Annotated in this window: 93 protein-coding genes, 4 tRNA genes and 3 pseudogenes; 57 read left to right on the top strand and 43 right to left on the bottom strand. The window is 72.2% G+C overall.

The genetic code is table 11. The features are described 5' to 3' along the window. Positions 1-86 precede the first annotated feature (86 nt). Complete coding sequence (locus ABZ862_RS24410; RefSeq protein WP_360961582.1) at positions 87-1,736, bottom strand: ricin-type beta-trefoil lectin domain protein; 1,650 nt, start codon at positions 1,734-1,736, stop codon at positions 87-89. A 609-nt stretch (positions 1,737-2,345) separates the two neighbouring features. On the opposite strand from ABZ862_RS24410, the gene ABZ862_RS24405 reads away from it, so the two are divergent. Together ABZ862_RS24405 and ABZ862_RS24400 are read left to right on the top strand one after the other, a co-directional pair. Then, positions 2,346-3,476: a metallophosphoesterase gene (locus tag ABZ862_RS24405; RefSeq protein WP_360961614.1), complete on the top strand. Its 1,131-nt coding sequence runs from the start codon at positions 2,346-2,348 to the stop codon at positions 3,474-3,476. A gap of 401 nt (positions 3,477-3,877) precedes the next feature. After that, positions 3,878-4,165, top strand: a complete 288-nt coding sequence (locus ABZ862_RS24400; protein WP_360961580.1) for a hypothetical protein — start codon at positions 3,878-3,880, stop codon at positions 4,163-4,165. 276 nt (positions 4,166-4,441) lie between these two features. Here ABZ862_RS24400 and ABZ862_RS24395 read toward each other — a convergent pair whose 3' ends face one another. Beyond that, positions 4,442-5,011: a Chromate resistance protein ChrB gene (locus ABZ862_RS24395; protein WP_360961577.1), complete on the bottom strand. Its 570-nt coding sequence runs from the start codon at positions 5,009-5,011 to the stop codon at positions 4,442-4,444. Between the two features lie 91 nt (positions 5,012-5,102). Between ABZ862_RS24395 and ABZ862_RS24390 the strand changes: the two genes are divergently transcribed. The 4 genes from ABZ862_RS24390 (at position 5,103) to ABZ862_RS24375 (ending at position 8,559) form a co-directional block, all read left to right on the top strand. Then, positions 5,103-5,597, top strand: a complete 495-nt coding sequence (locus tag ABZ862_RS24390) for a DUF6153 family protein (protein ID WP_360961574.1) — start codon at positions 5,103-5,105, stop codon at positions 5,595-5,597. 126 nt (positions 5,598-5,723) lie between these two features. Beyond that, positions 5,724-6,629 carry a F510_1955 family glycosylhydrolase gene (locus ABZ862_RS24385; RefSeq protein ID WP_360961571.1) on the top strand — a complete coding sequence of 302 codons (906 nt, stop codon included), beginning with the start codon at positions 5,724-5,726 and terminating at the stop codon, positions 6,627-6,629. Positions 6,630-6,670: 41 nt separating this feature from the next. Further along, positions 6,671-7,144 (top strand): hypothetical protein, encoded by a 474-nt coding sequence (locus ABZ862_RS24380; RefSeq protein WP_360961568.1) that lies wholly within the window; start codon positions 6,671-6,673, stop codon positions 7,142-7,144. Further along, positions 7,141-8,559 (top strand): 4Fe-4S binding protein, encoded by a 1,419-nt coding sequence (locus ABZ862_RS24375; protein ID WP_360961565.1) that lies wholly within the window; start codon positions 7,141-7,143, stop codon positions 8,557-8,559. The genes ABZ862_RS24380 and ABZ862_RS24375 overlap by 4 nt, the downstream gene beginning before the upstream one ends. 7 nt (positions 8,560-8,566) lie before the next feature. On the opposite strand, the gene ABZ862_RS24370 is transcribed toward ABZ862_RS24375, so the two are convergent. Next, positions 8,567-10,243, bottom strand: a complete 1,677-nt coding sequence (locus ABZ862_RS24370; protein WP_360961562.1) for a HAMP domain-containing sensor histidine kinase — start codon at positions 10,241-10,243, stop codon at positions 8,567-8,569. Then, positions 10,236-10,922 carry a response regulator transcription factor gene (locus ABZ862_RS24365; protein WP_360961559.1) on the bottom strand — a complete coding sequence of 229 codons (687 nt, stop codon included), beginning with the start codon at positions 10,920-10,922 and terminating at the stop codon, positions 10,236-10,238. Before ABZ862_RS24365 ends, ABZ862_RS24370 begins: the two co-directional genes overlap by 8 nt. Positions 10,923-11,098: 176 nt before the next feature. On the opposite strand from ABZ862_RS24365, the gene ABZ862_RS24360 reads away from it, so the two are divergent. From ABZ862_RS24360 to ABZ862_RS24350, 3 genes are all read left to right on the top strand, one after another. Further along, positions 11,099-11,539, top strand: coding sequence for a hypothetical protein (locus ABZ862_RS24360; protein WP_360961556.1), 441 nt, complete (start codon positions 11,099-11,101; stop codon positions 11,537-11,539). A 294-nt stretch (positions 11,540-11,833) separates the two neighbouring features. Continuing rightward, entirely contained in the window at positions 11,834-13,549 is a 1,716-nt protein-coding gene (locus ABZ862_RS24355; RefSeq protein WP_360961553.1) for a histidinol-phosphatase, read from the top strand. After that, entirely contained in the window at positions 13,546-14,265 is a 720-nt protein-coding gene (locus ABZ862_RS24350) for a hypothetical protein (RefSeq protein WP_360961550.1), read from the top strand. Before ABZ862_RS24355 ends, ABZ862_RS24350 begins: the two co-directional genes overlap by 4 nt. Before the next feature lie 31 nt (positions 14,266-14,296). Here the strand turns inward: ABZ862_RS24350 and ABZ862_RS24345 are convergent, their stop codons facing one another. The 3 genes from ABZ862_RS24345 to ABZ862_RS24335 form a co-directional block, all read right to left on the bottom strand. Next, a complete protein-coding gene (locus ABZ862_RS24345; protein ID WP_360961547.1) occupies positions 14,297-17,272 on the bottom strand; it encodes a cation-transporting P-type ATPase in 2,976 nt (991 codons plus the stop codon). A 248-nt stretch (positions 17,273-17,520) separates the two neighbouring features. After that, positions 17,521-18,456 carry a universal stress protein gene (locus ABZ862_RS24340; protein WP_360961544.1) on the bottom strand — a complete coding sequence of 312 codons (936 nt, stop codon included), beginning with the start codon at positions 18,454-18,456 and terminating at the stop codon, positions 17,521-17,523. 144 nt (positions 18,457-18,600) lie between these two features. Then, the gene (locus ABZ862_RS24335; RefSeq protein WP_360961611.1) at positions 18,601-20,499 is read right to left on the bottom strand and encodes a copper resistance protein CopC; all 1,899 of its coding nucleotides are present in this window, start codon (positions 20,497-20,499) and stop codon (positions 18,601-18,603) included. A gap of 534 nt (positions 20,500-21,033) precedes the next feature. Between ABZ862_RS24335 and ABZ862_RS24330 the strand changes: the two genes are divergently transcribed. Together ABZ862_RS24330 and ABZ862_RS24325 are read left to right on the top strand one after the other, a co-directional pair. After that, positions 21,034-21,330 (top strand): type II toxin-antitoxin system VapB family antitoxin, encoded by a 297-nt coding sequence (locus ABZ862_RS24330; protein WP_004943146.1) that lies wholly within the window; start codon positions 21,034-21,036, stop codon positions 21,328-21,330. Positions 21,331-21,460: 130 nt separating this feature from the next. After that, complete coding sequence (locus ABZ862_RS24325; RefSeq protein WP_360961540.1) at positions 21,461-22,099, top strand: LytR C-terminal domain-containing protein; 639 nt, start codon at positions 21,461-21,463, stop codon at positions 22,097-22,099. Between the two features lie 106 nt (positions 22,100-22,205). Here ABZ862_RS24325 and ABZ862_RS24320 read toward each other — a convergent pair whose 3' ends face one another. Together ABZ862_RS24320 and upp are read right to left on the bottom strand one after the other, a co-directional pair. Then, positions 22,206-23,069: a hypothetical protein gene (locus ABZ862_RS24320; protein ID WP_360961537.1), complete on the bottom strand. Its 864-nt coding sequence runs from the start codon at positions 23,067-23,069 to the stop codon at positions 22,206-22,208. A 272-nt stretch (positions 23,070-23,341) separates the two neighbouring features. Next, the gene (gene upp, locus ABZ862_RS24315; RefSeq protein WP_360961535.1) at positions 23,342-23,977 is read right to left on the bottom strand and encodes a uracil phosphoribosyltransferase; all 636 of its coding nucleotides are present in this window, start codon (positions 23,975-23,977) and stop codon (positions 23,342-23,344) included. A 94-nt stretch (positions 23,978-24,071) separates the two neighbouring features. On the opposite strand from upp, the gene ABZ862_RS24310 reads away from it, so the two are divergent. The 8 genes from ABZ862_RS24310 (at position 24,072) to ABZ862_RS24275 (ending at position 29,235) form a co-directional block, all read left to right on the top strand. Further along, positions 24,072-24,296 carry a hypothetical protein gene (locus ABZ862_RS24310; RefSeq protein ID WP_360961532.1) on the top strand — a complete coding sequence of 75 codons (225 nt, stop codon included), beginning with the start codon at positions 24,072-24,074 and terminating at the stop codon, positions 24,294-24,296. A gap of 278 nt (positions 24,297-24,574) precedes the next feature. Then, positions 24,575-25,099, top strand: a complete 525-nt coding sequence (locus ABZ862_RS24305; protein WP_360961608.1) for a hypothetical protein — start codon at positions 24,575-24,577, stop codon at positions 25,097-25,099. 131 nt (positions 25,100-25,230) lie between these two features. Further along, the gene (gene tadA, locus ABZ862_RS24300; RefSeq protein ID WP_360961529.1) at positions 25,231-25,662 is read left to right on the top strand and encodes a tRNA adenosine(34) deaminase TadA; all 432 of its coding nucleotides are present in this window, start codon (positions 25,231-25,233) and stop codon (positions 25,660-25,662) included. Positions 25,663-25,751: 89 nt separating this feature from the next. Beyond that, positions 25,752-25,836 (top strand) — tRNA-Ser (locus tag ABZ862_RS24295). Positions 25,837-26,442: 606 nt separating this feature from the next. Further along, the gene (locus ABZ862_RS24290) at positions 26,443-26,622 is read left to right on the top strand and encodes a hypothetical protein (protein ID WP_360961526.1); all 180 of its coding nucleotides are present in this window, start codon (positions 26,443-26,445) and stop codon (positions 26,620-26,622) included. Positions 26,623-26,684: 62 nt separating this feature from the next. After that, complete coding sequence (locus ABZ862_RS24285; RefSeq protein WP_360961523.1) at positions 26,685-26,978, top strand: Dabb family protein; 294 nt, start codon at positions 26,685-26,687, stop codon at positions 26,976-26,978. Between the two features lie 249 nt (positions 26,979-27,227). Continuing rightward, positions 27,228-28,088 (top strand): RNA polymerase sigma factor SigF, encoded by an 861-nt coding sequence (locus ABZ862_RS24280; RefSeq protein ID WP_360961520.1) that lies wholly within the window; start codon positions 27,228-27,230, stop codon positions 28,086-28,088. Between the two features lie 244 nt (positions 28,089-28,332). After that, entirely contained in the window at positions 28,333-29,235 is a 903-nt protein-coding gene (locus ABZ862_RS24275; protein ID WP_360961517.1) for an RNA polymerase sigma factor SigF, read from the top strand. Positions 29,236-29,725: 490 nt separating this feature from the next. Here ABZ862_RS24275 and ABZ862_RS24270 read toward each other — a convergent pair whose 3' ends face one another. Further along, positions 29,726-29,920: a hypothetical protein gene (locus ABZ862_RS24270; protein WP_360961514.1), complete on the bottom strand. Its 195-nt coding sequence runs from the start codon at positions 29,918-29,920 to the stop codon at positions 29,726-29,728. A 210-nt stretch (positions 29,921-30,130) separates the two neighbouring features. Between ABZ862_RS24270 and ABZ862_RS24265 the strand changes: the two genes are divergently transcribed. The 3 genes and pseudogenes from ABZ862_RS24265 to ABZ862_RS24255 all read left to right on the top strand — a co-directional run bounded on the left by ABZ862_RS24265 (position 30,131) and on the right by ABZ862_RS24255 (position 33,071). Next, positions 30,131-30,649: a MarR family transcriptional regulator gene (locus tag ABZ862_RS24265; protein ID WP_360961511.1), complete on the top strand. Its 519-nt coding sequence runs from the start codon at positions 30,131-30,133 to the stop codon at positions 30,647-30,649. 22 nt (positions 30,650-30,671) lie between these two features. After that, a pseudogene (locus ABZ862_RS24260) lies at positions 30,672-32,279 on the top strand (MDR family MFS transporter); the annotation flags it as partial. A 321-nt stretch (positions 32,280-32,600) separates the two neighbouring features. Next, positions 32,601-33,071, top strand: coding sequence for a PPOX class F420-dependent oxidoreductase (locus tag ABZ862_RS24255; RefSeq protein WP_360961508.1), 471 nt, complete (start codon positions 32,601-32,603; stop codon positions 33,069-33,071). Positions 33,072-33,244: 173 nt separating this feature from the next. Here ABZ862_RS24255 and ABZ862_RS24250 read toward each other — a convergent pair whose 3' ends face one another. The 7 genes and pseudogenes from ABZ862_RS24250 to ABZ862_RS24220 form a co-directional block, all read right to left on the bottom strand. Then, on the bottom strand, positions 33,245-35,377 hold the full coding sequence (locus tag ABZ862_RS24250; RefSeq protein WP_360961505.1) for a glycosyltransferase family 39 protein: 2,133 nt from the start codon (positions 35,375-35,377) through the stop codon (positions 33,245-33,247). 221 nt (positions 35,378-35,598) lie between these two features. Then, the gene (locus ABZ862_RS24245; protein WP_360961502.1) at positions 35,599-37,146 is read right to left on the bottom strand and encodes a glycosyltransferase; all 1,548 of its coding nucleotides are present in this window, start codon (positions 37,144-37,146) and stop codon (positions 35,599-35,601) included. Between the two features lie 14 nt (positions 37,147-37,160). Further along, a complete protein-coding gene (locus ABZ862_RS24240) occupies positions 37,161-38,804 on the bottom strand; it encodes a HAMP domain-containing sensor histidine kinase (RefSeq protein ID WP_360961499.1) in 1,644 nt (547 codons plus the stop codon). Then, on the bottom strand, positions 38,801-39,541 hold the full coding sequence (locus ABZ862_RS24235) for a response regulator transcription factor (RefSeq protein WP_360961496.1): 741 nt from the start codon (positions 39,539-39,541) through the stop codon (positions 38,801-38,803). Before ABZ862_RS24235 ends, ABZ862_RS24240 begins: the two co-directional genes overlap by 4 nt. A 155-nt stretch (positions 39,542-39,696) precedes the next feature. Then, a complete protein-coding gene (locus ABZ862_RS24230) occupies positions 39,697-40,614 on the bottom strand; it encodes an amidohydrolase family protein (RefSeq protein WP_360961605.1) in 918 nt (305 codons plus the stop codon). A gap of 155 nt (positions 40,615-40,769) precedes the next feature. After that, positions 40,770-41,249, bottom strand: a complete 480-nt coding sequence (locus ABZ862_RS24225; protein WP_360961602.1) for a serine hydrolase — start codon at positions 41,247-41,249, stop codon at positions 40,770-40,772. Positions 41,250-41,331: 82 nt separating this feature from the next. Beyond that, a pseudogene (locus tag ABZ862_RS24220) lies at positions 41,332-41,949 on the bottom strand (erythromycin esterase family protein); the annotation flags it as partial. A 377-nt stretch (positions 41,950-42,326) separates the two neighbouring features. On the opposite strand from ABZ862_RS24220, the gene ABZ862_RS24215 reads away from it, so the two are divergent. After that, entirely contained in the window at positions 42,327-42,881 is a 555-nt protein-coding gene (locus tag ABZ862_RS24215; RefSeq protein WP_360961493.1) for a DUF4760 domain-containing protein, read from the top strand. 39 nt (positions 42,882-42,920) lie between these two features. On the opposite strand, the gene ABZ862_RS24210 is transcribed toward ABZ862_RS24215, so the two are convergent. Then, positions 42,921-43,490, bottom strand: a complete 570-nt coding sequence (locus ABZ862_RS24210; RefSeq protein WP_360961490.1) for a GNAT family N-acetyltransferase — start codon at positions 43,488-43,490, stop codon at positions 42,921-42,923. A 434-nt stretch (positions 43,491-43,924) separates the two neighbouring features. Between ABZ862_RS24210 and ABZ862_RS24205 the strand changes: the two genes are divergently transcribed. The 3 genes from ABZ862_RS24205 to ABZ862_RS24195 all read left to right on the top strand — a co-directional run bounded on the left by ABZ862_RS24205 (position 43,925) and on the right by ABZ862_RS24195 (position 49,864). Further along, entirely contained in the window at positions 43,925-44,296 is a 372-nt protein-coding gene (locus ABZ862_RS24205) for a hypothetical protein (protein ID WP_360961487.1), read from the top strand. A gap of 3 nt (positions 44,297-44,299) precedes the next feature. After that, a complete protein-coding gene (locus tag ABZ862_RS24200; protein ID WP_360961484.1) occupies positions 44,300-49,015 on the top strand; it encodes a caspase family protein in 4,716 nt (1,571 codons plus the stop codon). A 219-nt stretch (positions 49,016-49,234) separates the two neighbouring features. Next, a complete protein-coding gene (locus tag ABZ862_RS24195) occupies positions 49,235-49,864 on the top strand; it encodes a hypothetical protein (RefSeq protein ID WP_360961481.1) in 630 nt (209 codons plus the stop codon). 266 nt (positions 49,865-50,130) lie between these two features. On the opposite strand, the gene ABZ862_RS24190 is transcribed toward ABZ862_RS24195, so the two are convergent. Beyond that, complete coding sequence (locus tag ABZ862_RS24190; protein WP_360961478.1) at positions 50,131-50,379, bottom strand: hypothetical protein; 249 nt, start codon at positions 50,377-50,379, stop codon at positions 50,131-50,133. A 129-nt stretch (positions 50,380-50,508) separates the two neighbouring features. On the opposite strand from ABZ862_RS24190, the gene ABZ862_RS24185 reads away from it, so the two are divergent. After that, positions 50,509-50,808: a hypothetical protein gene (locus ABZ862_RS24185; protein ID WP_353599374.1), complete on the top strand. Its 300-nt coding sequence runs from the start codon at positions 50,509-50,511 to the stop codon at positions 50,806-50,808. Between the two features lie 154 nt (positions 50,809-50,962). Here ABZ862_RS24185 and ABZ862_RS24180 read toward each other — a convergent pair. Both ABZ862_RS24180 and ABZ862_RS24175 read right to left on the bottom strand, forming a co-directional pair. Then, positions 50,963-51,035 (bottom strand) — tRNA-Arg (locus ABZ862_RS24180). Positions 51,036-51,219: 184 nt separating this feature from the next. Next, positions 51,220-51,310 (bottom strand) — tRNA-Ser (locus ABZ862_RS24175). Between the two features lie 348 nt (positions 51,311-51,658). On the opposite strand from ABZ862_RS24175, the gene ABZ862_RS24170 reads away from it, so the two are divergent. Next, positions 51,659-56,251 (top strand): PAS domain-containing protein, encoded by a 4,593-nt coding sequence (locus ABZ862_RS24170; protein ID WP_360961475.1) that lies wholly within the window; start codon positions 51,659-51,661, stop codon positions 56,249-56,251. Positions 56,252-56,330: 79 nt separating this feature from the next. On the opposite strand, the gene ABZ862_RS24165 is transcribed toward ABZ862_RS24170, so the two are convergent. The 5 genes from ABZ862_RS24165 to ABZ862_RS24145 all read right to left on the bottom strand — a co-directional run bounded on the left by ABZ862_RS24165 (position 56,331) and on the right by ABZ862_RS24145 (position 61,959). Then, positions 56,331-57,986, bottom strand: a complete 1,656-nt coding sequence (locus ABZ862_RS24165; RefSeq protein ID WP_360961472.1) for a long-chain fatty acid--CoA ligase — start codon at positions 57,984-57,986, stop codon at positions 56,331-56,333. A 499-nt stretch (positions 57,987-58,485) separates the two neighbouring features. Further along, positions 58,486-59,046, bottom strand: coding sequence for a SigE family RNA polymerase sigma factor (locus tag ABZ862_RS24160; protein WP_360961469.1), 561 nt, complete (start codon positions 59,044-59,046; stop codon positions 58,486-58,488). 254 nt (positions 59,047-59,300) lie between these two features. Continuing rightward, positions 59,301-60,476: a lipid-transfer protein gene (locus ABZ862_RS24155; RefSeq protein ID WP_360961466.1), complete on the bottom strand. Its 1,176-nt coding sequence runs from the start codon at positions 60,474-60,476 to the stop codon at positions 59,301-59,303. Next, positions 60,473-60,907 carry a MaoC/PaaZ C-terminal domain-containing protein gene (locus ABZ862_RS24150; protein WP_360961463.1) on the bottom strand — a complete coding sequence of 145 codons (435 nt, stop codon included), beginning with the start codon at positions 60,905-60,907 and terminating at the stop codon, positions 60,473-60,475. Before ABZ862_RS24150 ends, ABZ862_RS24155 begins: the two co-directional genes overlap by 4 nt. Continuing rightward, positions 60,904-61,959: a bifunctional MaoC family dehydratase N-terminal/OB-fold nucleic acid binding domain-containing protein gene (locus ABZ862_RS24145; protein ID WP_360961460.1), complete on the bottom strand. Its 1,056-nt coding sequence runs from the start codon at positions 61,957-61,959 to the stop codon at positions 60,904-60,906. Before ABZ862_RS24145 ends, ABZ862_RS24150 begins: the two co-directional genes overlap by 4 nt. A gap of 183 nt (positions 61,960-62,142) precedes the next feature. On the opposite strand from ABZ862_RS24145, the gene ABZ862_RS24140 reads away from it, so the two are divergent. From ABZ862_RS24140 to ABZ862_RS24125, 4 genes are all read left to right on the top strand, one after another. Beyond that, positions 62,143-63,051, top strand: a complete 909-nt coding sequence (locus ABZ862_RS24140) for a bifunctional DNA primase/polymerase (RefSeq protein WP_360961457.1) — start codon at positions 62,143-62,145, stop codon at positions 63,049-63,051. 100 nt (positions 63,052-63,151) lie between these two features. Further along, positions 63,152-64,183, top strand: coding sequence for a hypothetical protein (locus ABZ862_RS24135; RefSeq protein WP_360961454.1), 1,032 nt, complete (start codon positions 63,152-63,154; stop codon positions 64,181-64,183). Positions 64,184-64,221: 38 nt separating this feature from the next. Next, a complete protein-coding gene (locus ABZ862_RS24130) occupies positions 64,222-64,500 on the top strand; it encodes a hypothetical protein (protein WP_360961452.1) in 279 nt (92 codons plus the stop codon). A 230-nt stretch (positions 64,501-64,730) separates the two neighbouring features. Beyond that, positions 64,731-65,264 (top strand): NUDIX hydrolase, encoded by a 534-nt coding sequence (locus ABZ862_RS24125; protein ID WP_360961450.1) that lies wholly within the window; start codon positions 64,731-64,733, stop codon positions 65,262-65,264. Between the two features lie 186 nt (positions 65,265-65,450). On the opposite strand, the gene ABZ862_RS24120 is transcribed toward ABZ862_RS24125, so the two are convergent. The 3 genes from ABZ862_RS24120 to ABZ862_RS24110 form a co-directional block, all read right to left on the bottom strand. Further along, positions 65,451-65,537 (bottom strand) — tRNA-Ser (locus ABZ862_RS24120). Between the two features lie 81 nt (positions 65,538-65,618). Further along, on the bottom strand, positions 65,619-66,122 hold the full coding sequence (locus ABZ862_RS24115; RefSeq protein ID WP_360961447.1) for a YfbM family protein: 504 nt from the start codon (positions 66,120-66,122) through the stop codon (positions 65,619-65,621). Between the two features lie 105 nt (positions 66,123-66,227). Beyond that, a complete protein-coding gene (locus ABZ862_RS24110) occupies positions 66,228-67,688 on the bottom strand; it encodes a trypsin-like peptidase domain-containing protein (RefSeq protein WP_360961444.1) in 1,461 nt (486 codons plus the stop codon). Between the two features lie 267 nt (positions 67,689-67,955). Between ABZ862_RS24110 and ABZ862_RS24105 the strand changes: the two genes are divergently transcribed. The 3 genes and pseudogenes from ABZ862_RS24105 to ABZ862_RS24095 all read left to right on the top strand — a co-directional run bounded on the left by ABZ862_RS24105 (position 67,956) and on the right by ABZ862_RS24095 (position 71,272). Beyond that, positions 67,956-68,879: a glycerophosphodiester phosphodiesterase family protein gene (locus ABZ862_RS24105; RefSeq protein WP_360961441.1), complete on the top strand. Its 924-nt coding sequence runs from the start codon at positions 67,956-67,958 to the stop codon at positions 68,877-68,879. Between the two features lie 127 nt (positions 68,880-69,006). Beyond that, positions 69,007-69,522: pseudogene (locus ABZ862_RS24100) on the top strand (ATP-binding protein); the annotation flags it as partial. A gap of 784 nt (positions 69,523-70,306) precedes the next feature. Then, on the top strand, positions 70,307-71,272 hold the full coding sequence (locus ABZ862_RS24095) for a DUF5926 family protein (protein WP_360961438.1): 966 nt from the start codon (positions 70,307-70,309) through the stop codon (positions 71,270-71,272). Between the two features lie 465 nt (positions 71,273-71,737). Here ABZ862_RS24095 and ABZ862_RS24090 read toward each other — a convergent pair whose 3' ends face one another. Then, complete coding sequence (locus tag ABZ862_RS24090) at positions 71,738-72,406, bottom strand: bifunctional DNA primase/polymerase (protein ID WP_360961435.1); 669 nt, start codon at positions 72,404-72,406, stop codon at positions 71,738-71,740. A gap of 633 nt (positions 72,407-73,039) precedes the next feature. Between ABZ862_RS24090 and ABZ862_RS24085 the strand changes: the two genes are divergently transcribed. Together ABZ862_RS24085 and ABZ862_RS24080 are read left to right on the top strand one after the other, a co-directional pair. Next, entirely contained in the window at positions 73,040-74,458 is a 1,419-nt protein-coding gene (locus ABZ862_RS24085) for a PP2C family protein-serine/threonine phosphatase (protein ID WP_360961432.1), read from the top strand. Between the two features lie 255 nt (positions 74,459-74,713). Next, entirely contained in the window at positions 74,714-76,177 is a 1,464-nt protein-coding gene (locus ABZ862_RS24080) for an aminopeptidase P family protein (protein WP_360961429.1), read from the top strand. A 175-nt stretch (positions 76,178-76,352) separates the two neighbouring features. On the opposite strand, the gene ABZ862_RS24075 is transcribed toward ABZ862_RS24080, so the two are convergent. Continuing rightward, positions 76,353-76,802, bottom strand: coding sequence for an ATP-binding protein (locus tag ABZ862_RS24075; protein WP_360961426.1), 450 nt, complete (start codon positions 76,800-76,802; stop codon positions 76,353-76,355). 331 nt (positions 76,803-77,133) lie between these two features. On the opposite strand from ABZ862_RS24075, the gene ABZ862_RS24070 reads away from it, so the two are divergent. From ABZ862_RS24070 to ABZ862_RS24030, 9 genes are all read left to right on the top strand, one after another. Continuing rightward, on the top strand, positions 77,134-78,069 hold the full coding sequence (locus ABZ862_RS24070; protein ID WP_360961423.1) for a hypothetical protein: 936 nt from the start codon (positions 77,134-77,136) through the stop codon (positions 78,067-78,069). A 234-nt stretch (positions 78,070-78,303) separates the two neighbouring features. Further along, positions 78,304-79,044, top strand: coding sequence for a YcnI family protein (locus tag ABZ862_RS24065; protein ID WP_360961420.1), 741 nt, complete (start codon positions 78,304-78,306; stop codon positions 79,042-79,044). Between the two features lie 95 nt (positions 79,045-79,139). Then, positions 79,140-79,793, top strand: coding sequence for an SCO family protein (locus ABZ862_RS24060; RefSeq protein WP_360961417.1), 654 nt, complete (start codon positions 79,140-79,142; stop codon positions 79,791-79,793). Then, on the top strand, positions 79,790-80,272 hold the full coding sequence (locus ABZ862_RS24055) for a copper chaperone PCu(A)C (RefSeq protein WP_360961414.1): 483 nt from the start codon (positions 79,790-79,792) through the stop codon (positions 80,270-80,272). The genes ABZ862_RS24060 and ABZ862_RS24055 overlap by 4 nt, the downstream gene beginning before the upstream one ends. A gap of 12 nt (positions 80,273-80,284) precedes the next feature. Then, complete coding sequence (locus tag ABZ862_RS24050; RefSeq protein WP_360961411.1) at positions 80,285-82,318, top strand: copper resistance protein CopC; 2,034 nt, start codon at positions 80,285-80,287, stop codon at positions 82,316-82,318. A 7-nt stretch (positions 82,319-82,325) separates the two neighbouring features. Beyond that, a complete protein-coding gene (efeB, locus tag ABZ862_RS24045; protein WP_360961408.1) occupies positions 82,326-83,711 on the top strand; it encodes an iron uptake transporter deferrochelatase/peroxidase subunit in 1,386 nt (461 codons plus the stop codon). Between the two features lie 56 nt (positions 83,712-83,767). Next, on the top strand, positions 83,768-84,700 hold the full coding sequence (gene pheA / locus ABZ862_RS24040) for a prephenate dehydratase (protein ID WP_360961405.1): 933 nt from the start codon (positions 83,768-83,770) through the stop codon (positions 84,698-84,700). Between the two features lie 573 nt (positions 84,701-85,273). Continuing rightward, the gene (gene serS, locus ABZ862_RS24035) at positions 85,274-86,602 is read left to right on the top strand and encodes a serine--tRNA ligase (RefSeq protein WP_360961402.1); all 1,329 of its coding nucleotides are present in this window, start codon (positions 85,274-85,276) and stop codon (positions 86,600-86,602) included. Next, a complete protein-coding gene (locus tag ABZ862_RS24030; protein WP_360961399.1) occupies positions 86,599-87,408 on the top strand; it encodes an HAD family hydrolase in 810 nt (269 codons plus the stop codon). The genes serS and ABZ862_RS24030 overlap by 4 nt, the downstream gene beginning before the upstream one ends. Positions 87,409-87,807: 399 nt before the next feature. Here the strand turns inward: ABZ862_RS24030 and ABZ862_RS24025 are convergent, their stop codons facing one another. The 5 genes from ABZ862_RS24025 to ABZ862_RS24005 form a co-directional block, all read right to left on the bottom strand. After that, a complete protein-coding gene (locus ABZ862_RS24025; RefSeq protein WP_360961397.1) occupies positions 87,808-88,086 on the bottom strand; it encodes a hypothetical protein in 279 nt (92 codons plus the stop codon). 138 nt (positions 88,087-88,224) lie between these two features. Beyond that, positions 88,225-88,947: an ABC transporter permease gene (locus ABZ862_RS24020; RefSeq protein WP_360961394.1), complete on the bottom strand. Its 723-nt coding sequence runs from the start codon at positions 88,945-88,947 to the stop codon at positions 88,225-88,227. A 10-nt stretch (positions 88,948-88,957) separates the two neighbouring features. Then, positions 88,958-89,869 carry an ABC transporter ATP-binding protein gene (locus ABZ862_RS24015; RefSeq protein ID WP_360961391.1) on the bottom strand — a complete coding sequence of 304 codons (912 nt, stop codon included), beginning with the start codon at positions 89,867-89,869 and terminating at the stop codon, positions 88,958-88,960. Beyond that, entirely contained in the window at positions 89,866-90,810 is a 945-nt protein-coding gene (locus tag ABZ862_RS24010; protein ID WP_360961599.1) for an ABC transporter permease, read from the bottom strand. Before ABZ862_RS24010 ends, ABZ862_RS24015 begins: the two co-directional genes overlap by 4 nt. A 4-nt stretch (positions 90,811-90,814) precedes the next feature. Further along, positions 90,815-91,789, bottom strand: coding sequence for an ABC transporter ATP-binding protein (locus ABZ862_RS24005; RefSeq protein WP_360961597.1), 975 nt, complete (start codon positions 91,787-91,789; stop codon positions 90,815-90,817). Positions 91,790-92,070: 281 nt separating this feature from the next. Here ABZ862_RS24005 and ABZ862_RS24000 point away from each other — a divergent pair, with 281 nt between their 5' ends. From ABZ862_RS24000 to ABZ862_RS23965, 8 genes are all read left to right on the top strand, one after another. Beyond that, positions 92,071-92,655, top strand: a complete 585-nt coding sequence (locus ABZ862_RS24000; protein ID WP_360961388.1) for an RNA 2'-phosphotransferase — start codon at positions 92,071-92,073, stop codon at positions 92,653-92,655. A 75-nt stretch (positions 92,656-92,730) separates the two neighbouring features. Next, positions 92,731-93,633: an LLM class flavin-dependent oxidoreductase gene (locus tag ABZ862_RS23995; protein ID WP_360961385.1), complete on the top strand. Its 903-nt coding sequence runs from the start codon at positions 92,731-92,733 to the stop codon at positions 93,631-93,633. A 318-nt stretch (positions 93,634-93,951) separates the two neighbouring features. Beyond that, positions 93,952-94,884, top strand: coding sequence for a UTP--glucose-1-phosphate uridylyltransferase (locus tag ABZ862_RS23990; protein ID WP_360961382.1), 933 nt, complete (start codon positions 93,952-93,954; stop codon positions 94,882-94,884). A gap of 335 nt (positions 94,885-95,219) precedes the next feature. Then, positions 95,220-96,962, top strand: a complete 1,743-nt coding sequence (locus ABZ862_RS23985; protein ID WP_360961594.1) for an FAD-binding protein — start codon at positions 95,220-95,222, stop codon at positions 96,960-96,962. A gap of 232 nt (positions 96,963-97,194) precedes the next feature. After that, complete coding sequence (wecB, locus tag ABZ862_RS23980) at positions 97,195-98,391, top strand: UDP-N-acetylglucosamine 2-epimerase (non-hydrolyzing) (RefSeq protein ID WP_360961379.1); 1,197 nt, start codon at positions 97,195-97,197, stop codon at positions 98,389-98,391. Next, complete coding sequence (locus ABZ862_RS23975; RefSeq protein WP_360961376.1) at positions 98,388-99,281, top strand: hypothetical protein; 894 nt, start codon at positions 98,388-98,390, stop codon at positions 99,279-99,281. Before wecB ends, ABZ862_RS23975 begins: the two co-directional genes overlap by 4 nt. A 22-nt stretch (positions 99,282-99,303) precedes the next feature. Next, positions 99,304-100,539, top strand: a complete 1,236-nt coding sequence (locus ABZ862_RS23970; protein ID WP_360961373.1) for a VCBS repeat-containing protein — start codon at positions 99,304-99,306, stop codon at positions 100,537-100,539. Positions 100,540-100,615: 76 nt separating this feature from the next. Further along, on the top strand, positions 100,616-101,842 hold the full coding sequence (locus ABZ862_RS23965; protein ID WP_360961370.1) for an acyltransferase: 1,227 nt from the start codon (positions 100,616-100,618) through the stop codon (positions 101,840-101,842). A gap of 163 nt (positions 101,843-102,005) precedes the next feature. Here ABZ862_RS23965 and ABZ862_RS23960 read toward each other — a convergent pair whose 3' ends face one another. The 4 genes from ABZ862_RS23960 to ABZ862_RS23945 form a co-directional block, all read right to left on the bottom strand. Continuing rightward, a complete protein-coding gene (locus tag ABZ862_RS23960; RefSeq protein ID WP_360961368.1) occupies positions 102,006-102,983 on the bottom strand; it encodes an MsnO8 family LLM class oxidoreductase in 978 nt (325 codons plus the stop codon). Next, complete coding sequence (locus ABZ862_RS23955) at positions 102,980-103,501, bottom strand: hypothetical protein (RefSeq protein WP_360961365.1); 522 nt, start codon at positions 103,499-103,501, stop codon at positions 102,980-102,982. The genes ABZ862_RS23960 and ABZ862_RS23955 overlap by 4 nt, the downstream gene beginning before the upstream one ends. Continuing rightward, entirely contained in the window at positions 103,498-104,301 is an 804-nt protein-coding gene (locus ABZ862_RS23950; RefSeq protein ID WP_360961361.1) for an alpha/beta hydrolase, read from the bottom strand. The genes ABZ862_RS23955 and ABZ862_RS23950 overlap by 4 nt, the downstream gene beginning before the upstream one ends. Before the next feature lie 67 nt (positions 104,302-104,368). Continuing rightward, positions 104,369-105,805 carry an MFS transporter gene (locus tag ABZ862_RS23945; RefSeq protein WP_360961358.1) on the bottom strand — a complete coding sequence of 479 codons (1,437 nt, stop codon included), beginning with the start codon at positions 105,803-105,805 and terminating at the stop codon, positions 104,369-104,371. A gap of 206 nt (positions 105,806-106,011) precedes the next feature. On the opposite strand from ABZ862_RS23945, the gene ABZ862_RS23940 reads away from it, so the two are divergent. Next, positions 106,012-106,893: a helix-turn-helix transcriptional regulator gene (locus ABZ862_RS23940; RefSeq protein ID WP_360961355.1), complete on the top strand. Its 882-nt coding sequence runs from the start codon at positions 106,012-106,014 to the stop codon at positions 106,891-106,893. A 248-nt stretch (positions 106,894-107,141) separates the two neighbouring features. Here ABZ862_RS23940 and ABZ862_RS23935 read toward each other — a convergent pair whose 3' ends face one another. Both ABZ862_RS23935 and ABZ862_RS23930 read right to left on the bottom strand, forming a co-directional pair. Beyond that, the gene (locus ABZ862_RS23935) at positions 107,142-108,371 is read right to left on the bottom strand and encodes a transposase (protein WP_360961352.1); all 1,230 of its coding nucleotides are present in this window, start codon (positions 108,369-108,371) and stop codon (positions 107,142-107,144) included. Positions 108,372-108,516: 145 nt separating this feature from the next. Beyond that, complete coding sequence (locus ABZ862_RS23930) at positions 108,517-109,758, bottom strand: MFS transporter (RefSeq protein ID WP_360961349.1); 1,242 nt, start codon at positions 109,756-109,758, stop codon at positions 108,517-108,519. Positions 109,759-109,900: 142 nt separating this feature from the next. Between ABZ862_RS23930 and ABZ862_RS23925 the strand changes: the two genes are divergently transcribed. Together ABZ862_RS23925 and ABZ862_RS23920 are read left to right on the top strand one after the other, a co-directional pair. Further along, positions 109,901-110,365: a MarR family transcriptional regulator gene (locus ABZ862_RS23925; RefSeq protein ID WP_360961346.1), complete on the top strand. Its 465-nt coding sequence runs from the start codon at positions 109,901-109,903 to the stop codon at positions 110,363-110,365. A gap of 328 nt (positions 110,366-110,693) precedes the next feature. Beyond that, positions 110,694-111,581 (top strand): HAD hydrolase family protein, encoded by an 888-nt coding sequence (locus tag ABZ862_RS23920; protein ID WP_360961344.1) that lies wholly within the window; start codon positions 110,694-110,696, stop codon positions 111,579-111,581. A 74-nt stretch (positions 111,582-111,655) separates the two neighbouring features. Here ABZ862_RS23920 and cydD read toward each other — a convergent pair whose 3' ends face one another. Beyond that, positions 111,656-115,285, bottom strand: a complete 3,630-nt coding sequence (gene cydD, locus ABZ862_RS23915) for a thiol reductant ABC exporter subunit CydD (protein ID WP_360961341.1) — start codon at positions 115,283-115,285, stop codon at positions 111,656-111,658. Between the last annotated feature and the right edge of the window lie 58 nt (positions 115,286-115,343).

Raw genomic sequence — 115,343 nt, 5'->3', positions numbered from 1 at the left:
ACTTCGAGGATTCGAGGACAACGTTGCCGAAGGGCCCCGCCGCACGGCGGGGCCCTTCGGTGTACGGGGGAAGAGGGGGCTGGGGCTCAGGCCAGGGCGAACTTCTGGGCGCCGGAGCCGTTGCAGTCGTAGATCTGGAGGCGGGTGCCGTTGGCGGTGGCGCCCGACGGGGAGTCGATGCAGCGGCCCGTGGTCGGGTTGGACATCGAGCCGTCGGCGTTGGCGACCCAGTTCTGGTAGCCGCCGCCGTTGCAGGTGGCGAGCTGGAGCTGGGTGCCGTTGGCGTTGGCGCCGCCGGCGATGTCCAGGCACTTGCCGAGGGTCCGCAGGGTCTGGCCGCTCCAGGTCCACTTCTGGTCGAGCGAGGTCGACTGCTGGCAGTCCCAGAGCTGGACCGCGGTGCCGTCACCGCCGGTGTCGTCGCCCGCGACGTCCACGCACTTGCCGCCGGGGCCGTAGATCGGGGTGCCGACGGCGAACTTCTGGGCGTCCGCGCCGTTGCAGTCCCAGATCTGGAGGCGGGTGCCGTTGGCGGTGGCGCCCGACGGGGAGTCGATGCAGCGGCCGCTGGTCGGGTTCTTCAGGGAGCCGTCGCTCTGGCGCACCCAGTTCTGGTAGGCGCCGCTGTTGCAGGTGGCGAGCTGGAGTTTGGTACCGGCGGCGCTGTTGCCGCCGGCGATGTCCAGGCACTTGCCGAGGGTCTGCAGCGTCTGGCCGCTCCAGGTCCAGTGCTGGTCCTTCGCCGCCGACTGGCAGTCCCAGAGCTGGACCGCGGTGCCGTCACCGCCGGTGTCGTCGCCCGCGACGTCCACGCACTTGCCGCCGGGACCGGTGATCGTCTGGCCCGTCACCGAACCGCCGCCGCTCCCGGAGCCGGGCGCCTTGTTGTAGACGGCCACCGAGTCGATCACCAGCTTGCCGCCGGAGACCGTGGCCGCGTTGGGACCGCCGCCGAACGCGTTCGGGAAGCCGCCGCCGATCGCCAGGTCGTAGATGATGAAGAAGGGGTGGTCGATCGCGTCGGCCCAGGTGGTCGCGTCGACCTGGTTGGCGTTGATGGTGTAGAAGTTGGCCCCGTCGAGGTAGAACCGGACCTGTTCCGGCGAGACCGAGCGGTCGATCTCCACCGCGTAGTCGTGGAAGCCGGTCTGACAGCCCGAACAGGCGCGCTCGCCGGAACCGATGCCGGTCGACTCGTTGCACGGGCCGCCCGGGTTCACGCCGCAGTGGATGGTGCTGAAGACGGAGCTGCGGCCGTTGATGTCCTCCATGACGTCGACCTCGCCGGACTTCGGCCAGGTCACGCCGTCGCGCAGGGGTGCGCCGAGCATCCAGAACGCCGGCCAGTAGCCGGCCCCGTTGGCGGTGGTGACGTTCGGCTGCTGGAGGACGGACTCCATACGGACGACGCCGCCGGCCGGGGCGCCGTAGGTCGCCGCCTGGGTCTCGACGCGGCCGGAGGTCCATCCGCCGGCCGGATCGGAACCGGAGTGCAGGGCCTGCAGCACCAGGTGGCCCTGGCCGTCGTAGTAGACGTTCGACGTGCTGCTGGTCATGGTCTCGATCTCACCGGTGCCGAACGTGCTGCCCGCACCGGTGTCGTACTTCCACAGGCTCTGGTCGATGCCGGTGCCGGAGGCGCCGTTGAAGTCGTCGCTCCAGGTGAGGGTGAAACCCGACGGCGGTGAGGGCACCGCGGCCGCCGCGTTCGACGCTCCGGCGAGGGTGGTCGCCACGGTGACAGCGACGACGGGGAGCAGTCCGAGCGTTCTCTTCCACCCGTCGCGCCGCTGTCTTGTCCAACTCAAGCGCATTCGTCCGACCTCCGTGGGGGGAGTGGGGGGTAGGCGTGCTTTCGCCTGCGGCAAAGCCGCCTCTGACGGGACAACACCGGGGGCATGCTAGCGACTTGTGGCGCCCATTCCTGTCATGCACACAGTTTGTTAAGGGTCGGGCATACGGCAAAATGGTTGGCACACCCATCTTTCGGAACATCGCCCGCACCGAGGGCCCCGGGCGGGACGGCAACCGGCCGCACCGGCCGACGGCCCCGGCCCGGGGCCGATGATGGGACGGACGGAACCGGACGGGGCCGGACCGGGCCGGGCGGGGATCGCCGGCCCGGGGCAGCGGACATGAGGGGCGGCGCAGTGACGGAGAGCGGAACCGAAACGGCGGACCAGACCGAAACGGCGGACCAGACCGGGACGGCGGAGGAGACCGGGACGGCGGACCGGACCACGACGGCCGACGGAACCGGGGCCGGGAGCCGGAGCCGGAGCCGGACCGAGGCCGAGAGCCGGACCGGGGCCGGGACGGCGGACGGGGCCCCGGCCCGGGGGGCGTTGCGGCGGCGGCTGGGCGGGGGTGTGGTGCTGCTGGTCCTGGCGCTGCTGTTCCTGGTCCCGTGGTGGACGCTGTTCGGATCCGGCGCCGGCTGGCCGCTGCCGGTGTTCCTGGCGGGGACGGCCGTCTTCGCCGCCTCGCTGGTCTCGTTCCCGTTCCTGATGGCCGCCGGCCACGCACGGGGCGACGACCGGGCGGCCCGGATCGCGGACACCACCCTCGGCGTGGTGTGGGTGCTCTTCACCTGGTCGGTACTGGGCGGCCTGGTGCATCTGGCGCTGATCGGGCTCGGCGTCGGCGGAGCGGGCCGGGCCGTCGCGGTGGCGGTCGCCGTGGTGTCGGCCGTGCTGCTGGCCTGGGGGCACCACGAGGCCATGCGGGTGCCGCGGGTACGCAGGCTGGACGTCCGCCTGCCGCGGCTCGGCGCCGGACTCGACGGCACCCGGGTGGTCGTCCTGGCGGACACCCACTACGGGCCGATCGACCGGGCCCGCTGGTCGGAGCGGGTGGCCGAGGCGGTCGACGCCCTGGAGGCGGACGTCGTCGTGCACGCCGGCGACATCGCGGACGGCACCCCCGACCGGCGCCGTGCCCAGTCGGCCCCGCTCGGCACGGTCCGGGCGCGGCTGGCGAAGGTCTACGTCACCGGGAACCACGAGTACTTCGGGGAGGCCCAGGGCTGGCTGGACCGGATGGCGGAGCTGGGCTGGGAGCCGCTGCACAACCGGCACCTGGTGGTGGAGCGCGGCGGGGACGCCCTGGTCCTCGCCGGTGTGGACGACGTGACCGCCGAGGGGTCGGGACTGGCCGGGCACCGCGCCGACCTGGAGACCGCGCTGGCCGGGGCGGACCCGCGGCGGCCGGTGCTGCTCGTCGCGCACCAGCCCAAGTTCGTCCGGCACGCCGCTGCCGCCGGCATCGACCTGCAGATCTCCGGGCACACGCACGGCGGCCAGATCTGGCCGTTCCACTACCTCGTCCGGACCGACCAGCCGGTGGTGCAGGGGCTGAGCCGGCACGGGGAGCGGACCCTCCTCTACACCAGCCGGGGCACCGGTTTCTGGGGCCCGCCCTTCCGGATCTTCGCACCGAGCGAGATCACCCTCCTCACCCTCCGCACGGCCGTCTGACCCGCCCCACCGACCCAAGGCCCGCCCCACGCAGCCCAGCCGTGCGCAGCCCCGCACAGCTCCGGCGCGCGGCTGCGCACGGCTGGGTGTCTGTGAGCACGGGTTTCAGGTGGCGGTGCACCAGGCCTTCGCCGCTCCGACCGTGTCTTCCCGGCTCCGACCGCCGTTCGGCCGCCGGGCCGGTGGAGGGCTTGACTTGTGCGCGGACCCGGCCGGCGGGCAGAGGCTGTCAGGGGCCGGCACGAACGGTCGGCCACCGGTTCGAAGGTGATACCAGGATCCGTCCCGATCCGCCACGCTCCGTCCCGATCCATCCGTCCCGCGGTGCCCGTGCACGTGCTCACAGATACCGGACGGCCGGTGGGGATGCGAGGTGGTTTCGTCCGTTGGATGGTGGTGTCATGAACCAGCACCACCACGACTCCCACCGTGCGATCGAGATCGACACCCGGCTCGTCACCACCGGTGCCGTGCTCACTGCGGCCGGTGCCGTGGTGGCATGCGCCGGGATGGCCATCGCCGCTTTCGCCGTGTTCACGGCAGGTCGGCGCATGATCCGCGACATGGACGTACCGCCGGCCCAGCAGGCGGCCGCGAAGTGGCGGCAGGCCAGGGAGGCGTCCCGAGCGGGGATGCAGGCGTGGCAGTCCGCGTCCGGCGCCCAGCACGGCGGGTCGCTCGCCGGATAGCCCCGGACAGTCCGTACGGGGCCTGCGGGGACTGTCCGGGGTCTGCGGGGCCTGCGGGGCCTGCGGGGCCTGCGGGGCCTGCGGGGCCTGCGGGTAAAACCTCGGCGCCGCTGCCGAGACTCGCGGCGATGCCGTGCGCCCCGAAGGCCGTGGTGAACCCCGCCGCGTACAGCGGCCACATCCGGCGCGGCGGGACCGGCCCGTCCGGCTCAGCGAGCTTGTCGGGCTCGTCGGGCCGGTGCGTGCCGTCGGCCCGGTCCGGCCGGTCCGGCCGGTTCATCCGCCGTCGCCCACCGGTGCCTCGTGCAAGGCGCGGAAGGCGCGTTCCGCGTAGTCCTCGCAGGCCGCGGCGCACTCCTTCAGCCGCCTGCCGGCCTCGGCGGCCTCCGGGGCGCCGAACACGTCGCGTGCGGTGAGATCGCGGTACCGGCGCCGCAGCCGCTCCAGCGACTGCTCCTTTTCCTCCAGGTCGGCGAGGGTGAACCCGGCGACGTGGATCCCCTGCGCGAGTTCCGCCTCGAACTTCCCGCAGTCGGCGAGGAACCCCGTCCAGTCCTCGGAGCGCAGGGCGGTGAACAGCGCCTGGAAGCGGGCCGCGTCCTCGCTGTCGCGTCCGGACGCGGTGAGGGTCATGGCCTGCCCACCGGCCTGCCCGGTCAGGGCGACCGCCTTGGAGACACCGTCCGCGAAGACCGGTACGTCCGGTACGGCCCACACTCCCTGCCCCAGGGACAGCGCACCGCTCCTCCGCAGCTGCCGCCAGACGGCGACCCGGTGCCGGGACGGTTCCACCGGGACCTTCACCACAACGACGAGCCAGCGGCTCACCGGTTCCCCATGCGACACGTCGACAAATGTAGCAGGCGTTACTTCTGCTTCGGTCACGAGCCGCTCGTCGTGTCATGCGCGGGTGCCGGACGTCCGTAGCATGGGCGCTGTGACAGCCTCCGCGCCGCCCCGCCGCGCGCCGTCGCCGCCGATGTGGTGGCCGGCGGTGCTGGTGTTCGGGCTGCTGGTCGGGCTGGTCGGCATGCACGGGATGGGGTTCGGCGCGTCGGCGGTGGCCGGGAGCGATCACCTCTCCGCGCACTCGGCGCACGCGGCCCACTCGGCGCACTCCGCTCACTCGGCGCGCCCCGCCGACTCCTCCGTGGCCGGCATGCGTCTCGGGACGGCCGACATGTGGGGCCGGTCCGGGGGCGAGGCCGTCTGCCGCAGTGACAGCGACGGTGACGGCGGCGGGCACGCGCAGCATGCCGATGTGAACTGCGCCTCCGCCGCGCTCGGCACCGGGCCGGGGCTCGCCGCTCCGCTGCCCACCCCGTTCGGTCCGGCAGCCGGGTCCGGGGACGGGGTCCGGTCCGCCGACATCGGCCGGGAGGGCGGTCGCGCGCCTCCCTCGCTCAGCGAACTTCAACTCCTGCGGATCTAGGACAGGGCCCCTGCCGTGTCCGCCGCCGCGGTGTGCCGCGGACGGTGGTCGCACGGCGGACGGTCAGCCATGTCCCGCGCCCGGTCCCCGGCGCGCCTCCTCCTCACTCCGCAGGAGTACTTCCGTATGCGTTCCCGCACGAGCAGCGCTCGTTCCCTCTCCCGCCGCGTCGGACTCGGCCTCACCACCGCCGGCGCAGCCGCCCTCGTCCTCTCCGGTTGCAGCAGCAGCGGCGGCAACAGCAGTAGCAGCGACCGGGCCGGTGGCGCCCTGGCCGTCGAACACGTCCACGGCGTCGGTATCGACCCCTCCGACGGGCGCCTGTACGTCGCCACGCACCACGGCGTCGTCGCCGTGGCGCAGGACGGCACGGCCCGGCGGGTCGGTGACACCGCCGACTACATGGGTTTCACCGTCATCGGGCCGAAGACCTTCCTCGGCAGCGGTCATCCGGCCCAGGGCAGCGGTGACGCCGCCGACCGCGGACTGATCCGGTCCGCCGACGGCGGCAGGACCTGGAAGACGCTCTCCCTCGGCGGCTCGACCGACTTCCACGCCCTCGCGTACGCGCACGACGCCGTCTACGGCTGGGACAGCACCCGCGGCACTCTGCGCGTCAGCACCGACCACGCCCACGCCACCTGGGACGAGCGTGCCAGGATCGCCGCGCTGGACCTCGCCGTCAGCCCGAAGGACGCGGACGTCGTACTGGCCACCACCGAGGCCGGTGTCGCCACCAGCACCGACGGCGGCAAGACGTTCGGCCCCGGCTCCGGGCAGGTCATGGCCTATCTGTCCTGGCCCGCCGCCGACGCCCTCTACGGAGTCGATCTGTCCGGCGGCCTCCACGTCAGCGCCGACGGCGGTGCCCACTGGCGGCGGACCGGCACCGTACCCGGCGGACAGCCCGAGGCGCTGACCGCCTACACCGGCGGGCGCGTGCTCGCCGCCACCCAGGACGGGGTCTACGACTCCCGTGACGGCGGCAGGACGTTCGTCAAGCGCCTGGCCGTCTCCTCCGCCGCCGGCTGAGCGCTCCCGGCTCCCGCTTCTTCCTCCAAGGGATCTCTCTGATGAAACACGTCCTCCGACGCGCCGCCGTGGTCTGTCTGGCGGTACCGGCCATCGCGTTCCTCGGCGCCTCCGCCGCACAGGCCTGCCAGTCCCCCACGACCGGTTCGTCGAGCAGCAGCGCCACCCCCGACCCGTTCCCGACCCTCTCCGCCAACGGCACCGGCGCCACGTGTTCCGTGGACGGCGACAGCCACACCGACAGCCCCGGCCACAGCCACACCCACAGCCACGGGATGAGCAACATGCCCGGCATGGACGGCATGGACGGCATGGATGACATGAAGGGCATGGACGGCATGGACATGCCGGGCATGAGCGGGTCTCACACCCACGGGCAGACCACCACCACCGACACCGACCACCCCCGCACCGCCGTCCTCGGCGCGTTCGGCGTCGTCAACGGGGGCGTGATGGCGTCCGCAGCCGTCGTACGCCGCCGTACGCGCGCCGCCAGGAAGGGAGCCGGGCGATGACCGTCACCCCCACACGCCGCAACCTCCTCGACTACAAGCCCGTACGCGCCGTCGCCCGCAGCCGCTGGTACCCCGGGGTGCTCCAGTACGCGGCGACGGCGGTGTTCGCCGTGGTCGTCTACCAGCTCCTCGTCGGACCCCAGGCCGCCCACGACAACCTCGGCACCGCCCTGGTCTGGGTGCTGTGGTGGCCGCTGATCCCGGTCGTGTTCGTCGCCGTCGGGCGGGCGTGGTGCACGGTCTGCCCGTTCGGCAAGCTGTCCGACCTGGTGCAGCGGCTGGTCGGCGTCAACCGGCCGGTGCCGCGGTTCCTCAAGCGCTACGGCATCTGGATCATCGACGCCCAGTTCATCGCCATCACCTGGGCCGACCATGTCTTCGGCATCGTGGAGTCGCCGTGGGGCACCGGGATGCTGCTCCTGCTGATGACCACCGCCGTGGTCGTCTCGGGCGCCTTCTTCACCCGCCGCACCTTCTGCCGGTACCTGTGTTTCCTGGGCGGCCTCTCCGGCAACTACGCCCGCACCGGCGCGGTCGCGCTGCGCGCCGACACCGGCATCTGCGCCACCTGCACGGCACGCGCGGCGTGCTTCAACGGCGGTGACGCGGCGCCCGCCTGCCCGCTGTTCGAGTTCCCCCGGACGATGGACTCGTCCGCCAACTGCAACCTGTGCGCCAACTGCGTCAAGAACTGCCCCAACGACGCGATCACGCTGACGCTGCGTCCGCCGACCAAGGAGCTGTGGTTCGTCCGCAGGCCGAGGATCGAGGAGACCTTCCTCGCCGTGGCGATCATGGGCATCGTCTTCATCCAGAACATCACGATGCTCGGCGTCTGGAACGACGTACTGGACTGGATCTCCGGCACCTTCGGCATCACCGGCCGCGGGGTCATCTTCACCGCCGCGTTCGCGGTGGCGATCGCCGTCCCGGCGGCGCTGCTCGCGGCGGCCTCGTTCGTCGCATCCCGGGTGGCGGGCGGCACGGTGCGGGACAACTTCACCCGGTTCGGGTACGCGCTCATCCCGCTGGACGTCGCCGGGCACGTGGCGCACAACCTGTTCCATCTGCTGGCCGAGGGCAGGTCGGTGTTCTACACGGCCCTCGAGGCACTGGGCCGCCAGGGGTCGTACGGCGCCTCGACCGCGTTCGTCCCGACCGGCACCATCCAGGTGTTGCAGTACGCCGTCGTCGCCCTCGGCGTCACGGGCTCGGCGTACACCGCCTGGCGCATCGCCCGCGGCCCGGCAGCAGCCGGTACGGCCCCCTCGGCCGGATCCGCCGGTCCCGGCGGGGCCGCCGGGCCCGCCGCCGCGCGGACCTGGGCGACCCTGGCGCCGTACGCCGTCCTGCTGCTGGTGTTCGGCGCGTTCAACGTGTACCTGTTCGCCCTGCCGATGGCGATGCGCATGTGAGGGGCGGTCAGGCGGTGCCGCCGGTCTGCGGCGGCAGCCAGGCTCCCGCTCCGGGGGCCGGGCTGCCGCAGGCCGGGAGCGTGACCCGGAACGCGGCGCCGCCCACCGGGGAGTCCGTCACCGTGAGGGTGCCGGAGTGGCGGTGCACGACGTCCCGGGCGATGGCCAGGCCCAGGCCCGCGCCGCCCTCGTCGCGGCTGCGGGCCTCGTCGAGGCGGACGAAGCGTTCGAAGATCCGCTCCCGGTCGGACGGGGGGACGCCGTCGCCGTCGTCGGCGACCGTGAGGGTGACCGTGCCGCCGGTCCGGGCCGCCGTGACCGTGACGGCCGTGGCCGCGTGGCGCTGCGCGTTGTCCACGAGGTTGGCCAGGACCCGGGAGAGCTGGCTCCGGCTGCCCCGGATCTCCAGGGGGTCGTCGGGGACCGTCAGGACCGGGGTGACGCGGTCGGTGGCGGGACGCTGGGCCAGTTCCTCGTGCAGCAGCGTCGTCAGGTCGAACGCGGTGCCGGCCGGCTGTTCGCCCGCGTCGAGGCGGGCCAGCAGGAGGAGGTCCGCGGCCAGGTGCTGGAGGCGTACCACGTCCTGGTGCAGGTCCTTGGTGTCCAGCAGGCCCGGGTGCTGGTCGGCCACCTCGATCTGGGTACGCAACGACGCGATCGGGCTGCGCAGTTCGTGGGAGGCGTCCGCGACGAAACGGTGCTGGCGGTCGACCGACGCCTGCAACGCGGCCAGGGTCTCGTTGGTCGTGCGGGCCAGCCTCGCGATCTCGTCCCGGGAGGCCGGTTCGGGAACGCGGCGCGTCAGGTCCCCGCTGCCGGTGATCTCCGCCATCTCCGCCCGGATGCCCTCCACCGGTCTCAGCGCCCGCCGCGTGACGAGCCACGTCACCCCGGCCACCACGAGCAGCAGGAACGGCAGCCCGACCAGCATCGCCTGTTCGACCTGGTCCAGGACCGCCTGGGCGTCGGCGAGGGACGTGCCCGCGTAGACGGTGTACGTGCGGCCGTCGTACGTCGTGCCCTGGACGGCGGCGAAGCGGTAGTCGCGTACGGTGCCGTCCGGCAGTCGCACGGGGACCGTCCGTACGACGACCGCCGTGCCGACCTCGCCGCGGGGCGGGGTGCTGTAGCTGTCGTCGCCGACGGGGGTGCTGCCGCCGGTGCTGTCGTCACCGACGTCGTCACCGCCGCCGCCACTGCCGTCCTCGCCGCCGCCCTTGCCGCGGCCCCGGCGGTGTCCGTGATCGTCGGAGGACACCGAGGCCGCCGAGGACACCGACGTCGGTGTCGCGGCCGGGGTGGCGGTCGGGGACGGGGTCGCGGTCGTCCTCGGGGCGGGCGCGTAGTCCGGGATCGCGCTCCGGCGGCGTACGGCGTCGTCGGAGGCGGCCAGCACCGCGCCCGTCGAGTCGGTCACCCGGACCAGCCGGCCTCCGGCGTCCGGGAGGTCCGGGGAACCGCGGCCCGTCCCGAAGTCGCCGTTCAGCGCCTGCTGCGAACCGGCCACCGTCCGCGCGGCGATCTCCGACTCCAGGGTCGCCCGGTCGGTGAGGTTGTCGCGCAGCACGGTCGTCACGGCGATCCCCGTGACGATCAGCGCGACCGACACCACCAGGGTGGCGGCGAGCGCGGCCCGGGACCGTACGGAGGCGAAGGGGCGCGGCAGCCGGAACGGGCTACGCATCACGGCCGCCGCCGGCCTCGAGCCGGTACCCCGCTCCGCGCACGGTGGTGATCGACCGCCGTCCGAACGGTACGTCGATCTTGCGGCGCAGGGCGCTGACGTACACCTCGACGATGTTCGGGTCCCCGTCGTACGCGAAGTCCCAGACGTGCGCCAGGATCTCCGCCTTCGACGCCACCCGGCCCGCGTGCAGCGCGAGATGCTCCAGGACCGCGAACTCCTTCGCCGTGAGCGCGATGTCCGTCCCGGCCCGTTCGACACGCCGGGCACCGGGGTCGACGGTGAGGTCACCGATCCGCAGCAGGGGCGCGGCGGACCGGGTGCGGCGGCGCAGCAGGGCGCGGACCCTGGCCTGCAGGACGACGTAGGAGAACGGCTTGGTCAGGTAGTCGTCGGCGCCGGTGTCCAGGCCCTCGGCCTCGTCGTACTCGCCGTCCTTCGCGGTCAGCATCAGCACCGGCGTCTCGTCACCGGACGCCCGCAGCTGCGCGCAGACGCGGTAGCCGTTGAGGCCGGGCAGCATGATGTCCAGCACGATCAGGTCGTAGTCCTGATCCTGCGCCAGATGGAGCCCGGTGACGCCGTCATGGGCGACGTCCACCGCGAAGCCCTCCGCGGCGAGGCCCCGGGCGAGGGCGGTGGCGAGGCGTTTCTCGTCCTCGACTATCAGCAGGCGCATGGGGCCAGCGTCTCAGACCGTTGCTGAAGCGATCTTCAGGATCGTTCAGCGGGGCTTCAGGATCGGTGGCGCACGGTGGTCCCCATGAAGCCGGACGGCAGACGCCGTACGGCAGACCCACACGTCGGGCCCCCACGTCGGGCCCACCCGCCGGACCTCGGAAAGGACCACCCGCCATGCAGGTTCTCCAGCGTTCCCTGAACGGCCGTCACCGCACCGCCGCCGCCCTGCTCACCGCCGCCCTGCTGCTCGGCGGCGCCGGAGCCGCGACCGCCATGACCCTCACCGACGACCACGGCCGCACCCCCGGCCACGGCCGCGGCACGGACGACGCCCCCGGCCACCGGCGCCACACCGCCCACCCGGCCCCGACCGCCGGCACCGCGACCGGCACCCCCGACGACAGCGGCCACCACACCGGCCGCGACGACTCCACGGCCACGCCGTCGGCGCGCTCCACGCCGTCCGCCCAGGCCACGCCGGACGACCACGGCGACCACCGCCGCCACGACGGTCTCGACGACAACGGCCGGGACGACAGGGGCACGGACGACAACGGCCACGACCGCCACGGCAGCGGCAGCGGCCACGGCGGCGACGACCGCTACGACGACTGACGCGACCGCACCACCGCCGCACCACCCCCAGGCGCACGGGCCGGCAGCCGCCCCCCTCCCCTCACCGGGCGGCGGCTGCCGGCCCGTCGTCATGTGCCGTCCACCGGTCGGACGCGCGTGGCTCATTTCCGACCCGGCCGTCCGCTCCGGCAGGCCTCCCGCCCGGCCCGGACCCCCGCCGCACATCAGCCGTTCGGCGGCGCAGCACCGGCCCGACCCCCGTCGTTCAACCGGGCTTCCCAGACTCTGCACGTCCCCAGCCTGCACGTCCCTGCCGCCCGCGGGAGTTGAGTAATGACCCACAGCCACGGCCACAGTCACAGCCACGGTTCCGGACACCACCATCACGACCACGACAGCGGGGAGGCCACTTCGCTGCCGCCCGCCCTCGACCTCTCCGTCCCGGACGCCGAGCTGACGCCCGGCCAGCTCTCGCGCCGCTCCATGCTGCGCCGCACCGGTCTGCTCGGGGCCGGGCTCGCCGCCGGCAGCGTGCTCGCCGGTGCCGGGCAGGCCGCGGCCGCGGTGCCCGCGTCCTCCGGCTCGCGCAGCGACCGGTCCGGCGGCTACCTGTGGCTGTCCGGTGACCACCACATCCACACGCAGCACAGCTCCGACGGCAAGTACCGCGTCATCGACCAGGTCCGCCAGGGCAACGCGCACGGCCTCGACTGGATGGTCATCACCGACCACGGCAGCGACGCCCACGCCAAGATCGGTGTGGACAAGGTCAACCCCGACATCGTCGCCGCCCGCGACAAGATCGAGGACACCCTGGTCTTCCAGGGCCTGGAGTGGAACATCCCGGCCGCCGAGCACGGCACCGTCTTCGTCCACCCCGGCAGGAACGAGGTGGCCGTCCTCAAGGAGTTCGAGAACTCCTTCGACGGCTCGGTCAAGAAGGCCACCGCCAACACCGCGGCCAACGAGGCCCTCGCCATCGCCGGCGTCAACTTCCTCGCCGAGCAGATCCAGCGCCGCAAGGTGAAGGACGCCCTGTTCCTCGCCAACCACCCGGCGCGCAAGGGCATCGACTCCCCGCACGAGATCCGCGGCTGGCGCGACGCCCAGCCGCGCATCGCCGTCGGCATGGAGGGCGCCCCCGGCCACCAGGCCGCCGGTATCGCCGCCCCGCAGGGTCCCGGCTCCGGCCGCGGCTACTACGACAACAGCCCCAGCGCCGACTCGTTCGCCGCGTACCCGCTGGAGAGCTACCGCACCTGGGGCGGCTTCGACTGGATGACCGCCACCGTCGGCGGTCTGTGGGACAGCCTGCTCGCCGAGGGCAAGCCGTGGTGGATCACCGCCAACTCCGACTCCCACAACGTCTACACCGACACCTCGGTGCGCGGCCCGAACAGCGACTTCAACGCCAACGGCCGCTACGACGACCCGGTCTACGGCGGCGTCATGGACCTCTCCGACGGCGACTACTGGCCCGGCCAGTACTCCCGCACGCACGTCGGTGCCTCCTCCTTCTCCTACAAGGCGGTCATGGACGGCATCCGCGCCGGCCGTGTCTGGGTCGACCACGGCGGTCTCATCAGCGGCCTCAACGCCCAGCTCCGCTCCGGCAACCGCGCCGTCACCCTCGGCGACACGCTGACCGTGCGCCGCGGCAGCCAGGTCGACCTGATCGTCGAGATCGGCCTCGCGGGCGGCCCGAACTGGTCGCAGTTCGTGCCCACGCTGGCCCGTGTCGACGTCATCCAGGGCGACGTCACCGGCCCGGTCGCCGACAGGGACGTCTTCACCACGCCCGCCACCAAGGTCGTGAAGTCCTTCGAGGTGAACAAGGCCACCGGTACGGTCCGTCTCACCTACTCCCTCGGCAAGGTCGACAAACCGGTCTACGTCCGGCTGCGCGGCACCGACGGCAACCGCTCCGCCGTCGGCCTCAAGGGCGCCTCCGTCGACCCGGTGGGCCCGGCCATGGACGTCGTCGGCGACGCAGACCCGTGGAAGGACCTCTGGTTCTACTCCAACCCCATGTGGGTCCTGCCCGCATGAGCGGTACCCGTACGCATGCCGCGCCCGGCGTCCGCCCCGTCATCGGGGTGGACGCCGGGACGGTGTCCCTGGCCGAGGCCGACCATCTGGTCCACGACCTCGTGGCACGGCTGGGCGGCCTCCCGCCGGGGACGGTCGTCTGCACCCACCTCGTCCGCACCGACGAACGCCGCGGCACCGTCGTGTCGTTCGCCTTCCCCGAGGGCCCGGACACGGCCACGGACGCGGACGCGGTTGCCGACGGGGTCGCCGACGCGGTCGTCACCGACGCCGACGCCGTGTGGGAGCGGATCACCGGACCGGTGGAGGAAGGGGGCCACCTGCCCCCGGTTCTCGGCGCGGTGTTCGGCGAACGGACCCACGGCTCCCCCGCCGGCGTCTCCGCCGCCGCCCTCGCCGCCGGCGAACACGGCGGCCGGCTCGGCGGACGCGCCGTCCTCTACCCCGGCTCCGACCGCCTCACGGGCACGGTCACCGTGGCCGAGGTGCTCGGACTCAGCGCCGTGGAACGGATCACCGTGATCGGCGCACCGGCCGGCCCCGGCGGCCCGGACGACGGCGGACCCGACCCCGCCACCCCCGTCCTCACCCGCGATCACGTACGGCCCGAATGGCGGGACGGACGGCTGACGCTCGCTCTCGTCCCGGCCGTCGGCGGGACGCTGGCACCGTTCGAGGTGCCCGACCCCACCCCCTGCTGTGCCGACCACGCCTGACCGGCTGACCGCCTGACAGGCCCGTCGGCGGTCAGCCGCGGTCCGTGTGCCGCCGCAGTGCTCCGGCCGCCGTTCGCCACGCGTGCTCGGCCAGCAGGACCGTGGACGCCGTGGCGAGGCAGACCGCCCACTGGGCGGCGCTCAGGGCGACCGTGTCGAACACGCCCTGCGCGAACGGCGCCTGCACGGCGACGACCTGGCACACCAGGACCGCCGCCAGGTTGATCCACAGGACGCGGTTGCACAGCTGGTGGCGGCCCAGGACCGGGCCGTCCTCGGTGCGCGCCGCGAGGGCGTTGCAGAGCTGGAACAGCACGAACGTCGTGAACGCCATCGTCGCCGCCGTCGCACCGCCGGTGAGCTCGCGGGCGGCGGCGAAGACGGCCACCGTGCCCGCAGCCATGACCGCGCCCGCCCGGGTGATGGCGGTCAGACGCCGGATGCCGAGGATGCGCTCGTCCGGCGAGCGGGGCGGTCTGCGCATCACGTCGCCGCGCGGCGGGTCGACGCCCAGCGCCATCGCGGGCGGTCCGTCCATGATGATGTTGATCCACAGCAGCTGGATGGCGGACATCGGCGCGGGCAGCCCCGCCAGCACCGTGACGAGCAGCGTGAGGATCGCCCCGATGTTGGTCGACAGCTGGAAGCGGACGAACGTGACGATGTTGTCGTAGATGGAGCGGCCCTCGCGGACGGCGCGGACGATCGTCGAGAAGTCGTCGTCGGTGAGGACCATGTCCGCGGCCTCCTTGGCCACGTCCGTGCCGGTGACGCCCATCGCCACGCCGATGTGCGCGGCGCGCAGGGCCGCCGCGTCGTTGACGCCGTCCCCGGTCATGGCCACGATGTGGCCGCGCCGGGCCAGGGCGCGGACGATCAGCACCTTGTGCTCGGGCGCGACCCGCGCGAAGACGCCGGTGCTCTCGATGCGTTCCGCGAGCCGGTCGTCGTCACCCGGTCCGGTATCCGGCGCGGCATCCGGCGCGTCGTCCCGCTTGCCGCCCCGCCCGGTGTCCCGCCCTGCGTCCCGCCCGGTGTCCCGCTCGGCGTCCAGCTCCGCGCCCGTGACGACGTCTCCCGTGATCCCGAGTTCGCGGGCGACGGCGGCCGCCGTGTCGGCGTGGTCGCCGGTGATCATCTTGACGGCGACCCCCGCGGCCCGGGCCAGGGCCACCGCGTCGCGTGCCTGGGGACGGGGCGGGTCGGCGATACCGGCCACGGCGGTGAGCGTCAGGCCCGTCACCGCCCGCGGATCCGGGCCGTCCGTCCCGCCGGTGACGGTCAGGGTGGCCGTGGCGGCGCCCAGGACGCGCAGGCCCCGGCCGCCCATCTCCCGGGCGGCCTCGACGACCGTACGGCGGCGCTCGTCGGTGAGGAGGACGGGGCCGTGCCCGGTCAGGACGTGGGAGCAGCGGTCCAGCAGCACGTCGACGGCGCCCTTGGTGTGGACGCGGGTGCGGCCGTCGGCGTCGGTGTGGAAGGTGGCCATGAACTTGGCGGCCGGGTCGAAGGGCACCTCCCCGGTGCGCGGTGACCGTGCGCGCAGGGCGTCGGCGTCGAGACCGGCCTTGGCGGCGAGGACGACCAGGGCGGCCTCGGTGGGGTCGCCGATGACGCCTCCGCCGTTCCGGCCGGGGGTGACGCGGGCGTCGTTGCACAGGGCGAACGGCAGCAGCGCCTCGCGCAGCAGCGGATCCGGCTCGCCGTGGCCGCCGTCGGTACCGCCGTCGCCGTCGGCGGTGCGCAGGGTGCCGGAGACGCCGTAGCCCTCGCCGGTGACGTCGTAGCGGCGGCCGGCGGCCCACAGGGCGCGGGCGGTCATCTCGTTGAGGGTGAGGGTGCCCGTCTTGTCGCTGCACACCACGGTCGCCGAGCCCAGCGACTCGACGGAGGCGAGGCGTTTGACGATGGTGCCGCGCCGGGCCATGCGGTAGACGCCGAGGGCGAGGGTGAGCGCCAGGACGGCGGGCAGTCCCTCGGGGATCGCGGCGACCGCCAGCGCCACCGCCCGCAGTGCGAGATCGGCGGTGTCCTCGCCGCGTACCAGCGCCACCAGCGCGTACGCCGCCACCGCCACGCCGCTGACCAGCGCGAGGCGCCGGCCGAGGCTGTCCATCTGCACCTGGAGCGGGCTCGGCGGCTCGGCCCCGCTGCGCAGCGCCTCGGCGATCGCGCCGACCTCGGTGCGCATCCCGGTGGCCGTGACGATCATCTCGGCCCGGCCGCGGGTGAGCGCGGTGTTCATGAACAGCATGGCGGTGCGCTCGGCGACGGGTACGGCCGCACCCCCAGCGCTCCCGGCGTCCCCGGTCCCGGCGCTCCCGGCGTCCCCGGTGGGCGGGGTGGGCGCGGTGGTCTTCGGTACCGGCTGCGACTCACCGGTCAGCGCGGCCTCGGCGGCTTCGACGGACTCGGCGACGACGAGACGTCCGTCGGCCGGTACGCGGTCCCCGGCGTCCAGCAGGACCACGTCGCCCGGCACCAGGTCCCGTGCCGGAACCACCGTCACCTCGCCGTCGCGGCGCACCCGGGCGGTGGGCACCAGCATCCCGCGCAGGGCCTCCAGACTGCGCTCGGCACGGCGTTCCTGCAGATAGCCGATGGTGGCGTTGATGAGGAGGACGACGGCGATGACCACGGCGTCCTTGATGTCGCCGATGACCGCGGCGACCACGGCGGCACCGATCAGGATGCCGATCAGCAGACTGCGGAACTGGTCGAGCAGCCGCAGCCACTGCGGACGGCGGGCCGGTTCGGCCAGCTCGTTGGCGCCCCAGGCCGCGGTGCGCCGCCGGGCGTCGGCCGCGGTGAGACCGGTGACGGGGTCGACACCGAGCCGCGCGGCGATCTCGGCGGCGGGCAGCCGGTGGGCATCGCTCACGGGCGGGGGCGAGGGCGGCACAGGGCCGGGCGAGGGGACGGCGGCCGTGTCCCTCCCCCCGCTGCTCCTGCCCTGGCCTCCGCCGCCCTTGTCCGTGCCGGTGTCCACGGTCGCCGGATCACGCATCGCGGTTCTCCCCTGCCGTCACGTGGTACGCCGCCAGGCACCCCTGCCGCCTGACGACTACCGCCGGTCCCCGAACCTGCGGACCCGCAGGTTCGCGGGTCCGCGGGCCTTCGGGAGTCCGCCGGCCTTCCGGTTCGCGGCCTGCCGGTCCACCGGGTTTCCGGTCTACGGCCTGCCGGTCCATCGCCCTGCCGGCCCGCCACCCCCAGCCCCCAGCCCCCAGCCCCCGGGGCGCGGGTCCGTGGGTCTCACTGCGGGCCGAGTGTGCCCCGTACCACCGCGACCGGGCAGTGCGCGTGATGCAGCAGGGCCTGGCTGACCGAGCCCAGCAGCAGCCCGGCGAACCCGCCCCGCCCGCGCGCGCCGACCACCATCAGCTGCGCGGACCGGCTCGCCTCGATCAGCGCCTCCCGGGTGCTGCCGTGCAGGACCCGGTGCTCGACCTTCACCCCCGGGTACCGTTCCTGATGCCCGGCGAGGGCCTCGTGCAGCAGCCTCTGTTCCTCCTCGGCGAGGCCGCCGGGCGGGGCGGAGTACGGCTCGGACGGGTCCGGCGGGGCGGGCAGCGGCGCGTTCCACGTGGTCCAGGCGTGCAGGGCGACCAGGCCCGCGTCGCGGAACGCGGCCTCGGCGAAGGCGAACTCCACCGCCCGCTCACCGGCGACGGAGCCGTCCACACCGAGCACGATCGGCCCGTCCGTCTGCCGGTCCACCGGCCCGTCCGCCGACGCGGCTCCCTCCCGCCGCGTCCGTTCCCGGGCGACCAGCACCGGGCACCGGCCGTGCGCCGCGAGATGCACCGCGGTGGAGCCGACCAGCAGTCCCACGAACCCTCCCATGCCCCGGGACCCGACCACCACCAGCTCGGCGTCCCTCGACTGTGCCTCCAGGACGGTCAGCGGCTCGCCGGTCATGACGACATGGCTGACGTCGAGGTCCGGTTCCACCGCCCGGGCGCGCTCCACCGCCTCGGCCACCAGACGCTCGACCATGTTCCGGATCCCGCCCTCGGGCGGGCCCAGCGGAGAGCGCCCCAGCGGCACGTGCATCGCGGGCCAGAAGAACGCGTGCACCACCCGCAGCCCCGCTCCGCGCAACCGTGCCTCGTGCGCCGCGATCTCCACCGCCCCGAGGCCGGAGGCCGAGCCGTCCACACCGACGACCACCAGTCCGCTGACGCTCATCACCCTGCCTCCGTTCTCCGTCCGAAGACGCCGGTGCTCCCCTTTTTCCTCCCTTGTCCCCTATCTCCAGCGTCGGGCCGTACGGCCCTTCCCGCCATGGGCCCGTCCGGCCACGGCCGGGGTCCGTCGGCGGGGTTCGTACGGCTACCGTGCGATCCGCACCGGCTTCGACACCGTCACCTGGTCCAGGTCGGACACCCGTACCGTCGCCTTCACCGTCCAGGTTCCGGCGACGGGGACGGTGAGGCTGCCGGTGCCCCAGTAGCCGCCCAGGTCGGTCACCTTGGCGTCGATCGGACCGATCCTCTGGCTGGGCAGGGTGAGGGAGAGCCGGAGTTCGGGGACGCCGGCGAGGCCGCCGTCGGGACCGAAGACCACCGCCTCGACCGAGTTGCGGCCCACGCGGCCGGGATCGAAGGTGATCTGCACCGTGCCCCGGCCGCCCGGGGTGCCGACGTCGAAGGGGATCACCGTGACCGCCGCGACCGGCAGGCCGACGGCGGCCCCCGCCTCCTCCGCCTCCTTCGCCGCCCGGCCCGGCACGGTGCCGGTCAGCAGCGTCGTCAGCAGCAGGACCACGGCGGCCACCGCGGCCTCGGCCAGCACCGTGCGGCGCAGCGCCCGGTGGAAGGCGGCCGGCGTCGGGTCGTCGCCGGTTCCGGGCGGAGGCGGGGGCGACTGGGTCCCAGGAGCAGCGGACGGCCCAGCGGGTAGTGGCGTCGCGCCGGGTGGCGTCGCGGCGCCTGCCTCGTCACGGCCCTCGGCCTTGTTCCGGCCGGCCGCCACCGCCATCACCTTCGTCCCCGCCATCTCCGGCTCCTCCGCCGCGGCCTCAGTGTCCCCCGCCGCCCCCACAGCCACCGCCGGTCGCCATCGGGCCGTCCAGCGGCGGGAGCGGTCCGCGATGGTCAGCAGCAGGGTCACCGCGGCCACTTTCAGCAGCAGCAGACGGCCGTACGGCGTGTCGGTCAGCGCCTGCCAGGAGCCCAGGCCGCGCCAGGACTGGTAGACGCCGGTGATCACCAGAACGGCCACCGCCCCGGACGCCAGCCGGGAGAAGCGCACGACGGAGAGCACCAGGGCCCGGTCCGGCCGGGTCCGGTACAGCGTCGTGAGCAGCGCCGCCAGGCCGCCCAGCCACACCGCCGTCGCCAGCAGATGCAGCACCGACGACGCGATGGCCACCGGTACCTGGACACCGGCGGAGGCGTGGTCGGAGACCGCCCAGGTCAGGGCGAGACCGACGGAGAGGGCGCCGCCGGCGGCCAGGACGGCGGGCGGGGCCGTCCCGCCGGCCCGGCGTGTCCGGGCGGCGAGAACGGCCGCGCACAGCAGCAGCGCCAGCCTGGCCAGCAGGGCCTGGCCGGGACGGCCGGTCAGGGTGCGGTGCAGGGCCGACGCGTCGAACGCCGTCACCGGGGCGGTGCCCGTCTCGTAGGGGGCGCGCAGCAGGAGGAGTACGGCGGTGGCGGCCGCCAGGATCCACCAGCCGGACCTGAGCAGCGTGCGCAGGGGGCCGCGGTCGGGCGGGCGGCACAGGGCCGCGAAGGCCGCGGTGCCGATGAGGAGGGCGGCGGCCAGGTAGGCGGCGTAGCGGGCGGTGTCGTAGAGACCGCCCGTGAGCGGGTGCTCCACGGGGGACACCGGTACCGGCGGCGGGGTCGGGGAGGGCTTGCCGACCGAGAAGGTCAACGCGCCGGACACCGGGTGGCTGTCCGCCGAGACCACCCGCCACGCCACCGTGAAGGTGCCGGTGCCGAGCCCGCCGGGGAGCCTGACCCGGGCGGTGTCCGAACGGCCCGGCGCGTGTTCCGGTCCGGGGGTGTCGAGCCGCTTGTTGCCGGGGTCCAGGACGCGGAACGAGTCGTCGAGCAGGCCCACCGACTCGCTGAAGGTCAGCGTCACATAGCGGGGCGGGGACGCGACGACGCTCCCGTCGGCGGGATCGGAGCCGCGCAGCGCCGCGTGCGCCGATGCCGGGGCCGCCGTACCGAGGAGGAGGAAGGGGAGGAGGACCGCCAGGACGGCCAGCGCGCCCGGCACACCCCACCGGCGCGGCAGGGGTGCCCGCCGGGTGCCGCGCCCGCCGTCCGCCGTCCCGGTGCTTTCCCCGCTCGGCCGTCGCTCCACGTCGCCGCTCCGTCGTCGCTCCGTCACTCCTGCTCCGTATCCCGTACGGACAGAACGTCCGCCCCGCTCACGCGGCGCGCCGGAACGTGCGGAAACCTCGTCCCGTCCCCCGGACCCGCGGACACGCGCCCCGCACCCGCCGCCCCGCGCACGGTGCGACGCCCGTGCGACCGCCGACGTGACCGCCCGCTCGACCGCCGATGTGGCGACCGGTGCAAGCGCTGTCACCGTCGGTGCAACCGCGGGGGTGACCGCTGCCTCGGCCGCTGCCGGGGCTCCTCGCGTCCGGTGTGATGTTGGACCCGCGCCACGCCGCGCCATGCCGCGCCAGGACGGGCCGTTTCGACACCTTGATCTCCATTGCTGCGGCTTTTCCCCCGTCTTTTCCGGCCCCACACTCCGCCGCCATGGCTGCGCCCGGAACCGCTTGGCCGGTAGGCTTTCCGTGTGATCTTCAAGCGCATCGGAAACGGCCGGCCGTACCCCGACCACGGCCGGGAGAGCACCCGGCAGTGGGCGGACGTCGCGCCGCGCCCGGTCCGCCTCGATCAGCTCGTGACGACCAAGCAGCAGCTCGACCTGGAGACCCTCCTGGCGGAGGACTCCACCTTCTACGGCGATCTGTTCGCCCATGTCGTGAAGTGGCAGGGCGACCTCTATCTGGAGGACGGCCTCCACCGCGCCGTCCGCGCGGCCCTCCAGCAGCGTCAGGTGCTGCACGCCCGCGTCCTCGAACTGGACTAGCCGGGGGCGGTCCGTCGCGGGGCTCCTCCGGCCGTCGGTCCCGGGGGCCCGCTTGGCCCTTTCGGGTGCTCCCTCGGCGTCGAATGATCATCTAGTAGGCATTGCAGCTCCGGCGCACTACGCTGCGCTCATGAGCATGCTGACTCCCCCCGGCATGGGCGGCCAGTACCGGATCACGGGGGACAAGTTCCCTCGGATGCGCCCTCCCCGGCGACGCGGCCGGTTCGTCTTCATCGTCGTCGCGGGCGTCGCCGTGCTGGGGGTCCTCGGCTGGGGAACGCTGCAGCTCATCGACGTGTTCACGGGCGGCGGCAGGACCGCGTCCGCGGCCTCCGTCAAGTCCGGCTGCGCCGGCAAGGCGAGCCCGTCGCCCACCGTCGCGGCGGTGCTGCCGAAGCCGGGCCAGATCACCGTCAACGTGTTCAACGCCACGGCCCGCAGCGGCCTCGCCAAGGGCACCGCGGACGAGCTGAAGAAGCGCGGCTTCAAGATCGGCGAGGTGGGCAACGCGGCCAAGGAGTACGACAAGAAGGTCACCGGCAGCGCGGTACTGCTGGGCCCGCTGTCGTCCCTCAAGTCCGCCCTGCCGGTGCTCGGCACCCAGGTGGGCGGTGCCGAGCTGCGCACCGACGCCCGTAAGGGCGCCGACGTCGACCTGATCATCGGCGACGCCTTCAAGACGCTCGACAAAAAGGCGTCGGCGGACCAGGCGCTGACCGCGCTGACCGCACCGCAGCCGGCGGCCACCGCGTCGAAGAAGCCCTGCTGACGGCGCCGTAACCGTACACGTCCCCCGGCATACGCACCCGCGGGCGGCATACGCACCCGCGGACCGGGCCTGCCCGGCACCGCGAACCCGCGCGGCCACCGTCGTGTCACGTCCGTTCACGGCGGGCCGGAAGGCCCATGGGGTTGGGGAACGGGATGGTGCCGGACGTGAGGACCTGGTCGGCCAGCGGGCCGAGCAGGCCGAGGAGCCGGTCGGCCTCGGCCTGGGTGAGGGCGCGGTAGGGCCGGACGGCGAGGGCGTCGGTGCGGGCCTCGACATGGGCGCGCAGACCGCGTCCCTCGGCGGTGGGGTGGCCACCGCTCTCCAGCAGTCCCCGTGCGGCGAGACGGTCCGAAGCCGCCTGCCACTCCTCCTCCGACCAGCCGCGGTTGTCCCGCAGCACCGCCGCGGGCACGCCCTCGCACGCGGCGAAGAGCACATGGACCTCGCAGCCGTCCAGGCCCTCGGCGGTCAGCACGGCGACATGGCCGTCCCCGCGGTGCTCGCGCAGCGCCGTGGCGGCCTGCCAGAGGGCGCCGACCGGGTCCTCGGGCGTCGGCAGGCCTCGGTTGGCGGCGAACAACGGGCGCCCGGCGCCGTCCGCGACGGCGACCGTCCGTTCCAGCAGCGGGACGAGACGCGCCGCCGCGTCCGCCACCGACGGCACCACGCGGCGCAGTGCCGCGGTGGCCGCCCCGGCGCGGGCGCGGAGCACGGCCTCGGGCGCGGCGAACCCCCAGGCGCCGGGGACGGCACGTCGCACCATGGCGGGGTGGAAGTTGAAGAAGGCCGCCTCCACCGCACCGGCCGTCACCGCTCCCAGCGGCGCGGCCCGGGTCGCGAAGTAGCCCATCCAGAAGCCGCGCAGGCCGACCGCCCGGTTGGCCTCACGGCTCTCCGGCGCGAAGTACGTGACCGCGTGCAGCGGTTCCAGGACCTGCCAGACCGCACGGGCGAAGGCTGCTTCCATGCGCGTCATCCTCCCAGGCGGTCCGGCGCCGGACACAGGGGCCGGTGCACACCGGCACGGCCGCGAGACGCCCCGCCCGGTGGACGGGTCGCCCCGCCCGCACGCCCGATGCCCCGCCGAACCGCACACCGGCCGAACCGCGCACCCACCGAACCCGCGGCCCGAACCCGCGGCCCGAGCCCTCGGGTCGGCACGGCCCGGCACGGCACAGCACGGCATGGCATGGCATCGGCCGCGGCCCGGCATCGGCCGCCGGGCGGGCGGGCGGCTCGTCAGCCGGCCAGTCCGTACAGCCGGTCGCCCGCGTCGCCGAGGCCCGGGACGATGTAGCCGTGCTCGTTGAGGTGGTCGTCGATGGCCGCCGTCACGACCGTCACCGGCTTGCCCGCCAGCTCGCGCTCCATGACCTCGACGCCCTCCGGCGCGGCCAGCAGCACCACGGCGGTGACGTCGTCGGCGCCGCGCCGCATGAGCTCCTCGATCGCGGCGACCAGCGTGCCGCCGGTGGCCAGCATCGGGTCCAGCACGTACACCTGACGCCCGGACAGGTCCTCCGGCATCCGGGAGGCGTACGTGGAGGCCTTCAGGGTCGCCTCGTCGCGGATCATCCCCAGGAAGCCCACCTCGGCCGTGGGCAGCAGCCGGACCATGCCGTCCAGCATCCCGAGCCCGGCCCGCAGGATGGGCACCACCAGGGGGCGCGGGTGGGACAGCTTGACGCCGGTGGTGGACGCGACCGGGGTCCGGATGTCGACCGCTTCGGTGCGTACGTCCCGCGTGGCCTCGTAGGCGAGCAGGGTGACCAGTTCGTCGGCGAGCCGGCGGAAGGTCGCGGAGTCGGTGCGCTCGTCGCGCAGCGTGGTGAGCTTGTGGGCGACCAGGGGGTGGTCGACGACGTGGAGACGCATGTGCACAACAGTAGCCGCGCTCGCCGCCCTCGGCTGCTGGCATCAAACCGCCTGGGCGAGGGAAGGTGGACGGGACGGACCGAGGTGGTGACCCATGCCTGACCTGCCCGACAGCGCCTCCGGCGAAGGGGACGAGGCACCGGCGGAGATACCCGTCGCGGGCCGCCCGCCGGTGACCGACGCCGAGCGGCGCCGCCGCCGCGCCCAGTTCCTGCGCGATCTCGCGGAGGCCCGCGAACTGCGCGACCGGGTCCAGCCGCGGCGCGCCAAGGCGGCCCGGCTGCGGCACGCGATGCGCATGCGGACGTTCCGGTGGTAGGGAAGATCACACCGTGGGCGCGCGTTGTACGGAAGGCCGTGACCGGCCGCGGGGAAAACCCGCGTACGATCCGCAGGTGGCGGCAACGAGTGCGCTGGTGAGTCCTCCATGGACGAGCGGCCGAAACAGCCGGACACAGGGGGTCGAAGACATCCCCTGAGCGCCTGGTTTCTGCCACGATTCCGAGTGGGTGGGGCTCGGAGCCCAGCTCTTCCCGCCCAGAACCTCCGCCGGGGGGACCCCCAACCGGCACGCCTATGACCAGTGGGAGAGTCACGGTGTACTTCGCCGCACTGCTCGCGCGCACCGAAGACGGGTGGGAAGCGAGCGACACGGAGCTCGACGATGTGGAGACCCTGTCGGATCTGGCCGACCTGGCCCGTGAAGCCTCGACCGACGACGATACGGTCCTCGTGCTCATCGAGCAGGAAGACGCATGGTTCGGTGTCGTCCGGGTGGACGGCGAGGAGGACCCGCGCATCTACGTCTCGGACGCCGCCGCCGCCGCCCGCAGTTCGTACGGCGAGATCCTGCTCACCGACGAACTGCTCGGGCGGGAGCCCGGCGACGACGGCACCGACCTGGAGTCGCTGGACCTCGACGGCACCGAGGACGGTGAGACCGACGACGACGAGGACGGCCCCGCCGCCGAAGCGGTCCCGCACGGACCGGTCGGCGACGCGGAGGTCCTCGACGACCTCGGCGTCGACGAGAAGGAACTGCGCGGCCTGGACGCCGAGGACGCGCTGAGCTCGATCGCCGAGGCCCTGGGCGCCTCGGAGGTACTGGAGACCGTCCGCTGACCGCCCGGGCCCGGGAGAACCCCGGAAACCCGGGAGACGGCGCTCCAGACATCACCACCGGCCCAGGCAACACCGACGGCCCGGCCCCCGGCCCGGCCCCTGATCCCGTACGCGACCGCTGGCGGGCCGCGATGCGGCTCGCCCTGGACGAGGCGCGGCGGGCCGTCCCGGGCGGAGACGTCCCCGTCGGCGCCGTCGTGCTGTCCGCGGACGGTACGACGGTGCTCGCCACCGGGCACAACGAGCGCGAGGCGACCGGCGACCCGACCGCCCACGCCGAGGTGCTCGCGCTGCGCCGGGCCGCCGCACGGCTCGGCGAGTGGCGGCTGACCGGCTGCACCCTCGTCGTGACCCTCGAACCGTGCCCGATGTGTGCCGGGGCCCTGGTGCAGTCCCGGGTGGACCGGGTGGTCTACGGCGCCCGCGACGACAAGGCCGGCGCGGCCGGCTCCGTCTGGGACCTCGTACGCGACCGGCGCCTCAACCACCGGCCCGAGGTGATCGAGGGCGTCCTCGCCGACGGCTGTGCCCGCCTCCTGACGGAGTTCTTCCGCGCCCGCTGAAACCGCGTCGGCACCCGGGGCCGCCCTGCCACCGGGCTGCGGCGGAACGGATTTCGGACCACGGCCCACCGTGTTGTAAAGTCTCCCTCGGTAGCGTGTCCGAGCGGCCGAAGGAGCTCGCCTCGAAAGCGAGTGTGGCGCAAGTCACCGAGGGTTCAAATCCCTCCGCTACCGCAGAGAGAAGGGGCGTCCGGTTCATCGAACCGGACGCCCCTTCCGCGTCCGTCCCGGTCACGTGCGCAGAGCGTCCGGCGAGGCCGAGCGTCCGACGAGGCCCAAAAGGCGCGAGAGAGCTGCCGGGGCGCGCGAGACGTAAGAGAGGCGCGAGAGGCGTAAGAGAGACGCGAGGCGCGAGAGGCGTGATGCCGGAGAAGGCACGCGAGAAGCGCGAGAGATGCAAGAGCGGCGAGAGGCGCATGCAGAAAAGGCGCGAGAGGCGCCGGAGAAGGGAATTCGGGGGAGACGGCGCGGGGGATGTGCGTCGTCTCCCCCGGTGCAGACCCGGACCCTCAAGTACACGCCGGTAACGGGGGAGGTCACGGCGTGTACCCCGCAGTGGGGTCCGTCCCGGCCCTGGGATTCCTGCCAGATCCCCTGGGCCCGGAATCCATCTTGGGGCCGCGGGTGTTTCCGCGGGACCGGCAAAGGCCCTTGGCGTGCGGGCCATTGGTCCCTATTACGGGCATGGGGGCGCGCGGTGGTTACACTCGCGCCGGTGACAAGGAGACTTGGGGCCACAGCAGCCACGTAGGGCGACAGCAGTCACAGGGGAGGCCGCACATGGCGGTGAACGCGAAGAAGATCGCCGTCTATGTGCTCGTGGTCTTCGCGCTGTACGTGATCATCACGGACCCGGCGAAGGCGGCCGACTACGTCCAGATAGGCTTCCAGGGCATATCGGACGCCGCCAAGGCGGTGGGCGACTTCATGACCTGGCTCGCCGACGGCGCCCACAACTGACCACCAGTGCCGCGCCGGGCGGACCGGGCACCGCCGGCCGCCCGCATCCCCCGGGAGCAGTCATGATCCGCCATCTGGTCCTCTTCAGGCTCGACGAGGGCGTCGGGCGCGACGACCCCCGGGTACGGGCGGGCGTGGCGGCCTTCGAGGCGCTGGAGGGCGAGATCCCGGAGATCCGCTTCTGGGAACTCGGCTGGAACATCAGCGACCGGCCCATCGCCTACGACTTCGCGATCAACTCCGGCTTCGACGACCCGGAGTCCCTGCGCCGCTACGTGGAGCACCCCGCGCACCAGGCCGGCGTCGGCCTGTGGCGGGAGTTCGCCACCTGGGTGATCGCCGACTACGCCTACTGACGCATCCCCGCCGGCCACGCCCGCCGGCACGCCTCCGGGCCCCGCGCACATCCGGCCCCCCGCCGTCCGGTGGGGGGCTTTGCCGTGCCGGGAGGGGCGGCGGCCGTCCCGGCACCGCTCCCGGCGGTCCGCCCAGCGGCTCACGGCCACCCAACTCGCCCTCAACACGGCGCTATGGGGTGCTTGCACACAGTGCACATGTCTTGTGATGCTATGACCGCTTTTGACGGATGATTGACCGAAGAAGAGGTGGCGTTGACCGTGCCGGCCAGTACTGCGCCGCCCCAGGAGGAGGCCCCCGTCCCGCATCCTCCGGCGCCCGCCGAGGCGCTCCCCGGCGTGAAACGCCGGGGAGCGGACACCCGCGCGCTCACCCAGGTGCTCTTCACCCAGCTCAAGGAACTCCGCCCGGGCACGCCGGAGCACCACCGCGTACGCACGGCGCTCATCGAGGCCAATCTCCCGCTCGTGCGCTACGCGGCCGCCCGCTTCCGCTCCCGGAACGAGCCCATGGAGGACGTCGTCCAGGTCGGCACGATCGGCCTGATCAACGCCATCGACCGCTTCGACCCGGACCGGGGCGTGCAGTTCCCCACGTTCGCGATGCCGACGGTCGTCGGCGAGATCAAGCGGTACTTCCGGGACAACGTCCGCACCGTGCACGTACCGCGCCGGCTGCACGAGCTGTGGGTCCAGGTCAACAGCGCGACCGAGGACCTCACGACCGCCCACGGGCGCTCCCCCTCCACCGCCGAGATCGCCGAGCGGCTGCGCATCGGCGAGGACGAGGTGCTGTCCTGCATCGAGGCCGGACGGTCGTACCACGCCACCTCCCTGGAGGCCGCCCAGGAGGGCGACGGACTGCCGGGGCTCGTCGACCGGATCGGCTACGAGGACCCGGCGCTGGACGGGGTCGAACACCGCGATCTGGTACGGCATCTGCTCGTCCAGCTGCCCGAACGCGAGCAGCGGATCCTGCTGCTGCGCTACTACAGCAACCTCACCCAGTCGCAGATCAGCGCGGAGCTCGGGGTGTCCCAGATGCACGTCTCGCGACTACTGGCCCGTAGCTTCCAGCGACTGAGATCCGCAAACAGGATCGAGACGTAACCGTAAGGAGCGAATCACCCACCGGGTCACTTCCCGACACTTGTCCACCGATACACCGTCAGACCCCTTCTTTCCAGGGCTGTTTCGTTACTCACATGTCGACATGTCACTACAGCGTGTTGCCGACATGTGACATTCTGCGGGAAGAGCGTTTGCCGTGGCTCCGGCTCCGGTATTCAGGTGAAGGCTGCATTCCTCGACGAGGAACGCCGCCCCGACCGTCCCGCGACCCAAAGGGGGTGGCATGTCCGCAGAACAGGGCAGCTCGAAGGTGCTCACGCTCCAGAAGAGCGACACCGCGCCCGAGGCGATCGACGCACTCGGCGGCCCCATCGACGAGGCAGTGGTCACCGAGGCCGCTCCGGCCCCGGTCATCGCCCCGGAAGCCATCGACACCCGCACCCTCTCCCGCTCCCTCTTCCTGCGGCTCGCCGCACTCGACGAGCACAGCCCCGAGCGCGCCTACGTCCGGGACACCCTCATCGAGCTCAACCTCCCCCTCGTGCGCTACGCGGCGGCCCGCTTCCGCTCCCGCAACGAGCCCATGGAGGACATCGTCCAGGTCGGCACCATCGGCCTGATCAAGGCGATCGACCGCTTCGACTGCGAACGGGGCGTGGAGTTCCCGACGTTCGCGATGCCGACGGTCGTCGGCGAGATCAAGCGGTTCTTCCGGGACACCTCCTGGTCGGTGCGGGTGCCGCGCCGCCTGCAGGAGCTGCGCCTGGCCCTCACCAAGGCCAGCGACGAGCTCTCCCAGAAGCTCGACCGCTCCCCGACGGTCACCGAACTCGCCGCCGTGCTCGGCGTGTCCGAGGAGGACGTCGTCGACGGCCTCGCCGTGGGCAACGCCTACACGGCCTCCTCGCTGGACTCCCCGGCCCCCGAGGACGACGGCGGCGAGGGCTCCCTGGCCGACCGCCTCGGCTACGAGGACACCGCGCTGGAGGGCGTCGAGTACCGCGAGTCCCTCAAGCCCCTGCTCGCCAAACTCCCGCCCCGTGAGCGGCGGATCATCATGCTGCGCTTCTTCGCCAACATGACGCAGTCCCAGATCGGCGAGGAGGTCGGCATCTCCCAGATGCACGTCTCCCGGCTGCTGACCCGGACGCTGTCCCAGCTGCGCGAGGGCCTCATCTCCGACTGAGGTTCCTCACCCCCGGAGGATCGCTTCTTGACGGCACGTCAGTCACCGTGACGGGCCACATGGGGCAGCGCATGACGCGATGCACGGGGCGGTCCTCCGGCTGACACGTGCGACACGAGGCAACGGCGAACGGCCGCCGGAGCACCCTCTCAGGGGCTCCGGCGGCCGTCGTCCGTCCAGGCCGTACAACGGCGGGTGCCGCGGGAGTCGCCGGACCGGCCCCCGGCCGGTACGGGCACAGGGGCGCTCCCCGGCGTGCGAGCACACACACGGCAGCGACGGGCCCGGCGGCCCCCACAAACGCCGCGTGTCCCGGCGCGGGATCCACGGGCACCCGACGGCCACCCCCGTCCACACCGAGCGCCTCACACGGCCGTACGACCGCGCCGGCGCCCGTCTCCGCACCGCCCCGACGCCCGGCACCGCCGGTGCGTCGAGGTGACCCCCGGCTTCCGCGCCTCCCGCGGGAGCCCGGTCCGAATCGTCCGGTCTACTTCAGCGCGAGCCAGGCCACCGCCGCGACGACCGCCACGGCGACGACGATGCCGATGATCAGGCCGATGCGCGGACCGGAGGAGGCCGCCTGCTGCTGGGGGCCCGGAGGGGCCTCGTCGACGAACGCGCGGAACATCTGGGTGCTGCCGGCGGGGTCGTAGTTGCCCTGGGGGCCCTGGGTGTTAGCCATGGCCCGAGACACTAGCGAATCCGCGCTATCCACCCAAGTGCGGGGCCCATCATGCCCACGACATGGGCCACCTGCGAATTTACCTCCGAAATACTTGCCTTTGCCAACTTTTTGCAGCGATGGTCCCCAATTTATTTGCCTTCAGCAACCAAACGCCCATATGGTTGCCCAGAGCAACCACAACAGTGAACAGACCCTACGGGAGGTGCGATGGCGGGGCAGGCGCAGTTCGAGGAGCTGGCACGTCAGCTCAGCGCCCTCGGAGCCGTGAAACGGGACATGGGCCGGATCCTGCCGCCCGAGTGCCCGTCCGGTTCCGCCGCCGTCCTGACGCTGCTCGGCCGGCACGGTGACATGCGGATGAGCAGGCTCGCCGAGCTGCTCGCCGTCGACATGTCCGTGACCAGCCGGCACGTCGCCCATGTCGCCGAGCGCGGCTGGATCGAGCGGCTGCCCGATCCGGCGGACAAGCGCTCGCGCATCCTCAGTCTCACCCCGGCAGGACACGCCGTGCTCGGCGAACTGTCCGGCCGGGTCTCCGATCTGCTGGCCGAGCGGCTGAGCAACTGGACCGACGACGAGGTCGGCCGGCTGACCCATCTCATGACCCGGCTGCGGGAGAGCTTCGGCGACTGCCGTTCCCTGCACTCCCGCACCCCGTCCCACACCGCACCGCTCGCCCCGGCCGGATCCCCTCCGCCGTCCCCCCGTACACCCGCGACCGCGTAGACCCCACAAGAGAAGGAAGTCCATGGCAACCACCACACCGGCCGGTGTGCGGGCCCACACCGAGGACGGGTCGGGCCCCGCAGGCCAGGCCCCGATGACCCACCGCGAGATCATGGAGGCCCTCTCCGGGCTGCTGCTCGGCATGTTCGTGGCGATCCTGTCGTCCACGATCGTCTCGAACGCCCTCCCGCAGATCATCGGTGAGCTGGGCGGCGGCCAGTCCGCCTACACCTGGGTGGTCACCGCCTCGCTCCTCGCCATGACCGCGACCACCCCCCTGTGGGGCAAGCTCGCCGACCTCTACAACAAGAAGGCGCTCGTCCAGACGGCGCTGATCATCTACGTCCTCGGCTCCGCGGCGGCCGGCCTGTCGCAGAACCCCGGCATGCTGATCGCCTGCCGCGTCGTGCAGGGCATAGGCGTGGGCGGTCTGTCCGCCCTGGCCCAGATCGTGATGGCCGCGATGATCTCGCCGCGGGAGCGCGGCCGTTACTCCGGCTACCTCGGCGCCACCTTCGCCGTCGCCACCGTCGGCGGCCCGCTGCTCGGCGGTGTCATCACCGACACCTCGTGGCTCGGCTGGCGCTGGTGCTTCTACGTCGGTGTGCCCTTCGCCGTGATCGCCCTGATCGTGCTCCAGAAGACCCTGCACCTGCCGGTCGTCCGGCGCGAGGTCAAGGTCGACTGGGCGGGCGCGCTGTTCATCTCGGCGGCGGTCTCGCTGCTGCTGGTGTGGGTCACCTTCGCCGGTGACAAGTACGACTGGATGTCCTGGCAGTCGGTCGCGATGGTCGGCGGCTCGATCGTCCTCGGCGCCGTCTTCGTGCTCGTCGAGACGAAGGCCAGCGAACCGATCATCCCGCTGCGGCTGTTCCGCAACCGCACCATCACCCTGTCGTCCGCCGCCTCGATGTTCGTCGGCGTCGCGATGTTCTCCGGCACGGTGTTCTTCGCCCAGTACTTCCAGCTGGCCCGCGACAAGTCGCCGACCATGTCCGGTGTGCTGACCATCCCGATGATCGGCGGCCTGTTCGTCTCCTCCACCGTCTCCGGGCAGTTCATCACCCGCACCGGCCGCTGGAAGGCCTGGCTGGTCAGCGGCGGTGTCCTGGTCACGGCCGGACTGGGCCTCCTCGGCACCATCCGCTACGACACCCCGTACTGGAAGACCGCCGTCTTCATGGCGCTGCTGGGCCTCGGCATCGGCATGATGATGCAGAACCTGGTGCTGTGCACCCAGAACCAGGTGGCCCCCGGCGACCTCGGCTCCGCCAGCTCCACGGTCACCTTCTTCCGCTCCCTCGGCGGCGCGATCGGTGTCTCGGCCCTCGGCGCCGTCATGGCCACCCGGATCACCGACTACGCCCGGGAGGGCATCACCGCCCTCGGCCCCAAGTACGCGGCCCTGGCCTCCGGATCGGGCTCCGGCGCCATCCCGGACATGGACAAGCTGCCCGCCCCGCTGCGCAACGTCATGGAGAGCTCGTACGGCCACGGCATCGCCGACGTCTTCCTGATCGCCTCGGCCATGGCCCTGATCGCCTTCCTGATCACCCTGTTCATCAAGGAGGTCCCGCTGCGGACCAAGGGCGCCATGTCCCAGACGGCCGAGGAGACGGCCGACGCGGCCGGCCCGGCCGAGGCCCCGGCGACGGCCCCGCAGCAGGTGGCGGTGGCCTCGGCCGCACCGGCGGACCAGGGCGGCACGGGAAACCGTACGGACGCCGCTACGAAGCCGACCGGCTGACCTGACCGGTCCCGGTACCGGTCGTACCGTCCCTGCACCGCAACCCTGCACCGGCCCGTGACGGGCGGCGCGCCGTGAACAGCGGCACGCCCCCGTCACGGGCCGTTCGCATGGCACCCGTCCGTACGAGCACCTTGCGACGCCCCCTGCACAGGTCCAGCAAGGTCACCCATCCCGCGGCCGTCAGCGCCTAGGCTTCCCGGCATGGCACCGAACATCGCGACGAACACCGCCGTATCGCTGGACGAGCTGCTGGACTTCGTCCGCCCCCGGCACCGCGCCATCCTGCTCACCCGCCGTGCCGACGGCAGCCCCCAGGGGTCCCCGCTGGCCTGCGGGGTGGACGACTCGGGGCGGATCGTGGTCTCCACCTACCCGGAACGCGCCAAGACGCGGAACGCCAAGCGGGACGCGCGGGTCAGCGTCCTCGTGCTGAGCGACGACTGGAACGGGCCGTGGGTCCAGGTCGACGGCACCGCGGAGGTCATCGACACGCCCGACTCCGTCGAGCCGCTCGTCGAGTACTACCGCAACATCGCCGGCGAGCACCCGGACTGGGACGAGTACCGGGCGGCGATGGTCAAGCAGGGCAAGTCGATCATCCGGATCACCCCCGAGCGCTGGGGACCGGTGGCCACCGGCGGCTTCCCGGCGCGGCTGGTGGCGGGGTCGTAGGCCCGCGCAGGCCGCCGGGCGCACGGAAGGGGCGGTGGTCCGCCGTCGGACCACCGCCCCTTCCGGTCAGCCGGGGAGCCGGGCGGACGTCTCGGGGACTCCCGCTCCTCCGTCGCCGCCGTCGGCTCCCGCTCTCGAGCCGCGGCTCACCGGCTGCCGTTCATGAACCCCTCTCAGCTCCCGCTCGTCTTCTGCGTGAGGTCGTAGAAGGTGGCCGAACCGACCGTGACCTTCTTGAAGTTGCTCTGCACCCACGAGCTGATCTGCGAGGAGGTGCCGCTGGAGCTGCCGCCCATGCCGCCTCCCATGCCGCCGCCGGAGATGAAGTAGTGGATCTTCCCCGCGGCCACGTACGCCTTGAACTGCGCCAGCGTCGGTGACGGGTCGGTGCCGTTGAAGCCGCCGATCGCCATGACCGGGTCGCCGGTGGCGAGCTGGTAGCTCGCGGCGTTCTGCGAGCCGACCGACGCGGCCACCCAGGTGTAGTGCCCGGCGTTCTTCTCCAGCAGCTTCTTCGCCGCGTCGGAGACACTCGCGCCGTTCAGCAGACCGCCGGCACCGCCGCCGGCCGTACCGCCGCCCTCGCCGGTCGCGGCGCCGCCGGGGAAGCCGTTGCCGTTCTGACCCTGGCCCTGCGTGCTGCCGTTGCCGTTCTGCTGGTTCTGGCCGGGCATCCCGCCGCCCGGGAAGCCGTTGCCGTTGCCCTGCTGACCGTTCTGACCGTTCTGGCCGGTCTGACCGTTCTGGCCCTGCTGGTTCCGGCCCGGCATCTGCCCGCCGAACCCGCCGCGGCCACCGCCGCCGGGACCGCCGCCCATCATGCCGGCGGCCGCCGGACCGGCCGTGACGATGGACCCGGTGTGGCCCTCCTGCACGGTGCTGAGGGTGTACGCCGTGGGACCGGCGAGCGCGGCGATCAGGCCCGCGGACGCCGCCGCGAGGGCCACCTGCCGGGTGACGCGCCCCGCGAAGATCAGGCCGAGGGCACTGGTCAGACCGCCGATCAGGACCAGCCACTTCAGCCAGGGCAGGTAGTCGGAGGTGCGGTTGAGCAGGACGTAGCCCCAGGCCGCGGCGGCGACGACCGAGGCGGCCAGGGTGAGGGACACCCAGGTCTCCCGGCGCTTCTCCCACAGCAGTCCGGCGCCCATGCCGATCACGGCCGCCATGTAGGGGGCGAGGGCCACCGTGTAGTACTGGTGGAAGATGCCCGCCATGTAGCTGAAGACGACCATGGTCATCACCAGCGAGCCGCCCCACACCAGGAACGCGCCCCGGGTCACCGAGGTGCGCCGGGCCTTGCGCGTGGCCACCAGGCCCGCGACGAGCAGGATCAGCGCGGCGGGGAGCAGCCACGAGATCTGGCTGCCGATCTCGGAGTTGAACATCCGGTTCCAGCCGGTCTCGCCCCACTGCCCGGTGCCGGTACCGCCGCCACCGCCGCCGACGCTGCCGGTCTCGTCGCCGCTCAGCCGGCCGAAGCCGTTGTAGCCGAAGGTCAGCTCGAGGAAGCTGTTGTTCTGCGAGCCGCCGATGTACGGACGGGACGAGGCGGGCCACAGCTCGACGATCGCGACCCACCAGCCGCCGGACACCACCAGCGCGCCGGTCGCCGCGGCCAGCTGCGCGAAGCGCCTCTTCACCGGCACCGGCGCGCACACCGCGTAGACGATCGCCAGCGGCGGCAGGATCAGGAACGCCTGGAGCGTCTTGGCGAGGAACGCGAAGCCGATCGCGACACCCGCCCAGAGCAGCCACCTGGTCCGGCCGTCCTCCAGCGCGCGGACCACGAAGTAGCAGGCCACCGCCATCAGCAGCGCCAGCATCGCGTCCGGGTTGTTGAACCGGAACATCAGCGCCGCGACCGGGGTGAGCGCGAGGACCGCGCCCGCGATCAGACCGGCCGCCGGGCTGAACCGGCGCCGTACGGACGCGTAGACGACCGCGACCGTGGCCACGCCCATCAGCACCTCGGGGGCCAGGATCGCCCACGAGTCGAGCCCGAAGATCCGCACCGACAGCTCCATCGGCCACAGCGAGGCCGGGGGCTTGTCGACGGTGATCGCGTTGCCCGCGTCCAGCGAGCCGAAGAAGAACGCCTTCCAGGACTTGCTGCCCGCCTGGACGGCCGCCGAGTAGAAGGAGTTGGCGTAGCCGGAGGCGCTGAGGTTGTACAGGTACAGCAGGAGGGTCGCGGCCAGCAGGCCGAGGAAGGCCGGGCGCGCCCAGCGCGGGTCCTCGGGCCGGCCGCGCCACAGCCGCCGCCCGAAGGGCTGCTTCGGCTCCCCCGCGGCGGGGGCGGGCACCGGGGCGGGAGCGACGGGCTCCTGCGACGCCGGGACCGGGGCCGCGGCCGGAGGTGGCTCAGGCGCGGTGATCCGGGGTGGCCCCCAGCCTGAAGGAGCCGAAGGGGTCGAAGGAGCTGAAGGAGCCGAAGAGGCCGGAGAAGTCGAGGTGGCCGGAGGGGCCGAGGTGGCCGCCGAGGGATCCGTGTCCCCCGGACGGGCCGTGGGGTCGTAGTGCGTGGTCATCGCGGGTCCCTCGGATCGGTGTCGTGCGGACGCACCGGCTGAAGCGGCATCGTCACGTCCTTCCAGGTGCCGTCCACGGCGTCACCGGCACGGAACCGGGGGGCCTGGGAGGTCTGGGAGGCCTGAGGTGCCTGAGGCGTCTGGGGCGGGGTGGCGTAGGAGCCGCCGTACCGGTACGGCAGGTCGCCGCCGTACGGGCCGGGCGCGGGCGCCGACGCGGCGTACACCTGGGGCGACGGGGCCTGGGCCGGGACCGGCACCGGGGTGTGCGAGGCGATCACCGGCGACGACGGGCCGCCGGTCTCCCCCCGGTCGGGGAAAACCCACGCCCGGAAGAGCAGGAAGCGCAGCACGGTCGCCGCGAGGTTGGCCGCGACCAGCACCGCGAGCTCGGTGGAGTGCGCCGGGTGGTCGCTCGCCGCGTTCAGGGCGGCGAGCGAGCCGCTGGTCAGCGCCAGGCCGATGGCGAAGACGACCAGGCCCTGCGCCTGGTGCCGGACGGCACTGCCGCGCCCGCGCACCCCGAAGGTGAGCCGCCGGTTCGCCGCCGTGTTGGCGACCGCCGAGACGAGCAGGGCGAGCGCGTTGGCGACCTGGGAGCCGCAGAAGGTGCGGAAGCCGCTGTACAGCAGCAGGTAGAAGAGGGTCGACAGGACGCCGATGACGCAGAAGCCGACGAGCTGCCGGGCCAGGCCCTTGGGGACGTCCTGGATGTCGCGGTCGCGCGGGTCGTCGCCGAAGGGCCGGGCGAGCCGGTCCAGCGGCAGCGAACCGGTGGCCAGGGCCTTGCCCACCCGCAGCACCCCCTTCAGGTCGTCGGTCGCCGTCTGGACGATGTGGACGGTGGAGTCGGGGTCGTCGACCCAGTCCACCGGCACCTCGTGGATGCGCAGTCCGGCCCGCTCGGCCAGCACCAGCATCTCGGTGTCGAAGAACCAGCCGGTGTCCTCCACCAGCGGCAGCAGCGCCTGGGCGACGTCACGGCGGATCGCCTTGAACCCGCACTGCGCGTCCGAGAAACGGGCCTGGAGCGAGCCGCGCAGGATCAGGTTGTAGGTGCGGCTGATGAACTCCCGCTTCGTGCCGCGCACCACACGGGAGCTGCGGGAGAGCCGGGAGCCGATCGCCAGGTCCGAGTGGCCCGAGATCAGCGGCGCCACCAGCGGCAGCAGGGCGTTGAGGTCGGTGGACAGGTCGACGTCCATGTACGCGAGGACGGGTGCGTCCGAGGCGGACCACACGGTCCGCAGGGCCCGGCCGCGGCCCTTCTGCTCCAGCCGGAAGTTGACGACCTCCGGGACCTGGGCCGCCAGCCGTGCCGCCACCTGCGGGGTGGTGTCCGTGGACGCGTTGTCCGCGATCGTGATGCGGAACGCGTACGGGAAGGTGCGGGCGAGGTGCTCGTGCAGTCTGAGCACACATGGCTGGAGGTCCTTCTCCTCGTTGTAGACGGGGATCACTACGTCCAGGACAGGCGTACCGGCGTTACCGGCCGGGAGGTGCTCCCGCGCCGGCAGGGTGCCGGGAGAAGAATCGGTTCGCATGACACCGACTCTCGTCAAGCGCCCTGTTGCACCCATGTGGTGGCACTGTGCTGCGCCTGTGAGTGTGATTGCCAGTTCGTTTCGGGCGCCGGATGCGGCACGGCGGGGGCCAGGGCGGGCAGGTGCACGGTGAACCTGGTGCACCCCGGGACGCTGTCGACGGTCACGGCGCCGCCGTGCGCGGTCGCCACGGCCTGCACGATGGCCAGGCCCAGACCGGTCGAACCGGTGGCCCGCGAACGCGCCGAGTCGCCGCGCGCGAACCGCTCGAAGACGTGCGGCAGCAACTCGGGCTGGATGCCCTGGCCGTTGTCCTCGACGTCGATGCACATCCACGGCCCGCGCCGCTGGACGCGTGCGGTGACGGTGGTGCCGGGCGGGGTGTGCTTGCGGGCGTTGCCCAGCAGATTGACCAGCACCTGCTGGATACGGGCCGCGTCCGCGGCCACCAGGGCCGGTTCGTCGGGCAGGTCGAGGCGCCAGTTGTGGCCCATGCCGGCCGCGCGGGTGTCGCTGATGGTGTCGACGACCAGCGGGATCAGGTCGGTCTGCTCGAACTGGAGGGGCCGTCCGGCGTCCAGCCGGGCGAGCAGCAGCAGGTCCTCGACGAGCAGCGTCATCCGGCCCGCCTCGGACTCGATACGGCCCAGCGCGTGCCGGGTGTCCGGCCCGACCTGCTCCCGTCCGCGCCGGGTCAGCTCGGCGTACCCGCGGATCGAGGCGAGGGGGGTGCGCAGCTCGTGGCTGGCGTCCGCGACGAACTGCCGTACCCGCATCTCGCTCTGCTGGCGGGCGTGCAGCGCGCCGTGCACATGGTCGAGCATCCGGTTGAGCGCGGCGCCGACCTGGCCGACCTCGGTGTGCTGGTCGGTCTCGGACTCCGGGACCCGCTCGCTGAGGTTCACCTCGCCGGTGTGCAGGGGGAGTTCGGAGACCCGGGTCGCCGTCGCGGCCACCTTGCGCAGCGGGCGGGTGGCGACGCCGACGATGACCGTCCCGGCGAGGGCGGCGGCGATCAGGCCGGCGGCGGTGACACTCACCTCGGCGAGGATGAGGGCGTTGACGGTGCTGTCGGCGTCCGTGGTCGGGATGCCGACGTAGAACGTGCCGTTGGGGCCGGTGGTGTACTGCACGCGGTACTGGCCGAGGCCGGGTACGTCGACGGTGTGCTGCTTGCCGTCCTTCGGCACGGAGTTGAGGGCGGCCAGCTGCGGCTGCTTCAGGGAGCCGCTGCTCATGACGGGGACGCCGCTGCTGTTCTTCGTCTTCTTGCCGACCTTGCCCTCGGTGACCCGGCCGTCCTCGACGCTCGCCGCGACGGTGTACTGCGGCTGGGGGCCCTTGGTGACGAAGTCGCTGAGGCTGAGGACCTTCTGCTGCTGGCCGTTCTGGTCCGGCAGCGCGGCGGCACCGTTCTTGGGCTGCTGGTCGCCGGGCGGCCGGAAGCCGCCGCCCGCGCGGGCCGCGACCTCGACGAGCTGGTTGCCGAGCTGGTCGTAGAGGTGCGAGCGCAGTGCCAGCGTCGTCACCGTGCCGATCACCGCGCACACCACCGCGATCAGCACCACGGACGCGACGACGAGCCGCGTCCGCAGGGTGCGCGGCTTGCGCGCTCGTCGCGCCTGCGCACGCGGCCGTGGCCGTCGCCGTCCGCTCATGACACGGCGGGCTTGATCAGGTAACCGGCCCCGCGCCGCGTGTGAATCATCGGCTCCCGGCCGGCGTCTATCTTGCGGCGGAGGTACGAGATGTAGAGCTCGACCACGTTGGCCTGGCCGCCGAAGTCGTACGACCACACCCGGTCCAGGATCTGAGCCTTGCTCAGCACCCGCCGCGGGTTGCGCATCAGGAAGCGCAGCAGCTCGAACTCGGTCGCGGTGAGGTGGATGTCCGTCCCGGCGCGCGAGACCTCGTGGCTGTCCTCGTCGAGCGTCAGGTCCCCGACCACCAGTACGGAGTCGGAGCGGCGGTCGGCGGCCCCGGAGCGCCGGATCAGCCCGCGCAGCCGCGCCACGACCTCCTCCAGGCTGAACGGCTTGGTGACATAGTCGTCGCCGCCCGCGGTGAGCCCGGCGATACGGTCCTCCACCGCGTCCTTGGCCGTCAGGAACAGCACCGGCACGTCGGGCAGTTCGCGGCGCAGCCGGCCGAGCACGGCCAGCCCGTCCATGTCCGGGAGCATCATGTCGAGGACGACGGCGTCCGGACGGAACTCGCGAGCGGTGTGGAGGGCGCCCTGCCCGTCGCCCGCGCTGCGTATCTGCCAGCCCTCGTAGCGGAGGGCCATGGACAGAAGCTCGGTGATCGACAACTCGTCGTCCACCACCAGCACGCGGACGGGGCTCCCGTCCGGCCTCAGCAGTTCGGTGCGCCCCTGGGGCGAGGTCGTGGTCATAGTGCACACCTTGTCCGGGTCCTCTGAGAACACCCTTTCAGAAATCTGTGATTTCTCTGAGAACCTCACAGGCACCTCTCAGGGAACCCCTGGGCCGGTCCTATCCGGCCCCGCCGGGACTACCGGAGCCGCCGGGACTACCGGAGCCGCCGGGACTACCGGATGCCGAACAGTTTCGCGCCGTTGTCGTGGCACACGGACCGCAGCCACGCGTCCCCGAGCCCGAGCCGCTCCAGCGCGTGCAGCTGTTCGCCGTACGGATAGGGGATGTTGGGGAAGTCCGAGCCCAGCAGGACCTTGTCACCCAGATCCGCGAGACGGGGCAGCGCCCGCCGCGGGAACGCCGCGAGCCGCTCCCCGAAGCCGGTGAACGCCATCGTCGTGTCCAGCCGCACCTCCGCGTACCGCTCGGCGAGGCCGAGGAAGTCCTCGTACTCGGGCATTCCGAGGTGTGCGACGACCAGCCGCAGCCGGGGATGCCGGGCCAGCACCCGCCCGACCGGCCCGGGACCGGTGTGCTTGCCGGGCGCGGGCCCCGAACCGCAGTGGACCACGACCGGAGTGCCCGCCTCGGCCAGCAGCCCCCAGGTCCGGTCGAGCAGGGGATCGGCGGGATCGTAGGCCCCGACCTGCACATGGGCCTTGAACACCCGGGCACCCGCGTCGAGGGCCTCCGCCACATACTCCTCGGCACCGGCCTCGGGGAAGAAGGTCGAGGTGTGCAGGCAGTCCGGGGTGCGCCGGGCGAACCCGGCGGCCCACTCGTTCAGCCACCGCGCCATTCCCGGCTTGTGCGGGTACAGCATCGCGGTGAACGCCCGCACGCCGAACTCCCGCAGCAGCGCGGCTCGTTCGTCCTCCTCGTGGCGGTACCGGATCGGCCACTCGATGCCACCGGTGAGCGGCCCGAGGGCGTCGAAGTAGCCCCACACCTTTCTCAGCACCTGGTGGGGCATGAAGTGGGTGTGCACGTCGACGAACCCGGGCAGCCCGAGCCGCTCCCGGAAGCGACGCACGTCGGCGATGTCGGCGGACGTACCGGCGGGGGTGCGGGCGGGCATGTCGGCGGGCATGCGGGGCTGATCTCTCATGTTCCTCACGATCGGCCGAGTCACCCCGTCGAGTCCATCCCCTCCCACGGGTCGGAACAGCCCGTCCTGAACCCCCGCGGCCTCCTGCCGAAGGGGCCGGAGAGGCCGGCGTGTCCGCGGTCGTGCGCGCGGGCGTCTCAACGGGCGCAGTACTCCCCGGTGATCGCGTCGACGACGGTGCCGGTCGGGTCGAGCCAGTCGTTGCCGAGGGCGAAGGACAGGGTGTGCCGGCCGCCGGCGGTGCCGCTCATCCACGTCTGGTAGCCCTGGATCGAACCGGCGTTGCCGTAGACGGTGACCCCGCACGGGGTGCGGGCGACGACCACGCCGAAGCCGTAGCGGAACGTGTCGGTGCCGGGGAAGGAGCCCGGGGTCGGGGTCAGCATCAGGGTGAGCAGCCGGGCGGGGAGCAGCCGGCCGCCGAGCAGGGCGGAGTCGAAGCGGTCGAGGTCACCGACCGTGGAGATCATGTCGCCGTTGCCCGCGGCGAAGGACGGGTTGTAGTCCGTGACGTCCTGGATCCGCGGTCCGGACGGGTCCGGCCTGGTGTAGCCGTGCAGGCGCGGGGCGGGGAGGAGGGGCGAGCAGCCGGGGAAGGACGTGGCGGCGAGGCCCAGGGGGCGCAGGATCCGGCGGGTGACCCCGGTACAGCCGGGCGACGTCCGGGTACAGCCGCGGGAGGTGACGGCCGACGTAGGTGAGCACCCTGTCGTAGAGCTGCGGCTCGACGGGGGCGATGTCGTTGCCGGTGAAGTGCACCTTCTGGACGTGCCGCGTGTTGTAGGCCCGCATCCAGCGGAACAGGTCGAGGTACTCCTGGTTGTTCCAGAGGCGGTCCGAACTCTGGAAGACCTCCCGCATGATCTGCCGGATGTCACCGCGGTCGGTGAGCACCCAGTCGTCGATGCGCAGTCCGGCGTTCCAGCCCGCCTCCCGGGCGAAGGACGTGAAGTCCTTGTGCCGCACCAGGTAGCGGAAGACGCGGTCCTGGAGGGTGAAGAACTGATGCGTGCCGTGGGTGGCCTCGCCCAGGCCCACGATCACGGAGGAGCCGACCGCGCGCCCCAGCGGGGCGAGATCGGCCGCGGGACCGGCCGGCTCCGTGCCGACCAGCGGACGCGCGGCCCGGGTCAGCCCGGCGGCGACGGCGGCCGGATCCGGGGAGACCGCCGCCCCGTCCGCGCGGGCGGCGGCGGGACCGCGGACCACGGACAGCACGGTGAGCAGCAGCGCGGGAACGAACCCGGCCAGGACCCGTCGGGACCGGTCCCGACGGCGGAACGGCGCGGGCGGGGGAGCGGAGGAAAGGGGCTGCATGGGACGGGACGCCCTTTCTCACGGAGTCCTGGAGTCCGGTGGACCGGAGTCCGGCGTACCCCCCGGATCAGCATGGCCGGACGTCACCGGTTCCCGCCGCCCGGCACGGCCGTTTTGACCCGAGTGGCGTACATGGCCGGCCGGGAGACCAGGGGTCGGGACGTGGCGCTCCCTCTGACCGGACCGCACCCGTACGGACGCCGGTGAGAACCGTCGGCAGGATGCGTACGAGCAGTGCTCCGCACCGACCCGGTGCACCCGTCCGGCGGTGGACGAACCGCCGCCGACGGCGGCGGTGACCGCTGATCACGACGACGCGGCCCGTGATGTCGGGAACGCCCCCCGCCGGCAGGGCGTCTTCCGTAGAGTGTTCGGCCGTGACGTCGTATGAATCGTGGTCGTTGGTCGCGTCTTTCGGGTCGCTGCTCGTCAGCGTCGTGGCGTTCGCGGCCGTGGCGTGGCAGCTGATCCTGCTGTCGCGCAGCACCGAACAGGATCACGACCGGCGCCGTAAACAGGCGACCATGGAGTACCTCACCGCCAACATGGACCGGCGGAAGCTGCTGTTCGACGAGGGCATACCGCATGAACGGGACGAGGCCGGGATCGCGGCCTTGATCAGCCGCTCGCTGTCGGGTGACGACGACACGACCAAGCTGATCACCGCCTACCTGACGACGTTCAACTTCCTGGCTGTCGGAGCGCAGACGGACGCCTTCGACCGGGATGTGATCGACGAGGCGTGGGGCGGTATCGTCCTCGCGGTCTGGAACAACTACCGGCCATGGGCCGAAGCGCAGCGGGAACGGCACGGTGAACCCCGCGTGTGGGAGAACCTGGAGTGGCTGGCCCATCGCATGACCCCGCGTCGTCCGCCCGCCCCCGCCGCCGGTGACGGGCTGCTGCCCTCGCAGTCGCCTGCGGCACCGTAGACCTGCGGCACCGTAGAACGGGCGTGGCAGGCGCCTGCTTCAGACTCCGCGGAGAGGTTCGGGATCCGGGGTCTCGTCCACCAACCCGTGATGCGCGGCGGGACAGGCCGGGCGCTGGGCGAGCCAGCCCGAGACGCGAGGGCCTCCGCCGACGGCCTTTCCGTCCAGGACCGTCCTGACATGCCCGAACCCTTGGCGGACGTAGTACGCCTGCAGATCCGTGTTCGTCGTCCACGCGTCCAGCCGGAGCCACTTGGCGCCCGCCCGGCAGGCACGGTCCCCGGCCCAGTCGAGCAGCCGGCCCCCGACGTTCCGCCCGGCACGGCTCCGCGTGACAGAGAGTTTGCCGACGAACAGGGAGGGCTCCGACAGCTCCGCCTCCGGCCAGAGGCCCGGTTCCGCATCGGGGGTCACGGTGACGGCCGCCACCGTCGCCACCCCGTCGAGAACCAGGAAGACGCTCCCGGCCTCGATGGACTCCAGCAGCTTCTCGGCGGGATAGGGCCGCTGCCACTGGTCGGTGCCGCGACGGGACAACCAGGCCGCCGCCTCCTCACGGAAGGCGAGCAGCGTGGACAGGTCCTGCGGCTGGGCCGCGGTGATTCTCACTGAGGCTCGTTCCCCTGTCGGACGGACAGCGCTGCCGCGCCGTCGGTGAGTACCGTAAGTACTGCCAGGAGACCTGTCACGCCGGGCGGGCTCACGGGCCGTTCGAACCTCCGGGGAATGCGGTCGTACAAGCGCCTGTGGCAATCCGGCGCGTTCTCCGAGCCGCCGCACGATCACGGCAAGTCCCACTGGCCGAAACGGTGAACTGCCGGAATGACGCGCCGGGACACCTGCCGGGAAATACCTCCTCCATGAACTTCGACCGGCACGGGCTTCCATCAGCTTCATGGGCATTGACGCGCTCGAACGGAAGGGTCCGGACGCGCCGTCCCCGGCATTCCGACCGTGGCAGGCGAAGGTGATATGGAGCAAGTCCGCCCCGTAAGGCACCTGGTAGCCTAAATGTGTGACGAATCGTTAGTTCAGGGGGGCAAGTGAGGATCGCACTTCGTCTGGTGAACGCCGATGCGGACGGACTGGAGACACTTGAGGACTGGCTCAAGGCCGAACGGGGTCTGCGGCGTGTGGTGATCGCGCGTGAGCACGTCGCCACCGGTGCGGGTGAGATGGGGGTGTTGACGGACTGTCTGCACTTCACCATGGACGCGGGGTTGATCAGCGTTCTGGCGCAGTCGCTCGTCGACTACTGGAGGTCGAGGGGCGACTCCGGTCCGGTGGAGGACAGGCCGGCGCTCCGTGTCGAGCGCGCCGACGCTCCGGACGGCACCAAGACGGTCACCATCGAGGCACGAGATCTCGAGACAGCGGAGGCTTTGCTTCGCAAACTGCGTGACACGCTCGAGTAGTTCATGACTCACAAGCCGCCGAGTGCAAATAGATCGCGAGCCGTTCTCATCGCATCCAGCACCTTCACCGATGCGAAGTTCACCGACCTCCACGCGACAGCGCGCACGGCCAGGGGGCTCAAGAAGCAGCTGCGCGATCTCAGCGTCTGGGGAATCAGCCACGGCCACTGTCAGGTGGTCGACGCACACGACTGCACTCGTGAGGAACTGCTCGAAATCGTGCGTGAGGCGTCCCAGGCCGCAGAAGAATGCTTCGTCCTCTACTTCGGGGGGCACGGCGTCAACGTGAAGGGGCGGCTGTTGTTGCCGCTCCCGCATTCCTCAGCCTCCGAGACGAACACCATGCTCGAGTTCGCCGAACTGATGCAGGCGGTGGACGCGGGAGGCGCGAGCAGCAAGCTCGCGCTGATCGACTGCTGTCATGCCGGGCTGGCCATGGGCGCCCTGCCCTTCGAACAGCACGTCCACGGCGAGGTGCCCGAGGGCTGCTACGTCATCGCGGCCTGCGAAGCGAACAGAACGGCCAAGGCGCCCGAGGACCACGAGTTCACGGCCTTCGGACGCGCCCTGCTCCGATGCCTCGCGAACGACGGCCCCCCTGATCAGGAATTCTGGACTCCGGCCCAGCTTCTGGCGCGTATCGACGGTCTGCTCACCGGCGAGGGGTATCCCCAGCCGGTGACCAATGGATCGCCGGTGGGTGAACTGCCCTGGGTGAACAACCGCGGGTACGACCAGTTCTACGAACCGGCAGACCTTTCGGTGCCCGCACCGCACAACGGCGTACGCACACCGGAACAGGCCGACCGGATCCGGTACCTGGGCCCCGACCCTCTGCCGCTGCCCACTCCGTTCCTCGGCCGTGAAGACCTGCTGGGCGAAGTCGGCCGGAGGGTGCGAGCGGGTCAGGTCCTCCCGGTGACCGGAGGAGAACTGGTAGGCAAGTCCGCGCTGCTCACCGCACTCGTCGACCGGGCCGATACGCTCAGCCCGCTTCCCTTTCCGCCCGTGGTACTGGAGATCGAGCCCAGCTCGGCAGCTGAGCAGCCCCTTCTCGAGGCGATCGCCCGAGCACTGCACCAGACCCTGGACGACAGTGATCTCTCGGTGGTCGCCGAACGCAGAGCCGACAGCCTGTTCGGTCTCGTTCTGCCCCGGCAGGTCAAGGGCAGAAGCCTGATCCTCGTCGTCAAGGCCTCGCGCATCGATCTGTCACGCCCCGAAGTCGTCCGTGAGCTGGACGAGTTGCTGAAGCAGGATGTCTTCAGACGGGCGGCCGTCCTCGTGGAGACCGGTGACCCCGTCGAACTCGACGGAGGCCGCTGGTGGCCTCGACCGGTCACCGTGCCTGAACTGAACACGTCCGACGCCCTGCTTCTGATCGGTGACTGGCTGACCGACGAGAACCTCGTCACAGACGTGAACGCGCTGGAGCTCGTCCATGACAACTTCGCCCGCCGCCCCGGGATCATCGAACGCGCCGTCCGGCTGGTGGCTCGCCAGCATCGCGAGGACGACTTCGACAGCTTTCTCGCCGGTCGCCGCACCGACCACGGAACTGTGCAGGAAGTCGCGCCCGGGGAGGTCGACAACGCTCTGGTGAATGCCGCGATCCCGACCGTCAAAGAAGCACTGGACAGGGCGTGGTCCACGATGCGGAGCGAGGACACCGCGCACGCGCGGTCCGTCCTCACCGTGTGGGGCGTCGTCGAGAAGCTGCCGCTCTCCCTCGACGTCCTGCGCGCTCTCGGGTTGCCGAAGGACACGGTGCGAGTCCTCTACCACGACGGAGTCGTCATTCCCTGGCGGCCCGTGGCCGGCTCCGATTCCCCGGCAGAGCACGTCCCCTGCTTCGAGATCAGCCTGGTGAGCCGGGCAGCGCTCAGGAAAGAGCTGTTGGACGCGGTCGGTCCCGCCGGCGGATCCGGGACGGACCGAGCCCTCGACGAACTCGACCGGCGGCTCACCACCGCAGCCCAGCGGCTGGGGACCGCGGTACTGCCGGACGGGCGGTCGGACGCGTCGTCGGACGAGGTACTGCTCCAGGTCATCGAGTCGCTGCGCCGGGCGACGGGATGGCTCGACCGCCATGTCCCCCACGCGCTGGCGGGACTGCGCGACCGGCTCGGCCTCTACGTCAACAGCCAGTCCGCGGAAGCGCCCCTGCTCCCCGTGGCACAGACGATCGAGACCTGGTCCGCCGGCACGTCACCGGTTCCACAGGACAGCACGAAGGAACCCGCTGCCTCGGCGGTCGGCTCACGGACCGCCGAGGACGAGACGGCCGCCGACACCGGCGCGTGGTCATGGGAACGGATCGACGAGCTGTACGCCACGGCCGGACGCCTCAATCTGGCATCCCGTGCCTCCGCGAAGGAGGCGAACACAGGCAAGATCTTCATTCACCTGTTCGACCACGCGGTACGTCTTCTGGAGGCATGCCGTGGGGACATCCCCTGGCACATCCTGCGCGCGGTCGACCAGTGCGGCTTCCACGGGGCGAGGCGGCATCGTGTCTTCGCCGAGATCGTTCCCGCCCGGGTACGGCTGGCGCGGCAGTTGGCCGCCCAGCAGGACGGCCGGGCGGACGCCCGGCTCAATCACCTGCTCTGGTCCGTGTCCTGGACCCTGAACACGGCTGCCTCCCAGGTCGCGGCCAGTGACCTGGACTCCGTCGGTGACACGATCCGGTGGGCGGAGCAGCTTCTCGTCATGCTGCCTCCGGCTCCTGACGCGAAGGCCCGGCAGACCCGCAACTGGCTCGCCTATCGGATGGCCGGGCTGCGCCGTGCGACGGCGATGACCGCGGACGAGCGGCAGACCGCCGCGCACACGGCGTACAGCCTCGCCAAAGAAAACACGCTCCTGGCCACTGACATGCCCGAGCGCCTGCATCAGTGGACGCGGAATCTCCTGACCAGCGCGTATGCGTACGCACAGGAGATCCGCGACGACCGGGAACGGCTGGACCTCGGCAACGCGACCCTGTCCACGCTGGAGGACGTCTGGGGACCCCGGAACGAGTGGGGAACGCCGCTGCTCGCCGAGGCATCCCGTTTCCTGCGCAGAGTACACGCCCGGCATGCCGACTCCGAGTTGCAGTACGAGGGTGCCAGGCAGGTCCTCACCCTCCTGCAACCACCACGGCCGGACCAGGGAATGGGCCCTGCCCCCGTCATGGACGTGGAGCACATGGCCGAGCTCGCGGAGGCACACGCGTTCCTGGCCCACGCACTCCTGGAGCGCAACGAACCGTCCGCGGCCCGACCGAAACTGCGGCAAGGCATCCAGATCGCCCGGCAGGCCGCGAAGGACTTCCCCTCCGCGCGCACGCACAGGATCTGGCTCCGTCTGCTACGCCTCTCGGAGGAATGGTTCGGGGACGGCCAGGGACGGAACCCCTCTCCCGAGCACGCCAAGGCGGTCGCGGAGATCCGCAGCTGGCTCGACAGCAGCCAGGAGGCGCGGTACGGGAACCATGCGATGGCCCTGCTGCACCTGTGGTGTCTGGACGGCGACTGGCGTCGGGAGGGCAGCCTGTCAGTCGCACTGCGGAACCAGCCCACACGCCTCACCTGGAACACCGGTCGTTCCCCCGAGCAGACACGGATGGACCAGGTCAACCGGATCCGCCTGAACGCGCTGCTGACGCACGAACGCGTCTACGGGCCGACATGGGCTCTGTACGACGCCCGCATCAGGCTCAGCCGTGAATACCAGCGCTGGAGCGCCATCTACGGCAGGCATCCCCTCGAAGTGGATCACGGCCCTGTCTGGAAACTCCTGGCCGACGCCGAAAAGAAATTCCCGCGGGACCTGAGCGTCAGGCGAACCCGTGCGTCCTATCACCGGTACATCTGGGAGTACGGGAAAGCCGCTCAGCTGTACATCAAGTCGGTCCGGGAGGAGACCGACGGTGACCGCTTCCGCCGGGACATGATCGATGCCTCCGAATGCCTGCTGAGTCAGTCACTCCATCAGGAGGGGCTGGCCACCGAGGAACGGGAGAGCGCATTGCGCATGGCCGCGGATCTTCTGCGGCAGGTCACCGCACTCCACTCACAGACGCACCGGGTGTCTCTGCTGTCCGCCCGTATCGCCCTCGAACTGAACAGTCCGGTGGACTGGGGCATGGCCGACTCCACGTTCGCGGAGTTCCTCGGTGACGACTACGTCGGCAACTCCGGCCCCTACCTCGACGAACGCCGGCAGCGGACGGCGGATCCCGGCAAGGCGGGCGGCGGCGAGGAACACCGCCCGGAGGACGAGGGAGCGCGTGAACCGGCTGATGCTCTGGACGTCTTTGCCGTGGACGACCTCGTGGAGAAGCATTTCACGGATGTCGATGCACTGAGGTCTCTGGGGAGCCTCTACCTGCGGCACTCGATACTCACCGCGGAACGGGATCCGGAAGCAGCACTCGCCGGCGCATGGCGCGCGTACAACTGCTTCAACGGACGCAGGGTGATGGAGATGGTCTCCGGCCATGAATGGGTCGACACCGCCTTCTTGCGCGGACAAACCATCACCTGGGCCGCGGAACTCACCTCTTCCGCTTCTCCCTTCCCCGCGGAGAGCGGGAATCAGCACGGCTGGCTGCACCTCGCCGAGTCACGGCTGCAATCGGCTCGCGACCGCAGCGCGGGTGGCTTCCATCAGCTGGTCTGCGTCTGGAGCGAACGGCTGCGGGAGCTGAAAGCCCGGCTGAACGAGCGGTGATCACAGCATGCGATCAGTGGTCACCGGCCCGTGCCCCCAGCGGCCGACCCGTGCCCGCGACTGCCGTCATCGGTGCCGGTCAAGCTTGTGATCGAGCTTCTCACCGTGCCTGTCACCCTCGGCGGTGGCGGCCTCAGAGGTGACGCGTGACGCTGCCGTCGCAGCCAGTGGCTGATCTACAGGACCAGCGCACGATGGCCGTGCCACGCTGTCTCCGGCGTGCCGTCGTTACGGAGTTCCCGTCAAAACCTGAAGGTCAACCGTTCGCTCGGCATCTCGATCTCTCCCGACATCATGGTCGGCACCCGGCCGGTGCCGAAGTACGCGGACACCGAGAAGACGCAGTTCGCGACCCACCGCGAGACCGGCACGAAGCTCTGCACGATCGCCTTCTTCTTCATGGAAGAGGACCGCGCCGAGGCCCTGAAGATCACCGGCCCGGAGACCGGTCTTCCCAACGGCCTCCGGCCCGGTCGCCCCGTCAAGCCGGTGGAGCTGTTCGCCACCTCGTGGGAGCGGATCTTCAACCGGGGGCTGCCCGCCGACCAGATGACCGCGGTCGCCCGGCTCATGCACTTCTCCGGGCTTCCGACCCTGGCCCTCAGCATCGCCCGGAACGCGGAGCTGAGCATGGGCGCGAAGCGCGAGATCGAACCGCTCACCGTCAAGGAAGGACGTCAGCTCCTGGCGGCGGCTCGCGACAACCGGCTCTGGGCCGCGTACGAGCCGGCGGTCCGCATCGGTCTCCAGCGGGTGAGCTGCTGGGGCTCCGCTGGTCGGACGTGGACCTTCACGAAGGCGTGCTCACGGTTCGGCAGGCCCTACCGCGCGTCGGCGGTGAGCTGCTGATCGTCGCACCGAAGACTCAGCGCTCGGCCCGTCGTGTCGCCCTGCCGGCCGAGTGCGTGACGGCGCTCCGTGCTCAGCGGGCACAGCAGATCGCCGACCGGAAGGGCGCAGGGGGCAACTGGAAGGGCACGGGACAGGGCTTCGTCTTCACCACCAAGAACGGGCCCCCGTCGAGCCGCGCAACCTGAACCGCTTCTTCGAGGCACTGTGCGTCCGCGCCGGCGTCCGTAAGGTCCGGCTTCCGCGATCCGCGCCACACCTGCGCGTCACTCCCCCACGAGGAGGGCGCCGACGCCCGCATGATCAGGGAAGTCCTCGGCCCCAGTTCCCTTCGCGTGACCATGGACGTCTGCACCTTCGTACGGCTCGACTCGCAACGTTCCGCCTTCGACCAGGTCGGCGACGCACCGAGGGGTGACGACCACGATCCGGACGATGACGGCGGCGGGGCCGGCGCCTTCGTAGCCGGCCGGCTGAACGCCTTTGGCCCGTGAACCAGCCAGGAAGCGCAGCATCTACCCCTGTCCGAAAAACGATCACCCATTTGTGGGACTTCGGAATACATCGCCCATTTGGTGACGAGTCTCCCGTCGGCTGCCGGAGACAGCCGAGCTGTCCATCCCTCCACACGAGAGAAGTCGACGATGAGCTTCATTCAGACCGGCAAGATCGACCTGAGGTCCGACAACCCGATCGAGACGACCGGCGGTAACACCTCGACCTTCACGCGCGTCACGTTTCCGACTCCGTTCCCCGCGGGCTCCAACGTCGTCGTCCTCCCGCTGACCCAGACCTTCAACGGCCCGGAGACGCCGGGGATCCGCGTCCATGACGTCACGAACACGGGCTTCCTGATCCGCCTCAACGAGGTGTACGCCGGCGCCACCAAGAGCGACGGCAAGCACACCACCGAGACCATCGGCTGGCTGGCCGCGACCGTCTGACGCACACGCTCCTGCCGGGCACAGGAATACCTGCCTCTTCAAGCAGCTGCCGGCAAGAGCCCCCGCGCCTTCTGAGGCGGTTGCCGTCAAGCACTGCCGTCACGGCATAAGCCAGAGGCCCTGTGGATCTCTCCACAGGGCCTCTGGTCTGCTGTGCACTCGGCAGGATTCGAACCTGCAACCTTCTGATCCGTAGTCAGATGCTCTATCCGTTAAGCTACGAGTGCTTGTTCTGTTGTCGTCTTCCGCTTCGGGTTTTCCGCCCGTCCCGGCGACAGGAAGAACATTACATGACTGCCGCCGCCATGTGAAATCCGTTTGGTCCACCCCTTGTGACCTGCAAAAACAGCCAAGAAGGCGTCTCAACGCCGAAGCCCCGGTCCTGAGGACCGGGGCTTCGGTGATCAAGCGCGGAGGCGGAGGGATTTGAACCCTCGATGGGCTTTAAGGCCCAAACCGCATTAGCAGTGCGGCGCCATAGACCGGACTAGGCGACGCCTCCAGCACGACCCCCCGCGCGGGTGCGCGAGTGGTGCCTGCAGATGATGACACAGGCTAGCGCCGTGTCACCAATCGCCTCCTACGGTACTAGGCGGAGAGGCCGCCGGGCAAAGGTCTTCCCGCGGGTCGAGAGACGTCCCCCACGATTCCGCGGGTACCGGAGCGCGAGCGGAAACGTGTCGTCACAGGTTCTGCATCCTTCCGCCGCCACTTCGTCGTGCGACCTCCCTCTCATCCGGCACCCCCCGGGCGACCCCCTCCCTTAGACTCCCTCGCGTGACACACCGCGGGCCGATTGGCAAGATGGCCGGAGCGGTCGGCAACACGCGGTAACAGGGAGGAAGCGCTCGTGAGCAGCAGGCCATCCCGAGGCGCTGCTCGCCTCGCAGCCATACTCGACGCGCTCCCTGACGCGTTGGTGCTGGTCAACGCCAACGGCACGGTCGTCAACGCGAACTCGATCGCCCTCGAGGCGTTCGAGGCGCCCGGCACCGCCCTCGTCGGGCGGGGGCTGCTGGACCTGCTTCCGCAGTTCGACTCCCGCCTCATCCCCGGCTCCATGCGCCGGCCCGACCACATGGACCCGCAGGGCCGCACCAAGCCGACCCGGATGACCGCCCGGCGGACCGACGGCCTCGAGTTCCCCGTCGAGGTCACCAGCGCCAACCTGGAGAACGGCCAGCAGGCGTACGACGGATACGGCTACACCGGCGACGAGCTGCTGATGCTCGTCGTACGCGACCTGTCCGGCACCGTCGACACCGAGGCCGAGCTGGCCCGCTCCCAGCGGCAGACCGAGATGATCCTCCGGGCCGCCTCCGAAGGGGTCATCGGCACCGACACCGACGGGCGCATCGTCCTCGTCAACCCCGCCGCCGCTCAGATACTCGGCTACCGCGCCAGCGACCTCGGCGGCAAGGAACTGCACACCCTCGTCCTGCACTCCCGTCCCGACGGTGCCCCCTTCCCGTACTCCGAGTCGCCGCTCGCCGACACCCTGCGCTCCGGCCGCAAGCACCGGGTCCGCGGGCAGGTCGTGTTCGCCAAGAACGGCGACATGCTCCCCGTCGATCTCACCACCGCACCCGTGCGCGACGGCGACCAGCTCGTCGGCGCCGTGCTGACCTTCACCGACCGGCGCCCCTTCGACGCCCTCGCCGACGAGAAGGCCGCCGCCGACAAGGAGCACGAGACCGAGATCGAGCGGCTCGCCGAGGAGCACGCCTCCGACCTCACCGCCCTGCGCCAGCAGCACGTGACCGAGGTCGAGGAGCTCACCGAGCGGCACGCCGGGGAACTGGCCGCCGCGGAGGAGCGCTACACCGCGCTCGCCGAACGGGAGAACGACCGCTACGCGACACTCGCCGAGCAGGAGAAGGACCGCTACGAGACGCTCGCCTCCCGCTACGAGCAGCTGACCGTCCTCCTCGGGCGCTCCCTGCGCGGTCCGCTCGACGAGCTGCGCCGCGAACTCGCCGCCCTCGCCGCCGACGACGCCGGGCAGCTGTGGCCCGAGGCCAACCAGGTCCTGCATCACCTCTCGGCCGGCTACGCCCGGATCACGACCCTCATCGACAACGTCCTCGGCTTCCAGCTCCTCGACTCCGGCGGCACCGGCATCAGCCGTGCCAAGGTCATGCTCGACGCCGTCGTCGCCGCCGGTGTCGACGGTGCCATCGAGCTCATCGGCCCCGGCCGGGTCCAGTTCGCCGTGCACGCCCCGCCCATCGAGGCCGAGGTCGATCCCCAGCGCCTGGCCACCGCCCTCGCCCATCTGATCGCCGACGTCGCCGGCGTCGACGCGACGGGCAACGCGCCCGTTTCGGCGGGCGGTTACATGGACAGCACCGTCGTGGTCGCCGCCGCACAGCGCGGTGAGGTCGTACGCATCGAGGTGCGCGGGCCGTACGCCGGGGGCGACCCGGTGCACGAGCCGATCGTGCGCGGGATCGTACGGGCCCACGGCGGTGTGCTGCAGACGCACGAGGTGCCGGGTATGAGCGGCAGCGCCTACGTCCTCGAGGTTCCCCTCGGGGCGGGGGCGGGGGCCGTTCCGGTGCAGCAGCAGCCGCAGATGATGGCCCTGGATCCGGCCCCCGTGACCGATCAGGTGCCGGTCGCGACTCCGGTGCCGGATCCGGTGCCAGGTCCGGTGCCGGCGGCAGATCAGGCTCCGCCCGTCATGGATCCCGCTCCGGCCGCGGGGCCGGCCGGTGCCGTGGGTCCCGATGGCGTCGCCGGACCGGGGGCGGGTGCGGAGCCGGTTTCCGAGGAACACGCCGATCACACCTCCGCTGGTGGGCGGCGCCGGGCACGGCGGTCGTCCGTCGACGCCTTCCTGGACGGCGAGGTCCCGGGCGCGTCCGACACGACCGGTGACACGGAGGCGGAGGGGCCCACGCCGACCGGGCGTCGGCGTCGCGGACGGCCCGCCGAGGAGACCGGGGCCGTCGTGGTCGAGAGCACCGACACGTCCGGCGGTACCGGACGGCGCCGGGGCCGGCCCGCCGAGGACACCGCCGGCCAGGGCACCGGCGTACCGCCCGCCGTGTCGGAGGGTGCCGTGGTGACCGCGGCCGAGCATGCCGCGGGCACCGCCGCCGTCGGCACCGGTCTGGGGGCCGCCGTACCGCCCGGAGGGGTGCCCGCGTCGGCCGCCGCCGTACCGCCCGGAGGCATGCCCGCGCTGCCCGCGGTCTCCGGCCCCGACGGTGCCGGCGGTGGTGCCGGCACCACCGACGACGGTACGCAGGCTTCGGGACGCCGCCGGCGTGCCCTGGCCGCCGCGGCCGAACGTGCCGCCGCGCAGGAGGCGAGCGCGGGTCCCCGTCCCGTCTTCGCGCTGCCGCCCGCCGACGCGGACCGCGCGCCCGAGGACGGCACCGCACAGGCACCCGTACCGGCTCCGATGCCGATGCCGATGCCGGTAGCTGCATCGGTACCGGTACCGGCTCCGCTACCGATGCAGGTCTCCGTTCCGGGCCAGGCACCCGCGGCTCCCCTGCCCGGTACGCCCCTGCCCGGTACGCCCGTGCCCGCAGCACCCCTGCCGGGGGCTCCCGTGCCCGTCGCCGTCACGCCGGATGCGGCCGAGGGGCGGCACGATGTCGCACCGCACGATCAGGCCGACGACCACACCCCACCCCAGCCGCACCCCACCGAGGCACCCACGGGCCGCAGGCGCCGGGCGATGGCCCAGCCGGATCCGCAGCCCGGCCAGCCACTGCCGCCCGGCCAGCCGCTGCCGCCGGGGCAGCCCGCGCCGTCGGCCGAGGCCGCCGCGATGCCGGGCGCACCCGCGCAAGGCGTGCCGGTGCCGGGCGTGCCGGTGCCGGGCGTGCCGGTGCCGGCTGTGCCCGCGCAGGGCGTGCCCGCGCAGGGCGCCCCGATGCAGCCCGTTCCCGCCGCGGCGGTCCCGGCGCAGGCCGCCGCCGCTCAGCCCCAGCCCCTCCCGGTCGCCCCCGGCCGGCCCGTGCAGGTGCCCTCCGGCCGGCCCGCCGTCGCGCAGGCCGTCCCGGTCCCGGCCGTCGCCCAGCCCGTACCCGCGGCGCCGCAGCCCGCCCCGGCTGCCCAGCCGCAGCCGCCCCAGGCCGCTCCTCTCCCCGCCGAGCAGCCCCTGCAACCCGCGCAGCCCCGCGCCGTGGCGCAGCCGCTGCCCGCCGAGGCAGCCGTCCCGACACCCGCACCCGTGCCCGCCCCCCTGCCCGCGCCCGCCGCGCAGGCGCCCGCTCCCCAGCCGGCCCTCCCCTTCGACCCCGGCTCCACCCAGGGCCGCGCCTTCAGCGTCCGTACCCTCGGCCAGGGCGTCCCCTTCACCCGGCCGGCGCAGGCCGCGCAGGTACAGGTCCCGCAGCCCGGCGTCTCGGTCACCCCGCCGCACGGGACCTCCGCCGGACGGCGCCGCAAGCTCGGCACCCCGCCCGACCCCGGCACGGACCACCCGCGCCCGACGGCCGACCAGTCCCCCGGCCGGCCCCTCGCCCAGCCGCAGCCGTCCCTGGCCGGACCGGCGGCGGGGACAGGCACGGGACCGGGAACAGGCGCAGGGGCCGCCGCCCCCGGGCAGCCCCGCCTCACCAAGGCGACCGACGGCGCCGGACGCTCGTACGCGATAGGCGCCCCGGACGAGAACGCCGCCGAGGGCCCCGAGCCGCTGGACGGGCCGGGCGGCGCCGTGGAGGTGGCGGACGCCCCGCGCCCGCAGCCGCTGGACGACGAACTCCCCCCGGAGCCGCTGGACAACCCGCGGCGGCTGCTGGTGTGGCCCGCGCCGGACGTGCTGACGCAGCAGGCGCTCAGCGACCGCGGCTACCGTCCCGTCATCGTGCACTCGCGCGAGGAGGTGGACGCGCAGATCGCGGCGTTCCCCGCCGCGCTGTTCGTCGACCCGCTGACCGGACCGATCACCCGTACCGCGTTGCAGTCGCTGCGCCAGGCGGCGGTGGCCGCCGAGGTGCCGGTGATGGTGACCGCGGGTCTCGGGCAGGCGACGCGCGAGGCGGCGTACGGTGCCGACCCCGCCGTCCTGCTGAAGGCGCTCGCGCCGCGTGACAGCGAGCAGCACCCGCCGCGGGTGCTGCTCATCGAGGAGCACGCGGAGATCGCGCTGGCGCTGACCTCGGCTCTGGAGCGCCGCGGGATGCAGGTGGCGCGGGCCGCGAGCGACGCCGACGCGGTGACGCTGGCCGGTCAGCTGCGGCCCAATCTGGTCGTGATGGACCTGATGCAGATGCGGCGGCAGCAGGCCGGGATCGTGGACTGGCTGCGCGCGAACGGGCAGCTCAACCGCACTCCGCTGGTGGTCTACACGGCCGCCGTCGACCCGGCGGACCTGCCGCGGCTGGCCTCGGGCGAGACGGTGCTGTTCCTCGCGGAGCGGTCCACCACCGACGAGGTGCAGGCCCGCATCGTGGACCTGCTGGCGCGCATCGGCACCAACTGACGCGGCCCGAGGACCACCGGTGTGGCCGGGCCCCCGGAGATCCGGGGGCCCGGCCACACCGGCGCCCGGCGCCCGCCGCTCAGAGCCGCGTCACGTCCAGGTCCCCGTCCGCGTACCGGCGGCGCAGCACCTTCTTGTCGAACTTTCCGACGCTGGTCTTCGGTACCGCCTCGACGATCGTCCAGCGCTCGGGGAGCTGCCATTTTGCGATGTGGCCCTCGTCGGCGAGGAAGGCGCGCAGGGACTCGAAGTCGGCGGTGGAGCCCTCCTTGAGGACGACGGTGGCCAGCGGGCGCTCACCCCACTTCTCGTCCGGTACCGCGACCACGGCGGCCTCCGTGACGTCCGGGTGGGCCATCAGGGCGTTCTCCAGATCGACGGAGGAGATCCACTCGCCGCCGGACTTGATGACGTCCTTGGCGCGGTCGGTGAGGGTGAGGAAGCCGTCGGGGGAGATGGTGCCGACGTCGCCCGTCTTCAGCCAGCCGTCGTCGCTGAACTTGTCGGCGGGGCGCAGGGGTTCGGCGTCGGGGCCGTTGTAGTAGGCGCCCGCGATCCAGGGGCCGCGCACCTCCAGTTCACCGGCCGACTCGCCGTCCCAGGGCAGGCGTTCGCCGCCGGGGCCGGTGAGGCGGGCCTGGACGCTCGTCGGGAAGCGGCCCTGGGTGAGGCGGTAGGCGAACTCCTTGTCGGTGCCGACGGCGGAGGCCGGCGGGCGGGCGATGGTGCCGAGCGGTGAGGTCTCCGTCATGCCCCAGGCGTGGCAGACCCGCATGCCGAGGTCGTCGAAGGCCCGCATGAGGGCGGGCGGGCAGGCCGAGCCGCCGATGGTGACCTGGACGAGGGAGGAGACGTCGCGCGGCTTCTCGGTCAGCTCGGCGAGCAGGCCCTGCCAGATGGTGGGGACGGCGGCGGCGTGTGTCGGCTGCTCCTTCTCGATCATCTCGGCGAGCGGCGCGGGCTGCAGGAAACGGTCCGGCATCAGCATGTTGACGCCGGTCATGAAGGTGGCGTGCGGCAGGCCCCAGGCGTTGACGTGGAACTGGGGGACCACGACGAGCGAGGTGTCCCGGTCGGTGAGGCCCATGGACTGCGTCATGTTGACCTGCATGGAGTGCAGGTAGATCGAGCGGTGGCTGAAGACCACGCCCTTGGGGTCGCCGGTGGTGCCGGAGGTGTAGCACATGGAGGCGGCACGGCGTTCGTCCAGCTCGGGCCAGTCGTAGGCGGTGGGCTTTCCGGCGAGCAGGTCCTCGTACTCGTGCACCCGCACCCCGGCGCCCGCCAGCAGGCCGCGGTCGCCGGGGCCCGTGACGACGACGTGCTCGACGCTCTCGAAGTGCGGCAGCAGCGGGGCGAGCAGCGGCAGGAGCGAGCCGTTGGCGATGATCACCCGGTCGGCGGCGTGGTTGACGATCCAGGCCAGCTGTCCGGCCGGAAGGCGGAGGTTGAGGGTGTGCAGCACGGCGCCCATGGAGGGGATGGCGAAGTACGCCTCGACGTGCTCGGCGTTGTTCCACGCCAGTGTGGCCACCCGGTCGTCGTCGCGTACCCCGAGGTCGTCGGCCAGGGCGTGCGCCAGCTGGGCGGCCCGCGCGCCGATCTCGGCGAACGTACGGCGCTGCGGCTCGCCCTCCCCCGTCCAGGTGATCACCTCGGAGGTGCCGTGGACCGTCGACCCGTGGGTCAGGATCCTGGAGATCAGCAACGGTACGTCCTGCATGGTGCTCAGCACGGCGTCCTCCCGGGGCGGCGACATTGCCTGCGCGGTGGTCAGGGTTTGCGCTGATTGTGCGCACATACCACGCGGTATGTCACTAGGCGGGGGTGAGGGAACTGGTGACACCGCTCTCGCCGGGCACGTCGGGAACCTCACAGGGACGCAGGTAGGACCATGATCGCGGGCTGCGGCACGCCGGACGATCTCCACGGGTCGCCTGACCGGCGGCCTCGACGGTGACCTCGACCGGTTGCCCCAGCGGGTGACCTCGACCCGCGCCGACCGGCGGTCTCCGCCTCCGGGCCACGGCACCACCGGCAGTCGTCCGGCCGCGACACGACCGCGATGACCCCGCCGGGACACGACCGACGGTCCCTCGGCCGCGCCGCAAGCACCGGTGACCCGGCCGCTGCACGACCGCAGGTGACCCGGCTGCGACCCGATCGCCGGGGCCCGGCCCGCAGCACGACCGCAGGTGACCCGGCCGCGGCCCGGCCGGCGGTCGGTCGTCCGGCTACGACGCCGCCGCCCCGCTGCGTACCAGCCCCAGCTCCGCGTCCTCGCGCAGCTTGCCGAGGGCTCGTGACACCGCCGACTTGACCGTGCCCACCGACACGCCGAGCACCTCGGCCGTCTGGGCCTCGCTGAGATCCTCGTAGTACCGGAGGACGACCATCGCCCGCTGCCGCGCGGGCAGCCGCATGACCGCCCGCCACATCGCGTCGTGCAGCGCCTGCCGCTCCGCCGGGTCTCCGTCGCCCCACGCCGGTTCCGGTTCCGGCAGCTCGTCGCAGACGAACTCGTCCACCTTGCGCTTGCGCCACTGCGACGTGCGGGTGTTGAGCAGGGCGCGGCGCACATAGCCGTCCAGCGCCCGGTGGTCCTCGATCCGCTCCCAGGCCACGTACGTCTTGGTGAGCGCGGTCTGCAGCAGGTCCTCCGCGTCGCTCGGGTTGGCGGTGAGCGAACGGGCGGTGCGCAGCAGCACGGGCTGGCGGGCCATGACGTACGACGCGAACGACGGGTAGGTCGCGTACGCGACGGCCGACGCGCTGGTGCAGACGGATGTGGTCATGGCTCCACGCTAAGAGCGAGGCGTTTCCCGCAAATCGGCCCCAGGTCCCGAAGCTGGGTCCCCCTCAGGTTGTAGGGGTGGGGCCGTCTACACCTCCTGAAGGTGGACGAGCGGCCCGCATGTACTGCGGGTCCGCCCCTGAGTCCACTCGCGCGAGGGCCGTACGGCTCATCCGTGCGGGAGGCGGGGGCAGGCCGGGCCCAAGCCGGTGCCGGGCCGGTGCCGGGCGGGAGGGAGCGGCGTCAGGCCCGGCGTCAGGCCCGGTGGCTGTCCCCGGTGAGGACGAGACCGGAGGTCGGTACGCCGGTCCCGGCGGTCACCAGGACCCGCTCCGCCCCGTCCACCTGGTTCACGGAGGTGCCGCGCAGCTGCCGTACCGCCTCCGCGATGCCGTTCATGCCGTGCAGATACGCCTCCCCGAGCTGGCCGCCGTGAGTGTTGAGGGGCAGCGGTCCGTCGGCCACGTAGCCGGCGGCCTCGCCCCGGCCGCAGAAGCCGAACTCCTCCAGCTGCATCAGGACGAACGGGGTGAAGTGGTCGTAGAGGATCCCGACGTCGATGTCACCGGGTGCGAGTCCGGAGGTCCGCCACAGCTGGCGTGCGACGACGCCCATTTCGGGCAGCCCGGTGAGGTCGTCGCGGTAGAAGCTCGTCATCTGCTCCTGGGCGCGGCCGGCGCCCTGCGCCGCGGCGGCGATCACGGCGGCCGGCCGGGGCAGGTCACGGGCGCGTTCGAGCGACGTCACGACGAGCGCCTGACCGCCGTCGGTCTCCTGGCAGCAGTCCAGCAGCCGCAGGGGTTCGGCGATCCAGCGCGAGGCGGCGTGGTCGGCGAGCGTGAGGGGACGGCCGTAGAAGTACGCCGCCGGGTTGCGCGCCGCGTACGCCCGGTCGACGACGGCCACGTGCCCGAACACCTCGGGGGTCAGACCGTAGGCGTGCAGATAGCGCCGGGCGGCCATGGCCACCCAGGAGGCGGGCGTCAGCAGCCCGAACGGCAGCGACCAGCCGAGCGCGGCGCCTTCCGCCGACGGCTCCCGGTGCTGCACGCCGGAGCCGAAACGGCGGCCGGAGCGCTCGTTGAAGGCGCGGTAGCAGACGACGACCTCGGCCACGCCCGCCGCGACCGCGAGCGCCGCCTGCTGCACGGTCGCGCAGGCCGCGCCACCGCCGTAGTGGACGCGGGAGAAGAAGGACAGCTCGCCGATGCCGGCGGCCTGGGCGACCGTGATCTCGGGGCTGGTGTCCATGGTGAAGGTGACCAGCCCGTCGACGTCGGCCGGTGCCAGACCGGCGTCGTCGAGCGCGACCCGCACCGCCTCCACCGCGAGGCTCAGCTCGCTGCGGCCGGAGTCCTTGGAGAACTCGGTGGCCCCGATGCCGACGACGGCGGCCCGCCCGCCGAGGGAGTCCCGGCCGCGCAGGCTCACGACCCGTCCTCCGGGGCCTGTGCGGCTGCCAGCGCCGGTACGGTCACGGTGACCGTGCCGGTCACATGGCGTCCGATGCCGTTGGCGCCGGTGACCCGGACGGTCGCGGTGACGGCGGTGCCGTCACCGGTCCCGGCGACCTCCTCGATCGTGCCCGTCAACGTCATCGTGTCCCCGGGGTAGTTGGGCGCGCCGAGCCGGATGGCGACCTTGCGGAGCACGGCCGTGGGCCCGAAGTGGTCGGTGATGTAGCGGCCGACGAGGCCGTTGGTGGTGAGGATGTTCATGAAGACGTCCGGGGAGCCCTTGGCCCGCGCCAGGTCCGGGTCGTGGTGGACGTCCTGGTAGTCGCGGGAGGCGATGGCCCCGGCGACGATCAGGGTGCGGGTGATCGGGATCTCCAGCGGGGCGAGCCGCTCACCGGCTTTCACGGGCGGGCCTCCTGCGGGTCCGAGGGGCGGGCACGGCCGGTGCGGCCGGCCAAATCGGCCGGGTCTGCGGGCTGATCCGCGGGCTGGAACACGGGAAGCACCAGGCCCTCGTCATACGTGCGGAACGCGACCCGTACCGGCATCCCGATCCGCACCTTGTCGTACGGCACGCCGACCACGTCGCTGACGAGGCGCACCCCCTCCGTGAGCTCGATCAGGGCGACCGCGTAGGGGGGATCGAAGGCGGGGAAGGGCGGGTGGTGCATGACGACGTACGAGTACACGGTGCCGTCGCCGCTCGCCTCGACGGTGTCCCAGCCAAGGCCGCCGCAGCTGTTGCAGCCGGGCAGCCAGGGGTGGCGGAGCGTGCCGCAGGCGGTGCAGCGCTGGATGAGGAGGCGGTGGTCCTCGACCCCTCGCCAGAAACCGGCGTTGTCGCGGTTGACGACGGGCCGGGGCCGCCGGGCGGCCGGTTTCCCCTCGGCGGCCCCGGAGGCACCGGCGGCGGCCTTGGGGGACCCGGCAGCGCCCCCGGAGGCACCGGCGGCGGCCGGGGCGTACTTGAGGACCCGGAAGCGGTGGGTGCCCACGAGTTCACGACCGACCCGGACGTCCATGCGGGTGGTCACGAAGTACCCGCTGCCCAGTTTCGTGGACTTGCGGTCCGACACGGACTCGATGACGGCGTCGAAGGCGACCTCGTCACCGGGCCGCAGCGGCCGCAGGTACTCCTGCTCGCAGTCGGTGGCGACGATCGAGGTACAGCCCAGTTCGTCGAGCAGCCCGAGCAGTTCGACGTACGCGCCGGAACGCCCCGGGCGCCCGGCGAGGCCGGACATGGTCCACACCTGGAGCATCGTGGCCGGGGCGACGGCGCCGGGCCCGGTGTAGGCGGGGCTGCGGTCCCCGAGGGCCTCGCACCAGTGGCGGATCATCGGGGCGTTGACCGGGTCGAGACCACCGGCCGTGGGGGCGGCGACCCGCCCCTCGTACGCCTTGAGCCGCCGGCCCGGCTGCTGCTCCGGGCCGTCCGCCGTCCCGTCGTCGTCCACGGCCGCACTCCGTTTCCGTCGTCCCGCTGAGGGTGCCGCTCACGAGTTTCTGACTGTCCGTCAGACAGAGGAAGGTGTCAAGGTCACAGGAACAAGCCGCCGAACACCCCCGCCACCGCTCCCGGCACATCGCCTCCCGAGACCCCCCTTCCCATTCTCGAACATTCGTACGAAACTAAAGTCATGGCCACCACCCACCGACAGGCCACCCCCCTGGCCCCCGCACACGCCGCCGCCCTCGCCCTCGCACACGCCCTGTCGGCCGCCGAACGCGGTCTGGCCGTGATCCCACTGTCCCGGACAAAGCTCCCGGCCCTGCGCTCCCCGCACCACGACGAGGACCCCGCGACGCCGCCCTGCCACGGTGAGTGCGGCCGCCCGGGCCACGGGGTGTACGACGCCTCGAGCGACCCGGCGCGGATCCGCGAGCTGTTCGCCGCAGCGCCGCGGGCGACCGGTTACGGCATCGCCTGCGGGCTGCCTCCGTACCGTCTGATCGGCGTGGACCTGGACGTCAAGACGGGCACGGACTCCTCGGCGGCGCTGCGCGAACTGGCCCTGCGCCATCTGTTCACCATCCCGCCGACGGTCGTCGTCCTGACCCCGTCCGGCGGGCGCCACCTGTGGCTCACCGGCCCGCCGGACGTCGTGGTCCCGAACTCGGCCGGCCGGCTGGCCCCCGGTATCGACATCAGGGGCGCGGGCGGCTACCTGGTCGGCCCCGGCTCCCGTACCGACCAGGGCGTGTACACGCTGGCGCCGGGCACCGCACACCTGGCCCCGGCGCCCTGCCCGAGGTCCCTCCTCCGCCTCCTGCTCCCGCCGCCCCGCCCGAAGCGGGGCACGTCGGCTCCGGCCCCCGCGGACCGGGGGCACGGCGAGGGTCTGGTGCAGTTCGTCCTGTCGGCCCACGCGGGCCAGCGCAACACCCGCCTCTTCTGGGCGGCCTGCCGCGCCTGCGAGAACGGCCTGGGCCCCGGCCTGACCGACGCGCTGGTGGACGCGGCCGTCCGCACAGGACTCACGGAGCGCGAGGCGCGGGCGACGACGGCGTCGGCGGCACGCCTGACGGGCAACCGGCCGCAAGGGTAAAGGAAGTACGCCGATAGAAGGAGAAAGCGGTCCCCACAGCAGAGCCTGACGGATTTCCCCCTCCCTCTGGGCCCAGATTGATGCCCAAGGAGGCCAACCAGTGCGACATTCCCTCAGCCGAAGACTCTGCGCTCTGCTCTTCGCCGCCGCGGCTTTCGCTACCGCGGGCACGCAGGCGGCCCACGCGGGCGGCCACGACGGAAACGGCGATCACGGCACCCACGCCGGACACGGAAAACCCGGCGGCCACACCCTGGACGTCACCCATATCAACAACGGGAATTCCTACTCGTTCCAAGGCATCGGATCGATCACCCAGCAGCAGCCGCCGCAGCCGCCGGCGGAACCCTGCACCACCGGTTCGCAGGACAGCTCCATCGTCTACACGGCACTGCCGGTGGACGTACTGCAATGCTCCCAGGTGCCGAGCCTCGGTTACGAGGCGACGGGGACACGCGAATTCGGGGACGAGGTGGGCCCGACCCCGGTGGGCCGCACCCTCTCGGAGCTGCGCGTACTGTTCCAGAGCTACGCGTGCAGCGTGAGCGGCCACTGGAACACCGGTGACTGCGTCACGACGACCGGTGCCACGTTCACGCACCCCGTCACGGCGAACATCTACGCGGTGAACACGTCGTCGGGCACTCCGGCACCCGGCGCCCTCCTCGCGACGGTGACCCAGACCCAGACGATCCCCTACCGCCCGTCCGCGGACCCGACCAACTGCACGGGAGCGGACGCGGGCAAATTCCTGAACACGAACACGGGGAGATGCGCCAATTCCATCGGCCGGCTCCTGACGTTCGCCTTCCCGTCGGGCGTCACGCTTCCGTCCCAGGTCATCTGGACGGTGGCGTTCAACACGACGCATTACGGAAACCCCCCGATCGGCGAAGCGGCAGCCTGTTTCTCGTCGAACCCGGGATGCCCGTACGACTCGCTCAACGTGGGCGCGTTCAGCTTCACCGGGGCACCGTACCGGGGAACGGACATCGACCCGAACGGCGCGTTCCTGAACTCGGTCGTCGCGTCCTCGTACTGCGACGGAGGCGCGGGCGGCACCGGCACCCTGCGCCTGGACACCCCGTGCTGGGCGGGATACCGCCCGCTGGGCGAGATCAGAGCCACCTGACCTACCGCACCCGAGACCGACGGAAAAGGAACGGCGACATGCTCAGATCAGCGACGAAACGCGGCCTCCGCGCGGCGGTCGTGTGCGGAGTGCTCCTCACCGCACTCGCCTCACCCCTGGCCCACGCAGCCGACCACAACCCCGGCACCCTCACCGACGCCGACGCAGGCATCGCTGCCGGCGCCGGCCCTCACACCGGCGCCGGCACCGACATCACGAACATCACAGACATCAACAACCACAACATCTACAGCTTCCAGGGCCTCGGCACCCTCACGGTGACCGACCTCCTGTCCCTCCTGGGCCTACAGCCCTGACCCCCGCAGCACCCTCGCGCGACACCCCGTACCCCCGCCACCCCGACCGCCCCCTGACGTCCCTGCCGGAAGCGGCCCGGACCATCCGGGCCACCCGGGCCACCCGGCCGTCAACCCTCACACCCACAGACACAACACGTACACACGACCAACACCCCAACTGGCCTTTCCGGCCCACCGGCAGGGGCAGGCTCTGCGATGCTGAAGCCCGATCGAAAGGGGCCACAGCGATGCAGTGGAAGATCCACGGGGAACGTCCGATCTACGAGAACGAGTGGGTGAACCTCTGGCTCACCGACATCGAGACACCGGACGGAAACCGCTGGGAACACCACGTCGTCAAGCTCCGTCACCTGGCCGTGGCCGCGGTCGTCAACGAACGGCGCGAGATCCTCATGATGTGGCGCCACCGCTTCATCACGGACACCTGGGCCTGGGAACTCCCCATGGGCCTGGTGGAGGAGGACGAGACCCCGGCCGACGCCGCCGCACGTGAGGTCCTGGAGGAGACGGGCTGGCGCCCGGGCCCGGTCAAGCCGCTGATCTACGCCGAACCGGCCAACGGCATCACCGACTCCCAGCACCACGTCTTCCGCGCGGACGGAGCCACGTACGTGGGGCCGCCGACGGAACTGAACGAGTCGGACCGCATCGAATGGATCCCCCTGACGGCGATCCGCGGCATGATCGACCGCCAGGAGATCGTCAGCAGCGGCTCCCTGGTAGGCCTCCTCCACGTCCTCCTCGACGAGCCACTCCACTGACCGCCCCGCCCCCGGAGGCCGCCCCCACCGACCACCGGTTCCGCACGGGCGTCCCGGCCCACCGCCGGCCCATGCGCACTGGTCGACTCCGGGACATGGGCGGGACGGAGTAGGACAAGGCCACAGGGAAGGGGTGCCACTCCGGAGAGTGACACCCCTTCTGACCTGCAAGGCTTCTGACCTGCGCGGTGGGTGTGGGATTTGAACCCACGGTGACGTCGCCGCCACGACGGTTTTCAAGACCGTTCCCTTAGGCCGCTCGGGCAACCCACCTGTGCTCCGGCCCACCAGGGGCGGAGCGGGTACAGCGTACCGGTACGCGGCTGTGGGCGTCCCTGACAGGCCGGTGGGGGGTCAGTCGAGCCAGATGATCATCGCGTCGCCGTCCGTTGCCGCCGCCTCGAAGAACTCGGCCAGGCCCTCGTACCAGGGGCGGGCCCACTCGAGTGATCCGGGGGCGTCCCAGTGCTGGGGGTAGACCTCGGTCTCCGTCAGTTCGGCAGGGGTGACGCCGGCGATGAGGAGGTCGTAGGTCAGGGCCGTGAGTCGGTCGGCGGCCTCGTGGACGCGGTCGGGGGGCAGGTAGCGGGGCGGGCCGTAGACCCAGTCCTCCGGGTCGGGGAACAGTTCCTCGCCCTGTATGACGTTCACGGGGAAGACGGCGCGTGTCAGGAGGTGGCGGAGCAGGTCCCAGGTCTTGTACGTGGAGAAGTGGCGCGCGGCGGCCGGACGGGGTTCCGGGTGGGTGTCCGCCGCGTCCTGGGCCGCCTCCGCCAGGAGTACCGCCCAGTCGGGGTCCTCGATCGCCTTGCTCAGGTCGGCAGGCGTCACACGCAGGTACTCGCCGATCATGCTCATGGGTGGAGAGGTTAGACGCGACCGGCCCCCGACCGGGGCGTGCACGGCATACGGACGTACGGGCGTGCACGGCACACGGGCGGAGGCCGGTCGAGCGGTGTCCGGTCAGCTGTCGCCGGTGCGGGAGCCCAGGGTGAGCTGGGTGGTGTGTTCCTCGCCGCCGCGCTTGTAGGTGATCTTGACCGTGTCGCCGGGCTTGTGGGTCCAGATCTCGCCGATCAGGGTCGGGCCGGAGTCGATCACCGTGTCGTCGAGCTTCGTGATCACGTCACCGGGCTTCAGGCCCGCCTGCGCGGCGGGGCCGCCGGACTCGACCGCGGCGGAACCGCCCGAGGCCTGGTCGGTGATCTTCGCGCCCTGCGTGGAGTCCTCCAGGGAGACCGACGCGCCGATCTTCGCGTACACCGGCTTGCCGGTCTTGATCAGCTGCTGGGCGACGAACTTCGCCTGGTTGATCGGGATCGCGAAGCCCAGGCCGATCGAACCCGACTGGGAGGTGCCGCCCAGGCCGCCGCTGCCCGTCGACTGGATCGCGGAGTTGATACCGATCACCGAGCCCGACGCGTCCAGCAGCGGGCCACCGGAGTTGCCCGGGTTGATGGAGGCGTCGGTCTGCAGAGCGCTCATGTAGGACGCCTTGCTGGTGGAGCTGCCGTCGCTGGAGGCGACCGGGCGGTTCTTCGCGCTGATGATGCCGGTCGTCACCGTGTTGGACAGACCGAACGGGGCGCCGATGGCGATCGTCTCGTCGCCCACCGCCACCTTGTCCGAGTCGCCCAGAGCGAGCGGCTTGAGGTCCGACGGCGCGTTCTTGAGCTTGATGACGGCAACGTCGTAGCCCTGCGCATGGCCGACGATCTCGGCGTTGTACTTCTTGCCGTCCGGGAACGTCGCGGTGAGCTTTCCGCCGTCCACCGCGTCCGCCACCACGTGGTTGTTCGTGACGATGTGGCCCTGCGTGTCGAAGACGAAGCCCGTGCCGGTGCCGCCCTCGCCGCTCGTCGACTCCGCCTCGATGGTGACGGTGCTCGGCAGCGCCTTCGCCGCCACCCCCGCGATCGTGCCGGCGCTGCGCTTGACCTGCGACGCCCCGCTGTCGGTCGACGCCGACACCGTGGTCGAGCCGTTGTTGTCGTTGTTCTTCGCCAGGGTGTAACCGAGACCGCCGCCCAGGCCGCCCGCCACCAGCGCGGCCACCAGCACCGCGGCGATCAGCCCGCCGCGCCCGCCGCCCGGCTTGGGCGCCGGCTGCTGGTACGTCGAGCCCCAGCCGCCCGCTCCGGCCCCCGCGCCGCCGTCGGCGTACGGGGGAGTGGCGGGGGGCGGGGGCGGCCAGCTGCCGTCCGGCGCCGGGCCGCCCGAGGGGGCCGCCGGTCCGGTCGGGCCGTCCGCCGCGGCATACACCGGGCCGGACTGCGGGCCCGGCTGCCCGACCGGGGGCAGGGGGGTCGTCTGCGTGCTCCGGTCGTAGGCCGTCGTCTGCTGATGAGCCGCGGGAGTCTCCACCGGCACGGGGGGTGCGGACGGGGCCGGGGGTACCGCGGTGCCCTCGTTCTCGGTGCTCACAGCTCTTCTCCTCGATCCACGGCTGTTGTCCGTCACAGCTGTCTTTGCGCTGTGGTCATGGCTGTCGTTGCGCTGTCGTCGTACGGGCAGCACTCGCCCACACTTGCGCTGTGTACGACGTCAGCTTTTCCCACGGGCCGTCAGAGCACCATAAGCGGTGGCTATGGGTATCCGACGATCCTTTATAAGGTATACATACGGCAAATCTGGCATTTTTATTTATCCGCCCGCTCTCCGCCCGTCCTCCGGCGATGGCACCATGTCGCGGTGACCCTCGCTCCACAGCACCGTATCCAGGTCGTCGCCCACCGCGGCGCCTCCGAGGACGCCCCCGAGCACACCCTCGCCGCGTACATGAAGGCGATCCAGGACGGTGCCGACGCTCTCGAGTGCGACGTCCGGCTCACCGCGGACGGGCATCTGGTGTGCGTCCACGACCGGCGCGTCAACCGTACGTCCAACGGCCGCGGCGCCGTCTCCGCACTGGAGCTCGCCGACCTGGCCGCCCTGGACTTCGGTTCCTGGAAGACGCGCGACATCTCGCGCGGGCGGGGCGAGGAGCCCGACTGGGAGACCGGTCCCGAGTCGCCGGCACGGCCGCGGCAGCCGCAGCGGTCGGCGCGGCTCGAGCAGCCGGAGCAGCCGGAGCAGTGGTCCGAGCCGGCCGAGCACACCTCCGTACTGACCCTGGAGCGGCTGCTGGAGCTGATCGCCGACTCCGGGCGCCGGGTCGAACTGGCCGTCGAGACCAAACACCCCACCCGCTGGGCGGGCCAGGTGGAGGAACGGCTGCTGGAACTGCTGACGCGGTTCGGGCTCGGCACCCCCGCCTCCGCGGACGAGTCGCCGGTCCGGGTCATGAGCTTCTCGGCACGCTCGCTGCAGCGGGTGCGCGCCGCGTCGGCGACCCTCCCGACGGTCTACCTGATGCAGTTCCTGGGGCCCCGGCTGCGCGACGGGCGGCTGCCCGCCGGAGTCCGGATCGCGGGACCCTCGATCCGGATCGTGCGCAACAACCCGGCGTTCGTCGAGCGGCTGAAGCAGACGGGGAACCAGGTGCACGTCTGGACCGTGAACGAGCCCGAGGACATCGATCTGTGCGTCGGACTCGGCGTCGACGCCCTCATCACCAACCGGCCGCGCGCGGTGCTGGAGCGGCTCGGACGCGGTGGCAGCGAGAGCGGGAGCTAGCGGCGCGGCGGCGCTGAGCGGGGGGGACGCCGTTCCGGACGCCCGGACCGCGGGAGCGCCGTCAGACCGTGACCGTGGCGTCACCGGAAGTGCTCCGGCGCGTACGCCGTCCGGCCTCTCATTGCGAATGCGTCACCGTACAGGCAATGGCCGGTTTCCGGTACAGGCCGACAGGGCATCCACACGGTGGCGTGGGGCGAAGGAGGTCTCGGGGGTGGCGTTGGTGGTGGCACAGGAAGTGCCCACGTCGTCGAGCATGGCCGTACCCCATGGCCCTGCGGGCGTGGGGGAGGCAAGACACCGGATGCGCACTCAATTGCGTACAGGCGGTGTCCCCGAAACGGTCATCGACGATGCCGTTCTGATCCTTTCCGAACTCTTGAGCAATGCGTGCAAACACGGTCGTCCGCTGGGCGACGCGCCGGCCGGCGACGGCGATGTCCGGGCCGCATGGCGGGTCGACGCCCGCGGGTGCCTCGTGGTGGAGGTGACGGACGGCGGCGGTCCCACCCGCCCCGCTCCGGCGACCCCTTCGGTCACCGCGCACGGCGGCCGCGGGCTGAACATCATCACGGCGCTGGCCGACGACTGGGGCGTACGGGACGACGCCCGCGGGGAGGTCACCGTATGGGTGATCGTCCACGGCGGCCCTTGCGACGACACCGGCCGCGACGCCCGCGGGGACGGCCGGGCGGACAGCCGTCCAGGCGGCGGCACGGGCAGTGCCACGGGCTCCGGCAGGAGGACGGGTGCGGGTGCGATCCCAAGTGCGGTTCCGGGCGCGGGTGCGGGCGTAGGGGCGGGGGCGGCTGTGGGCACTGGTACGGACCTGCGCGGTGATCTTCGCCCGGTCCAGGACCTGCATCCGGTCCAGGACTTCCGGCAGGTTCAGGACCTCCGGCAGGAGGTGGGTCCTGAGCGGGTCCGTGACCGGGACACCCGCAGGCGGCGCACCGGTCTCGCCACGCGCGTCGCTCCTCCTCCGGTCCCCGGGCCGAAGGACGCACCCGACCCCGGCTACCTGCCGAAGCCGGTCGGCCGGTACGGGCCGCCAGGTGTGACGGGGCTGACGGGCCGGACGGGGGTGCACGGTCTGACGCGTCTCGACTTCACGGACGCCTTCTACGACCTGGACTGAGTTCCGGACCGGCCCTGAACCGGGCCCTGGACCGAGCCGTACCGGCCCCTGCTCGCACCGGACCGGAGCGGACGGGACCGGCGGACCCTGGCGAAGGCCCGCCGGAGGCCCGGCGGGAGCGGGCGGCCCGCCTGCGACGTGGCCTGCCGGTCGGGAGGGCGGCAAGGTGTCCGGCGCACCGACCCCGGCCGCCCCCGCCGCCCCGTCGTCCACAGCGCCCCGTCCCCCGCGGTCCGAGCGGCTAGGCTCGCGCCCGTACGAGACGAGCCGTAACCGGGAGACACCCACGATGGCCAAGAAGCGACCTCAGACGAAGGGCGCCCGCCCGCAGATCACCGACGGAGAGGTCCCGGTCGTCGGCGCCCGCGAGCCCTGCCCGTGCGGCAGCGGGCGGCGTTACAAGGCATGTCACGGCCGTGCCGCCGCGCATGCCGTGACCGAGCTGGTGCAGCGCCCGTTCGAGGGGCTGCCCGGCGAGTGCGACTGGGTGGCGCTGCGCGAGCTGGTGCCCGCGGCCACCGTCGGGCTGACGCTCCGCGACGGCCTGCCGGAGGACGTCCCGTCGGTCACGCTCGCCACGGTGCTGCCGATGGCCTGGCCCGCCCTGCGCCGCGACGACGGCTCGGTCCTGCTCGGCCTGCAGAACGACACGGCGTCCGGCGACATCAGCCGCGACCTCGCCGACACCCTCCTGCGGGCGCTGACCGCCGAGCCGGGTACGCCGGTCCAGGGCCGCCGCGCTCCGGCGGACGGGCCCCGGATGCAGGATCTGCTCGACCCCGAGGGCGCCTTCGAGCCAGTTGTGCACAGCGGCTTCGAGTTCTGGGTGCCGGACGCGGAGAACGCCACCCCCGATGTGACCGCCTCCCTGGAGCGGGCCAACGCCGCCGCCATCCCCACCGCGAAGCTGACCGGCGTCGACGCCGCCTACTGGTGCGAGACCCCGGACAAGAACCACCTGCGCTGGGTCATGCCGTACCCGGAGGAGCACCTGCTGGACGCGCTCGCCCGCCTTCACGCGGCCGGCCGCTCCGGCCTCGGCGAGGGCACCCGGCTGGTCGGGTCCTTCCGTGCCCACGGGCTCACCGTGCCGGTGTGGGACCTGCCGAGCGGGACCGGCGCGGACGACATCGAGAAGCCGGCCGCCGAGTTCGCCGAGCGTCTCGTCGCCGCCCTCGCCTCCGACGCGCCGCTCACCGCCGAGGAGCGCCGGGCCCGCGGCGGACTCACCAACCGCCAGGTCACCCTCAGCTGACGGCTGGCCGCTGACGGTCAGCGGCTGAGGTCACCGGCTGAGGTCACCGGAGGGGCGGCCGGCACATCGCGAACGCTCATGATCGGACGGGATCGATCACCCGTCCGATCAGTCGTTCCCATGCGGCCACACCCGGCCCCGCTCGGCGCACACCCGGCGTACACCCGGCCCGCGGACGGCCCGCGGACGGCCCGCGGACGGCCACAGCGGGTGCGCAACTCGTGACTCGTGTCACAACTCCCCATCGTGACAAGGCAATCCGTGTCCGAATAGCCGAGATCGAATTTGCGAACGCCCGATCTCTTGTTACCGTTTCAGTAGCCCGGTTGCTGGTGCATCCCCCGTCGCCAGCAACCGGGTCTTTTCCTGCCCGGCGACCCTCACGGTCCCGCGAGGAACGTCAACCCCGGCCCGGTGCGCCCGAGTTGCCCCCGGCGCCCGGCCCATCGCGGCGACAGCGCCCTTTCAGGCTTCCGGTGTGCTCACACCCGTACCGCTGGTGAGTGCGTCGATGACCGCGTCCACCACGGCCTCCACGTCCGGCACCCACGGCCGGGCCGAGCCGGGCAGCGGAGCGCGCTCCCAGCGGATCTGTCCGAGGCCGGTCTCGGACGGCGGCAGGGCGAGATAGCCGCCCTCTCCGTGGAAGCGGAGGGAGCCCGGGACGAAGTCCTTGGAGTAGAGCAGTTCGCCCAGCTGTTCCAGCGAGTACGGCCGCACCAGCAGCGACCAGCGGGTGGGCGAGGCGATCACCGGGCCGAGCCGCAGCCCGGCCAGGTCGAGCGCGGCGAGCGCGCGAGCGGCCGCCGGAGCGGGCAGGCTGATCGCACACGGCGCCGGGCCTCCCGTCGCCAGGACGACCGGCGCCGTCGGCCGGTTGGACCACCACCAGCGCACCATCCGCTCATCGGTGGTGGCCGCGAGGAGGCCGGGGTCGAAGGGATGCGCACCGGGCACCGAGCAATCCGGGTCGGGGCATGCGCAGCCGGCCCGCCCCTGCGGGTCCGGGGCCACACCCGGGAGCACCGGCCACTGCCATTCCGTCGCGAAGGTCAGGGCCGCGCCGAGCATTTCAGGCCGCCCGCCGTTCCGCCTGGACAGGAGCCTGCGTCGCCTTCCGAGGATCTCGCGCATGAGCGCTCGTTCCTTTCCGTTGCACCGCTGGCAACACCGTGGACCACATCACGTCATGTGTCGATCACTTCACTGTGCGTACCTGTTGGCGCATCACACCCCTGCTCAGAGCAAGGAGAACCCCAGGGGGTCGAGCGTGGGCCGCGTCCGCGTCCATACTGCGTCTATCAGAAGCGCGGTGCGGCGCGGGGGTGGCGAAGTCTGGCGTTTTGCCATCCGCGAATTACTCTTCGCCTCCGCCACGGGAGACTGGGGCCGGTCGTCGGTGACTATGACGCCCGGGTCCGCCGCCAGGTTCCGGGTGACCCCCATCCACCCCTGGCCTTCACCGAGTACGTACCCATCGCGACCGTTGTGACGCTCCGCCGAACAAGGCCAGTCGACCGCAATGAACCCGTCCCTGAGGCAGTTTTAAGCCAACTTTGCTTTTTCGCAAGGGGTTCGGCGGGGGCGGCCCGAAAAGCCCACGGACACCAGGAATCCCGGCAGGACAATGCTGGACATCCCCTCACGAGTGCGTGTAAGTGTGGAACCACTGCAGCGGCGCGGAATGACATGGGGGTTCGTGATGCTTTTGAGTAGTACGCGCCGGCCGGAAAGCCGGTTGTCATGAGTGCCCCGCATCCCGCGAAAGTGGCTGGAATCGACTCACAGGTGCCCGCGCCCGCACACACTGCCGCGTCCGCGTCCACCGCACCGGACAGCCCGGCCGCACTCCCTCCGGACACCGCCCCGCACGTCCACGGAACCGCAGGTCAGGACCCCTCCGTCCCGGGACCGGGGGTCCTGCTCCAGGACCGTCTCGCCGGCTGGGTCTCCGACCTCACCACCCTCCACGAGCTGACCGAACGCCTCGCCCGCACCGCCACCCTCGACGCCGCGCTCCAGGAGCTGCTGCGCGCCGGGTCCGCCCTCGTCGGCGCCCGCCGCGGCCTCGTCGTCCTCGAACCGGCCGACGGGCTCGGGCCCTGCACCACCGTCGGTCTGGGTCTGGCGCGCGCCGACCTCGGGCACATCGAGACCGTCCCGCGCGGCGCCCTGCCGTACGGCCGGATCCTCGACGGGCTGCCCGGCGGCGACGGCGAACAGGTGCGCCCCGATCTGTTCGCCGAGGACGGCCTCGACCCCCGGCACCGCGAAGTCGCCGCCCGGCTCGGCTACGCCGCCGCCTACGCACTGCCCCTGGCCGGTGAGGAGGCGGGCCGCCTCGGCGCCGCCGTGTGGCTCTACGACGAGCCCGCGAAGCCGGACAAACGCCGGCGCCACCTCGTCGCCATCTACACCCGCTACGCCACCGACCACCTCGCACGGCTGCTGGAGCTCGAGCGCACCCGCGCCGCCATGGCGACGATCGCCGGGGAACTGCTGCCCTCCCGGCTCCCCCGCGTCCCCGGGATGCAGCTCGCCGCCCGGCACCGCACCGGGCCGCGCGGCGGCGGCGACTGGTACGACGCGCTGCCGCTGCCCGACGCGGCGCTCGGCCTGACGGTCGGCTCGGTCACCGGCTCGGGACCGAGCGCGGTCGCCGCGATGGGCCGACTGCGGGCCAGTCTGCGCGCGTACGCCGTGATGGAGGGCGAGGACCCCGTCGCCGTGCTGTCCGACCTCGAACTGCTGCTGCGCCTGACCGAGCCCGCCCGCTCGGCCACCGCCCTGTTCGCCTACTGCGAGCCCGCCCAGCGCAGGATCACGCTGGCCGGGGCCGGACACTGTCCGCCCCTGCTGGTCGGCGAACGGCGCACCGAGTTCGCGGAGACGTCGGTGTCCGCGCCGCTCGGGATGCTCGCCTGCTGGGAGGCGCCCGGCGTGGAGTTCCAGGCCGAGGCAGGAGAGACGGTTCTGCTCTACACGGACGGGCTGCTGCACCGCACCGGCGACCCGGTGGACCGTGCCTTCGCCCGGCTGCACGCGGCGGCCGCCTCCGTGCCGAGGACGCTGCGCAGCGACCCCGGCGCGATCGCCGACCACGTGCTGCACACGATGCTGCCCGACGGGCTCGACCGGGCCGACAGCAAGGAGGACGTGGTCCTGCTGGCGGCACGGTTCGACTGAGCCGCTCACCCGCTCACCCGGTCACCCGGGCGGCAAGCAGTGCCGGGGGCCGGGCGGGCCCGCGGCGAGCGGCCACGGTTCCTCCAGCACGAGCGAACCCGGACCCCGGACCCCGGACCTCGGACGCCGAACCCCGGACTCCGGACCCCGATCCCCGGGCGCCCGGATGTCGTCGCCGTGCCATGGCCCCGGCGTCCCGATCCGTATGACGGTACGACCGTACGATGGGGGAGGTCCGGTGCCGTATCTAGGAGGATGACCGTGGCAGAAGAGCTTCCGGAGACCCCGGAGACTGCCGAACAGGAGCCCGTCAAGCAGCGCAAGAACGGCCTGTACCCGGGCGTGTCCGACGAGCTGGCCGAGAACATGAAGTCCGGCTGGGCCGACACGGAGCTGCGCGATCTGCGGCCCGTCGCGCAGGCGGAGCACACCGCCCGCCGCCGTGCCGCGCTCTCCGCCCGCTTCCCGGGCGAACGCCTGGTCGTCCCCGCGGGCAACCTGAAGACCCGCTCGAACGACACCGAGTACCCCTTCCGGTCGTCCGTCGAGTACGCGTACCTCACCGGCAACCAGACCGAGGACGGCGTCCTCGTCCTCGAACCCGTCGAGGGCGGCCACCAGGAGACCCTGTACCTGCTGCCGCGCTCCGACCGCGAGAACGGCGAGTTCTGGCTCTCCGGCCAGGGCGAGCTGTGGGTCGGCCGCCGCAACTCGCTCACCGAGGCCGAGCGGCTCCACGGCATCCCCGCCTCGGACGTCCGGGAACTGACCGACAAGCTGCGCGAGGCCACCGGCCCGGTGCGCGTGGTGCGCGGTCTCGACGCCGGCGTCGAGGCCGCCCTCACCGACAAGGTCACCGCCGAACGGGACGAGGAGCTGCGGATCTTCCTCTCCGAGGCCCGGCTACTCAAGGACGACTTCGAGATCGGCGAGCTCCAGAAGGCCGTCGACTCCACCGTGCGCGGCTTCGAGGACGTGGTGAAGGTCCTCGACAAGGCCGAGGCCACCAGCGAGCGCTACATCGAGGGCACCTTCTTCCTCCGCGCCCGGGTGGAGGGCAACGACGTCGGCTACGGCTCCATCTGCGCCTCCGGACCGCACGCCTGCACCCTGCACTGGGTACGCAACGACGGTCCCGTCCGCTCCGGCGACCTCCTCCTGCTCGACGCGGGCGTGGAGACGCACACCCTCTACACCGCCGACGTGACGCGCACCCTGCCCGTCAGCGGCACGTACAGCGAGCTCCAGAAGAAGATCTACGACGCCGTGTACGACGCCCAGGAGGCGGGCATCGCGGCCGCGCAGCCGGGGGCCAAGTACCGCGACTTCCACGACGCCGCCCAGCACGTACTGGCCGAGCGGCTCGTCGAGTGGGGCCTGGTCGAGGGGCCGGTCGAGCGGGTGCTGGAGCTCGGGCTGCAGCGCCGCTGGACGCTGCACGGCACCGGTCACATGCTCGGCATGGACGTCCACGACTGCGCCGTCGCACGCACCGAGACCTACGTCCAGGGCGTCCTCGAGCCCGGCATGGTGCTCACCGTCGAGCCCGGTCTGTACTTCCAGGCCGACGATCTGACCGTGCCGGAGGAGTACCGGGGCATCGGCGTCCGTATCGAGGACGACATCCTCATCACGGAGAACGGCAACCGGAACCTCTCCGCCGGTCTCCCGCGCCGCTCCGACGACGTCGAGGCGTGGATGGCGGCGCTGAAGGGCTGACAGCGGCTCCGGAGGCCGGGGCCCGGCACCATCGCCGGGGCCCGGCCTCCGGACGCGTCCCCGGTCCTCGACGGGGTCCGGGGAGCAGGCGGCAGCACCGCTGGGAGCACCCCCAAGGCAGCACCGGCGGCGCCCAGCCGGAAGGCGGCACCGTGACCAGGATCCGGGCCCCGCGCTACGCGGTGAGCAGCGACGGGTCCTTCTGCCACTTCAGCATCTTGTCGAAGCTGACCACCGCCCCGCCGTGCCCCGGCTCGGTGCCGATGTGGACGTGGTCGGCGAGTTCTCTGATCAGCCCCAGCCCCCGGCCGTGCTCCGCGTCCGCGCGGGCGGGGCGAGCGGCATGGGGACGGGGGAAGCCCGGTCCCGAGTCGGCGACCTCGATACGGCACTTCTCGCCGTCGAGGTACGCGGTGACGCGATAGGCCTGCGAGGCGTCGTCGCGGGCGATGCCCCCGCCGCCGTGCTCCACGGCGTTCGCGCACGCCTCGCTCAGCGCCACGGAGAGGTCGTAGGAGACGTCGGGGTCGACGCCCGCCGTCTCCATGGTGCCGAGCAGGAGACGGCGGGCGAGCGGCACGCTCGCGGCGTCGCGCCGCAAATGGAGTGACCACCAGATGCTCATGCTCCAGCCTCCTGGCTGCGGCTCGACATACCGTTACGTATTGCCCCGAGCCGCGAACCGTAAGCACAGAGTCGGCGAGAAGAGGCCCATCAGGGGGATGCGCGACGGACGTAATCGGTGTATGTGACGACCGAACACGACCTTTCCGGTGCGTCCGGTCCTCATCGCTTCACGTAGTTCGTCCACGTCCCGTTCACCGCCGTCGGCCCTGACGCCCTCGGCCCCGGCGCCGTGAACCCCGGCGCCCTCGGCTCCCCGGCCCGTGGCCTCTACGCCCCGTCCCGCCCCTGCCGCAAGGGGCCAGGGGGCCCAGTGCGATGATGAGCGCGCCATGACTGCCCCTCATCAGCGCTGGGCGCGCTCCGGAGACGGGCTCCGGATCCTGCGGGCCGCGGTGTTCGCCGCGGTCTGTGTCGTGCTGGGCGTGGGCGGTCACACCCTCGCTTCCTGCGCCACGGTCCCGCTGTGGACACTGGCCGCGGGATTCCTGGGGGCCCTCGCCGTCGCCCTGCCGCTGGCCGGGCGCACCCGCTCACCGGCCGGGATCGCCGCACTGCTCGCCCTCGGGCAGACGGCCCTGCACACCCTGTTCGGGCTGGGCCAGCAGATCGCCGCGTCGGGAACGGCACCCATGGCCTCCATGACGTCCATGACGGCGATGGCGCGGGCCACCGCTTCGACGGCTTCCACGGCGTTCACGGCTTCCGCGGGCGGCCCGAGTGACGCCGAGCTGGTGTCGCGGGCGGCCCGGATCCTGTGCGGTACGACGGCCGCCGCGATCACCCCGGCCCATGCCCGGCGCGTCCTCACCGACGCCCGGCTCTACGACCGGACCACCGGCACGTTCACCGGTTCCGGCACCGGCACGGCCGCGCCGCACCACACGGCCGACGCGCTGCCCGCCGTCCCCGTGCCCGGGACCGCCTCCCTCACCGCTCTGCTGCCCTCGCTGCCGATGCTGCTGTGCCACGTCCTCGCCGCGATCGCCGCGGGCTGGCTGCTGCGGCGCGGCGATCTGGCACTGCTGCGGCTGATCGAGCTGTCGGCGCACTCCGTCGCCGAGGGCGGCGCGTCCGTACGGTCCCTGCGGGGCGCGCTGGCGCTCGCGCGCGCCCTGTACGCCGGGTTGCCCGCCGCTCCCGAACCGGGGCCGCGCAGTCCGCGTACCGCCTGGTCCCGACCGCCCGAGCCCTGTACCACCGCGCTCCGCCACGCCGTGATCAGGCGGGGCCCGCCCGTCACCGGCGCACTCGCCCTCGCCGCCTGACACGACAGCGACACCGCGTCCGCACCCACCGGAAACCCCTGCCCGGGGCACGGCGGGGAAGGAGCCGTCCGCCGTCGTCGTACGGCCGCGCATCCCTTTCCCGCAGTCCGGCACGGCCCCCTTCGGCACCGTTCTCCTCGGACCGTCCGCTTCCTCGACCGGTCCCCGGCGACCGTCCTCGGCAGCCGGTCCCCGCCGTGCCCGGATCATCACCCCGAGTGGAGTGTTCCTGCCATGAAGGCTTCCCGACTCGCCGCCGCCGGCGGCGGCGCCGCGATCGCCGTCCTCGCCCTGGCGACCCCCTCCTTCGCGCACGTCAGCGTCGCCCCGGAGGGCACCGCCGCCAAGGGCGGCTACGCGATCGTGGACTTCAAGGTCCCCAACGAGCGTGACGACGCCTCGACCACCGAGGTCGAGGTCAGCTTCCCCGCCGACCACCCGCTGGCCTCCGTGCTGGCCCAGCCGCTGGCCGGCTGGAAGGTCGAGATCACCAGGTCCCGGCTCGCGAAGCCGCTGGAGGTCCACGGCCGGAAGATCGACGAAGCCGTCTCCAAGGTGACCTGGACCGCCGACGGCAAGGGCATCGAGCCCGGCTACTTCCAGAAGTTCCCCCTCTCCGTCGGTGCGCTGCCCGAGGACACCGACGAACTGGTCTTCAAGGCCGTCCAGACGTACTCCGACAAGGAGGTCGTCCGCTGGATCGAGGTCCCGCGAGAAGGCCAGGAGGAACCCGAGAACCCCGCCCCGGTCCTCACGCTCTCCGCCGCCGACGACGACGGACACAGCCATGGCACCGCCGGCACCACCGCCGAGGACGCCTCCGCCACCACGGAGGCGACCTCCGCCGCCTCCGTCGCCGCCGGTTCCTCCGGCAGCGACACCACCGCCCGCGTCCTCGGCGCCGCCGGCATCGCCGTCGGCGCCGCGGGTGTGGCGTACGGCGTCCTCGCCGGGCGCCGGCGCACCGCCTCCTGAGACCCGCTCGCCACGGCGTGCACCGGGGCCCGTGCCTCCGCCGCACGGCCCCGGTGCACGCCGGAGCACTGCACTCACCCCTGGGACACCCATCCATGCGCAAGAACAAGTTCGCCGCCGCGGCACTCCTCGCCGCCGCCACGCTCACCCTCTCCGCCTGCGGCTCCGGCAGCGGGGACGGCGGCAGCCCGGTCGCCGTGGTCTCCGCCGACGCCACCCGGCAGGCCGCGACCGTGCTCGACCAGCCCTTCGACAAGCCCGGCCTGGTCCTCACCGACACCCACGGCAAGAAGTACGACCTCCGCAAGGAGACCGCCGGCCGTCCGACCCTGATCTACTTCGGCTACACCCACTGCCCCGACATCTGCCCGCTGACGATGAACAACATCGCCGTGGCCAAGAAGGCGCTGCCCGCCGCCGAACAGGCGAAGCTGCGCGTCGTGTTCGTCACGACCGACCCCCAGCGGGACACCCCGGCCGAGCTCGGCAAGTGGCTCAAGGGCATCGACCCCCAGTTCATCGGGCTGACCGGCGACTTCACGGCCGTCCAGGCAGGCGCCCGCACCCTCGGCATCTCCATCGAACCGACCAGCAAGGACAAGAACGGCAAGACCGTCTCCGTGCACGGCACGCAGGTCATCGCGTTCTCCCCGAAGACCGACGGCGGTTACGTCCTCTACGGCCAGGACGCCACCGTCGACGACTACACCAAGGACCTCCCCAAGCTGATCAAGGGGGCGAAGCCGTGACGGTCTCCCCCCGGCACCGCGCCCTCCCGGTACTCGGCACCGCGCTCACCGGCGCCCTGCTGCTCACCCTGACCGGCTGCGGCAGCGACTCGGGCGGCTCGGGCGACCGTCCGGACCTGTCCGTGAGCTCCGCCTACATGCCCCAGCCCGTCTCCGACATGGCCGCCGGCTTCCTCACCGTCACCAACAAGGGCGGCGCCCAGGACAGACTGACCTCCGTCACCAGCGACACGGCGGGCAGCGTCACCCTGCACGGGACGACCGGGCAGACGATGACCGAGGTCACCTCCCTGACCGTCCCCGCACACGGTCAACTCGTGTTCAAGAGCGGGGGCTACCACCTGATGTTCGAGAAGCTGAGGCAGCAGCCGAAGCAGGGCGGGACGGTGACGCTGAAGCTGCACTTCGCGACATCCGGTCCGCTCACCGTCGAGATGCCGGTCAAGCCCGCCACGTACAACCCGGCGACCGGACACTGAGGGAGGGCCAACGTGCCGCAGACCATCACCCCCCGCATCCGCACCCTGGTGCTGCTGCTCCTCGCCGTCACCGGCATGCTCCTCGCCGGCGCCGGGCCTGCCTCCGCGCACGCCGCGCTGACCGGCAGCAACCCCCAGCAGGGGGTGGTGGTCGCCAAGGCGCCGACCGAGGTGGCACTCACCTTCTCCGAGAAGGTCGCCCTCGCCGACGACTCCCTGCGCGTCCTCGACCCCCGGGGCAAGCGGGTCGACGTCGGCAAACCGTCCAACCCCGGCGGCACCACCTACGCCGTGCAGGTGAGAACCGGCCTCGGTGACGGCACGTACACCGTCACCTACCAGGTCGTCTCCGCCGACAGCCATCCCGTCGCCGGTGCGTTCACCTTCTCGGTCGGCACCCCCTCGAAGACCGCGGTCAGCGCGAGCGGACCGACGGCAGGCGGAGGCATCGTGGGGTGGCTCTACGGCCTCGGGCGGTACGTGTCGTACGCCGGGTTCATCGTGCTGGCCGGCGGCGCCGCCTTCGTGCTCGCCTGCTGGCCGCGCGGCGCCGGCGTCAAGGCCATGCAGCGGCTCGTCGTCTCCGGCTGGCTGGCGCTCACCGCGGCCACCCTCGCCCTCCTCCTGCTGCGCGGCTCGTACACCGGGTCGGGCAAGGCCGCCGACATCCTCGACCTGAGCCTGCTCGCCCAGGTCCTCCAGACCAAGACCGGCGCGGCCCTCGTCTCCCGGCTGCTGCTGCTCGCCGCCGGATCCCTCTTCATCGCCGTGCTCTTCGGTACGTACGGCAAACGCGAGGACGGCGAGGAGAAGCGGGACCTCGCCTTCGGGCTCGCCATCGGCGGTACGGTCGTCGCGGCCGGGCTCGCGGCGAGCTGGGCCCTGGCCGAACACGCCTCCACCGGCCTCCAGCCCGCCGTGGCGATGCCCGTCGACGTCGTCCATCTGCTCGCCGTCGCCGTCTGGCTGGGCGGGCTCACCGCACTGCTCACCGCGCTCTACAAGGCTCCCGCCGACACCCCGGTCGAGGCCGCCGCCGTGGGCCGTTTCTCCCGGCTCGCCTTCGGCGCCGTCCTTGCCCTGGTCGCGACCGGCGCCTACCAGTCCTGGCGGCAGCTCGGCTCCTGGTCCGCGTTCACCGGTACGACGTACGGGCGGCTGCTGCTCGCCAAGATCGGGCTGGTGGCCGTCATGGTCGCTCTCGCCTGGTTCTCACGGCGGTGGACCGAACGCCTGACGGAGGCGGCCGTCACCCAGAAGACCGAGCAAGCCGGGAAGGCCGGGAAGCCCGGCAAGGCGGAGGGGACGGAGAGGGCTAAGGCGGCCGAGACTGTCGAGACGGCCGAGAAGGACGAGGCGCGGGGCGTGAAGGAGCCCGCGGCGGCTCGCAACGGCAAGGGCAGCCGGACGACGCCCACATCCGCCACATCCGCCACGGCCTCCGCGTCCGGCACCCGTGCCGCCCGTGCCGCTCAGCTCGCCCGCCAGCGTGCCGTCGTGAACGCCACCCGGCTCAAGCGGCTGCGCGACGCCGACACGGACCGCGCGGGGCTGCGCCGTTCGGTGCTCGCGGAGGCCGCGGTGGCGGTCGTCGTGCTCGCCGTCACCACCGTACTGACCCAGAGCGAGCCCGGCCGCACCGTGCGGGAGGCCGAGGCCGCCCAGACCGCCGCGTCCTCCTCGTCCCCGGCACCGTCCACCGGCGCCGCCCTGACCCTGGACATGTCCTTCGACACCGGCGGCACCGACGGAAAGGGCGTCGTCCGGCTCGAACTGGACCCGGCCGGCACCGGCGCCAACACGATGGACGTCTATGTACAGCGCCCCGGCGGCAGCGCCTTCGACGTCCCCGAGGTGAAGGTCTCCTTCACGCTCGACGCCAAGAAGATCGGCCCGCTTCCGGTGGCCCCCGACCACATCGCCACCGGGCACTGGGCGGCCACCGCGCTCCAGATCCCCATGGCGGGCGACTGGAAGATCGCCGTCACCGTGCGGACCTCCGACATCGACCAGACCACCGTCTCCAAGAACGCGCAGATCGGCTGAACCCACCATGCCTGACCACCCCACCGCGGACACCGGGACGGACCGCACCACCGGCACCACCGCCGCCATCGATGCCACCGACCCCGCCGACCCTGCATCCCCCGAGACCACGGTGGCCGCCGGGAGGCCGGCGGCGGTCGGCGGCGTGTCCCGGCGGCGGCTGCTGAGCACCGCCGGAGCCACCGGACTCGTGCTCGGCGCGGCGGGTGCCGCCGTCGGACACGCCACCGCCCCCGCCGGAGCCACTCCGCTCACCTCGCTCGGCTCCGGCCGGGCGATGTTTCACGGGAAACATCAGCCCGGCATCACCGAGGGACTCCAGGCCGTCGGCCACCTGGTCGCCTTCGACCTCACGGCCGGGGCCGGGCGCAAGGAGGCCGCCGCACTGCTGCGCCGCTGGTCGGCCACCGCCGAGCGGCTCATGACCGGTGAGGCGGCCCCGCACGGCGACACCGGCGTCGCCCGGGACGCCGGGCCCGCCTCACTGACCCTCACCTTCGGTTTCGGACACAGCTTCTTCACCCGTACCGGCCTGGAGAAACAGCGCCCGGTCTCCCTCGACCCGCTGCCGGACTTCTCCTCCGACCACCTCGACAGATCGCGCAGCGACGGCGATCTGTGGGTGCAGATCGGTGCCGACGACGCCCTCGTCGCCTTCCACGCGCTGCGTGCCGTACAGAAGGACGCCGGGAGCGCGGCCCGGGTGCGCTGGCAGATGAACGGCTTCAACCGCTCCCCCGGCGCCACCGCCCACCCGATGACCGCCCGCAACCTCATGGGCCAGATCGACGGCACCCGCAATCCGAAGCCCTCCGACGCCGACTTCGACCAGCGGATCTTCGTCCCGCCGTCCGCTTCGGCCGCTTCAGCCGGTTCGGCCGGTTCAACCGGCTCCGCCGGTCCCGCCTGGATGGCGAACGGCTCCTACGCGGTCGTACGCCGGATCCGGATGCTCCTCGACGACTGGGAGCAGTTGTCCCCGCACGCGCAGGAGGCCGTCATCGGGCGCCGTAAGTCCGACGGGGCACCGCTGTCCGGGGGCACCGAGACGACGGAGATGGACCTGGAGAAGACGGACGCCCACGGCGACTACGTCGTCCCGCTCACCGCGCACGCCCGGATCAGCCGTCCGGACAAGAACGGCGGCGCGGCGATGCTGCGGCGCCCGTTCTCCTACCACGACGGCATCGCCGCCGACGGCACCCCGGACGCCGGTCTGCTCTTCGTGTGCTGGCAGGCCGATCCGCTGCGCGGCTTCGTCACCGTGCAGCGCAAGCTGGACCGGGGCGACGCCCTGTCGAAGTACATCCGGCACGAGGCGAGCGCCCTGTTCGCGGTGCCGGGCGGCGCGGGACGGGGGGAGTACGTGGGGCAGCACCTGCTGGAAGGGTGACGCGGGACGGCGTTCGTATGGCACGTCCTCCCTCACGCGCCCATTAGGGTGAGGTCATGCCTGCGAGCTACGCCTATCTCGGCCCCGAGGGCACCTTCACCGAGGTGGCCCTGCGCACCCTTCCCGAGACGGCCACCCGGCAGCTTGTGCCGTACGTCTCCGTACAGTCCGCGCTCGACGCGGTGCGCGGCGGCGAGGCCGAGGCCGCGTTCGTGCCGATCGAGAACTCCGTCGAGGGCGGCATCACCACCACGCTCGACGAACTCGTCGCGGGTTCCCCGCTGATGATCTACCGCGAGGTGCTGCTCTCGATCACCTTCGCGCTGCTGGTCAGGCCGGGGACCCAGCTGTCGGACATCAAGACGGTCACCGCCCACCCCGCCGCCCAGCCGCAGGTGCGCAACTGGCTGCGGGCACACCTGCCCGACGCCGTCTGGGAATCGGCCGCCTCCAACGCCGACGGCGCCCGACTGGTCCAGGAGGGCCGCTTCGACGCCGCCTTCGCCGGGGAGTTCGCGGCCGCCCGGTACGGCCTGGAGGCGCTGGAGACCGGCATCCACGACGCGGAGAACGCCCAGACACGGTTCGTGCTGGTCGGCCGGCCGTCCAGGCCCGCCGCCCGGAGCGGCGCGGACAAGACGTCCGTCGTCCTGTGGCAGCGCGCCGACCACCCCGGCGCCCTGCGGGACCTGCTCGGCGAGTTCGCCACCCGCGGGATCAACCTCATGCTGCTCCAGTCCCGTCCGACCGGCGCCGGCATCGGCAACTACTGCTTCTGCATCGACGCCGAGGGCCATATCTCCGACCGGAAGGTCGCCGAGGCGCTGATGGGGCTCAAGCGGATCTGCCTACAGGTGCGCTATCTGGGTTCCTACCCGCGTGCGGACATCACCCCGGAAGAGGTGCCCGCACCGCTGCCGGGAACCTCGGACGAGGAGTTCGTCTCGGCGGCGGACTGGGTCGCACGGTGCCAGGACGGGCGGTTCTAGGGCGGGCGGTTCCAGGGCGGCCGGTTCCGGGACCGTGGTCCGGCCCAGCCGCGATCGGGCACCATGGGCTGTCCGGACAACTCCCCGACTTATCCACAGGCCGTCCGCCCTTCCTGGGGACAAGTCGACAGGGGTGGGTCGGTGTGTCGACTAATCGGTCCGCGGGTCTCCGACCCGGTCGGCGGTCCGTGGGTCGCCCTTCGGCCATTCGTTTCCCCTGATTCACTCCTGGGGTGACCTCCTTCCGGATGAAAGAGGCTTTTGTCACGCTTCGCGGCGCGGATTCCGCACCTCGCCCACCGCCCCCGAAGTGATCAATGGAAAAATCCACAGATCTTCCCCACAGGCTGTGGATAACTCACGAGGGGACCAATGACCTGTGGACAAGTCACCGCTCCAAGTCCCCCGCCGGGCAAGGAAATCAAGCCCCCGGACGCCCGCACCCCGCCCCGTCCCCTTGAGCGGCACCCCCCATTCACTGGCACAATGCGCGATTGGTGTATAACGCTACGTACCACGTGACAAGCCATGGTGAGTCGTGGGCCAGGACCCACCACCGGTAGCCTTGGCACCGTGATTGACCTTCGTCTGCTCCGTGAGGACCCCGACCGTGTGCGCGCGTCGCAGCGCGCCCGTGGAGAGGATGTCGCGCTCGTCGACGCTCTCCTGTCTGCCGACGAGCGGCGCAGGTCGTCCGGCGTCCGCTTCGACGAGTTGCGCGCCGAGCAGAGGTCGCTCGGCAAGCTGATCCCCAAGGCCGCCGCGGACGAGAAGGCCGAGCTGCTGAAGCGGGCGAGCCAGCTCGCCGCCGACGTCAAGACGGCCGACGCCGAGCGCGACGCCGCCGACGCCGAGACCCAGGACCTGCTGCTCCGCCTCGGCAACCTCGTCCACCCCGACGTGCCCGTCGGCGGCGAGGAGGACTTCGTCACCCTCGAGACGCACGGCACGATCCGGGACTTCGCGACCGAGGGCTTCGAGCCCAGGGACCACCTGGAGCTCGGCCGGCTGCTCGGCGCGATCGACGTCGAGCGGGGCGCCAAGGTGTCCGGCTCGCGCTTCTACTTCCTCACCGGGATCGGCGCGCTGCTGGAGCTGGCGCTGGTCAACGCGGCGATCGCCCAGGCGACGGCCGCAGGCTTCACCCCGATGCTGACCCCGGCGCTGGTCCGCCCGCAGTCGATGGCGGGCACCGGCTTCCTCGGCCAGGCCGCGCAGGACGTCTACCACCTCGACAAGGAAGACCTCTACCTGGTCGGCACCTCCGAGGTGCCCCTCGCCGCGTACCACATGGACGAGATCCTCGACGCCGACCGTCTGCCGCTGCGCTACGCGGGCTTCTCGCCCTGCTTCCGCCGCGAGGCCGGCTCGCACGGCAAGGACACCAAGGGCATCTTCCGCGTCCACCAGTTCGACAAGGTGGAGATGTTCTCGTACGTCCTCCCGGAGGACTCGCGGGAGGAGCACCAGCGGCTGCTGGACTGGGAGAAGCAGTGGCTGACCTCGCTGGAACTGCCGTTCCGCGTCATCGACGTCGCCACCGGTGATCTGGGTGCCTCCGCGTCCCGTAAGTACGACTGCGAGGCGTGGATCCCGACCCAGGGCAAGTACCGCGAGCTGACCTCGACCTCGGACTGCACCGAGTTCCAGTCCCGCCGGCTGCAGATCCGGGTCCGGGAGAAGTCCGGCGGGAGCGAAGCGACCTCCGTCGGGGGTGGTGGTCGGGCGACGGGCGGGCGGGTCCGGCCGCTGGCCACGCTCAACGGCACCCTGTGCGCCGTACCGCGCACGATCGTCGCGATCCTGGAGAACCACCAGCAGGCCGACGGCTCGGTACGGGTGCCCGAGGTGCTGCGCCCGTACCTGGGCGGCCGGGACGTCCTGGCGCCGGTCGCGAAGTGAGCGGCGGCTTCCCCTACCGGATCGTCGCGACCGACCTCGACGGCACGCTGCTGCGTTCCGACGAGTCGGTCTCCCGGCGCACCCGTGACGCGCTCGCCGCCGTCACCGCGGCGGGCGCGGCGCACGTCGTGGTCACCGGACGCGCGGTCCCGTGGACCCGTCATGTCCTCGACGACCTCGGCTACCAGGGCCTGGCCGTCTGCGGTCAGGGCGCGCAGGTCTACGACGCCGGGGAGCACCGGCTGCTCACCTCGGTGACCCTGGACCGGCAGCTGGCGGCCCTGGCACTGGCCAAGATCGAGGCGGAGACCGGTCCGCTGTATCTCGCGGCGAGCCGGGACGGCCTGGACGGCGACGTGCTGGTCGGTCCCGGGTACGCGGTCACCGGCAGGCTGCCCTCGACCCCCTTCGACGACGTGTCCGACCTGTGGTCCGCGCCGCTGAACAAGCTGTACATCCAGCACCCCACGCTGTCGGACGACGAGCTGGCGGAGGTGGCGCGTGTCGCCGCGGGCGGTTTCGTCTCCGTGGCGATGGCGGGCGCCGGCATAGTGGAGCTGCTGCCGCTGGGGCTGTCCAAGGCGACCGGCCTGTCGCTGGCGGCGCGCCGCCTGGGGGCGAGGGCCGAGGACACCGTCGCCTTCGGCGACATGCCCAACGACGTCCCGATGTTCGCGTGGGCCGCGCACGGTGTGGCCATGGCCAACGCGCACGAGGAACTGCGGGCGGTGGCGGACGAGGTCACGCTGTCCAACGAGGACGACGGGATCGCCGTGGTGCTGGAGCGGTTGCTGAGCCTGGGCTGACGGACGGCGACGACGACGGCTGACGCTGCTGACGGCATGTGTGCCCGCCGTGTCCGGGCCCGTCGTCCTTCCGGGTGGGCGGCCCACGCGAGGGTGAGGTCGCGTGCTCGAAGCGGCCGCCCCGGGCAGCTCCCCGAGTGGAGCGGGCGGACGGAGGAGGTGGTCGCTCCGCGGCCCGCCGTGGGCTGCCCTGGCGGGAGTCCGGCGCACCGCCGTGCAGAGGCGTGCCCCGGCTCCACTCCCGGAATGCGGCGCCGGCCGTGACCGGCGGTGTGGACACGACCACTGTGCCGGTGGAAGGGAGCGGGGCGCCACCCATTTAAGGCCGGGTGTCCCGTTATGCCCCGCCGGCCCCACCGGCACCGTCCGCCCCGGTGCCGACCACCACCGACGGCGCCGCTACCGCCACCGCCACCGACGGCGCCGGGCCTTGCTGAAGAACCAGCCCGCGGGTTCCTCGTCGGAGCGCCAGGGCCGGGGTTCGGGGGCCTCGGCACGCCAGCGGGCGGCGAGCATCCGGGCCCGGGCGGAAGGCTCCGTGGTGGATGCCGAGCGTATGAAGTCGTCGTCCAGGACGGTCTCGTCCCAGGCGTCGTCCCTGCTGCCGTCCGGGTTCCCGGTCCTGTCCGCGGCCCTGTCCGCGTCCGGGTCCTCGTTCCGCGCGTCGTCGGCGGCCATGCCCGTGCCTCCCGCTGTCCGGCAGTGCATCCCCTGGGGACTCAGTGTGCCCGGCCGTACGTGAAGCCTCCGTGAAGGCACCCGCGTACGGCCGGGGCCGCGTCCGCTCCCTCTTGCCGTTCCTCGCCCGCGCCTCGGCTACTCCTCGCCGGCCAGCGTCAGCGCCCGCAGCCGCTGGCCGGCGTACCAGGTGGCCGCGACGGTGACGAGCACCAGCAGCACGGTGGCCGTCGGCAGGGTGACGTCCGAGGTCACCAGGGCGGGGTCGCCGGAGACCTTGTGGGCCACGGCCAGCGCCCACTGCTGCACGCTGAGGGTGCGCGCGCCGGAGATCAGGGACCCGAACAGGGCTTCCCAGACCAGCGCGTAGACGAGCCCGAAGACGACCGCGTGCCGGGACACCGTGCCGAGCAGCAGGAACAGCGCCGAGTAGGCGATGGAGGCGACCAGCGCGGCCACCGTGTAGGCGACGGCGACCTGCTGGCCGTTGCCGTTGAGGATCATGCCGGCGACGAAGGTCGGCACCGCGGAGAAGACCATGGTCACCGCGATGGCGACGATCAGCTTGGTGAAGATGATCGTCGGCCGCTTCAGCGGCTTGGACAGCAGGTACACCACCGAGCCGTCATCGATCTCGGGGCCGATCGCGCCGGTTCCGGCGATGACGCCGATGATCGGCACCATGGTGGCCAGGGCGAGGCCGCCCAGCAGGTCGGCGGCGGTCTGGTCGTCGGCACCGGCGAGGGCCCGTACCGCGACGGAGATCGCGATCAGCAGCAGGGGCAGTGCGCCCAGGATGAGTGCCCGGCGCCTGCCGAGCAGCGCCCGGTAGGTGAGGCGGGCCACTGTGGGGTCGTACATCTTGGGCCTCCTACGCCGCGACGAGGTACGAGAAGACGGACTCGAGGGACTCGTCGGACGGCGAGACCGTGAGCAGCCGGATGCCGTGCTCCCTGGCCACCCGCGGCAGCAGGGCCGTGAAGCGGCCGAAGTCGACGGCCTGGACGCGCAGCGCGCCCTCGGCGTGGTCGACCTCGATGCCGGAGGTGGACGGGTCGGCGATCAGGGCGGCCGCGAGGGCACGGTCGTCACTGGAACGCACCAGGTAGCGGTGCGGACGGTCGGTCATCAGGCGGCGGATCTTGCGGAAGTCGCCGCTGGCGGCGTGCCGTCCGGCGACGATCACCTCGATGTGCCAGGCGAGCTGCTCGACCTCCTCGAGGATGTGGGAGGAGAACAGCACGGTGCGGCCCTCGTCGCCCATCCGCCGCAGCAGGTCCATGAGCTGCATGCGCTGGCGCGGGTCCATGCCGTTGAAGGGTTCGTCGAGCAGCAGCAGCGACGGTTCGTGGACGAGCGCGGAGGCCATCTTCACGCGCTGGCGCATGCCCTTGGAGTAGGTGGAGATCTTCCGGTCCTGCGCGTACTCCATCTCGACGGTGGCCAGGGCCCGCTGGGCGGCCTTGGCGCCGAGGCCGTGCAGTTCGGCGTTGGCGAGGACGAACTCGCGGCCGGTGAGGAAGTCGTACATCGCCTCGCGTTCGGGGACGATGCCGATGTGCCGGTAGATCTGCTCGTTGCGCCACACCTGCTGCCCGTCGAGGGTGACGGTGCCGGAGGAGGGGGCGAGGAAGCCGCCCATCATGTTCAGCAGGGTGGACTTGCCGGCGCCGTTGGGGCCGAGCAGGCCGGTGACGCCGGGGCCGACGGTCATGGTGACGTCGTTGACGGCGACCACGTTGCCGAACCAGCGGGAGACGTGGTCGATGGAGAGTGTGGTCACTGTCCCACCTTCCGGTAGCGGCGCAGCAGGAGGCCGTGGGCCGCGGCGATGAGGCCGAGGACGGCGACGACGTAGACGATTCCCTGGGTGTGCGAGGGTCCGGTCGACGCTCCGCCGGGGAAGGTCGAGGTCGCGCCGAGGAAGGCGGTCTGGAGTCCGCCGATGAGCGTGATCGGCGAGAAGAGGCCGATCCAGGGGACGGCACCCTGGCTGCCCTGGGCGTCGGCGATGGCCTGGAGGGTGGAGACCGCGCCGTACGAGATGGTCATGACGGCGATGATCGCGGCGATGCCGAACCCGCGGCGCGGGGTGACGGCGGCGATGACGAGGCCGATGCCGGCGAAGAGCAGCGAGAGGAGTGCCACGGAGACGAGCCCCTGCGCGAATCCCTTGGTCTGGTCGGCGAAGTCGAGCTTGGCGAGCAGCGCGCCCACGTAGAGCACGAGCAGCGGGGTCGCGGTGAGGACGAAGAGGGCCGACGCGAGCGCCGCGAACTTGGCGCGGACGTAGTCGGCGGTCTCGATGGGCCGCGAGAAGTACAGCGGTACGGTCTTGAAGCGCAGGTCGCGGGAGACGGACTGGGGGGCCTGCGAGGCGACGTACAGGCTGATGACGGCCTGCATGATGATCGCGTAGCGGGTGTACTCGACGGGCAGTTCCTTGAGCTTCGTCGCGACCGCGACGGCCACCATGATGGCGGCGGGTACGCACATCACGGCGAACAGCAGCATCGGCAGGACCTTGGACTTCACGGAGCGGCCGAGGCCGTAGGCGCCGCGCAGGGACTGCGAGTAGAGGGAACGCCGGGCGTAGGCACGGCCGAGGCGGGGGCCGCCGTAGCTGCGGTAGCCGATGTCGTGGATACGGGTCTGGTCACCCGGCGGGGTGACGGCGGGGTTCCCGGGTGCCGGGCTCCCTGGTGCCGGGTTGTCAGTTGCCAGGTCGTCAGTTGCCATGGCCGACGGCCTCCTTCCGCGGGGCGGGGTCGCTCGCCTCGTCGTTCTTGAAGACCTCGGAGATGTGGTGGCGGCGCTGTTCCATGCGCACCAGGCCGAGGCCGAGATCGGCGACGACGTCGCGCACGAGGTCGTAGGTCTCCTCGCCGGTCGCGGTGAGCAGCAGGAGGTGACCGGCGCCGGGGAGTCCGGTGCCGTCCTGGACGTCGACCCCGCGGGTCCGGAGCGCGTCGCGCACGGCGCGGGTGCCGTCGGGGTGGTCGTCGGTGTCGGTGACCTCGACGGCGAGGGTGGTGGTGATCTGGGTGAAGTCCCGGGTGGAGCTGGCGCGCAGCAGCTTTCCGCCGTCGACCACGACGACGTGGTCGCAGGTGCGCTCCAGTTCGCCGAGCAGGTGCGAGGTGACCAGCACGGAGATGCCGAAGTCGGTGTGGATGCGGCGGATCAGGCCGAGCATCTCGTCGCGGCCGACGGGGTCGAGTCCGTTGGTCGGTTCGTCCAGGAAGACCAGCCGGGGGTCGTGGACGAGGGCCTGGGCGAGTTTGACGCGCTGTTTCATACCGGTGGAGTAGCCGCCGATGGGGCGGTAGCGCTCCTCGTACAGGCCGACGTGGCGCAGGGTGTCGGCGGTGCGCTCACGGGCGGCGGTCGGCGGGAGGCCGGACATCCGGGCCATGTGCACGACGAACTCGGTGGCCGAGACGTCGGGCGGCAGGCAGTCGTGCTCCGGCATGTAGCCGACGCGTTCGCGGATGGCGGCACCCTTGGTCGCGACGTCCAGGCCGAGCACTTCGGCGCGGCCCTCGGAGGCGGGGGACAGACCCAGGAGGATCTTGATCAGGGTGGATTTGCCGGCTCCGTTGGACCCGACGAGACCCGTCACCCCGGGTCCGATGTCCACGGTCAGCCGGTCGAGAGCGGTCACCCGGGGGAACCGCTTGCTCAGGCTTTCGGTCGCGATCACAGTCACGGCACAGACAGTAGTGATGCGGGCCACGGGGGTCGTCAGACCGCAGAGCCGTCTTGGCGTCAGACTCCAGGCGTAGGGGCCCGTAGGGGGACCCCTGCCTGAGAGCTACCCGAATCTTCGCATCCGCGACATGATGGGGCCTATCGCCTTGAACCGCCAGTCGGTTGTCCACAGATTTGTCGTTTCACCTGTGGATAACACGGTGGGCTTGTGGAACAAACCTCCAAGTGAAAATCACCTGCGTGATCCGGGTCTCATCTGTGATCCTCGAGGGCATGAACGAGAAGGACGGCACCAGCCGTGCGAGGGACGCGGACGAACGGCGCACGGTGAAGGTGTCGAAGTACCTGTCGAAACATCTGAGGCACCGGCCGGAGCGGATCGGCCTCACCCTCGACGAAGGCGGCTGGGTGGAGATCGGCACGCTGCTCGCGGCGGCGGAGGCACACGGCTTCCGCATCACGCGCGAGGAGCTGGACCATGTGGTGGCCGTGAACGACAAGAGGCGTTTCGCCGTCGAGGGCACCCGGATCCGCGCCAGCCAGGGCCACACCGTGGAGGTCGACCTGGGCCTGGCCCCGTCGACGCCGCCGGCGTACCTCTACCACGGGACGGTGGCCCGCAGCCTGGACGCGATCCGCGCCGAGGGGCTGCGGCCCATGGACCGGCACGACGTGCATCTGTCACCGGACCGGGAGACGGCGACCCGGGTGGGCGCGCGCAGGGGCCGCCCGGTGGTGCTCGCGGTCGACGCGGCCGCCATGCACCGCGACGGCCATGTCTTCCACGTCAGCGCCAACGGCGTGTGGCTGACCAGGACGGTACCGCCGCGCTATCTGCGCTTCCCCGCATCCCACTGACCGCCTGCACCCGCCTGCGCCGGGCTGCCCCGGACTGCGCCCGCCTGCGCCGGGCATCGCCGTAGGCTTTGCGGCATGAGTCTGCGCCTGAGCACTGTGATCCTTCCGCACCGCCGCTGGAACGAGGGTGGCCGTGCGGCCTGGGTGCGCGCAGAGGAACTCGGCTTCCACACGGCCTTCACCTACGACCACCTGTCCTGGCGGACCTTCCGCGACGGCCCCTGGTTCGGCGCCGTCCCCACCCTGAGCGCCGCCGCGGCCGTCACCCGGCGGATGCGCCTGGGCACCCTCGTCACCTCGCCGAACTTCCGCCACCCCGTTCCCCTCGCCAAGGACCTGATCTCGCTCGACGACATCTCGGGCGGCCGGATCACCCTGGGCATCGGCTCGGGCGGCACCGGCTTCGACGCCACGGCCCTCGGGCAGGAGCCGTGGACGCCGCATGAGCGGGCCGACCGCTTCGGCGAGTTCGTGCCGCTCCTCGACCGTCTGCTCACCGAGGACTCGGTCTCGTACGGAGGGGACTTCTACTCGGCGCACGAGGCGCGGAACATCCCGGGATGCGTCCAGCGCCCCCGCCTGCCCTTCGCGGTGGCGGCGACCGGCCCGCGCGGGTTGAGGCTCGCGGCCCGGCACGGGCAGGCATGGGTGACCACGGGCGACCCGAAGCTCTTCGAGACGGGTACGCCCGCGGAGTCCCTGCGGGCGATCCGGGAGCAGATCGAGAAGCTGGGCAAGGCGTGTGCGGACATCGACCGTGACCCCGACGCCATGGAGAAGATCCTGCTCACCGGTTTCACGCCGGACCGTCAGCGCCCGTTGGAGTCCCTCGACGCATTCGTCGACTTCGCGGGCAGGCACGCCGCCCTGGGAATCACGGAGATCGCCGTTCACTGGCCCGTCCCGGACTCGGACTTCGCCGCCGACGAGACGGTCTTCGAGCGCATCGCCACCGAGGGGCTCTCCCAGCTGCGCTGACGCCGCGCCGCCACGGCGCTGCCGCCGCCCGGCCCCGGGCCGGAGGTACGGCAGGGGTCCGGGGGAGAGAAGACGTCCGGAGGTACGGCAGGGCACGCACGGGACCGCGCAGGGCACGGCACGGGGCGCACCGTGGGGATCATGCTGTGGGCATATTTGGCAAGTCCGGTCCGTGACACCTGGTCCGTACCGCGGAAACAGCAGCTCACGGCCTGCCCGGGCACGGTGCCCGGGAGGCGCGGACACCGGTTGTACCAAACTCGCCCCGCGTCCCCGGAATTCCTCGCTCCCCGCCTTGGGTGTCGCTAAATTCTCCCTATGACCAGACCCTGCCGTATAACCAAGGCGGTCATCCCGGCCGCCGGACTCGGCACCCGTTTCCTTCCGGCGACAAAAGCCGTCCCGAAGGAAATGCTGCCGGTGGTGGACAGGCCCGCCATCCAGTACGTGGTGGAGGAAGCCGTGTCCGCCGGCCTCTCCGACATCCTGATGGTGACGGGACGCAACAAGGGTTCCCTGGAAGACCACTTCGACCGCAGTTACGAACTGGAGAACGTGCTGCGGACGAAGGAGGAGCACGGGAAGCTCTCCCGGCTCACCTCGTCCGCGGCCGGCGCGGACATCCACTATCTGCGCCAGGGCGACGCCCAGGGGCTCGGCCACGCCGTGCTGCGGGCCGCGTCGTACATCGGTGAGAACCCCTTCGCGGTGCTGCTGGGCGACGATCTGATCGACGCCAGGGACACCCTGCTCGCCCGCATGGCGGAGGTGCACGCCCGGCACGGGGGCAGCGTCCTGGCCCTCATGGAGGTACCCCGCGAGCAGATCTTCCGGTACGGCTGCGCGGCCGTGGCCGGAACCGGTGAGCACGACGTGGTACGTGTGACGGACCTGGTCGAGAAGCCGTCCCCGGACCTGGCGCCGAGCACCTACGCGGTGCTGGGCCGGTACGTCCTGGATCCGGAGGTCTTCACGGTGCTGCGCCGCACCCTGCCCGGCCGGGGCGGCGAGATACAGCTCACGGACGCCCTGCGGGAGATGTGTCTGGCGGGGGCGCGGGGCCCGGTGCACGGGGTGGTGTTCGCCGGGCGCCGCTACGACACCGGCGACCCCGGTGACTATCTGCGGGCCGTGGTCCAGCTGGCCTGGGAGCGCGAGGACCTGGGGCCGGGCTTCCGGAGCTGGCTCGGAGAGTTCGTCAGGTCGAACGCGCCCCGGGTACCGGCCGTCCAGGGCGCCGGCCTCGAATAGCCGGATCCCGGACAGACGGACCTCCAACAGGCAGATCCCGGACAGGCAGATATCGCCGTTCCCTGCCGGGAGGAAAAGGGAAAGGCGAAATCCTCCCGCCGCGCGGACAAAGAGCGACGGCGGATGCCCGAACGGGCCGGAGGAATCGGACCACGGGCCGCCGGGTCCGACCGCGTACCGCCGATTCCGCGACGCCACGGAAAAGCGCCGCCCGCCACCGGAAAAACGGCGGCGGCGAAATCCCCTGGCCCCGTGCACGACCCGAAGGTTCCCCGCAGGACCCGAAATTACCTTACGGTTTCCGCGCCCATTAACTTGAGGTGAACATGACAGACATGTCGTCGAGCGGTACGCCGGGCCGGCAGGGCAGACCGGCCACCACGGCCAAGCCCGCCCTGGACCGCCGCTCCGTCCTCACCCGCGGTGCCGCCCTCGCCGGAGGGGCCGCGGCCGGGCTCACGGCCGGCGCCGCCTTCCCCGCCCGGGCCGCGCAGGACGCCCCGCCGGCGGTCCGGGCCGCGGCACCCTATGAGACCGGGGCGCTCATCGGCCCCGACGACCCGCGCTACCCCCTGCTGACCACCGGGAACAACCAGCGCTACGTCGCGGCGCCCGAGTACGTCAAGATGATCCGCTCCACCCAGGACGCGGTGCACGCGCTGCGCGCGGCGCACCGGGCGGGCAAGCGGGTCTCCGTGCGCAGCGGCGGCCACTGCTTCGCCGCCCTGGTGTGCAATCCCGAGATCGAGGTCATCCTCGACTTCTCCGAGATGACCGACGTCGGGTACGACGCGTCGAGACGGGCCTTCTACGTCGAACCGGGTGCCCGGCTGCTCCATGTCTACGAGCAGCTCTACAAGGGCTGGGGCGTCACCGTCCCCGGCGGCATCTGCTACAGCGTCGGCGCCGGCGGTCACATCTCCGGCGGCGGCTACGGCCTGCTCTCCCGGGCGCACGGACTCGTGGTGGACCACCTCTACGCCGTGGAAGTGGTCACCGTCGACGCCGGGGGCACGGTGCGCACCACCGTCGCCACCCGCGAGGCGGACGATCCCCACCGGGATCTGTGGTGGGCCCACACAGGAGGCGGCGGCGGCAACTTCGGCCTGATCACCCGCTACTGGTTCCGCTCCCCCGACGCGACGGGCACCGAGCCCGGCGACCAGCTGATCTCCCCGCCGTCCACCGTCCTGGTCAGCGCCGTCGACATCCCCTGGGAGGATCTCGACGAGGGGACGTTCGCCCGGCTGCTGAAGAACTTCGGTGCCTGGCACGAGGCCAACAGCGCGCCCGGCTCGCCGTACCGGCACCTGTCCAGCCTGTTCAACGTGAGCTCCCGGGCGCACGGCAGTCTGGGTATGTTCACCCAGGTCGACGCGACGGTACCGGGTGCCCGGAAGATGCTGGACGACTATCTGGGCGCGATCACCGCCGGCACCGGGATCACCCCGCGTCCGATGGCCAAGGCGAACGGGGAGATCCCGCATCTGGCCAACCTGGCCGAGCCCCGCGAGATGCCCTGGCTGAACGCCACCCGGATGGTGGGCACCAACAACCCCACGATCACCAACCCCGTGTCGCGGGCCGTGCACAAGTCCGCGTACATGCGCAGGAACTTCAGCGACCGGCAGATCGCCGCGCTGTACGCGTACATGACCCGGCCGGACTTCGAGAACCCGGACACGATGCTGGTCCTGTTCTCGTTCGGAGGCCAGGTCAACGCGGTCGCCCCGGACGCGACGGCCAACGCCCAGCGCGAGTGCGTGTTCAAGATGACCTTCCAGACCTTCTGGCCCGACGAACAGGACGACGACTTCTACCTGGGCTGGATCCGGGGCCTGTACGCGGACTTCTTCGCCGAGTCCGGGGGCGTCCCGCTCATCGACGACCGCACGGACGGCTGTTACATCAACTACTGCGACACGGACATGGCGGACCCGGAGCACAACCGCTCGGGAGTGCCCTGGCACACGCTCTACTACAAGGGCAACTACCCGCGGCTCCAGCAGGTCAAGAAGCGCTGGGACCCCGGCAACTTCTTCCACCACGCCCTGTCCGTCGAGCCGGCCAGGAACTGAACCCCCCTCCGCCCACAGGGCCCCGCCCGCATCCCGGCAGCTGCGGCAGCTGCGGCAGCTGCCGCGGCCTGCCCCCGCGTCTGTCCCCGGGCCTCCAGCGCCTGCCCCGGGACAGGCGTCCACTCCGGATTCCGCGCCAGGACAGCGTGGTTCAGCGTGCCGGAAACCGGTCGTGGTGCGTTCCGCCCCCCGCCACCACCACCGACGCGACATCCCTATCGGGAGACATCTGATGCGACCTGTTGCAGTGGTCCTCGGCACCCGGCCCGAGGCCATCAAATTGGCTCCGGTCATCCACGCGCTGCACGACGACCCCCGCTTCGAGCCGATCGTCATCTCCACCGGTCAGCACCGGGAGATGCTGGACGAGACGATGCGTGCCTTCGACCTGGCCCCGGACATCGATCTCGGTGTCATGGTCCCCAGGCAGACCCTCTCGCAGACCACCTACCGTGCCCTGCGCGAGTTGGAGACGCAGCTGAGCACCCTGCCGGTGCAGGCCGTGCTGGTGCACGGCGACACCGCCACCACGATGGCCGGCGCGCTCGCCGGGTTCCATCTCCAGATCCCCGTCGTCCATGTGGAGGCGGGTCTGCGCAGCGGGGTCCTCGGATCACCCTTCCCCGAGGAGGGCAACCGGCGCATGGTCGCCCAGATCGCGGCCCTGCATCTCGCTCCGACCCCCGGGAACAAGGCCAACCTGCTGAGCGAGCGGGTCACGGAGGACACGATCGCCGTGACGGGCAACACCGTCATCGACGCCCTGCAATGGGCGAGCGACCGTGCGGACAGCTTCGGCGACCCCGCCCTGGAGGACCTGGCCACGGACACCCGCCGGGTCGTGCTCGCCTCCGCCCACCGCCGGGACGCGTGGCCCAGCCTCCCGCAGATCGCCCAGGCGTTCGCCGACATCGCCGACGAGCCCGGCACCCGGGTGGTGGTCCCGCTGCACCGCAATCCGGCCGTGCGCCAGGCCGTACTCCCCAAGATCGGCGGCCGTCCGAACGTCACCATCGTCGATCCGCTGCCGTACCTGAACTTCTGCAAGCTCATGGGGCGCGCGGACGTCATCCTGTCGGACAGCAGCGGGGCCCAGGAGGAAGGCCCCGCGCTGGGCAAGCCGACGCTGGTGATCAGCAACGTCACCGAGCGGTCGGAGGCCGTGGCCGCGGGCACGGCCCGGCTGGTCGGTACCGCGTACGACGGTGTGTACGGCCACACCGTACGGCTGCTGCGCGACGAGGCCGCCTACGCGCGGATGGCCTCGTCGGCGAATCCGTACGGGGACGGGCAGGCCACGCGTCGTACGGTCGCCGCGATCGCGCACTTCTTCGGCGACGGTCCGCCGCCGGACCCCTTCGTACCGGAGACCCCGGACGGCCGGCTGCCGGCCGGGACCGCTCGCCCCACGGAGTACGCGCGGACATGACCACCACCCGGCAAGGGCCGCACCCGGCCCCGGACACCCTTGACGACGCCCGACACGACGTCCTCGACGGCTCCCGTCACGACGTCCTCGACGGCTCCCCGGACGGCGTCCGCGCGCTGAGCTTCACCGGTGACCGTGTGGTCGCGACCGTGGTCCGCGACACGCCCGAATTCCGCGTCGAGGGACGGGCGATCGTGGTGAACTGCGGCGCCCACGACGTGTGGGTCGCCGAGCCACCGCGACGCCCGATCCCACCCCTGAGCTCGACGATCCTGGCGGACACCACGGTCGAGGGCGCGGGTCTCCTCGTCGTGCTGCGGACCGACGACCGGCCGCGGGACGACAGCGGCGGCCCCGAGGACGGCGACCGCGGCGACAGCGGCAGCGGCAGTGCCGGTGCCGGTGCCATCACGGGTGAACCGGGCTGGCGCCTGCTGGGCGATCTGATCGGCGAGGGGACCGGCGACACCGGGGGCCTCCCGTTCGACCGGAGCATCCCCCTGTGGCGCAGCCCGGTCGACAGCATCGGGCGGGTCGCGTTCGACCCCGCCCGTCTGCTGCGGCAGACACCGTCCGCGGGCCCTCCCCAGCCCTTCGAGGTCAGGGTCAACCTGTGGTTCGCCCCGGCCGGGACGGACTGCTTCATCCACGACCGGCACGACTTCATCGAGGTCCACACGCAGGTCACCGGGCTGGGCCGGATGCAGAAGTTCCGGTCCCAGGACCACGCCACGCTCTACCAGGACGTCCTGATGAGCCCCGGCTACACCACCCCCGACCCGTTCTGCGCCGTCGGCTCCGACGGCACCTGCGTCTATCCCTGGCACCAGTACCACGCCGACACCGACTGCACCTGGCTGGCCATCGAGTACCACCGCGTCCCGCGGTGACCGTCGAGCGAGGACACACGACATGACCGAGATAAGCACCCCGCGATTCACCCCCGAACTGGTGGCCGACCAGCTGCGCGACGGCTACTGGCTGGAGGCCCCCGACATCGACGGGGACGGCCGTCCGGACCTGTTCGGCTACGGACTGCGGCTGGGAGAGATCTACTGGTACCAGAACGACGGCGAGTGGACCCGGCGGCTGGTCGCCGACGGGTTCCGCATGCCGGTCGGCGCGGACCACGCCGACATCAGCGGCAACGGCTCGCCGGACATCATCGTCTGCCACGAGCTGTACGGCCCGATCGGCACGATCGTCGACCCCGATCCCCAGGGCGGCAAGATCACCTGGCTGGAGAACCCCGGCTCCCCGGACAAGGACCCCTCCCGCTGGGCGAAGCACTACGTGGGCCGCGCCACCGGCATGCACCGCCTCAGGGCCGGCCACTTCACCCAGTCGGAGCGGCTGGAGATCATCGGCCTGCCGATCGTCGCCGAGGCGGATGTCCACGCGGTCCTGCCGGTGGTGCTCTTCACCCGGCCCGACGACGTACTGGCCGCCGAGGAGTGGCCGATGTCGGTCGTCGACGACAGCAGCTTCCGCATGATCCACGGCGCGGAGAAGAAGAAGGGCCTCATCCCCGGTTCGGACCGCGACTCCCTCCTCCTCGCCTCCGACGAGGGCGTCACCTGGCTGTACTACGACACCGACCGCGGCGAATGGGTGCGCGAGCCGATCGGTGCCGGCGAACTCACCCAGTTCGAGCGGACGGGCTTCCGCGGCAGCGGGGACCTCGACGCCGGGCGGCTGGGCGCCGATCCGATGGCGTACGTCGCCGCGATCGAGCCGTTCCACGGCAACACCGTGGCCGTCTACACCCGGCACGACGACGACCCGGCCGGCTGGCGGCGCACCCTGCTGGACGTGTTCGGGGACCCCAACGAGAACGGCGAGGGTCCCGGCCACCAGATCGTGTGCGCGGACTTCGACGGGGACGGCGACGACGAGTTCCTGGTGGCGCTGCGCGGTCCCTGGCCCTGGCAGGGCGTCATGTACTACAAGGCCGTCGACGCGGCCAGGGGCGTCTGGGCGAAGTGGCGGGTCTCGGACGAGTCCGTCGCCCGGATCGCCACGGCCGACTTCAACGGGGACGGCCGGCTCGACTTCGCGACCATCGCCTACTCGGTCCAGAACTACTACGTGGCCAAGAGCGCCAAGATCGTGGTCCACCGCAACGAGATCGGCACGCCCGGCGCGTAACCACCGGCGACGGTCCCGGGGCGGCGGTGCCGCCCCGGGACCCGTGTCTCCCCGTCCCGCCCCCGAAAGGATTGTCATGGCTTCGCCAAACACGGCGGCCGTTCCGGGTACCGGCACCGGTACTGGTACCGGTACTGGCACCGGGCCCGTCCAGCTGCGCTCGCTGACCGGTCTCCGGTTCTTCGCGGCACTGCTGGTCTTCTTCTTCCACTCGTCGCTGTCCAACTCGCCGATCCCGCCGAACGACCCGATCAACCCGTTCGCCGACCCCGGCATCGCCCACGGCTACGCGAAGGCGTTCCTCAACACCGGCTACATGGGGGTGTCGTTCTTCTTCGTGCTCTCCGGCTTCGTGCTGGCCTGGTCGGCCCGGCCGGGACAGTCGGCGCGGGCCTTCTGGCGCCGCCGTATGACGAAGATCTTCCCCAACCACCTGGTGGTGTTCACCGCCTCGCTGGTGCTCTTCGCCGGGGCCTCGATCACCTCCGTCGGGCAGTGGCTGCCGAACCTGCTGCTGGTCCACACCTTCTTCCCGCAGCCCGGCATCAACCTCAGCATGAACCCGCCGAGCTGGTCGCTGGGCAGTGAACTGCTCTTCTACCTGCTGTTCCCCCTGCTGATCGGCCCGCTCCGGAAGATCCGCGACGGCGCCCTGTGGATCTGGGCCGCGGTCATGGTCGCCGGGACCGTGGTGGTCCAGCTCGTCTCGACGTACCTGGTGCCCGACACGCCGAAGTCGGCGATCACCCCGGTCTCCGACCTCCAGTTCTGGTTCGGCTACCTCTTCCCGCCTGGCCGGCTCTTCGAGTTCGTCCTCGGCGCGCTGCTCGCCCGGATCGTGCTGAGCGGCCGCTGGCCGCGCCGGATCGGCGTCGGGACCGGTCTCGCCCTCACCGCGTGCGGTTACGCCGCCGGGTTCCTCGTACCGTTCCCGTACACGTTCGTCACCGCGACGATCGTGCCGATCGGCCTGCTGATCGGCGCGGTCGCCCAGACCGATGTCGACGGCCGCCGCAGCCTGCTGCGGGGACGGACCATGGTCTGGCTGGGCGAGGTCTCGTTCGGCTTCTACCTCGTCCAGGGAGTGTCGATCTTCTACCTGCGGTCCCTGCTGGACGGCGCCACCTACGGCGTACCCGGCGCGCTGCTGGCCGTCGCGGGGTTCTTCTGCGCGTCCCTGCTGGGGGGCTGGCTGCTGTACCGCTTCGTGGAGATGCCCGCGATGCGCCGCTTCAGCCGCAGGCCGGCACCCGCGGCACCCGCACCCGCCGAGCCCCGGCCCGCCTCGCTCCGGGTGCCCTGACCCGGCCCCCGACCCCCGGCCCCCGACCGGCCCGGCCCGCACCGGCCACGGACCGGGCCGGTGCGGGCCAGTCCGGGCCGGGACACCGGCGCATCGGACCGCCGGAACGCCGGAACGCCGAACGGGGGCGGGGCGGCGTGCCGCTCCCGCCCCCGCCCGGTGGTCACGCACCGGCCGGTGCGAGCCGCGTCTCCGCGCCGAAGGCCGCCGCGAGCAACCGGTACGAGCGCAGCCGGTCGGCAGGGTCGCAGGTCAGCGTGTTGACCATGATCTCGTCGACGCCGTGGCCGACGGCCAGGGCGGTCAGCCGCTCCTGGACCTGGTCCGGCGTCCCCCACACCAGACCGCCCCGGCGGGCCACGGCCCGTTCCGTCTCCAGGGCGGTCCACCGGTGACGGCGCGCCTCCTCCGGCGTGGGCAGCGGAAGGTCCGCACCCAGGTCCTTGCGGCTGCGCCACAGCAGTACGCTCTGCGCCAGCGCCTCGGCGTGCTCCTCGCTCTCGGCGGTGACCGCGCGCACCGCCAGCACGCCGCCGGGCGCGGGACGGCCGGTCCGCCCGGTGTACGCCGTGCGGTACGCCGTGAGTGCCGCCGTCGCCGGGCCGGGCGCGAGGAAGTGCGCGAACGCGTAGTCCGTGCCCAGCCGGCCGGCCAGCAGCGCCGAGTTCACCGAGGTGCCCAGCAGCCACATCCGGGGCGCACCGCGGGAGCCGCCCGGGGGTCCGGTGTCCGGCTCCACGAGCCGGCGTACGGCTTCGAGCCGCTCGGGGTAGTCGGGCGCGGGACCGCCCGCACGGCCGAGCCCCATGTCCACCCGCCCGGGGAACACCGAGGCCAGTACGCCGAACACCTCGGCGACCTTCGTGGGCGGATAGCGGGGCAGCAGCACCCCGCCGGTTCCCACCCGCATCCGCCGGGTCCTGGCGAGCAGGATCGCGGCGAGGACCTCCGGGGCGCTGCCCGCGAAGTCCGCGGAGCCGTGGTGCTCGGCCGTCCAGTGGCGGACGTAGCCCCACTCCTCCGCCGCCTGGGCCAGGTCGACGGACGACCGGAGGGCGTCCGCGGGCGAGAACCCCGCGCCCACGGGCGACTGGTCCAGTACCGACAGACGCGGCGTCGTTCCCGGTCGTTCCCCGCTCATGTCCGCTCCTGCGCGATCGCGGGCACGATGCGGTAGTCGCGCTGGAAGACCAGGTTGTGCAGGTCGGCCGTGGCGATGGCCCGCAGCACCGGCACCTCCGCGGCGGCCTGCTCCGGGGTGAACACGTTCAGCGGCCAGTCGTGGACGGTCGCGCCCCGCAGATGCGGGTGGTGGAACCCGCGCCCGTAGTGCGCCAGCAGCGTGACCGGTGAGATCCGCGCCGCACGCTGTTCGGGCCAGGACAGCGTCCAGACCGCGCCGAGGCCGGTGTCCGGGGCGCGCTGGACTCCGCTCGCCTCCACCTCTCCCGTGCCCAGCAGGAGCGTGGTGTCGAACTCGTCGAGAACCCGCACCGCCCAGGGGTGGAGCAGTTCGACGGTCCGGGCGAAGTGCTCCTCCTTGCCGCGGCGCGAGACGGTGTCGCCGCCCGGCCCGTGCCGTCCGTCGCGCAGGTCCACCAGATGCCGCGTGAGTGCCTCGATGTGCGGAAGCCCGGTCTCCTGTGGAGTGGTGGTCATCGTGTCTCCTTCCGTCGTTCCAGGTGGTCGCGCAGGGCCGTGCCGAGCCAGGTCCGCAGGGGGGAGTCCTGGGGGCCGAAGCCGGTGGCGCCGGAGAGGAAGGCGGCGTGCGGGGTGCGGGGGAAGATCCCCAGCCGCACCTCGTTGCCCGCCGCCCGCAGGCTGCGCGCGTAGGCCGTCACGTCGTCGACGACGGGGTCGAGTTCACCGACGGCGACGAGCGCCGGAGCCAGCCCGTCGAGACGGCCGGCCTCCAGCGGGGTGCTGTACAACCGCTCACCGTCGCGCTCGGCCGTGCCGGTGCCGCCCCGGTACACCTGCCACGCCTGCCGGAGGTCCCGCGCGGAGGGGAACGCGTCGGGTCGGCGGGTGTAGGACGGGGCCTCGCAGGCGGGGTCCAGCGGGGGATAGGCGAGCACCTGGGCGGCCAGCGGTTCGCCGCGGTCGCGGCGGGCGAGAGCCGCGCAGGCGGCGACGGTGCCGCCCGCGCTGTCGCCGCCGACCGCGACCGGTTCCCGACCGTCCGCCTGCTCCGCCGCCCAGGCGACAGCCGTCAGCACGTCGTCGAGCTGTGCCGGATGCCGGTACCGGGGGGCGAGCCGGTAGTCGGTGCTGACCACGGTGCAGCCGGAGACCCGGGCCAGATGCGTGACCGGTCCGTGCCAGCGCTCGGCGGATCCGCCCTGCCAGCTGCCGCCGTGCGCCCAGATCAGCCAGCCGTACGGGGCGGCGTCCGGCCGGTACACCCGGACGGGGACGCCGTGCGTCCCCGCGTCGAGCGACCGGCACTCCCAGCGCACCCCGCCGGGGCCCGTTCCGGCGTGGCCCGGACAGTCAGGGCCCGGGCAGCCGGGGTCCCGGCTCCTGTCAGCGTGCACTCGAACGCGCACCCCGCAGGAATACGGCGCTGGTCGCCACGCCGAGCAGTACGACGGCGGCGTTCACCGCCACGGCGGTCTTCAGACCGTGCAGGACGGCTGCCGCACCGGCGCCGGTCATGGCGGCGGTGGCCACCGCACTCATGATCGGCGTACCCATGGTGATGCCGATCTGCTGCGTCATGGTGGCCAGACCGGTCGCCAGCCCCTGCTCGTGGTCCGCCAGACCGGAGGTGGCGGTGACCATGAAACCGACGATGACCAGCATGTTGCCCACACCCCCGGCGAACGTGGCGATCAGCAGCAGCCACATCGACGAGCGGTGGTCGCCGAGGCCGAGCAGCGCGGCCGTGAACACGGTCTGCAGGATCCCGCCGGAGACGAGCGTCGCCTTGCTGCCGATCCTCCCGATCACCCGCGGGGCGACGGAGCCGCCGACGACCGTACCGATGCCCAGCACGCCGAAGGACAGACCGGCGGCCAGCGGGGAGAAGCCGAGCACTTCCTGGAGGTACAGGGTCAGCAGGAAGACCAGCGACGTCTCCGTCAGGAACGCGATCAGACCGGCCACGTTGCCCCAGGCCACCGACCGCTTGCCGAGCACCCCGAGCGGCACCAGCGGTGCGGACACCTTGCGCTCCACCGCGCCGAACACCAGGAGCAGCACCACACCCACGGCCAGCGGCAGCAGGGCTGCCGGGGATCCCCAGCCGTGCTCACCGGCCTGGGTGAGACCGAGGACGACGGACAGCAGGCCGAGCGTCACGCTGACGGCACCGGGCAGGTCCAGCCTGGGGCGCTCGTCGGGCCGGGACTCCCTGATGACCGCCGGGGTGACGAAGAGGACGGCGAGGGCGACGGGAACGTTGATGAAGAACGCCCACCGCCAGGAGAGCAGGTCGGTCAGCAGACCGCCCAGGATGGCCCCGGTGGTGAACCCCGCCGACATCAGCGCGCCGTTGAGCCCCAGCGCCTTCTCCCGCAGCGGGCCCTCCGGGAACGAGGTGGTCAGCAGCGACAGGCCCGCGGGCGTCACCGCCGCGGTCGCCAGGCCCTGGAAGACCCGCGCGGTGATCAGCGCCTCCGGGCTCTGCGCCAGCCCGCCGCCCAGCGAGGCCGCGGCCAGTACCACCAGCCCCGCGAGAAAGAGCCGACGGCGGCCGAACAGGTCCGCGATCCGGCCGAACAGCAGCGTGAAACCCGCCGCGCACAGGGCGAACGCGGTGGCGATCCACTGGAGGTGGGCCAGTGAGAAACCGAGGCCCTGGCCGATCACCGGCAGCGCCACGTTCAGGATGGAGAAGTCCACGGCCAGCATGAACTGCGCCGCGAGCAGCAGCACCAGCACCAGCCGCAGCCGGGGGGTGAGGACGGCCGGAGCCGCTTGGGCGGATGCGCCGGTCGCCTCCGCATCGGTGACGGACATGACGGGTGTCCTTTCCTCTTTCTCGCACGGTCGCGAAACCCCAGGCTCACCCGCCCGTGACGACCCAGCCAGCACCCTGTGCCGGGCAGCCGGCGCGAGGGTAGTCATCACACGACCACCCTCACGGCCCCGGACGCGGCGGCGGACGGGCATCATGGGCAGCAGGCGGACCGGATCCAGGAGGCACCGACATCCAGGAGGCATCGATGGACGCACCGTCCGAGCTCGGAGACTTCCTCAAGTCCCGCCGTGCCGCGCTGCGCCCCGAGGACATCGGCATCACACCGCAGCCCTCCCGGCGCCGGGTCACCGGACTGCGCCGCGAGGAACTGGCGATGCTCGCGGGCGTCAGCATCACCCACTACACACGCCTCGAGCAGGGCAGGGCGACGACCGCGTCGGACTCCGTACTGGATGCGATCGCCCGGACGCTGCGGCTCACCGAGGACGAGACCGCCCATCTCAAGGACCTCGCCCGGCCCGCCGCCGGGTCCCGGCCCGCCCCGCCCCGCGTGGAGAACGCCGGCGCGTCGGCCCGCCAGCTGCTGGCGGCCATGACCGACGTACCCGCTCTCGTACTCGACCGGCGCAACGACGTCCTCGCCTGGAACCAGCTGGGGCACGCGCTGCTCGCCGGTCATCTGGCGCCGGACAGCCCCGGTGCGGCCGCGAGCCGCCCGAATCTGATCCGGATGCTGTTCCTCGACGAGCGGTACCGGCAGCTCTACTCCCACTGGAACGAGGAGGCCCTGCTCGCCGTCGCCTCGCTGCGGCTGGTCGCGGGCCGTCACCCCGACGACCGGAGACTGGCCGAGCTCATCGGACGGCTGTCGATGCTGAGCCCCGAGTTCGCCTCGCGCTGGGCCCGGCATCCGGTGCGCACCTGCACCTCGGGCCTCAAGCGACTGCAGCACCCGTCCGTCGGCGTGATGGACCTCAGCTTCGAGAACCTCTGCATCCCCGGCAGTTCGGGGCAGCGGCTGATCGCCTACACGGCGGAACCGGGCTCCCCCTCGGAGGCGGCGCTGCGGCTGCTGGGGAGCGTCGCCGCCTCGTCGGACACGGACTTCTCCGCCGTACAGTCCTGAGGAGGTCCGGCCCGCGTCACCACGGTCGCTGCCGGCCGCGGGACCGGTCCGCCGCGGGCACGCAGCTCCGTAATCACGCGCCTCCGCGGGCACGCCACTCGGCAGGCACTGTCCTCACCGGACCTGCCGTCACCAGGCGATGTGCCTGCGGGTGTTGCGCGGTGCTGTGCCTGCGGGTGTTGCGCCTGCGGGTGCTGTGCCGGCCGGCTGAGGCGCTCCCGTCGGGCGCCCCGCCGAGGCGCTCCCTCTCAGGCGCTCCGCTGCCCGGCGTACGAGGGCTCGGGCGGTTGTCCCGCGGAGCCGAGGCGCAGATAGGCGTAGGCCGCCGACGCCATCGTCATGTGATGGTGCCAGGCGGGGAAGGACCGTCCGGCGAAGTCCAGCAGGTCGAAGCGCTCGTCCAGGCAGTCCGCCGTGATGGCGGAGCTCAGATAGCAGCGGATGAACTCGAGCAGTTCGTCCAGCCGGTGGTGGACGAGGTTCGTGAGCCAGACCCGGGAGTCCGGGCGCCCGTCGGCGAACTCGGCGAACAGCCGGTACACCTGCCGGTCGGGCCCCGCCTGCCGGGCGTCCGCGGCGGTCGGCCGCAGCAGGATGGAGCGGACGTGGGCCTGCCGGAACGTACCGTCGGCACGGGTCACGGTCGCGGTGTGCGGACTCCATGTCCGGTAGCTGTCCGCCCCGGTGACGGCCCCGGTGACGGCCCGTCCGTCCGGCTCCCGGCGGGCCCGTGACAGCGGATCGGCAGGTGCCCGGTTCTCCCCGGGAGCCAGCAGGCGCGGGTGGACGGCCACCACGAAGTCGCGCCGGGAGCGGTCCAGTCCGGCGATCAGCTCACCCAGGTCGGTCGCGTCGCTCATGTCGGCCACCACCGGGGTCCGCGGGGACGAGACGGCGGCGGCCGGACCGGAGATCAGGTCCAGCATGTGCCGCCACTGCGGCTGGAAGACCTCCGTGTCCGGGATGCGGGTGCGCTGGCGCAGTTCGCTGTCGTCGGTCCACTGCCGGGGCAGGAACAGCCGCCAGTCGACGGGGAAGTTCGCGCCGGGGCAGGAGATGAACAGGGCGATCCCCACCTGGCAGTTGAGGGTGCGTTCGGCCGAGGGGACGAAACGCCGGTGCACCCCGACCGAGTGACCGCCGCGTTTGGGAAGGGTGACGGGGGTGACGGTGGTCGCCCGTACGGAAGAACGCTGCTCGATCCAGTCCGTCAGCGCGTGACGGGCCGGTTCCCATTCCCAGGGACTGCTGTTGATGAACTGCTGTAAGGAGTACCAGGCAGTGGGCGAGGCCGACACGGACTCGGCCAGGCGCCGCATCGACTTCCTGCCCTCGGTGAACAGCAGCCCGCTGAGGTACACCCGGGCCCATCGGCGCTGATCGGCTCTCGGCAGATAACCGAAGATCTGGTCGGCGAAGGCGTCCACGGCCCGCGCACCCGCGGCTGCCACCGCCTGCTGCGTGCGTGATGAGTGCATGACTCAGCATCCCCCTGCGCGCCCACGTCGGATTCAGCTCCTCATTCGAGCATCCGATCAGCCGAATCGGCTGTGATCTGAATCTCATTCAATGGAAAATGTAGATTAACGCTGCGTATTCCATCGGCTACCCGGTGATCGGATGTCACCCGTTCGCCGCACGGTCCGGGGAGACGACCGCACACTCCTGCTGCCGGGGGTCCGAAGCCTCACGGCGCACCGCGGCGACCGCGGCGGAGGAGTTCTCCCGGCGGTCGAGGGCCGCCGACAGGACGGCGAGCGCAAGGGCGGACACGGCGAGGACGGCGCCGACCCCGTTCGGGGCGGTGTACCCGAGGCCTGCCGCGATGACCCGGCCGCCGAGCCAGGCCGACAGCGCGTTGCCCAGGTTGAAGGCACCGATGTTCATGGCCGAGGCCAGGGTGGGGGCACCGTGCGCGTGATCGAGCACGCGCTTCTGCAACGGCGGGACCGTGGCGAAACCCAGGGCTCCGATCAGCGTGAGGGTCACGGCCGCCGCGGCCTTGCTGTGCGCCGTGAGCGTGAAGAGCGCGAGCACGACGGCGAGGCCGCCGAGGGAGACGTAGAGCATGGGCATCAGGGAGCGGTCGGCGAACCTCCCCCCGACGAGGTTGCCGACGACCATGCCGAGCCCGAGGAGCACCAGCAGCCAGGTCACCGAGCCGTCGGCGAAGCCCGCGACGCGGGTCATCATCGGCGCGATGTAGGTGATGGCCGCGAAGACACCGCCGAATCCGAGGACGGTCATCGCCATGGCGAGCAGCACCTGGACGTTGCGGAACGCGGCGAGTTCATGGCGCAGCCGTACCCCGTCCGGCCGGGGCAGCTCGGGCACCAGCGTCGCGACACCGACGAGCCCGACGACTCCGAGCCCGGCGACGACACCGAAGGTGACCCGCCAGCCGAGGTGCTGTCCCACGAGCGTGCCGAGCGGGACACCGACGACGTTGGCGACGGTCAGGCCGGTGAACATCGTCGCGATGGCCCCGGCCTTCCGGTCGGGTGCGACCAGGTCGGCGGCGACGACCGAACCGATGCCGAAGAAGGCGCCGTGGGCGAGCGAGGCCACGATCCGGCCGATCAGCATGACCGTGAAGGCGGGGGCGAGCGCGGAGATCAGGTTGCCCGCGATGAACAACCCCATGAGCACCATCAGCATCCGCTTGCGGGAGGTTTTCGTACCGAGGACGGTCATCACCGGGGCACCGGCCACCACGCCGAGCGCGTAGCCGGTCACGAGCAGGCCCGCGGTGGGGATGGAGACCCCGAAGTCGTCGGCGACCGCGGGCAGCAGGCCGGTGATCACGAACTCGGTCGTTCCGATTCCGAAGGCTCCGATGGCAAGGGCCAGAAGCGCCAGAGGCATGAAGGACACACCTTTCCTATCGGCTGCAGGCACGCTTAACACGCGCCAACAATAGTTGCAGACGCTGACTATAGGCAATAGCGGACTATCTCGCCGCTGCCCTATCCTGGACCGAGCCGCTCCGGGACGGAGGAAACGCCATATGACCGCGACGGACCCCGCACTCACCGCTCTGGCCCAGGGCTGGTGCGCCCTTTCCCTGCTGCACGGGAAGATCGAGACCCATGTGGAACGCGCCCTGCAGGCCCGGCACGGACTGAGCGTGCGGGAGTACTCCCTGCTCGACGTCCTCGGCAGACAGCACGACGACGAGGGGGGCCACCTCCAGATGAAGCAGGTCGCCGACGCCGTGGTGCTCAGCCAGAGCGCGACCACCCGGCTCGTCACCCGCCTGGAGGACCGCGGTCTGCTGGGCCGCTATCTGTGCCCCACCGACCGGCGCGGCATCTACACCGACGTCACGCAGGCCGGCCGGGAACTCCTCGAAGAGGCCAGGCCCACGAACGACGCCGCACTGCGCGAGGCGCTGGACGAGGCGGCGAAGAACCCGGTCCTGACCCCGCTGGTACGGGTGGTGGAATCCCTGAAGGCACCCACGACCGCCTAGCGCCACGACCGGCGAGGAGCGCCACCCGCCTCCCGGCTGTACTCGGGTGATGCGACAGCGCGGCGAGGTACCGTGCCGGGCGTCGCGAGCCGCTGTCCCTTCCCGGTCGCGGTGACCCGTTCCCGGTCGCGGTGACCCCGTTCCGGTCGCGGTGACCCGTTCCCGCGGCGGTGACCCGTTCCGGTCGCGGCACCAGGCCCTGGCCGCCGGCGGGCGCAGGCCCGTGGCCGGGAATCCCAGGGGGCACGGAGCCCCCGGGCCGCCGAGGGCGTGCCGTCCGGTGTCCGCCCCGTCCGTACGGCCTCCCGCCCCCCGGCCCAGCGGGCATATGCGGGAGAATGGGCCGGTGACCTCAGCCACCCGAACGTCCGAGAGCAGTCCCGCCGCCGTTCCCCCGCGGCTGATCGCCACCGATCTCGACGGCACCCTGCTGCGCGACGACCAGTCGGTCTCGCCCCGCACGGTCGCCGCACTGGCCGCCGCCGAGGCGGCCGGGATCGAGGTCTTCTTCGTCACCGGCCGCCCCGCGCGCTGGATGGACGTGGTCGCCGACCACGTCCACGGCCACGGGCTCGCGATCTGCGGCAACGGCGCGGCCGTGGTCGATCTGCACGACGGCCCGGGCAGCCACCGGTTCGTCAAGGTGCGGGACCTGGCGCGGGACAACGCCCTCGACGCCGTACGGCTGCTGCGCGACGCCGCGCCCGGCACGGTGTACGCGTTGGAGCAGACGTACGGCTTCCACCAGGAGCCCGGCTATCCGCATCTGCACCTGGAGGTCCCGGACACCCTCGCGCCCGCCGAGGACCTGCTCTCCCCCGGCGGCGCCGCCACCGCCGAGCCGCTGCTCAAGATCCTCGCCTACCACGCCGCGCTCGAGCCGGACGCCTTCCTCACCCTCGCCCGGCTCGCCCTCGGCGACCGCGCCGGCGTCACCCGCTCCAGCCCCAGCGCCCTGCTGGAACTCAGCGGCCCGGGGGTGTCCAAGGCCAGCACGCTCGCCCTGTGCTGCGCCGAGCGGGGCATCGCGCCCGAGGAGGTGGTCGCCTTCGGGGACATGCCGAACGATGTCGAGATGCTGACATGGGCGGGCCGCTCGTACGCCATGGGCAACGCCCACCCCGCGGCGGTCCGGGCCGCCTCCGGGCGCACCGCCGCCAACAACGACGACGGCGTCGCCGTGATGATCGAGAAACTGCTGGCCGAGCTTCCGTAGGGCCCGGCAGCCGAGCGGCGGGACGGAACCGGGGTGCCTGCCCCGTCCCGCCCCGTCCCGCCCCGCATCCGCCGTCAGCGGCCCGCCACCAGCAGTTCCGCCTCCGCCTCCCGCTCCAGCATGGCCCGCAGCGGGCCGTCCACGACGGCCAGTTCGCTGTAGGGGCCGCGCTGTGCCACGCGGCCCTCGTCCAGCACGATCACCTCGTCGACCGCCTCGATACCGGCCAGCCGGTGGGTGATGAGCAGCGTCGTGCGGCCCTCGGTGGCGGCCAGCAGGTCGGCGGTGAGGGCATCGGCCGTGGGCAGGTCGAGGTGCTCGGCGGGCTCGTCGAGCACCAGGACCGGGAAGTCGGCGAGCAGCGCGCGGGCCAGGGCGAGACGCTGGCGCTGGCCGCCGGACAGGCGGGCCCCGTGCTCACCGACGAAGGTGTCGAGACCGTCGGGCAAACCGTCCGCCCAGTCGAGCAGCCTGGCCCGGGCCAGCGCACCCCGCAGTTCGGCCTCGGTGGCGTCCTTCTTCGCCAGCAGCAGGTTCTCGCGTACGGAGCTGTCGAAGAGGTGAGCGTCCTGCGCGCACAGCCCGACCAGCTTCCGTACGTCGTCGCCGTCCAGCGCGGACGCGTCCACCCCGCCGAGACGGTAGGCGCCGGCGTCCGCGTCCAGGAACCGCAGGAGCACCTGGGAGAGGGTCGTCTTGCCGGAACCGGAGGGGCCGACCACGGCGATGCGGCGCCCCTCCGCCAGTGTCAGGTCGACCTGCGCGAGGGCGTCCCTGTCCTGTCCCGGGTGGCGGGCGGTGAGGCCCTCGACCGTGAGGGGGAACGGTGACGCCGGGGCCGGACGCGGCTGTTCCGGCTCCCGGACGGGTTCGGGGGCGTCCAGCACCTCGTACACCCGCTCGGCACTCCTGCGCACCCGCTGCCGGTACTGGACCGCGAGCGGCAGTCCGAGAACGGCCTCGAAGGCGGCCAGCGGTGTGAGGACGACCACGGCGGTCACCACTCCGCCGAGCCGTCCGTCGGCGACCGCCCGGACGGCGAAGAGGGCGGCTGCCGTGACGGTCAGCCCCGACACCAGCGCGGTCAGGCCGTCGCCGAGCGCGGTGGCGGTGGCGGTGCGCGACGCGATCCGGGTGAGCGCGGCGTCGGCGCGGCCGGTCTCGGCGGTACGGGCCGGCAGGGCGCCCGCCACGGTCAGTTCGGCGGTGCCGGTGAGCAGGTCGGTGACCCGCGTCGCCAGCGTTCCCCGGGCGGGGGCGAGACGGTGTTCCGCGCGCCGGGCGACGGCGCCGCTCAGCAGCGGCACCCCGGCCCCGGCCGCGAGCAGCCCGGCGGCGAGGACCGCACCCGCCTCGGGCAGCAGCCAGGCGGTGAAGGCGACGGACCCGGCGGACACGGCGACGGCGACCCCGACGGGCAGCAGCCAGCGCAGCCAGTAGTCCTGCAGCGCGTCCACGTCGCTGACGAGCCGGGACAGCAGGTCGCCACGCCGGGTGGCGCGCAGTCCGGCGGGTGCCAGGCGTTCCAGGCGCCGGTAGACGGCGACACGGGTGTCGGCCAGCATCCTCAGCACGGCGTCGTGCGACACCAGCCGCTCCGCGTAACGGAACACGGCCCGTCCGATGCCGAAGGTCCGGGTCGCGGTGACGGCCACCATCAGGTACAGCACGGGCGGCTGCTGCGAGGCACGGGAGATCAGCCATCCGGAGGTGGCCATGAGGCCGACGGCGCTGCCGAGCGCGAGGGTGCCGAGCAGCAGGGCGAGCGCCAGTTTGCCGCCCCGGGGGCCGGACATGGCGCGGACCCGCGCCAGGACGCCGCCGCGGGCGGTGCCCGCCGGCTCGGTCCCGGTGTCCGGGGCGGTGCCGGGCGCACCGACCGGAACCGCGGCAACGGCCTCGGCAGCGACCGGGGCTGCGGCTACGGCTCCCTGACGTCCGACGGTGGCCGGCTCCGTCGCCCGCGCGGCATCCTCCACCGGATCCTCTGCGGGATCCTCTGCGGTCCACTCCGCGGGCATCGCCGCCGTCTGCCGGACGGCGGAGTGCGGCGGGTCCGCCCGTTCCGGCTCCTCCAGCCGCACCACCCGGTCGGCCACCTGGAGCAGTGCGGGCCGGTGCACCACCAGCAGGACGGTGCGGCCCTGGGCGAGCCGTCCGACGGCGGCCACGATCTCGGCCTCGGTACCGCCGTCCAGCGCGGCCGTCGGCTCGTCGAGCAGCAGCACCGGGCGGTCGGCGAGGAAGGCACGGGCCAGGGCGAGGCGCTGACGCTGGCCGGCGGAGAGTCCGGCACCGTCCTCGCCGAGCCGGGTGGCCGTGCCCTCGGGCAGCGCCGCCACGAACTCCAGCGCGCCGGCGTCCGCGAGGGCCCGCCGTACGGCGTCGTCGTCGGCGTCGGGCCGGGCGAGCCGTACGTTCTCGGCGATCGTCCCGGCGTACAGATGCGGCCGCTGCGGCACCCAGGCGACGCGGGAGCGCCACTGCGCGAGGTCGAGTCCGGCGAGGTCGGCGCCACCGATCAGCACCCGGCCCCCGGTGGGGCTCACGAAGCCGAGCAGGACGTTCAGCAGGGTCGACTTGCCGGCTCCGCTGGGCCCGACGAGCGCGACCGTCTCCCCGGGGCCGACGGTGAAGGACGCGTCCGACACGGCGTCGCCGGAGCGGCCGGGGTAGCGGACGGTCACGCCCTCGAAGGCGATCCCGCCGGCCGGGACCGCGGCGCCGCCGGACTCGGGCAGCGGGGTCTCCAGTACGGCGAAGATCTCCTCGGCGGCGGCCAGTCCCTCCGCGGCGGCGTGGTACTGGGCACCCACCTGGCGCAGCGGCAGATACGCCTCCGGCGCCAGGACGAGGATCACCAGACCGATGTAGAGATCCATGTCGCCGTGCACGAGCCGCATGCCGATGGTCACGGCGACCAGGGCGACCGACAGGGTGGCCAGCAGTTCCAGCGCGAAGGAGGACAGGAAGGCGATGCGCAGGGTGCGCATGGTCGCCTGCCGGTATTCGCCGGTGATGCGCCGGATGGACTCGGCCTGCGCCTTGGCCCGTCCGAACACCTTGAGGGTGGGCAGTCCCGCGACGACGTCGAGGAAGTGGCCCGAGAGCCCGCTCAGCAATCGCCACTGCCGGTCCATCCGGGACTGCGTCGCCCAGCCGATCAGCGCCATGAAGAGAGGGATCAGCGGGAGGGTCGCGACGATGATCGCGGCCGACACCCAGTCCTCGGTGACGATCCGGGCCAGCACCGCGACCGGGACGACGACCGCGAGACCCAACTGCGGCAGATAGCGGGAGAAGTAGTCGTCCAGGGCGTCGACTCCCCGGGTGGCGAGGGCGACGAGCGAGCCGGTCCGCTGTCCGCTCAGCCACCCCGGGCCGAGAGCGGCGGCCCGCTCCAGGAGGCGCTTGCGCAGTTCCGACTTCACCGCGGCACTCGCCCGGTGTGCGGCGAGTTCGGTGAGCCAGGAGACCAGGGCGCGGCCACCCGCGACGGCCGCCAGCAGCAGAAGGGGGGTGCGCAGACCGGACACCGGCAGCCCGTGCTGGAAGGCCCCGACCACCACTTCGGCGATGAGCATCGCCTGGGCGATGATCAGGCCGGCACCGACGGCTCCCAGGGCCACGATCGCCACCAGGAAGAAACGGGTGGCGCGGGCGTGGCGCAGCAGACGCGGATCGATTGGTTTCACGTGAAACATGCCCTTCAACCGGAGAGGGGGGTTTCGCGGTGTTTCACGTGAAACACCGCGAAACCCC

Source organism: Streptomyces sp. NPDC047000, from assembly GCF_040644295.1.
Classification (GTDB): domain Bacteria; phylum Actinomycetota; class Actinomycetes; order Streptomycetales; family Streptomycetaceae; genus Streptomyces.
The sequence above is the reverse complement of the archived record's forward strand: the minus strand, read 5'-3'. Positions and strand labels throughout refer to the sequence as shown.

Excerpts from the sequence above, each read along its gene's own strand:
- ABZ862_RS24385 (WP_360961571.1), top strand. The coding sequence starts at position 5,724 with ATGCGTTCCCGCACGAGCAGCGCTCGTTCCCTCTCCCGCCGCGTCGGA.
- ABZ862_RS23975 (WP_360961376.1), top strand. The coding sequence starts at position 98,388 with ATGACCACCACCCGGCAAGGGCCGCACCCGGCCCCGGACACCCTTGAC.
- ABZ862_RS23970 (WP_360961373.1), top strand. The coding sequence starts at position 99,304 with ATGACCGAGATAAGCACCCCGCGATTCACCCCCGAACTGGTGGCCGAC.
- ABZ862_RS24160 (WP_360961469.1), bottom strand. The coding sequence starts at position 59,046 with ATGACCACATCCGTCTGCACCAGCGCGTCGGCCGTCGCGTACGCGACC.
- ABZ862_RS24325 (WP_360961540.1), top strand. The coding sequence starts at position 21,461 with ATGAGCATGCTGACTCCCCCCGGCATGGGCGGCCAGTACCGGATCACG.
- ABZ862_RS24080 (WP_360961429.1), top strand. The coding sequence starts at position 74,714 with ATGACCGTGGCAGAAGAGCTTCCGGAGACCCCGGAGACTGCCGAACAG.
- ABZ862_RS24025 (WP_360961397.1), bottom strand. The coding sequence starts at position 88,086 with ATGGCCGCCGACGACGCGCGGAACGAGGACCCGGACGCGGACAGGGCC.
- ABZ862_RS24245 (WP_360961502.1), bottom strand. The coding sequence starts at position 37,146 with ATGCGAACCGATTCTTCTCCCGGCACCCTGCCGGCGCGGGAGCACCTC.
- ABZ862_RS24200 (WP_360961484.1), top strand. The coding sequence starts at position 44,300 with ATGACTCACAAGCCGCCGAGTGCAAATAGATCGCGAGCCGTTCTCATC.
- ABZ862_RS23920 (WP_360961344.1), top strand. The coding sequence starts at position 110,694 with ATGCGGGAGAATGGGCCGGTGACCTCAGCCACCCGAACGTCCGAGAGC.
- ABZ862_RS23990 (WP_360961382.1), top strand. The coding sequence starts at position 93,952 with ATGACCAGACCCTGCCGTATAACCAAGGCGGTCATCCCGGCCGCCGGA.
- ABZ862_RS24090 (WP_360961435.1), bottom strand. The coding sequence starts at position 72,406 with ATGCGCGAGATCCTCGGAAGGCGACGCAGGCTCCTGTCCAGGCGGAAC.
- ABZ862_RS24340 (WP_360961544.1), bottom strand. The coding sequence starts at position 18,456 with ATGAGCGTCAGCGGACTGGTGGTCGTCGGTGTGGACGGCTCGGCCTCC.
- ABZ862_RS24075 (WP_360961426.1), bottom strand. The coding sequence starts at position 76,802 with ATGAGCATCTGGTGGTCACTCCATTTGCGGCGCGACGCCGCGAGCGTG.
- ABZ862_RS24070 (WP_360961423.1), top strand. The coding sequence starts at position 77,134 with ATGACTGCCCCTCATCAGCGCTGGGCGCGCTCCGGAGACGGGCTCCGG.
- ABZ862_RS23965 (WP_360961370.1), top strand. The coding sequence starts at position 100,616 with ATGGCTTCGCCAAACACGGCGGCCGTTCCGGGTACCGGCACCGGTACT.
- ABZ862_RS24065 (WP_360961420.1), top strand. The coding sequence starts at position 78,304 with ATGAAGGCTTCCCGACTCGCCGCCGCCGGCGGCGGCGCCGCGATCGCC.
- ABZ862_RS24265 (WP_360961511.1), top strand. The coding sequence starts at position 30,131 with ATGGCGGGGCAGGCGCAGTTCGAGGAGCTGGCACGTCAGCTCAGCGCC.
- ABZ862_RS24190 (WP_360961478.1), bottom strand. The coding sequence starts at position 50,379 with ATGCTGCGCTTCCTGGCTGGTTCACGGGCCAAAGGCGTTCAGCCGGCC.
- ABZ862_RS24270 (WP_360961514.1), bottom strand. The coding sequence starts at position 29,920 with ATGGCTAACACCCAGGGCCCCCAGGGCAACTACGACCCCGCCGGCAGC.
- ABZ862_RS24275 (WP_360961517.1), top strand. The coding sequence starts at position 28,333 with ATGTCCGCAGAACAGGGCAGCTCGAAGGTGCTCACGCTCCAGAAGAGC.
- ABZ862_RS24400 (WP_360961580.1), top strand. The coding sequence starts at position 3,878 with ATGAACCAGCACCACCACGACTCCCACCGTGCGATCGAGATCGACACC.
- ABZ862_RS24355 (WP_360961553.1), top strand. The coding sequence starts at position 11,834 with ATGACCCACAGCCACGGCCACAGTCACAGCCACGGTTCCGGACACCAC.
- pheA (WP_360961405.1), top strand. The coding sequence starts at position 83,768 with ATGCCTGCGAGCTACGCCTATCTCGGCCCCGAGGGCACCTTCACCGAG.
- ABZ862_RS24115 (WP_360961447.1), bottom strand. The coding sequence starts at position 66,122 with ATGAGCATGATCGGCGAGTACCTGCGTGTGACGCCTGCCGACCTGAGC.
- ABZ862_RS23985 (WP_360961594.1), top strand. The coding sequence starts at position 95,220 with ATGTCGTCGAGCGGTACGCCGGGCCGGCAGGGCAGACCGGCCACCACG.
- cydD (WP_360961341.1), bottom strand. The coding sequence starts at position 115,285 with ATGTTTCACGTGAAACCAATCGATCCGCGTCTGCTGCGCCACGCCCGC.
- ABZ862_RS23935 (WP_360961352.1), bottom strand. The coding sequence starts at position 108,371 with ATGCACTCATCACGCACGCAGCAGGCGGTGGCAGCCGCGGGTGCGCGG.
- ABZ862_RS24230 (WP_360961605.1), bottom strand. The coding sequence starts at position 40,614 with ATGCCCGCCGACATGCCCGCCCGCACCCCCGCCGGTACGTCCGCCGAC.
- ABZ862_RS24020 (WP_360961394.1), bottom strand. The coding sequence starts at position 88,947 with ATGTACGACCCCACAGTGGCCCGCCTCACCTACCGGGCGCTGCTCGGC.
- efeB (WP_360961408.1), top strand. The coding sequence starts at position 82,326 with ATGCCTGACCACCCCACCGCGGACACCGGGACGGACCGCACCACCGGC.
- ABZ862_RS24240 (WP_360961499.1), bottom strand. The coding sequence starts at position 38,804 with ATGAGCGGACGGCGACGGCCACGGCCGCGTGCGCAGGCGCGACGAGCG.
- ABZ862_RS24350 (WP_360961550.1), top strand. The coding sequence starts at position 13,546 with ATGAGCGGTACCCGTACGCATGCCGCGCCCGGCGTCCGCCCCGTCATC.
- ABZ862_RS24000 (WP_360961388.1), top strand. The coding sequence starts at position 92,071 with ATGAACGAGAAGGACGGCACCAGCCGTGCGAGGGACGCGGACGAACGG.
- ABZ862_RS24375 (WP_360961565.1), top strand. The coding sequence starts at position 7,141 with ATGACCGTCACCCCCACACGCCGCAACCTCCTCGACTACAAGCCCGTA.
- ABZ862_RS23925 (WP_360961346.1), top strand. The coding sequence starts at position 109,901 with ATGACCGCGACGGACCCCGCACTCACCGCTCTGGCCCAGGGCTGGTGC.
- ABZ862_RS24130 (WP_360961452.1), top strand. The coding sequence starts at position 64,222 with ATGCTCAGATCAGCGACGAAACGCGGCCTCCGCGCGGCGGTCGTGTGC.
- wecB (WP_360961379.1), top strand. The coding sequence starts at position 97,195 with ATGCGACCTGTTGCAGTGGTCCTCGGCACCCGGCCCGAGGCCATCAAA.
- ABZ862_RS23930 (WP_360961349.1), bottom strand. The coding sequence starts at position 109,758 with ATGCCTCTGGCGCTTCTGGCCCTTGCCATCGGAGCCTTCGGAATCGGA.
- ABZ862_RS24285 (WP_360961523.1), top strand. The coding sequence starts at position 26,685 with ATGATCCGCCATCTGGTCCTCTTCAGGCTCGACGAGGGCGTCGGGCGC.
- ABZ862_RS24125 (WP_360961450.1), top strand. The coding sequence starts at position 64,731 with ATGCAGTGGAAGATCCACGGGGAACGTCCGATCTACGAGAACGAGTGG.
- ABZ862_RS23940 (WP_360961355.1), top strand. The coding sequence starts at position 106,012 with ATGGACGCACCGTCCGAGCTCGGAGACTTCCTCAAGTCCCGCCGTGCC.
- ABZ862_RS23945 (WP_360961358.1), bottom strand. The coding sequence starts at position 105,805 with ATGTCCGTCACCGATGCGGAGGCGACCGGCGCATCCGCCCAAGCGGCT.
- ABZ862_RS24235 (WP_360961496.1), bottom strand. The coding sequence starts at position 39,541 with ATGACCACGACCTCGCCCCAGGGGCGCACCGAACTGCTGAGGCCGGAC.
- ABZ862_RS24290 (WP_360961526.1), top strand. The coding sequence starts at position 26,443 with ATGGCGGTGAACGCGAAGAAGATCGCCGTCTATGTGCTCGTGGTCTTC.
- ABZ862_RS24095 (WP_360961438.1), top strand. The coding sequence starts at position 70,307 with ATGGCCAAGAAGCGACCTCAGACGAAGGGCGCCCGCCCGCAGATCACC.
- upp (WP_360961535.1), bottom strand. The coding sequence starts at position 23,977 with ATGCGTCTCCACGTCGTCGACCACCCCCTGGTCGCCCACAAGCTCACC.
- ABZ862_RS23960 (WP_360961368.1), bottom strand. The coding sequence starts at position 102,983 with ATGAGCGGGGAACGACCGGGAACGACGCCGCGTCTGTCGGTACTGGAC.
- ABZ862_RS24345 (WP_360961547.1), bottom strand. The coding sequence starts at position 17,272 with ATGCGTGATCCGGCGACCGTGGACACCGGCACGGACAAGGGCGGCGGA.
- ABZ862_RS23995 (WP_360961385.1), top strand. The coding sequence starts at position 92,731 with ATGAGTCTGCGCCTGAGCACTGTGATCCTTCCGCACCGCCGCTGGAAC.
- ABZ862_RS24140 (WP_360961457.1), top strand. The coding sequence starts at position 62,143 with ATGGCCACCACCCACCGACAGGCCACCCCCCTGGCCCCCGCACACGCC.
- ABZ862_RS24360 (WP_360961556.1), top strand. The coding sequence starts at position 11,099 with ATGCAGGTTCTCCAGCGTTCCCTGAACGGCCGTCACCGCACCGCCGCC.
- ABZ862_RS24185 (WP_353599374.1), top strand. The coding sequence starts at position 50,509 with ATGAGCTTCATTCAGACCGGCAAGATCGACCTGAGGTCCGACAACCCG.
- ABZ862_RS24365 (WP_360961559.1), bottom strand. The coding sequence starts at position 10,922 with ATGCGCCTGCTGATAGTCGAGGACGAGAAACGCCTCGCCACCGCCCTC.
- ABZ862_RS24320 (WP_360961537.1), bottom strand. The coding sequence starts at position 23,069 with ATGGAAGCAGCCTTCGCCCGTGCGGTCTGGCAGGTCCTGGAACCGCTG.
- ABZ862_RS24060 (WP_360961417.1), top strand. The coding sequence starts at position 79,140 with ATGCGCAAGAACAAGTTCGCCGCCGCGGCACTCCTCGCCGCCGCCACG.
- ABZ862_RS24380 (WP_360961568.1), top strand. The coding sequence starts at position 6,671 with ATGAAACACGTCCTCCGACGCGCCGCCGTGGTCTGTCTGGCGGTACCG.
- ABZ862_RS24310 (WP_360961532.1), top strand. The coding sequence starts at position 24,072 with ATGCCTGACCTGCCCGACAGCGCCTCCGGCGAAGGGGACGAGGCACCG.
- ABZ862_RS24370 (WP_360961562.1), bottom strand. The coding sequence starts at position 10,243 with ATGCGTAGCCCGTTCCGGCTGCCGCGCCCCTTCGCCTCCGTACGGTCC.
- tadA (WP_360961529.1), top strand. The coding sequence starts at position 25,231 with ATGCGGCTCGCCCTGGACGAGGCGCGGCGGGCCGTCCCGGGCGGAGAC.
- ABZ862_RS24255 (WP_360961508.1), top strand. The coding sequence starts at position 32,601 with ATGGCACCGAACATCGCGACGAACACCGCCGTATCGCTGGACGAGCTG.
- ABZ862_RS23955 (WP_360961365.1), bottom strand. The coding sequence starts at position 103,501 with ATGACCACCACTCCACAGGAGACCGGGCTTCCGCACATCGAGGCACTC.